This window comes from Staphylococcus sp. EG-SA-14 (assembly GCF_017151935.1).
GTDB lineage: Bacteria > Bacillota > Bacilli > Staphylococcales > Staphylococcaceae > Staphylococcus > Staphylococcus aureus.
Genome location: NZ_JACVZM010000011.1, coordinates 1 through 82817 on the forward strand (window position 1 = coordinate 1; position 82817 = coordinate 82817).

At 33.4% G+C, this 82817-nt stretch carries 86 protein-coding genes; 70 read left to right on the forward strand and 16 right to left on the reverse strand.

Annotated elements, in window-relative coordinates; translation table 11 throughout:
• From IDG63_RS07830 to IDG63_RS07990, 33 genes are all read left to right on the forward strand, one after another.
• Positions 1–156: DUF1381 domain-containing protein (locus IDG63_RS07830; RefSeq protein ID WP_206176417.1), on the forward strand; the 156-nt coding region annotated here is incomplete at its 5' end.
• Positions 153–326, forward strand: a complete 174-nt coding sequence (rinB, locus tag IDG63_RS07835; protein ID WP_206176407.1) for a transcriptional activator RinB — start codon at positions 153–155, stop codon at positions 324–326. The genes IDG63_RS07830 and rinB, both read left to right, overlap by 4 nt.
• Positions 327–473, forward strand: coding sequence for a hypothetical protein (locus tag IDG63_RS07840; RefSeq protein WP_009560343.1), 147 nt, complete (start codon positions 327–329; stop codon positions 471–473).
• 23 nt (positions 474–496) lie between these two features.
• A complete protein-coding gene (locus tag IDG63_RS07845) occupies positions 497–919 on the forward strand; it encodes a RinA family phage transcriptional activator (protein WP_000162696.1) in 423 nt (140 codons plus the stop codon).
• A 186-nt stretch (positions 920–1105) separates the two neighbouring features.
• Positions 1106–1546 carry a terminase small subunit gene (locus IDG63_RS07850; RefSeq protein ID WP_001003271.1) on the forward strand — a complete coding sequence of 147 codons (441 nt, stop codon included), beginning with the start codon at positions 1106–1108 and terminating at the stop codon, positions 1544–1546.
• Positions 1533–2810 carry a PBSX family phage terminase large subunit gene (locus IDG63_RS07855; protein ID WP_000169938.1) on the forward strand — a complete coding sequence of 426 codons (1278 nt, stop codon included), beginning with the start codon at positions 1533–1535 and terminating at the stop codon, positions 2808–2810. The genes IDG63_RS07850 and IDG63_RS07855 overlap by 14 nt, the downstream gene beginning before the upstream one ends.
• Before the next feature lie 10 nt (positions 2811–2820).
• Positions 2821–4356: a phage portal protein gene (locus IDG63_RS07860; protein WP_031925050.1), complete on the forward strand. Its 1536-nt coding sequence runs from the start codon at positions 2821–2823 to the stop codon at positions 4354–4356.
• 6 nt (positions 4357–4362) lie between these two features.
• Positions 4363–5358 carry a minor capsid protein gene (locus IDG63_RS07865; protein ID WP_031925051.1) on the forward strand — a complete coding sequence of 332 codons (996 nt, stop codon included), beginning with the start codon at positions 4363–4365 and terminating at the stop codon, positions 5356–5358.
• A 72-nt stretch (positions 5359–5430) separates the two neighbouring features.
• Complete coding sequence (locus tag IDG63_RS07870; protein WP_000072204.1) at positions 5431–5601, forward strand: hypothetical protein; 171 nt, start codon at positions 5431–5433, stop codon at positions 5599–5601.
• 134 nt (positions 5602–5735) lie between these two features.
• Positions 5736–6350 (forward strand): DUF4355 domain-containing protein, encoded by a 615-nt coding sequence (locus IDG63_RS07875; protein WP_000354305.1) that lies wholly within the window; start codon positions 5736–5738, stop codon positions 6348–6350.
• 13 nt (positions 6351–6363) lie between these two features.
• Positions 6364–7338 carry a phage major capsid protein gene (locus IDG63_RS07880; protein ID WP_031925052.1) on the forward strand — a complete coding sequence of 325 codons (975 nt, stop codon included), beginning with the start codon at positions 6364–6366 and terminating at the stop codon, positions 7336–7338.
• A 21-nt stretch (positions 7339–7359) separates the two neighbouring features.
• The gene (locus tag IDG63_RS07885; RefSeq protein ID WP_031925053.1) at positions 7360–7647 is read left to right on the forward strand and encodes a hypothetical protein; all 288 of its coding nucleotides are present in this window, start codon (positions 7360–7362) and stop codon (positions 7645–7647) included.
• Between the two features lie 8 nt (positions 7648–7655).
• On the forward strand, positions 7656–7988 hold the full coding sequence (locus IDG63_RS07890; protein ID WP_000208960.1) for a phage head-tail connector protein: 333 nt from the start codon (positions 7656–7658) through the stop codon (positions 7986–7988).
• The gene (locus tag IDG63_RS07895) at positions 7985–8287 is read left to right on the forward strand and encodes a hypothetical protein (protein ID WP_117221676.1); all 303 of its coding nucleotides are present in this window, start codon (positions 7985–7987) and stop codon (positions 8285–8287) included. Before IDG63_RS07890 ends, IDG63_RS07895 begins: the two co-directional genes overlap by 4 nt.
• Complete coding sequence (locus tag IDG63_RS07900) at positions 8287–8634, forward strand: HK97-gp10 family putative phage morphogenesis protein (protein ID WP_031925055.1); 348 nt, start codon at positions 8287–8289, stop codon at positions 8632–8634. The genes IDG63_RS07895 and IDG63_RS07900 overlap by 1 nt, the downstream gene beginning before the upstream one ends.
• Before the next feature lie 11 nt (positions 8635–8645).
• The gene (locus IDG63_RS07905) at positions 8646–9029 is read left to right on the forward strand and encodes a hypothetical protein (protein ID WP_000188649.1); all 384 of its coding nucleotides are present in this window, start codon (positions 8646–8648) and stop codon (positions 9027–9029) included.
• Between the two features lie 18 nt (positions 9030–9047).
• Complete coding sequence (locus tag IDG63_RS07910; RefSeq protein ID WP_000002577.1) at positions 9048–9629, forward strand: phage major tail protein, TP901-1 family; 582 nt, start codon at positions 9048–9050, stop codon at positions 9627–9629.
• Positions 9630–9690: 61 nt separating this feature from the next.
• The gene (locus IDG63_RS07915) at positions 9691–10056 is read left to right on the forward strand and encodes a tail assembly chaperone (protein WP_001100164.1); all 366 of its coding nucleotides are present in this window, start codon (positions 9691–9693) and stop codon (positions 10054–10056) included.
• A gap of 29 nt (positions 10057–10085) precedes the next feature.
• On the forward strand, positions 10086–10430 hold the full coding sequence (locus IDG63_RS07920) for a hypothetical protein (protein WP_000105584.1): 345 nt from the start codon (positions 10086–10088) through the stop codon (positions 10428–10430).
• 16 nt (positions 10431–10446) lie between these two features.
• Positions 10447–13914, forward strand: coding sequence for a phage tail family protein (locus tag IDG63_RS07925; protein ID WP_206176409.1), 3468 nt, complete (start codon positions 10447–10449; stop codon positions 13912–13914).
• 12 nt (positions 13915–13926) lie between these two features.
• On the forward strand, positions 13927–14874 hold the full coding sequence (locus IDG63_RS07930; RefSeq protein ID WP_117221677.1) for a phage tail family protein: 948 nt from the start codon (positions 13927–13929) through the stop codon (positions 14872–14874).
• An 8-nt stretch (positions 14875–14882) separates the two neighbouring features.
• Positions 14883–16784 (forward strand): SGNH/GDSL hydrolase family protein, encoded by a 1902-nt coding sequence (locus IDG63_RS07935; RefSeq protein WP_206176411.1) that lies wholly within the window; start codon positions 14883–14885, stop codon positions 16782–16784.
• Between the two features lie 14 nt (positions 16785–16798).
• Positions 16799–18709 (forward strand): phage baseplate protein, encoded by a 1911-nt coding sequence (locus IDG63_RS07940; RefSeq protein ID WP_206176413.1) that lies wholly within the window; start codon positions 16799–16801, stop codon positions 18707–18709.
• Positions 18709–20532 carry a phage baseplate upper protein gene (locus tag IDG63_RS07945; protein WP_103144029.1) on the forward strand — a complete coding sequence of 608 codons (1824 nt, stop codon included), beginning with the start codon at positions 18709–18711 and terminating at the stop codon, positions 20530–20532. The genes IDG63_RS07940 and IDG63_RS07945 overlap by 1 nt, the downstream gene beginning before the upstream one ends.
• The gene (locus IDG63_RS07950) at positions 20532–20909 is read left to right on the forward strand and encodes a DUF2977 domain-containing protein (RefSeq protein ID WP_000705914.1); all 378 of its coding nucleotides are present in this window, start codon (positions 20532–20534) and stop codon (positions 20907–20909) included. The genes IDG63_RS07945 and IDG63_RS07950 overlap by 1 nt, the downstream gene beginning before the upstream one ends.
• A 9-nt stretch (positions 20910–20918) precedes the next feature.
• Positions 20919–21092, forward strand: a complete 174-nt coding sequence (locus IDG63_RS07955) for an XkdX family protein (RefSeq protein ID WP_015990323.1) — start codon at positions 20919–20921, stop codon at positions 21090–21092.
• A 40-nt stretch (positions 21093–21132) separates the two neighbouring features.
• On the forward strand, positions 21133–21432 hold the full coding sequence (locus IDG63_RS07960) for a DUF2951 domain-containing protein (protein ID WP_000466784.1): 300 nt from the start codon (positions 21133–21135) through the stop codon (positions 21430–21432).
• 136 nt (positions 21433–21568) lie between these two features.
• The gene (locus tag IDG63_RS07965) at positions 21569–23467 is read left to right on the forward strand and encodes a glucosaminidase domain-containing protein (protein WP_206176415.1); all 1899 of its coding nucleotides are present in this window, start codon (positions 21569–21571) and stop codon (positions 23465–23467) included.
• A gap of 12 nt (positions 23468–23479) precedes the next feature.
• Entirely contained in the window at positions 23480–24652 is a 1173-nt protein-coding gene (locus IDG63_RS07970) for a BppU family phage baseplate upper protein (protein WP_031925018.1), read from the forward strand.
• Positions 24653–24657: 5 nt separating this feature from the next.
• Positions 24658–25053 carry a hypothetical protein gene (locus IDG63_RS07975; protein ID WP_015978410.1) on the forward strand — a complete coding sequence of 132 codons (396 nt, stop codon included), beginning with the start codon at positions 24658–24660 and terminating at the stop codon, positions 25051–25053.
• A 55-nt stretch (positions 25054–25108) separates the two neighbouring features.
• Entirely contained in the window at positions 25109–25546 is a 438-nt protein-coding gene (locus IDG63_RS07980; RefSeq protein WP_000354132.1) for a phage holin, read from the forward strand.
• Positions 25527–26972, forward strand: a complete 1446-nt coding sequence (locus tag IDG63_RS07985) for an SH3 domain-containing protein (protein WP_001148115.1) — start codon at positions 25527–25529, stop codon at positions 26970–26972. Before IDG63_RS07980 ends, IDG63_RS07985 begins: the two co-directional genes overlap by 20 nt.
• 1008 nt (positions 26973–27980) lie before the next feature.
• Positions 27981–28118 carry a chorismate mutase gene (locus tag IDG63_RS07990; protein WP_001790198.1) on the forward strand — a complete coding sequence of 46 codons (138 nt, stop codon included), beginning with the start codon at positions 27981–27983 and terminating at the stop codon, positions 28116–28118.
• Positions 28119–28123: 5 nt separating this feature from the next.
• Here the strand turns inward: IDG63_RS07990 and IDG63_RS07995 are convergent, their stop codons facing one another.
• Positions 28124–28438 (reverse strand): hypothetical protein, encoded by a 315-nt coding sequence (locus IDG63_RS07995; RefSeq protein ID WP_000274029.1) that lies wholly within the window; start codon positions 28436–28438, stop codon positions 28124–28126.
• A gap of 364 nt (positions 28439–28802) precedes the next feature.
• Between IDG63_RS07995 and IDG63_RS08000 the strand changes: the two genes are divergently transcribed.
• The 8 genes from IDG63_RS08000 (at position 28803) to IDG63_RS08035 (ending at position 35771) form a co-directional block, all read left to right on the forward strand.
• On the forward strand, positions 28803–29843 hold the full coding sequence (locus IDG63_RS08000) for a hemolysin family protein (RefSeq protein ID WP_000582326.1): 1041 nt from the start codon (positions 28803–28805) through the stop codon (positions 29841–29843).
• A 13-nt stretch (positions 29844–29856) separates the two neighbouring features.
• Positions 29857–30924 carry an NAD(P)H-dependent flavin oxidoreductase gene (locus IDG63_RS08005; RefSeq protein ID WP_000267249.1) on the forward strand — a complete coding sequence of 356 codons (1068 nt, stop codon included), beginning with the start codon at positions 29857–29859 and terminating at the stop codon, positions 30922–30924.
• 66 nt (positions 30925–30990) lie between these two features.
• Positions 30991–31089, forward strand: a complete 99-nt coding sequence (locus IDG63_RS08010) for a hypothetical protein (protein ID WP_031835132.1) — start codon at positions 30991–30993, stop codon at positions 31087–31089.
• Between the two features lie 133 nt (positions 31090–31222).
• Complete coding sequence (locus IDG63_RS08015; RefSeq protein WP_000608129.1) at positions 31223–32071, forward strand: DUF72 domain-containing protein; 849 nt, start codon at positions 31223–31225, stop codon at positions 32069–32071.
• A 12-nt stretch (positions 32072–32083) separates the two neighbouring features.
• Positions 32084–32911, forward strand: coding sequence for a sulfite exporter TauE/SafE family protein (locus tag IDG63_RS08020; RefSeq protein ID WP_000927632.1), 828 nt, complete (start codon positions 32084–32086; stop codon positions 32909–32911).
• A gap of 26 nt (positions 32912–32937) precedes the next feature.
• Positions 32938–34257, forward strand: coding sequence for a bifunctional metallophosphatase/5'-nucleotidase (locus IDG63_RS08025; RefSeq protein WP_001241236.1), 1320 nt, complete (start codon positions 32938–32940; stop codon positions 34255–34257).
• Between the two features lie 83 nt (positions 34258–34340).
• Positions 34341–35258 carry a lipoyl synthase gene (gene lipA, locus IDG63_RS08030; protein ID WP_000201875.1) on the forward strand — a complete coding sequence of 306 codons (918 nt, stop codon included), beginning with the start codon at positions 34341–34343 and terminating at the stop codon, positions 35256–35258.
• A gap of 129 nt (positions 35259–35387) precedes the next feature.
• On the forward strand, positions 35388–35771 hold the full coding sequence (locus tag IDG63_RS08035; protein WP_000598444.1) for a YutD family protein: 384 nt from the start codon (positions 35388–35390) through the stop codon (positions 35769–35771).
• A 78-nt stretch (positions 35772–35849) separates the two neighbouring features.
• On the opposite strand, the gene IDG63_RS08040 is transcribed toward IDG63_RS08035, so the two are convergent.
• Entirely contained in the window at positions 35850–36116 is a 267-nt protein-coding gene (locus IDG63_RS08040; protein WP_000566649.1) for a DUF3055 domain-containing protein, read from the reverse strand.
• A 97-nt stretch (positions 36117–36213) separates the two neighbouring features.
• Between IDG63_RS08040 and IDG63_RS08045 the strand changes: the two genes are divergently transcribed.
• The 9 genes from IDG63_RS08045 (at position 36214) to dltD (ending at position 43093) form a co-directional block, all read left to right on the forward strand.
• Positions 36214–36648 (forward strand): DUF86 domain-containing protein, encoded by a 435-nt coding sequence (locus IDG63_RS08045; RefSeq protein WP_000273981.1) that lies wholly within the window; start codon positions 36214–36216, stop codon positions 36646–36648.
• Complete coding sequence (locus IDG63_RS08050) at positions 36648–37427, forward strand: TIGR01457 family HAD-type hydrolase (protein WP_000816184.1); 780 nt, start codon at positions 36648–36650, stop codon at positions 37425–37427. The genes IDG63_RS08045 and IDG63_RS08050 overlap by 1 nt, the downstream gene beginning before the upstream one ends.
• A gap of 32 nt (positions 37428–37459) precedes the next feature.
• Positions 37460–38419 carry a 2-hydroxyacid dehydrogenase gene (locus tag IDG63_RS08055; RefSeq protein ID WP_000239131.1) on the forward strand — a complete coding sequence of 320 codons (960 nt, stop codon included), beginning with the start codon at positions 37460–37462 and terminating at the stop codon, positions 38417–38419.
• A 253-nt stretch (positions 38420–38672) separates the two neighbouring features.
• Entirely contained in the window at positions 38673–38783 is a 111-nt protein-coding gene (locus IDG63_RS08060) for a hypothetical protein (protein ID WP_001790652.1), read from the forward strand.
• Between the two features lie 47 nt (positions 38784–38830).
• Complete coding sequence (locus tag IDG63_RS08065; RefSeq protein ID WP_000837752.1) at positions 38831–38983, forward strand: teichoic acid D-Ala incorporation-associated protein DltX; 153 nt, start codon at positions 38831–38833, stop codon at positions 38981–38983.
• A gap of 15 nt (positions 38984–38998) precedes the next feature.
• Positions 38999–40456: a D-alanine--poly(phosphoribitol) ligase subunit DltA gene (dltA, locus tag IDG63_RS08070; RefSeq protein WP_000129653.1), complete on the forward strand. Its 1458-nt coding sequence runs from the start codon at positions 38999–39001 to the stop codon at positions 40454–40456.
• On the forward strand, positions 40453–41667 hold the full coding sequence (dltB, locus tag IDG63_RS08075) for a PG:teichoic acid D-alanyltransferase DltB (RefSeq protein ID WP_000613545.1): 1215 nt from the start codon (positions 40453–40455) through the stop codon (positions 41665–41667). The genes dltA and dltB overlap by 4 nt, the downstream gene beginning before the upstream one ends.
• 17 nt (positions 41668–41684) lie before the next feature.
• Positions 41685–41921 carry a D-alanine--poly(phosphoribitol) ligase subunit 2 gene (gene dltC / locus IDG63_RS08080; RefSeq protein ID WP_000395692.1) on the forward strand — a complete coding sequence of 79 codons (237 nt, stop codon included), beginning with the start codon at positions 41685–41687 and terminating at the stop codon, positions 41919–41921.
• Positions 41918–43093, forward strand: a complete 1176-nt coding sequence (gene dltD, locus IDG63_RS08085) for a D-alanyl-lipoteichoic acid biosynthesis protein DltD (protein ID WP_000769416.1) — start codon at positions 41918–41920, stop codon at positions 43091–43093. The genes dltC and dltD overlap by 4 nt, the downstream gene beginning before the upstream one ends.
• A 262-nt stretch (positions 43094–43355) precedes the next feature.
• Here the strand turns inward: dltD and IDG63_RS08090 are convergent, their stop codons facing one another.
• The gene (locus IDG63_RS08090; protein ID WP_001141883.1) at positions 43356–43598 is read right to left on the reverse strand and encodes a NifU family protein; all 243 of its coding nucleotides are present in this window, start codon (positions 43596–43598) and stop codon (positions 43356–43358) included.
• 100 nt (positions 43599–43698) lie between these two features.
• Here IDG63_RS08090 and IDG63_RS08095 point away from each other — a divergent pair, with 100 nt between their 5' ends.
• Entirely contained in the window at positions 43699–44022 is a 324-nt protein-coding gene (locus tag IDG63_RS08095) for a YuzD family protein (RefSeq protein ID WP_000401418.1), read from the forward strand.
• A 58-nt stretch (positions 44023–44080) separates the two neighbouring features.
• Here the strand turns inward: IDG63_RS08095 and IDG63_RS08100 are convergent, their stop codons facing one another.
• Complete coding sequence (locus IDG63_RS08100) at positions 44081–45145, reverse strand: NAD(P)/FAD-dependent oxidoreductase (protein ID WP_000794020.1); 1065 nt, start codon at positions 45143–45145, stop codon at positions 44081–44083.
• 316 nt (positions 45146–45461) lie between these two features.
• Between IDG63_RS08100 and IDG63_RS08105 the strand changes: the two genes are divergently transcribed.
• The 6 genes from IDG63_RS08105 to IDG63_RS08130 all read left to right on the forward strand — a co-directional run bounded on the left by IDG63_RS08105 (position 45462) and on the right by IDG63_RS08130 (position 51458).
• A complete protein-coding gene (locus IDG63_RS08105; RefSeq protein ID WP_001068337.1) occupies positions 45462–45698 on the forward strand; it encodes a YuzB family protein in 237 nt (78 codons plus the stop codon).
• A 12-nt stretch (positions 45699–45710) separates the two neighbouring features.
• Positions 45711–46070, forward strand: a complete 360-nt coding sequence (locus tag IDG63_RS08110) for a HesB/IscA family protein (RefSeq protein WP_001143495.1) — start codon at positions 45711–45713, stop codon at positions 46068–46070.
• A gap of 453 nt (positions 46071–46523) precedes the next feature.
• Positions 46524–47732 carry an NAD(P)/FAD-dependent oxidoreductase gene (locus tag IDG63_RS08115; protein WP_000046076.1) on the forward strand — a complete coding sequence of 403 codons (1209 nt, stop codon included), beginning with the start codon at positions 46524–46526 and terminating at the stop codon, positions 47730–47732.
• A gap of 130 nt (positions 47733–47862) precedes the next feature.
• Positions 47863–49338, forward strand: a complete 1476-nt coding sequence (locus IDG63_RS08120; RefSeq protein ID WP_001009690.1) for a M17 family metallopeptidase — start codon at positions 47863–47865, stop codon at positions 49336–49338.
• 410 nt (positions 49339–49748) lie between these two features.
• Complete coding sequence (locus IDG63_RS08125; protein WP_000606324.1) at positions 49749–51065, forward strand: Na+/H+ antiporter family protein; 1317 nt, start codon at positions 49749–49751, stop codon at positions 51063–51065.
• 18 nt (positions 51066–51083) lie between these two features.
• Positions 51084–51458 (forward strand): PaaI family thioesterase, encoded by a 375-nt coding sequence (locus IDG63_RS08130; protein ID WP_000149295.1) that lies wholly within the window; start codon positions 51084–51086, stop codon positions 51456–51458.
• 55 nt (positions 51459–51513) lie between these two features.
• On the opposite strand, the gene IDG63_RS08135 is transcribed toward IDG63_RS08130, so the two are convergent.
• The 9 genes from IDG63_RS08135 to IDG63_RS08175 all read right to left on the reverse strand — a co-directional run bounded on the left by IDG63_RS08135 (position 51514) and on the right by IDG63_RS08175 (position 59195).
• Positions 51514–52668 (reverse strand): FAD/NAD(P)-binding protein, encoded by a 1155-nt coding sequence (locus IDG63_RS08135; protein WP_000558756.1) that lies wholly within the window; start codon positions 52666–52668, stop codon positions 51514–51516.
• Between the two features lie 248 nt (positions 52669–52916).
• The gene (mnhG1, locus tag IDG63_RS08140; protein ID WP_000590451.1) at positions 52917–53273 is read right to left on the reverse strand and encodes a Na+/H+ antiporter Mnh1 subunit G; all 357 of its coding nucleotides are present in this window, start codon (positions 53271–53273) and stop codon (positions 52917–52919) included.
• Positions 53251–53544, reverse strand: coding sequence for a Na+/H+ antiporter Mnh1 subunit F (gene mnhF1, locus IDG63_RS08145; protein ID WP_001016306.1), 294 nt, complete (start codon positions 53542–53544; stop codon positions 53251–53253). Before mnhF1 ends, mnhG1 begins: the two co-directional genes overlap by 23 nt.
• Positions 53544–54023, reverse strand: a complete 480-nt coding sequence (gene mnhE1 / locus IDG63_RS08150; RefSeq protein ID WP_000290674.1) for a Na+/H+ antiporter Mnh1 subunit E — start codon at positions 54021–54023, stop codon at positions 53544–53546. The genes mnhF1 and mnhE1 overlap by 1 nt, the downstream gene beginning before the upstream one ends.
• Position 54024: 1 nt before the next feature.
• Positions 54025–55521, reverse strand: coding sequence for a Na+/H+ antiporter Mnh1 subunit D (mnhD1, locus tag IDG63_RS08155; protein ID WP_000573077.1), 1497 nt, complete (start codon positions 55519–55521; stop codon positions 54025–54027).
• A complete protein-coding gene (mnhC1, locus tag IDG63_RS08160; RefSeq protein WP_000402803.1) occupies positions 55514–55855 on the reverse strand; it encodes a Na+/H+ antiporter Mnh1 subunit C in 342 nt (113 codons plus the stop codon). The genes mnhD1 and mnhC1 overlap by 8 nt, the downstream gene beginning before the upstream one ends.
• Complete coding sequence (gene mnhB1 / locus IDG63_RS08165) at positions 55855–56283, reverse strand: Na+/H+ antiporter Mnh1 subunit B (RefSeq protein WP_001081626.1); 429 nt, start codon at positions 56281–56283, stop codon at positions 55855–55857. The genes mnhC1 and mnhB1 overlap by 1 nt, the downstream gene beginning before the upstream one ends.
• Positions 56276–58681 carry a Na+/H+ antiporter Mnh1 subunit A gene (gene mnhA1, locus IDG63_RS08170; RefSeq protein WP_000054609.1) on the reverse strand — a complete coding sequence of 802 codons (2406 nt, stop codon included), beginning with the start codon at positions 58679–58681 and terminating at the stop codon, positions 56276–56278. Before mnhA1 ends, mnhB1 begins: the two co-directional genes overlap by 8 nt.
• Positions 58682–58811: 130 nt before the next feature.
• Positions 58812–59195 (reverse strand): kinase-associated lipoprotein B, encoded by a 384-nt coding sequence (locus IDG63_RS08175; RefSeq protein WP_000781162.1) that lies wholly within the window; start codon positions 59193–59195, stop codon positions 58812–58814.
• Between the two features lie 63 nt (positions 59196–59258).
• Between IDG63_RS08175 and IDG63_RS08180 the strand changes: the two genes are divergently transcribed.
• The 5 genes from IDG63_RS08180 to IDG63_RS08200 all read left to right on the forward strand — a co-directional run bounded on the left by IDG63_RS08180 (position 59259) and on the right by IDG63_RS08200 (position 64985).
• Positions 59259–59852 carry a peptidylprolyl isomerase gene (locus IDG63_RS08180; protein WP_000035058.1) on the forward strand — a complete coding sequence of 198 codons (594 nt, stop codon included), beginning with the start codon at positions 59259–59261 and terminating at the stop codon, positions 59850–59852.
• Between the two features lie 415 nt (positions 59853–60267).
• A complete protein-coding gene (gene ygs, locus IDG63_RS08185; protein ID WP_001067294.1) occupies positions 60268–60645 on the forward strand; it encodes a S1 domain-containing post-transcriptional regulator Ygs in 378 nt (125 codons plus the stop codon).
• 361 nt (positions 60646–61006) lie between these two features.
• Entirely contained in the window at positions 61007–62134 is a 1128-nt protein-coding gene (locus tag IDG63_RS08190; protein WP_000838037.1) for an NADH-dependent flavin oxidoreductase, read from the forward strand.
• A 307-nt stretch (positions 62135–62441) separates the two neighbouring features.
• On the forward strand, positions 62442–63632 hold the full coding sequence (locus IDG63_RS08195; protein WP_000167314.1) for an ornithine--oxo-acid transaminase: 1191 nt from the start codon (positions 62442–62444) through the stop codon (positions 63630–63632).
• Between the two features lie 108 nt (positions 63633–63740).
• Positions 63741–64985 carry a Glu/Leu/Phe/Val family dehydrogenase gene (locus tag IDG63_RS08200; RefSeq protein ID WP_000138487.1) on the forward strand — a complete coding sequence of 415 codons (1245 nt, stop codon included), beginning with the start codon at positions 63741–63743 and terminating at the stop codon, positions 64983–64985.
• Between the two features lie 450 nt (positions 64986–65435).
• Here IDG63_RS08200 and IDG63_RS08205 read toward each other — a convergent pair whose 3' ends face one another.
• The 3 genes from IDG63_RS08205 to IDG63_RS08215 all read right to left on the reverse strand — a co-directional run bounded on the left by IDG63_RS08205 (position 65436) and on the right by IDG63_RS08215 (position 69181).
• Entirely contained in the window at positions 65436–66365 is a 930-nt protein-coding gene (locus IDG63_RS08205) for a glycerophosphodiester phosphodiesterase (protein ID WP_000185319.1), read from the reverse strand.
• 241 nt (positions 66366–66606) lie between these two features.
• Complete coding sequence (argH, locus tag IDG63_RS08210) at positions 66607–67986, reverse strand: argininosuccinate lyase (RefSeq protein ID WP_000066053.1); 1380 nt, start codon at positions 67984–67986, stop codon at positions 66607–66609.
• Positions 67976–69181: an argininosuccinate synthase gene (locus IDG63_RS08215; protein WP_000660043.1), complete on the reverse strand. Its 1206-nt coding sequence runs from the start codon at positions 69179–69181 to the stop codon at positions 67976–67978. Before IDG63_RS08215 ends, argH begins: the two co-directional genes overlap by 11 nt.
• Before the next feature lie 350 nt (positions 69182–69531).
• Here IDG63_RS08215 and IDG63_RS08220 point away from each other — a divergent pair, with 350 nt between their 5' ends.
• From IDG63_RS08220 to IDG63_RS08255, 8 genes are all read left to right on the forward strand, one after another.
• On the forward strand, positions 69532–70863 hold the full coding sequence (locus IDG63_RS08220) for a glucose-6-phosphate isomerase (RefSeq protein WP_000148856.1): 1332 nt from the start codon (positions 69532–69534) through the stop codon (positions 70861–70863).
• 923 nt (positions 70864–71786) lie between these two features.
• Positions 71787–72362, forward strand: a complete 576-nt coding sequence (locus tag IDG63_RS08225; protein WP_000007961.1) for a TVP38/TMEM64 family protein — start codon at positions 71787–71789, stop codon at positions 72360–72362.
• 4 nt (positions 72363–72366) lie between these two features.
• Positions 72367–72891 carry a signal peptidase I gene (lepB, locus tag IDG63_RS08230; RefSeq protein WP_000758203.1) on the forward strand — a complete coding sequence of 175 codons (525 nt, stop codon included), beginning with the start codon at positions 72367–72369 and terminating at the stop codon, positions 72889–72891.
• 15 nt (positions 72892–72906) lie between these two features.
• Entirely contained in the window at positions 72907–73482 is a 576-nt protein-coding gene (gene lepB, locus IDG63_RS08235; RefSeq protein ID WP_000711896.1) for a signal peptidase I, read from the forward strand.
• A 159-nt stretch (positions 73483–73641) separates the two neighbouring features.
• Positions 73642–77118 carry a helicase-exonuclease AddAB subunit AddB gene (gene addB / locus IDG63_RS08240; protein WP_000172339.1) on the forward strand — a complete coding sequence of 1159 codons (3477 nt, stop codon included), beginning with the start codon at positions 73642–73644 and terminating at the stop codon, positions 77116–77118.
• The gene (gene addA, locus IDG63_RS08245) at positions 77119–80772 is read left to right on the forward strand and encodes a helicase-exonuclease AddAB subunit AddA (RefSeq protein WP_000154930.1); all 3654 of its coding nucleotides are present in this window, start codon (positions 77119–77121) and stop codon (positions 80770–80772) included.
• A gap of 165 nt (positions 80773–80937) precedes the next feature.
• Positions 80938–81840, forward strand: coding sequence for a fumarylacetoacetate hydrolase family protein (locus IDG63_RS08250; protein WP_000670752.1), 903 nt, complete (start codon positions 80938–80940; stop codon positions 81838–81840).
• Positions 81841–82168: 328 nt separating this feature from the next.
• Entirely contained in the window at positions 82169–82558 is a 390-nt protein-coding gene (locus IDG63_RS08255) for a YisL family protein (RefSeq protein WP_000902805.1), read from the forward strand.
• The last annotated feature ends 259 nt before the right edge of the window (positions 82559–82817 follow it).

The window sequence follows — 82817 nt, forward strand, 5'->3', positions numbered from 1 at the left end:
ACGCACATAACTAAAGTTAAGAGTAATCAAAGGTTTACAGTTGTTGAGGCAGAGAGTAAAGAAGAAGCGAAAGAGAAGTACAAGGCGCAAGTTAAAAGAGATGCAGTTATTAAAGTGGGTCAGTTGTTTGAAAATATAAGGGAGTGTGGGAAATGATTAAAGAAATACTAAGACTATTATTCTTACTAGCGATGTATGAGCTAGGTAAGTATGTAACTGAGCAAGTATATATTATGATGACGGCTAATGATGATGTAGAGGCGCCGAGTGATTATGCAAAGTTGAGCGATCAGTATGATTTGATGAGGGCGGAGGTGTCAGAGTAGATGATGTGGTTAGTCATAGCAATTATATTACTAGTCATCTTATTGTTTGGTGTGATGTTGCAAGCGGAACAGATAAAAGGTGATGTGAAAGTTAAAGAGCGAGAGATAGAGATATTAAGAAGTAGATTGAGACACTTTGAAGATTAAACATATTTGTACGGAGGGTATTCATGACTAAAAAGAAATACGGATTAAAATTATCAACAGTTCGAAAGTTAGAAGATGAGTTGTGTGATTATCCTAATTATCATAAGCAACTCGAAGATTTAAGAAGTGAAATAATGACACCATGGATTCCAACAGATACAAATATAGGCGGGGAATTTGTACCGTCTAATACATCGAAAACAGAAATGGCAGTAACTAATTATCTTTGTAGTATACGAAGAGGTAAAATCCTCGAGTTTAAGAGTGCAATTGAACGTATAATCAACACATCAAGTAGGAAAGAACGCGAGTTCATTCAAGAGTATTATTTTAATAAAAAGGAGTTAGTGAAAGTTTGTGATGACATACACATTTCTGATAGAACTGCTCATAGAATCAAAAGGAAAATCATATCTAGATTGGCGGAAGAGTTAGGGGAAGAGTGAAATTGGCAGTAAAGTGGCAGTTTTTGATACCTAAAATGAGATATTATGATAGTGTAGGATATTGATTATCTTACTGCGTTTCCCTTATCGCAATTAGGAATAAAGGATCTATGTGGGTTGGCTGATTATAGCCAATCCTTTTTTAATTTTAAAAAGCGTATAGCGCGAGAGTTGGTGGTAAATGAAATGAACGAAAAACAAAAGAGATTCGCAGATGAATATATAATGAATGGATGTAATGGTAAAAAAGCAGCAATTTCAGCAGGTTATAGTAAGAAAACAGCAGAGTCTTTAGCAAGTCGATTGTTAAGAAATGTTAATGTTTCGGAATATATTAAAGAACGATTAGAACAGATACAAGAAGAGCGTTTAATGAGCATTACAGAAGCTTTAGCGTTATCTGCTTCTATTGCTAGAGGAGAACCTCAAGAGGCTTACAGTAAGAAATATGACCATTTAAACGATGAAGTGGAAAAAGAGGTTACTTACACAATTACACCAACCTTTGAAGAGCGTCAGAGATCTATTGACCACATACTAAAAGTTCATGGTGCGTATATCGACAAAAAAGAAATTACTCAGAAGAATATTGAGATTAATATTGGTGAGTACGATGACGAAAGTTAAATTAAACTTTAACAAACCATCTAATGTTTTCAACAGAAACATATTCGAAATACTAACCAATTACGATAACTTCACTGAAGTTCATTACGGTGGCGGTTCAAGTGGTAAGTCTCACGGGGTTATACAAAAAGTTGTGCTCAAAGCTTTGAAAGACTGGAAATATCCTAGACGTATACTGTGGCTTAGAAAGGTTCAATCAACAATTAAAGATAGTTTGTTCGAAGATGTCAAAGATTGTTTGATAAACTTCGGTATTTGGGATATGTGCCTTTGGAATAAGACTGATAACAAAGTTGAATTGCCAAACGGCGCAGTTTTTTTGTTTAAAGGATTGGATAATCCGGAGAAAATAAAGTCGATAAAAGGCATATCAGACATAGTCATGGAAGAAGCGTCTGAATTCACACTAAATGATTACACGCAATTAACGTTGCGTTTGAGGGAGCGTAAACACGTGAATAAGCAAATATTTTTGATGTTTAACCCAGTATCTAAACTGAATTGGGTTTATAAGTATTTCTTTGAACATGGTGAACCAATGGAAAATGTCATGATTAGACAATCTAGTTATCGAGATAATAAGTTTCTTGATGAAATGACACGACAAAACTTAGAGTTGTTAGCAAATCGTAATCCAGCATATTACAAAATTTATGCGTTAGGTGAATTTGCTACACTAGACAAATTGGTTTTCCCTAAGTATGAAAAACGTTTAATAAATAAAGATGAGTTAAGACATTTACCTTCTTATTTTGGATTGGACTTTGGCTACGTTAATGATCCTAGTGCTTTTATACATTCTAAAATAGATGTAAAGAAAAAGAAGTTATACATCATTGAAGAGTATGTTAAACAAGGTATGCTGAATGATGAAATAGCTAATGTCATAAAGCAACTTGGTTATGCTAAAGAAGAAATTACAGCAGATAGTGCAGAACAAAAAAGTATAGCTGAATTAAGGAATCTAGGGCTTAAAAGGATTTTACCAACCAAAAAAGGGAAGGGCTCGGTTGTACAAGGGTTACAATTCTTAATGCAATTTGAAATCATTGTTGATGAACGTTGTTTCAAGACTATTGAAGAGTTTGACAACTACACATGGCAAAAGGACAAAGATACAGGTGAATATACCAATGAACCAGTAGATACATACAATCATTGTATCGATTCGTTGCGTTATTCAGTGGAACGATTCTACAGACCGGTTAGAAAACGCACAAATGTCAGTTCGAAAGTTGACACAATAAAATCTCTAGGATTATAGGAGGGAACAAATGTTAAAAGTAAACGAATTTGAAACAGATACAGATCTACGGGGAAACATAAATTACTTATTTAATGATGAAGCCAATGTTGTTTACACATATGACGGGACGGAATCCGATTTATTACAAAACGTTAATGAAGTAAGTAAATACATTGAACATCACATGGATTACCAACGACCTAGATTGAAAGTGTTAAGTGATTATTACGAAGGTAAAACTAAGAACTTAGTTGAGTTAACACGACGCAAAGAAGAGTATATGTCAGACAACCGTGTTGCCCATGATTACGCATCTTATATCAGTGATTTCATTAATGGTTACTTCTTAGGTAATCCAATTCAATACCAAGATGATGACAAAGATGTATTAGAAGCTATTGAGGCGTTCAATGATTTAAATGATGTTGAGTCACACAATAGATCTTTAGGATTAGATTTGTCAATTTATGGCAAAGCTTATGAGTTGATGATTAGAAATCAAGATGATGAAACTCGTTTATACAAGAGTGATGCGATGAGCACTTTTGTCATATACGACAATACAATTGAACGTAATAGTATCGCAGGCGTTAGATATTTAAGAACTAAACCAATAGACAAGACTGACGAAGATGAAGTGTTTACAGTTGATTTATTTACTTCTCACGGTGTTTATAGATATCTTACCAGTAGAACAAGTGGATTGAAGCTCACACCACGTGAAAACAGTTTTGAATCTCACTCATTTGAACGTATGCCTATTACAGAATTTAGCAATAACGAAAGAAGAAAAGGGGATTACGAGAAAGTAATCACTTTAATTGATTTGTATGATAATGCTGAATCAGATACTGCTAACTATATGAGTGATTTAAATGACGCTATGTTACTTATTAAAGGTAATTTAAATTTAGATCCTGTAGAAGTTAGAAAACAAAAGGAAGCTAACGTGTTGTTTTTAGAACCGACTGTTTATGCTGATAGCGAAGGTAGAGAAACAGAAGGTTCAGTTGACGGTGGTTATATTTATAAGCAATACGATGTACAAGGTACCGAAGCTTATAAAGACCGTTTGAACAGTGATATACACATGTTTACCAACACGCCTAACATGAAAGATGATAACTTTAGTGGCACTCAATCGGGCGAGGCAATGAAATATAAATTATTCGGATTAGAACAACGTACTAAAACTAAAGAAGGATTGTTCACTAAAGGGTTAAGACGTCGTGCTAAGTTGTTAGAGACAATACTTAAAAATACACGGTCGATTGACGCTAACAAAGATTTCAATACTGTTAGATACGTATACAACAGAAACTTACCTAAATCATTAATCGAAGAATTAAAAGCTTATATTGATTCTGGCGGGAAGATTAGTCAAACAACTTTAATGTCTCTATTCTCGTTCTTCCAAGACCCTGAATTAGAAGTTAAGAAAATAGAAGAAGATGAGAAAGAATCTATCAAAAAAGCTCAAAAAGGTATTTATAAAGACCCTAGAGACATCAATGATGACGAACAAGATGATGATACAAAAGATACTGTTGATAAAAAGGAATGATTGTAATTGCCTAACAAAAACACTCAAGAATATTGGGAAGAACGCGGACGCAAAGCAATCGAGAATGAGTTGAAGCGTGATAAAACTAAAGCTGAAGAAATAGAACGTATATTGAATATGATGATTAAGCGCATTGAAAAAGAGATCAATGCGTTTATTGTCAAGTACGGAGATTTTGCAGGCGTTACATTACAAGAAGCACAAAAGATTATTGATGAGTTCGACGTAAAAGCGTTTCAAGAAGAAGCAAAAAGATTGGTCGAAAACAAGGACTTTAGCGATAGAGCAAATGAAGAATTAAAGAAGTATAACACGAAAATGTATGTATCTAGAGAACAGATGTTAAAGATTCAAATAGAATTCTTAATTGCTTATGCAACAGCTCAAACAGAATTATCGATGAGGGAATATTTCGAATCAACAGCTTATCGTGTGTTCAGTGATCAAGCGGGTATTTTAGGTGAAGGTGTACAAGTAGCTAAAGAAGTTATAGATACAATCGTTGATACACAATTTCATGGTGTCGTTTGGTCAGAGCGATTATGGACTAATACCGAAGCAATGAAACAAGAAGTAGAAGAAATAATTGCTAATGTAGTTATTAGAGGTCGACATCCAAATGAATACGTTAAAGATATGCGCAAGCACTTAAATAAATTCGAAGGAACAGCACGACAAAAGACCGCAGCAATTAAATCATTGCTTTATACGGAATCGGCACGTGTTCACGCACAATCAAGTATTGACAGCATGAAAGAAATTTCACCGGAAGGATATTATATGTATATTGCAAAAATCGATAATAGAACAACTAAAGTATGCAAAGGGCTTAATGGAGAAATATTCAAAGTTAAAGACGCTAAAATTGGTGTTAATTTCTACCCTATGCATATCAATTGTCGTTCAGATTGCGCTTTACTACCTAAATCTATGTGGCCGGAAAAACCAAGCAAGAAACGAAAAACAAAATACTTCGGAGGGAAAGTGAAAAGCGGTGATTGATTTAAAAGTAAAGATTTTTAAAGGTAAGTTAGCTTTGTATGATAGTAAATTGAGTGTTTGGAGGATACTAATATGAGTAATACTGACAAATACCTTAGAGACATAGCAAGAGAGTTAAAAGGTATACGTAAAGAGTTACAAAAGCAAAACGAAACAGTTATTATTGATGCAAACTTAGACAGTGTAAGGTCGGCAGTATTAGCCGATAAAGAAAAATCGAAATATAACGAACCACTCTTTTAATAGCTAGCACTTAATTGTGTTCGCTATTTTTTATGTCCAAACCATGCTTATGACAATAAAAGGTGCAAGCGTTACAGCCCGAACCATGTATGGCTTAAAACTAATCAAGAGTAAATAAATGAGGTGTAAAAACTATGGATATCCAAGAAAAGTTAAAACTCAAATTACAGTTTTTTGCTGAAGAATCAGATGGAGATAATGGAAAATCAAAAGATAACAACGATGATGAAGGCAAAGACAAACAAGACAAAAAGACTAATTCAGAAGAAGAAATCGAAAAAAGACTACAAGAAGAATATAACAAGCGTCTTAAAGAAGAATTAAGTCGTCGTATGAAGCAGAAAGAAAAAGAGAAACAAGAAGCTGTTGATGAAGCTAAACGATTAGCAAAAATGAACAAAGATCAAATCGCTGAATATGAACGCGAACAAATGGAAAAAGAGCTGGAGCAATTACGCTCAGAAAAACAATTAAATGAAATGCGTTCAGAAGCAAGGAAAATGTTAAGTGAAGCAGAAGTTGATTCATCAGATGAGGTTGTTAATTTAGTTGTAACAGATACTGCTGAACAAACTAAATTGAATGTTGAAGCTTTTTCTAATGCAGTAAAAAAAGCGGTTAATGAAGCGGTTAAGATTAACGCTAGACAATCGCCATTGACTGGTGGAGATTCATTTAATCACTCGACTAAAAATAAACCGCAAAACTTAGCTGAAATAGCTAGACAAAAAAGAATTATTAAAAATTAACGGAGGCATTTAAATGGAACAAACACAAAAATTAAAATTAAATTTGCAACATTTTGCAAGTAACAATGTTAAACCACAAGTATTTAACCCTGACAATGTAATGATGCACGAAAAGAAAGATGGCACGTTGTTAAACGACTTTACAACACCTATCTTACAAGAGGTTATGGAAAAATCTAAAATCATGCAATTAGGTAAGTACGAACCAATGGAAGGTACTGAGAAGAAGTTTACTTTTTGGGCTGATAAACCAGGTGCTTACTGGGTAGGTGAAGGTCAAAAAATTGAAACGTCTAAGGCTACTTGGGTTAATGCTACAATGAGAGCGTTTAAATTAGGGGTTATCTTACCTGTAACAAAAGAATTCTTGAATTACACTTATTCACAATTCTTTGAAGAGATGAAACCTATGATTGCTGAAGCTTTCTATAAAAAGTTTGATGAAGCGGGTATTTTGAATCAAGGTAACAATCCATTCGGTAAATCAATTGCACAATCAATTGAAAAAACTAATAAGGTTATTAAAGGTGACTTCACACAAGATAACATTATTGATTTAGAGGCATTACTTGAAGATGATGAATTAGAAGCAAATGCGTTTATCTCAAAAACACAAAACAGAAGCTTGTTACGTAAAATTGTAGATCCTGAAACTAAGGAACGTATTTATGACCGTAACAGTGATTCATTAGACGGTCTACCTGTGGTTAACCTTAAATCAAGCAACTTAAAACGCGGTGAATTAATCACTGGTGATTTCGATAAGTTGATTTACGGTATCCCTCAATTAATTGAATACAAAATCGATGAAACTGCACAATTATCTACAGTCAAAAATGAAGATGGAACACCTGTAAACTTGTTTGAACAAGACATGGTGGCATTACGTGCAACTATGCATGTAGCATTGCATATCGCTGATGATAAAGCGTTTGCTAAGTTAGTTCCTGCTGATGCAAAACCATCTTCAAATCCAGGAGAAGTTTAATAAATAATTAGGAGTGGTAACATGCCCGAAATCATTGGAATTGTTAAAGTAGATTTTACAGATTTAGAAGATAACAGACATGTCTATATGAAAGGGCATGTCTACCCTCGAAAAGGTTATGATCCTACAGATGAACGTATCAAAGCTTTAGCTAGTGTTGAAAATCAACGCAACGAACAAATGATTTACATTGTAAATGACAAATTAACCAAAAAAGAACTTGTCGAAATAGCAAGTGTTGCTGGCTTACAAGTTGATGAAAAACAAACAAAAGCTGAAATTATCAATGCTTTTGAGTCACTAGAGTAGGTGGTTATATGACTACGCTAGCTGATGTAAAAAAACGTATTGGTCTTAAAGATGAAAAGCAAGATGAACAATTAGAGGAAATTATAAAAAGTTGTGAAAGCCAGTTGTTATCAATGTTACCTATTGAAGTTGAACAAATACCGGAAAGGTTTAGTTACATGATTAAAGAAGTTGCAGTTAAACGCTACAACAGGATTGGTGCTGAAGGTATGACATCAGAAGCGGTTGACGGACGTAGCAATGCGTATGAATTGAACGATTTCAAGGAGTATGAAGCTATTATTGATAATTACTTTAATGCTAGAACGAGAACTAAAAAAGGAAGGGCTGTGTTCTTTTGAGATATGAAGATAGAGCTGTTTTTCAATTAGAACAAGTAGCAACTTACCATCCTAAAACTAGCAAAAAAGAAAACACGCTAATCACTTATGATGCGATACCATGCAATATTAATCCTATTTCTAGAGCAAGAAAGCAACTTGAATTTGGCGATTTAAAAAACGATGTAAGTGTCCTGAGGATAAAAGAATCCATATCTTCCCCTGTTAGCCACGTGTTAATTAATGGTATTCGCTACAAGATAGTTGATACAAGGACATACAGACACGAAACGTCATATTATATCGAAGAGGTCAATTGATGAATATAGACGGATTAGACGCGCTGTTAAACCAATTTCACGATATGAAAAACAATATTGATGATGATGTAGATGATATTTTACAGGAAAACGCCAAAGAATATGTAGTACGAGCTAAATTGAAAGCTAGAAAAGTAATGAATAAGGGTTATTGGACTGGTAATTTATCACGCAATATCAGATATAAAAAAACTGGCGATTTGCAATACACTATCACATCGCATGCAGCTTATAGTGGTTTCTTAGAATTTGGTACTCGATACATGGAGGCAGAACCTTTTATGTGGCCGGTATACGAAGTGATTAGAAAATCAACTGTAGAAGAATTGAAGGCGTTGTTTGAATAGGAGATAAAAGTATGACACCGAACCTACAACTTTATAATAAAGCGTATGAAACGCTACAAGGATATGGATTCCCTGTTATTTCTCGTAAAGAGATGCAACAAGAGATTCCGTATCCTTTTTTTGTCATAAAAATGCCGGAGTCAAATAGAAGTAAGTACACGTTTGATAGTTATTCTGGCGATACGAATTTAGTTATCGATATTTGGAGTGTAAGCGATGATTTAGGACATCATGACGGACTTGTTAAAAGGTGTATCGATGATTTAACACCTAGCGTTAAAACAAACGATTATGACTTTGAAGAAGATGATACTAACATCGCACAGTTAGTCGATGATACTACTAATCAAGAATTGCTACACACATCAATAACGATATCTTACAAAACATTTTAAAAAACGGAGGAATATTGAATGGCGAATATGAAAAATAGTAATGACCGTATTATTTTGTTTAGAAAAGCTGGCGAAAAAGTAGATGCTACTAAAATGCTTTTTTTAACTGAATACGGCTTATCACATGAAGCTGATACAGATACAGAGGATACGATGGATGGGTCTTATAACACTGGTGGTTCAGTTGAATCAACAATGTCTGGTACTGCTAAAATGTTTTATGGTGACGATTTTGCAGATGAAATTGAAGATGCAGTTGTAGATCGCGTATTGTATGAGGCTTGGGAAGTTGAAAGTAGAATACCAGGCAAAAATGGAGATGCTACTAAATTTAAAGCGAAATATTTCCAAGGTTTCCACAATAAATTTGAATTAAAAGCAGAAGCTAACGGTATTGATGAATATGAATATGAATATGGAGTGAATGGTCGTTTCCAACGTGGATTTGCAACACTACCTGAGGCTGTAACAAAGAAACTTAAGGCGACTGGATACAGATTCCATGACACTACAAAAGCAGATGCGTTAACTGGCGAAGATTTAACAGCAATTCCACAACCTAAGGTAGATTCATCAACGGTTACACCAGGAGAGGTATAAAAATAGGGCGTTAAGCCCTATTTATTTTGTTTAAATTAATCATGAATGGAGATTTTAAGTTATGAATGTAGAAATTAACGGAAAGTCATTAGAATTAAGTTTTGGTTTTAAATTTTTAAGAGAAATCGATAACCGATTAGGTTTAAAAGTTGAGCAAGCTTCTATCGGTCAAGGTGTATCAATGTTGCCTGTAGGTTTAGAGAGTGGAAATCCTGTTGTGATTGGCGAAGTTTTAATTGCAGCTACATCTCACTTGAAAAAACAAGCAATTACTATTAATAACATTGATGAAGCACTAGATGAAATCGCAGAAAATATTGGACTAGAAGAATTTGGTTCGGATATTTTAACGGAGTTGGGAAAGCGACCTATGACCCGAAACCTAGTCGAAGTAGTGGAAACGGAAGAGAAACCAGCGGGAGCCTAATAACTTACGACAGAATCGTTATAACTTGTATGTCAACACTTGGTATTACAGATTTGAACGTTATTGAGCAAATGACATTAACAGAATATAACTATCGAATGTATGCGAAAGAGTATGAAATGCTAACCCAAGAATTCGAACGTTACAAACTTGCGTTTGCTATTCGTGATGCTGCAGCTACTAAAAATGTTGGGACAGAAAATAAACCTAAAGAGGAATATGTTTTTAACAACGCAAACGACGTATTGCCTTATGAAGAAAATATCCAACGGCTTAACGAAGGTAAAGATATAAGATTTAGTAGCGAACGTGATGAATACGAACCACAAAATAATGAATTCTTTAAAGTTATAGCAGAATTTAATAAGCAATAGAAAGAGAGGTGTTAATGTGACGGAATATAAAATTAAAGCGACTATTGAAGCTAGTGTAGCCAAATTCAAAAGGCAAATTGATAGTGCGGTTAAGGCAGTACAAAAATACAAGCGTACAGCTGATAAGACTAAAGATGTTGAATTAAGTGCTAATGATAAAAAATTACAAAAAACTATCAAGGTTGCTAAAAAGTCTTTAGATGCATTTAGTAACAAAAAAGTAAAAGCTAAATTAGATGCTAAAATAGAAGATCTACAACAAAAAGCTTTAGAAGCAAGTTTTGAATTAAATCAATTAGATTCAAAAGAAGTTACACCAGAAGTTAAGTTACAAAAACAAAAGTTAACTAAAGATATCGCTGAAGCAGAAGCTAAGTTATCAGAACTAGAAAAGAAACGTGTCAATATTGACGTCAATGCTGATAACAGTAAATTCAATCGAGTGTTAAAAGTATCTAAAGCTAGTCTTGAAGCTTTAAATAGGTCTAAAGCCAAAGCTATTTTAGATGTAGACAACAGTGTTGCTAATTCTAAAATCAAACGTACTAAAGAAGAGCTTAAAAGTATTCCAAATAAAACTAGATCTCGACTTGATGTAGATACAAGGCTTTCTATACCAACTATTTATGCGTTTAAAAAATCATTAGACGCATTGCCAAACAAAAAAACAACAAAGGTAGATGTCGATACTAATGGTTTAAAGAAAGCTTATGCCTACATAATAAAAGCAAACGACAATTTCCAAAGACAGATGGGGAATTTAGCTAATATGTTCCGTGTGTTCGGTACTGTAGGTTCTAATATGGTTGGTGGATTACTTACATCATCTTTTAGTGTCTTAATACCTGTAATAGCGAGCGTAGTACCTGTAGTATTTGCGCTATTAAACACTATCAAAGTGTTAACTGGCGGTGTACTTGCTTTAGGTGGTGCGGTAGCAATAGCCGGCGCTGGCTTTGTAGCATTTGGCGCAATGGCAATCAGCGCTATAAAGATGCTTAATGATGGCACTTTACAAGCTAGCTCAGCAACAAACGAATACAAAAAAGCTTTAGATGGCGTAAAGTCAGCATGGACTGATATTATAAAGCAAAATCAATCCGCTATCTTCACAACTCTTGCAAATGGTTTAAATACTGTTAAAACTGCAATGCAGAGCTTACAACCGTTTTTTAGTGGTATTTCAAGAGGAATGGAAGAGGCGTCTCAAAGTGTACTTAAATGGGCTCAAAATAGCGGTGTAGCATCAAGATTCTTCAACATGATGAATACAACGGGTGTTTCGGTATTTAACAAGCTATTAAGTGCTGCAGGAGGTTTTGGTGACGGGTTAGTTAATGTGTTCACGCAATTAGCACCACTGTTTCAATGGTCGGCTGATTGGTTGGATAGATTAGGTCAATCATTCTCTAATTGGGCTAATAGTGCAGCTGGAGAAAATTCGATTACTCGTTTTATTGAATACACAAAAACAAATTTACCTATCATTGGTAATATTTTTAAAAATGTTTTCGCTGGAATTAACAATTTGATGAATGCATTCAGCGGATCATCAACTGGCATATTCCAATCTCTTGAACAAATGACAGCTAAGTTTAGGGAATGGTCTGAACAAGTAGGACAATCTCAAGGGTTTAAAGACTTTGTCAGTTATATACAAACAAATGGACCACTAATAATGCAATTGATTGGAAACATCGCAAGAGGATTAGTTGCATTCGCAACAGCAATGGCTCCTATAGCTAGTGCAGTATTACGCGTTGCAGTTGCAATAACTGGTTGGATAGCTAACTTGTTTGAGGCGCATCCAGCTACAGCACAATTAGTTGGTGTCATTATAACTTTAGTTGGTGCATTTAGATTTTTAATACCGATTATTCTTGCTGTATCTAACTTTATGGGTGGCGGATTAATAGGTAGAATCATTGCATTAGTAAGTAAGTTCGGTTTATTAAGAGCGGGATTAACAATTTTAAAAGGTGCGTTCATGTTATTAAAAGGACCATTAAAAATTATATCAGTTATATTCCAATTGTTATTCGGTAAGATTGGATTAATTAGAAATGCTATCACAGGACTAGTAACTGTGTTTGGTATTTTAGGTGGTCCAATAACAATAGTTATTGGTGTAATCGCTGCATTAATAGCTATATTCGTTTTATTGTGGAATAAAAATGAAGGATTCAGAAACTTTATTATAAATGCTTGGAATGCGATAAAAACGTTTATGGTTACAGTTTGGAATGTGTTGAAAACTGTAGCTTCGGTTGTATGGAATGCTATTTTAAAAGCTATCACTACAGCAGTAACTAATGTATACAATTTTATAATGATTATTTGGAATCAAATAGTCGCTTATTTACAAGGGTTATGGAATGGAATTATCGCTATTGCAACAACAGTATGGAACCTTTTAGTTACAATCATCACAACTGTTTTCACGACGATAATGACAATAGTTATGACGATATGGACAGCTATTTGGACATTCTTAAGTACAATCTGGAACACGATAATTACAATCGCTACTACGATTTGGAATTTGTTAGTCACTGTAATAACTACTGTGTTTACAACAATTATGACTATCGCAATGACAATTTGGAACGCTATTTGGACGTTCTTACAAACGTTGTGGAACACTATAGTTACTGTGGCAACTAAGGTTTGGAACGCTATCACTACAGCTATATCTACTGCGTTACAAGCGGCATGGAGTTTTATTTCTAATATATGGAATACGATTTGGAGTTTCTTATCTGGTATATTAACGACAATTTGGAATAAAGTTGTAAGCATATTCACACAAGTTGTTTCAACTATATCAGACAAAATGTCTCAAGCTTGGAACTTCATTGTCACTAAAGGTATGCAATGGGTATCTACTATAACAAGTACGCTAATTAACTTTGTTAATAGAGTTATTCAAGGATTCGTTAATGTTGTAAACAAAGTTAGTCAAGGTATGACAAATGCAGTAAATAAAATAAAAAGCTTTATAGGAGATTTTGTGTCTGCAGGTGCTGATATGATCCGTGGTTTAATTAGAGGTATTGGACAAATGGCTGGTCAATTAGTAGATGCAGCTAAAAATGTTGCTAAGAAAGCTTTAGATGCAGCTAAAAGTGCTTTGGGTATTCACTCACCTTCACGTGAATTCATGGATGTTGGTATGTATTCAATGCTAGGTTTCGTTAAAGGTATAGATAATCATTCAAGTAAAGTTATCCGTAATGTTTCTAATGTTGCAGATAAAGTAGTTGATGCATTTCAACCTACATTAAACGCACCTGACATTTCTAGTATTACAGGAAACTTAAGTAATTTAGGTGGAAATATAAATGCGCAAGTACAACACACACATTCTATTGAAACATCACCGAACATGAAAACTGTTAAAGTTGAATTCGATGTCAATAACGATGCGCTTACTAGTATTGTTAACGGCAGAAATGCTAAACGCAATTCTGAGTATTACTTATAAAGGAGGTTACAAATGGACATAGAATTAACAAAAAAAGATGGTACTGTAATCAAATTAAGTGAATACGGGTTTATCGTTAACGATATAGTAATTGATAGCATGCAAATCAACACAAAGTATCAGGACAAAGAAAATATGAACGGTCGTATATTAATGGGGAGCAATTATATCAGTAGAGATATAGTTGTTCCTTGTTTTTGTAAAGTTAAAAATCGTTCAGACATTGCTTATATGCGAGATATGTTGTATTCGTTAACGACAGACATAGAACCTATGTATTTGCGAGAAATCAGAAGAAAAGAAGAGTTGAATTACAGGTTTACTCAACCAACTTCTGATGATTACGTGAAATTAGATAAAAACAACTTCCCGGATTACGAATATTCAAGACACGATCAACAAATTTATGTAAACGGTAAACACTATAAAGTTATTTTTAATGGAGTTATAAACCCTAAACAAAAAGGTAATAAAGTTTCTTTTGAACTAAAATTCGAAACTACAGAATTACCATACGGTGAAAGTATTGGAACAAGCCTAGAGTTAGAAGAAAACAAAAAGGTTGGATTGTGGTCGTTTGATTTTAATATTGATTGGCATGCAGGCGGAGACAAAAGAAAGTATACATTTGAAAATTTGAGCAAAGGTACAGTTTACTATCATGGTAGTGCTCCTAACGACCAATTCAACATGTATAAAAAGATAACAATTATTTTAGGCGAAGATACAGAATCGTTTGTATGGAATTTAACGCATGCTGAAATAATGAAAATCGAAGGGATCAAACTAAAAGCTGGAGACAGAATTGTTTATGATAGCTTCCGAGTTTATAAAAACGGTGTCGAAATAAGCACTGAAACGAACATAGCCCAACCAAAATTTAAATACGGAGCTAATAAATTTGAGTTTAATCAAACAGTTCAAAAAGTTCAGTTTGATTTGAAATTTTATTATAAGTAGGTGTCAGAATGACAATAATTGTAAGACCACCTAAAGGTAATGGCGCACCTGTACCAGTAGAAACAACTTTAGTGAAAAAAGTTAATGCTGACGGTGTGTTAACTTTTGATATTCTCGAAAACAAATACACTTATGAAGTTATTAACGCTATAGGGAAAAGATGGATTGTTAGTCATGTCGAAGGTGAAAATGACAAGAAAGAATATGTAATAACTGTCATTGATAGGAAATCAGAAGGTGACAGACAACTGGTTGAATGTACTGCTAGAGAGATTCCTATAGACAAGTTAATGATTGATAGGATTTATGTTAATGTAACAGGATCTTTTACAGTAGAAAGATATTTTAACATTGTGTTTCAAGGTACTGGAATGCTTTTTGAAGTCGAAGGTAAGGTTAAGTCTTCGAAGTTTGAAAATGGCGGTGAAGGCGATACAAGGTTAGAAATGTTTAAAAAGGGATTAGAACATTTCGGTTTAGAATATAAAATAACGTATGACAAAAAGAAAGACAGATATAAGTTTGTATTGACGCCTTTTGCAAATCAAAAAGCGTCTTATTTTATTTCTGACGAAGTCAACGCCAACGCTATAAAACTCGAAGAAGATGCAAGTGATTTCGCCACCTTCATTAGAGGATATGGTAATTATTCAGGAGAAGAAACATTCGAACACGCTGGGCTCGTAATGGAAGCTAGAAGTGCATTAGCTGAAATATACGGCGACATCCACGCAGAACCATTTAAAGATGGTAAAGTGACTGACCAAGAAACTATGGATAAAGAATTACAATCGAGATTGAAAAAGTCGTTAAAACAATCTTTGTCTTTGGACTTTTTGGTGTTAAGAGAATCATATCCAGAAGCAGACCCACAACCCGGAGACATAGTACAAATAAAATCTACCAAACTAGGTTTGAATGATTTAGTCCGTATAGTACAAGTTAAAACGATTAGGGGTATAAACAATGTAATTGTTAAGCAAGATGTAACGCTTGGTGAGTTTAATCGAGAACAACGATATATGAAAAAAGTTAATACTGCAGCTAACTATGTTTCTGGATTAAATGATGTTAACCTTTCTAATCCTAGTAAAGCGGCAGAAAACTTGAAGTCTAAAGTAGCGTCAATAGCTAAATCAACACTCGATTTAATGAGTAGAACTGATCTAATTGAAGACAAACAACAGAAAGTGAGTTCTAAGACTGTAACTACATCAGATGGCACTATCGTTCACGATTTTATAGATAAATCAAACATTAAAGATGTAAAAACGATTGGAACGATTGGCGATTCTGTAGCTAGAGGATCACATGCGAAAACAAATTTTACCGAAATGTTAGGCAAGAAGTTAAAAGCCAAAACAACAAACCTTGCAAGAGGTGGCGCTACAATGGCAACAGTTCCAATAGGTAAAGAAACGGTAGAAAACAGCATTTATAGACAAGCAGAGCAAATAAGAGGAGACCTAATCATATTACAAGGTACAGATGATGACTGGTTACATGGTTATTGGGCAGGCGTACCGATAGGCACTGATAAAACGGATACTAAAACGTTTTATGGTGCCTTTTGTTCTGCAATTGAAGTTATTCGGAAAAATAATCCAACTTCAAAAATACTTGTAATGACAGCTACTAGACAATGTCCTATGAGTGGCACAACGATACGTCGTAAAGATACTGATAAAAACAAATTAGGGTTAACGTTAGAGGATTATGTCAACGCTCAGATATTGGCTTGTAGTGAATTGGATGTACCAGTATATGATGCCTATCATACAGATTATTTTAAGCCATATAATCCAGCGTTCAGAAAATCAAGTATGCCAGACGGATTGCATCCGAACGAGAGGGGTCATGAAGTTATTATGTACGAACTTATTAAAAATTATTACCAGTTTTACGGATAGAAAAGGAGGAAGACATGGATAACAAATTAATTACAGACTTAAGTAGAGTTTTCGATTACAGATATGTAGATGAAAATGAGTATAATTTCAAGCTTATTTCAGACATGCTGACTGATTTTAATTTCTCTCTTGAATACCATAGAAATAAAGAGGTATTTGCACATAATGGAGAGCAAATAAAGTATGAGCATTTAAATGTCACAAGTAGCGTCTCTGATTTTTTAACGTATCTAAACGGCCGTTTCAGCAATATGGTACTAGGTCATAACGGCGACGGTATCAACGAAGTAAAAGACGCGCGTGTTGATAATACTGGTTATGATCATAAGACATTGCAAGATCGTTTGTATCATGATTATTCAACACTAGATGCTTTCACTAAAAAGGTTGAGAAAGCTGTAGATGAACACTATAAAGAATATCAAGCGACAGAATACCGATTCGAACCAAAAGAGCAAGAACCGGAATTCATCACAGATTTATCGCCATATACTAACGCAGTAATGCAATCATTTTGGGTAGACCCTAGAACGAAAATTATTTATATGACGCAAGCTCGTCCAGGTAATCATTACATGTTATCTAGATTGAAGCCCAACGGACAATTTATTGATAGATTGCTTGTTAAAAACGGCGGTCACGGTACACACAATGCGTATAGATACATTGATGGAGAATTATGGATTTATTCAGCTGTATTGGACAGTAACAAAAACAACAAGTTTGTACGTTTCCAATATAGAACTGGAGAAATAACTTATGGTAATGAAATGCAAGATGTCATGCCGAATATATTTAACGACAGATATACGTCAGCGATTTATAATCCTATAGAAAATTTAATGATTTTCAGACGTGAATATAAAGCTTCTGAAAGACAAGCTAAGAATTCGTTGAACTTTGTTGAGGTTAGAAGTGCTGACGATATTGATAAAGGTATAGACAAAGTATTGTATCAAATGGATATACCTATGGAATACACTTCAGATACACAACCTATGCAAGGTATCACTTATGATGCAGGTATCTTATATTGGTACACTGGTGATTCAAAACCAGCGAATCCTAACTACTTACAAGGCTTCGATATCAAAACGAAAGAATTGTTATTTAAACGTCGTATCGATATTGGCGGTGTGAATAACAACTTTAAAGGAGATTTCCAAGAGGCTGAGGGTCTAGATATGTATTACGATCTAGAAACAGGACGTAAAGCGCTTTTAATCGGGGTAACTATTGGACCTGGTAACAACAGACACCACTCAATTTATTCAATTGGCCAAAGAGGTGTTAACCAATTCTTAAAAAACATTGCACCTCAAGTATCGATGACTGATTCAGGCGGACGTGTTAAACCGTTACCGATACAAAACCCAGCATATCTAAGTGATATTACGGAAGTTGGTCATTACTATATCTATACGCAAGACACACAAAATGCGTTAGATTTCCCGTTACCGAAAGCGTTTAGAGATGCAGGTTGGTTCTTTGATGTACTGCCTGGACACTATAATGGTGCTCTAAGACAAGTACTTACCAGAAACAGCACAGGTAGAAATATGCTTAAATTCGAACGTGTCATTGACATTTTCAATAAGAAAAACAACGGAGCATGGAATTTCTGTCCGCAAAACGCCGGTTATTGGGAACATATCCCTAAGAGTATTACAAAATTATCAGATTTAAAAATCGTTGGTTTAGATTTCTATATCACTACTGAAGAATCAAAACGATTTACTGATTTTCCTAAAGACTTTAAAGGTATTGCAGGTTGGATATTAGAAATAAAATCGAATACACCAGGTAACACAACACAAGTATTAAGACGTAATAACTTCCTGTCTGCGCATCAATTTTTAGTTAGAAACTTTGGTACTGGTGGCGTTGGTAAATGGAGTTTATTCGAGGGAAAGGTGGTTGAATAATGGTAGTAGATAATTTTTCGAAAGATGATAACTTAATCGAGTTACAAACAACATCACAATATAATCCGGTTATTGACACAAACATCAGTTTCTATGAATCAGATAGAGGAACTGGTGTTTTAAATTTTGCAGTAACTAAGAATAACAAGCCGTTATCAATCAGTAAACATAATGCGATGACTAGTATTGTGCTTAAGACGGATAACTTTGACGATGAACACGGTGCTTATATTAGTGATGAACTTACAATTGTTGATGCAATTAACGGACGAATGCAATACGTTATCCCAAACGAGTTCTTAAAATACACTGGACGCGTACATGCACAAGCTTATTTTACTCAAAACGGTAGCAATAACGTAATTGTAGAGCGTCAATTTAGCTTCAATATCGAGAATGATTTAATTAGTAATTTTGACGGTAAAACAAAGCTAGTTTATATCAAGTCAATTCAGGACTTAACAGAAAGTGTTAAAGAAGAAGTTGAGGACTTAAAGAAAAGTTTAAGTGATACAAAATCGTTGGTTACTGAAATTGATAGTCGTATTAATCAAGGTATTCAAAGATTAGAAATCAAACAAAATGAAGCGGTACAGATGATTACAACAACACAAGACAAAGCCGTTCAATATATAAATAGCGAGTTCCAGAAAATTGTTGATAAAGAGCAAGCGATTTTTGAACGTGTTAACGAAGTTGAACAACAAATCAATGGCGCTGACCTTGTTAAAGGTAATTCAACAACAAATTGGCAAAAGTCTAAACTTACTGATGATTACGGTAAAGCAATTGAATCGTCTGAGCAGTCCATAGATAGCGTTTTAAGCACAGTTAACACATCTAGGATTATTCATATTACTAACGCAACAGATGCGCCAGAAAAGACGGATATAGGCACGTTAGAGAAGCCTGGACAAGATGGTGTTGATGACGGTTCTTCGTTCGATGAATCAACTTATACATCAAGCAAATCTGGTGTGTTAGTTGTTTATGTTGTTGATAATAATACTGCTCGTGCAACATGGTACCCAGATGATTCAAACGATGAGTACACAAAATACAAAATCTACGGCACATGGTACCCGTTTTATAAAAAGAATGATGGAAACTTAACTAAGCAATTTGTTGAAGAAACATCTAACAACACACTGAATCAAGCTAAACAGTATGTAGATGATAAATTCGGAACAACGAGCTGGCAACAACATAAATTAACAGAACATAATGGTCAATCAATTCAAAAGAATTTATATAACGCCAAAGGCAATTTAGAAGCATTGGGGGCTGGAAATTATTACGTAACAAGTGTGCCGGATTTACCAGGTAGTGTTGAAAGTTATGAGGGTTATTTATCAGTATTCGTTAAAGACGATACAAACAAGCTATTTAACTTCACGCCTTATAACTCTAAAAAGATTTACACACGATCTATCACAAACGGCAGACTTGAGCCACAGTGGACAGTTCCTAATGAACATAAATCAACGGTATTGTTCGACGGTGGCGCAAATGGTGTAGGTACAACAATCAATCTAACCGAACCATACACAAACTATTCTATTTTGTTGGTAAGTGGAACTTATCCAGGTGGTGTTATTGAGGGATTCGGACTAACCGCATTACCTAACGCAATTCAATTAAGTAAAGCGAATGTAGTTGATTCAGACGGTAACGGTGGCGGTATTTATGAGTGCTTACTATCCAAAACAAGTAGCACAACTTTAAGAATCGATAATGATGTGTATTTCGATTTAGGCAAAACATCAGGTTCTGGTGCTAATGCAAATAAAGTAACTATAACTAAAATTATGGGGTGGAAATAATGAAAATCACAGTAAACGATAAAAACGAGGTTATCGGATACGTTAATACTGGCGGTTTACGCAATAGTTTAGATGTAGATGATAACAATGTGCCTATTAAATTTAAAGAAGAGTTCGAACCTAGAAAGTTTGTTTTCACTAACGGCGAAATTAAATACAATAGCAATTTCGAAAAAGAAGACGTACCGAATGCATCAAACCAACAAAGTGAATCAGATTTGAGTGATGAAGAACTTCGCGGAATGGTTGCAAGTATGCAAATGCAGGTGACGCAAGTAAACATTTTGGCGATGGAATTAAAGCAACAAAACGCTATGTTAACACAACAGTTGACTGAACTAAAAGCTGGTAAAACAAATACAGAGGAGGACGTTTAAATGGAGAAAATTAAGATGATTTATCCAACTTTCAAGGACATTAAAACTTTTTATGTGTGGGGTTGCTATAAAAATGACCAAATTAAGTGGTACGTAGACATGGGTGTAATCGACAAAGAAGAATATGCATTGATCACTGGAGAAAAATATCCAGAAACAAAAGATGAAAAGTCACAGGTGTAATGCTTGTGGCTTTTTAATTTAACGCAAAGTAGGTGGCGTAATGTTTGGCTTTACCAAACGACACGAACAAGATTGGCGTTTAACGCGATTAGAAGAAAATGATAAGACTATGTTTGAAAAATTCGACAGAATAGAAGACAGTCTGAGAACGCAAGAAAAAATTTATGACAAGTTAGATAGAAATTTCGAAGAACTAAGGCGTGACAAAGAAGAAGATGAAAAAAATAAAGAGAAAAATGCTAAAAATATTAGAGACATCAAGATGTGGATTCTAGGATTAATAGGGACGATTCTAAGTACATTTGTTATAGCCTTGTTAAAAACTATTTTTGGCATTTAAAGGAGGTGATTACCATGCTTAAAGGGATTTTAGGATATAGCTTCTGGGCGTGCTTCTGGTTTGGTAAATGTAAATAACAGTTAAGAGTCAGTGCTTCGGCACTGGCTTTTTATTTTGATTGAAATGAGGTGTATACATGGGATTACCTAATCCAAAAAACAGAAAACCTACAGCTAGTGAAGTAGTAGAGTGGGCTTTGTATATCGCTAAAAATAAAATAGCTATTGATGTACCTGGTTCTGGAATGGGAGCACAATGCTGGGATTTACCTAATTATTTACTCGATAAATATTGGGGGTTTAGAACATGGGGAAATGCTGATGCTATGGCTCAAAAATCCAATTATAGAGGTAGAGATTTCAAGATAATTAGAAATACAAAAGATTTTGTACCACAACCAGGCGACTGGGGTGTTTGGACTGGTGGTTGGGCAGGACATGTAAACATTGTAGTGGGACCATGCACAAAAGACTATTGGTATGGCGTAGATCAAAACTGGTATACAAATAACGCAACAGGAAGTCCACCTTATAAAATTAAACACTCTTATCATGATGGACCAGGTGGAAGGGTTAAATATTTTGTTAGACCACCATATCATCCAGACAAAACTACACCGGCACCTAAACCAGAAGATGATAGTGATGATAACGAAAAAAATAATAAAAAAGTTCCAATTTGGAAAGATGTAACAACTATAAAGTACACTATTTCTAGCCAAGAGGTTAATTATCCAGAATATATTTATCACTTTATAGTAGAAGGTAATCGACGACTCGAAAAACCTAAAGGAATAATGATTAGAAACGCACAAACGATGAGCTCGGTAGAAAGTTTATATAACAGTAGGAAGAAATACAAACAGGATGTAGAATATCCCCACTTTTATGTTGATAGACATAATATTTGGGCACCTAGAAGAGCTGTATTTGAAGTTCCTAATGAACCTGATTATATAGTTATAGACGTATGTGAAGATTATAGTGCGAGTAAAAATGAATTTATTTTTAATGAGATTCACGCAATGGTTGTAGCTGTAGATATGATGGCCAAATATGAGATACCTCTAAGTATTGAAAATTTAAAAGTAGACGACAGCATTTGGCGTTCGATGTTGGAACATGTTAATTGGAATATGATTGACAACGGTGTTCCCCCTAAAGATAAATACGAAGCATTAGAAAAGGCATTACTTAATATATTTAAAAACAGAGAAAAATTATTAAATTCTATAACTAAACCAACAGTAACAAAATCTAGAATAAAAGTTATGGTAGATAATAAAAACGCTGATATAGCGAATGTAAGAGACTCATCACCAACAGCTAATAATGGCTCGGCATCTAAACAACCGCAGATCATAACAGAAACGAGTCCTTATACATTCAAACAAGCACTGGATAAACAAATGGCAAGAGGTAACCCGAAAAAATCTAATACTTGGGGTTGGGCTAACGCTACACGAGCACAAACGAGTTCAGCAATGAATGTTAAACGAATATGGGAAAGTAACACGCAGTGCTACCAAATGCTTAATTTAGGCAAGTATCAAGGCGTTTCAGTTAGTTCGCTTAATAAGATACTTAAAGGTAAGGGGACATTGAATAATCAAGGTAAAGCGTTCGCAGAAGCTTGTAAAAAGCACAACATTAATGAAATTTATTTAATCGCGCATGCTTTCTTAGAAAGTGGATATGGAACAAGTAACTTCGCTAACGGAAAAGATGGAGTATACAACTACTTCGGCATTGGCGCTTACGACAACAATCCTAACTACGCAATGACGTTTGCAAGGAATAAAGGTTGGACATCTCCAGCAAAAGCAATCATGGGCGGTGCTAGCTTCGTAAGAAAAGATTACATCAACAAAGGACAAAACACATTGTATCGAATTAGATGGAATCCTAAGAATCCAGCTACCCACCAATACGCTACTGCTATAGAGTGGTGCCAACATCAAGCAAGTACAATCGCTAAGTTATATAAACAAATCGGCTTAAAAGGTATCTACTTCACAAGGGATAAATATAAATAAAGAGGTGTGTAAATGTACAAAATAAAAGATGTTGAAACGAGAATAAAAAATGATGGTGTTGACTTAGGTGACATTGGCTGTCAATTTTACACTGAAGATGAAAATACAGCATCTATAAGAATAGGTATCAATGACAAACAAGGTCGTATCGATCTAAAAGCACATGGCTTAACACCTAGATTACATTTGTTTATGGAAGATGGCTCTATATTCAAAAATGAGCCCCTTATTATCGACGATGTTGTAAAAGGATTCATTACCTACAAGATACCTAAAAAGGTTATCAAACACGCTGGTTATGTTCGCTGTAAGCTGTTTTTAGAGAAAGAAGAAGAAAAAATACATGTCGCGAACTTTTCTTTCAATATCGTTGATAGCGGCATTGAATCTGCTGTAGCAAAAGAAATCGATGTTAAATTGGTAGATGATGCTATTACGAGAATCTTAAAAGATAACGCGACAGATTTATTGAGCAAAGACTTTAAAGAAAAAATAGATAAAGATGTTATTTCTTACATCGAAAAGAATGAAAGTAGATTTAAAGGTGCGAAAGGTGATAAAGGCGAACCGGGACAACCTGGTGCAAAAGGTGAAGCAGGTAAAAAAGGAGAACAAGGCGCACCCGGTAAAAACGGTACTGTAGTATCAATCAATCCTGACACTAAAATGTGGCAAATTGATGGTAAAGATACAGATATCAAAGCAGAACCTGAGTTATTGGACAAAATCAATATCGCAAATGTTGAAGGGTTAGAAGATAAATTGCAAGAAGTTGAAAAAATCAAAGATACAACTCTCAACGACTCTAAAACGTATACGGATACAAAAATTGCTGAACTAGTTGATAGCGCGCCTGAATCTATGAACACATTAAGAGAATTAGCAGAAGCAATACAAAACAACTCTATTTCAGAAAGTGTATTGCAACAGATTGGCTCAAAAGTTAGTACAGAAGATTTTGAGGAATTCAAACAAACACTAAATGATTTATATGCTCCAAAAAATCATAATCATGACGAGCGGTATGTTTTGTCATCTCAAGCTTTTACTAAACAACAAGCGGATAATTTATATCAACTAAAAAGCGCATCTCAACCGACGGTTAAAATTTGGACAGGAACAGAAAATGAATATAACTATATATATCAAAAAGACCCGAATACGTTATATTTAATTAAAGGGTGATTTTTATGGAAGGTAATTTTAAAAATGTAAAGAAGTTTATTTACGAAGGTGAAGAATATACAAAAGTATATGCTGGAAATATCCAAGTATGGAAAAAGCCTTCATCTTTTGTAATAAAACCCTTACCTAAAAATAAATATCCGGATAGCATAGAAGAATCAACAGCAAAATGGACAATAAATGGAGTTGAACCCAATAAAAGTTATCAGGTGACAATAGAAAATGTACGTAGCGGTATAATGAGGATTTCGCAAACTAATTTAGGGTCAAGTGATTTAGGAATATCAGGAGTCAATAGCGGAGTGGCAAGTAAAAACATCAACTTTAGTAATCCTTCAGGGATATTGTATGTCACTATAAGTGATGTTTATTCAGGATCTCCAACATTGACCATTGAATAATTTTAAACGACTAATTTTTAGTCGTTTTTTTATTTTGGATAAAAGGAGCAAACAAATGGATATTAACTGGAAATTGAGATTCAAAAACAAAGCAGTACTAACTGGTTTAGTTGGAGCATTGTTGCTATTTATCAAGCAAGTCACGGATTTATTCGGATTAGATTTATCTACTCAATTAAATCAAGCTAGCGCAATTATAGGCGCTATCCTCACGTTACTTACAGGTATTGGCGTTATTACTGACCCAACGTCAAAAGGCGTCTCAGATTCATCTATAGCACAGACATATCAAGCGCCTAGAGATAGCAATAAAGAAGAACAACAAGTTACGTGGAAATCATCACAAGACAGCAGTTTAACGCCGGAATTAAGCACGAAAGCACCAAAAGAATATGATACATCACAACCTTTCACAGACGCCTCTAACGATGTTGGCTTTGATGTGAATGAGTATCATCATGGAGGTGGCGACAATGCAAGCAAAATTAACTAAAAAAGAGTTTATAGAGTGGTTGAAAACTTCTGAGGGAAAACAATTCAATGCGGACTTATGGTATGGATTTCAATGCTTTGATTATGCCAATGCTGCTTGGAAAGTTTTGTTTGGATTACTTCTAAAAGGTTTAGGTGCAAAAGATATTCCGTTCGCTAACAACTTCGACGGATTAGCTACTGTATACCAAAATACACCGGACTTCTTAGCACAACCTGGCGACATGGTGGTATTCGGTAGCAACTACGGTGCTGGATATGGTCACGTTGCATGGGTAATTGAAGCAACTTTAGATTACATCATTGTATATGAGCAGAATTGGCTAGGCGGTGGCTGGACTGACGGAATCGAACAACCCGGCTGGGGTTGGGAAAAAGTTACAAGACGACAACATGCTTATGATTTCCCTATGTGGTTTATCCGTCCGAATTTTAAAAGTGAGACAGCGCCACGATCAGTTCAATCTCCTACACAAGCACCTAAAAAAGAAACAGCTAAGCCACAACCTAAAGCAGTAGAACTTAAAATCATCAAAGATGTGGTTAAAGGTTATGACCTACCTAAGCGTGGTAGTAACCCTAAAGGTATAGTTATACACAACGACGCAGGGAGCAAAGGGGCGACTGCTGAAGCATATCGTAACGGATTAGTAAATGCACCTTTATCAAGATTAGAAGCGGGCATTGCGCATAGTTACGTATCAGGCAACACAGTTTGGCAAGCCTTAGATGAATCACAAGTAGGTTGGCATACCGCTAATCAAATAGGTAATAAATATTATTACGGTATTGAAGTATGTCAATCAATGGGCGCAGATAACGCGACATTCTTAAAAAATGAACAGGCAACTTTCCAAGAATGCGCTAGATTGTTGAAAAAATGGGGATTACCAGCAAACAGAAATACAATCAGATTGCACAATGAATTTACCTCAACATCATGCCCTCATAGAAGTTCGGTTTTACACACTGGTTTTGACCCAGTAACTCGCGGTCTATTGCCAGAAGACAAGCGGTTGCAACTTAAAGACTACTTTATCAAGCAGATTAGGGCGTACATGGATGGTAAAATACCGGTTGCCACTGTCTCTAATGAGTCAAGCGCTTCAAGTAATACAGTTAAACCAGTTGCAAGTGCATGGAAACGTAATAAATATGGTACTTACTACATGGAAGAAAGTGCTAGATTCACAAACGGCAATCAACCAATCACAGTAAGAAAAGTGGGGCCATTCTTATCTTGTCCAGTGGGTTATCAGTTCCAACCTGGTGGATATTGTGATTATACAGAAGTGATGTTACAAGATGGTCATGTTTGGGTAGGATATACATGGGAGGGGCAACGTTATTACTTGCCTATTAGAACATGGAATGGTTCTGCCCCACCTAATCAGATATTAGGTGACTTATGGGGAGAAATCAGTTAGAATGACATAGTCATGTCTATTTAAGCAGGTGCGTTACATACCTGCTTTCTATTTACATTTAAAGATAAAATGTGCTATTATTTTACTAGAACTTTTTAACATTTCTCTCAAGATTTAAATGTAGATAACAGGCAGGTACTACGGTACTTGCCTATTTTTTATGTTATAATGTAATTACATTACCAGTAACCAATCTGGCTTAAAACCACATTTCCGGTAGCCAATCCGGCTATGCAGAGGACTTACTTGCGTAAAGTAGTAAGAAGCTGACTGCATATTTAAACCACCCATACTAGTTGCTGGGTGGTTTTTATGTTATAATATAAATGTGAAATGGTCATTCTTGAAATGACTCGGTCGCTACTGGCACAGACTGTTTAAAGTGTCGCCACAACATGAACTGAGAATTCATATGACGTTGCTGACGAGCGACAAAGCTCTGTGTTCCTGAACGGGAGTAGGTTTGTGTGGTGGTTTAATTTAGTAACAGCATAGACTGTCTATAGCAAAGTTGCCGAAGAGATTCTAAACGTATTTATAAATACGTGGCCCTTGCTAGATAACCGCATCTTAACTGATGCGGTTATTTTTATCCCCACACAACCAACAAAACCACACCACCTATTAATTTAGGAGTGTGGTTATTTTAATATGTGAAGCTAAAATAACTACAAATGATACCATTTTTGATACCAAAAAATAATAACCTCAAAATTTCGAGAGAAATAACTTCATTTTAAATCGCATTAAATCAATGTTTCTATAAAAATAAGTCCTTAAAAATTAGTTTTTTCAATCGAAATGGAAGGTAGTATCGGATAACTTTAAACCGCGTTGTTAAGCTATTCTTGACTTCCGGAAATGGGTATTGATACCATTTTGATACTGAATATAACAAAAAGCCACATTACTGTGGCTTTTTTTGTTTTATAACTAAATCGGATTGATAGATAAGCTTTGTACTTATTTATATCAGTCCGATTTTTTGATTGGTGTAAAAAATAATCATTGATGGTGGATAAAGCGACAACACAAATACAACATGATTGTGGCATTAGAGTGCTGGTCTTTATTAAATTAATTGAAAGCTACATCAAATATTCTTTAGATAATTCGATATTAGTTCGATTAAGATTCGTTGTATAAGTGAGTTAAAATAAGAAAACTATTAATAATATTAAGTTCACTACAGATGTTGCTAATGGACCATAAGTTTTAAAGACATCTTCACTTTTATAACCAACAATCGCATCTAAAAATTGAACTAAGATCATTGCAATGGATATAGTTATCAAAAATATAGCACTATGAATGACTAAAGAAAAAATAGCTAATAAAAATAAAGGTAAGCTTCGACTAAGTGCATAATATGCATTTATATTATGGCTAGATGCACATGCTTGAATTGAATAACCTAAACTTACACTGGCACTAATGATTGTAAATATTGCTAAAACAAAATACATGTTAATCCATCTTTCTATATTTGGATATAAACAAGTACTTGTCTAAAGTTATTTAAAAGATAATTAGAATAAATTTATGAGAAACTAGTTGTTATCATTATAATGGTTTCAAATGATTATAACTATGTCATAAACTGAATTTGTTGAAATTTTTCATTATGTAAATTTATTAATAACAAACAGCTCGAACTATAGCATCATTTTACTAATGAATGCATTAAAGTAACTATGATTAAAAATGCATATTAATTATCATTATTAAGTCTATTATATATAATGAATTTTAACTGGTTTATTAAACGAGAACGTCGGGAATTAAGTAACTACAATAAAAATAAGATATGACAATAAGGAGACTACACGCGTGATCATTGCCATAATTATATTGATATTTATTTCGTTTTTCTTTTCAGGAAGCGAGACGGCATTAACGGCTGCCAATAAAACAAAATTTAAAACTGAAGCTGACAAAGGTGATAAAAAAGCAAAAGGCATTGTAAAGTTACTTGAAAAACCAAGTGAGTTTATTACAACGATTCTAATTGGGAATAATGTCGCGAATATTTTATTACCAACACTTGTTACAATTATGGCTTTACGTTGGGGGATTAGCGTTGGTATTGCATCAGCTGTTTTAACAGTTGTTATCATTTTGATTTCCGAAGTGATTCCCAAGTCTGTCGCTGCAACATTTCCAGATAAAATAACAAGGCTTGTATATCCAATTATTAATATTTGTGTCATTGTGTTTCGCCCTATCACATTACTTTTAAATAAGTTGACGGACAGTATTAATCGAAGTTTATCTAAGGGTCAACCTCAAGAACATCAATTTTCAAAAGAAGAATTTAAAACAATGTTAGCAATTGCTGGACATGAAGGTGCTTTAAATGAAATTGAGACGAGTAGGTTGGAAGGTGTCATTAATTTTGAAAATTTAAAAGTAAAAGATGTAGATACAACACCTAGAATTAATGTGACGGCATTTGCTTCAAATGCGACATACGAAGAAGTTTATGAAACGGTTATGAATAAGCCATACACTAGATATCCAGTGTACGAGGGAGATATTGATAACATTATTGGGGTGTTTCATTCTAAATATCTGTTGGCTTGGAGTAATAAAAAAGAAGATCAAATTACAAACTATTCAGCTAAGCCATTATTTGTGAATGAACACAATAAAGCTGAATGGGTATTACGTAAGATGACTATTTCTAGAAAACATTTAGCAATTGTGTTGGACGAATTTGGTGGTACCGAAGCGATAGTGTCACATGAAGACTTAATTGAAGAATTATTAGGTATGGAAATTGAAGATGAGATGGATAAAAAGGAAAAAGAAAAACTTTCTCAACAGCAAATTCAATTTCAACAACGGAAAAATCGCAACGTATCTATATAAGGAGCGAACAGCTATGTGGAATAAGAATCGACTTACTCAAATGTTAAGTATTGAATATCCAATTATACAAGCAGGTATGGCAGGAAGTACGACACCGAAATTAGTTGCATCAGTAAGTAACAGTGGTGGATTAGGCACAATAGGCGCAGGTTACTTTAATACGCAGCAATTAGAAGATGAAATAGATTATGTACGCCAATTAACGTCAAATTCTTTTGGTGTAAATGTCTTTGTACCAAGTCAACAATCATATACCAGTAGTCAAATTGAAAATATGAATGCATGGTTAAAACCTTATCGACGCGCATTACATTTAGAAGAGCCGGTTGTAAAAATTACCGAAGAACAACAATTTAAGTGTCATATTGATACGATAATTAAAAAGCAAGTGCCTGTATGTTGTTTTACTTTTGGAATTCCAAGCGAACAGATTATAAGCAGGTTGAAAGCAGCGAATGTCAAACTTATAGGTACAGCAACAAGTGTTGATGAAGCTATTGCGAATGAAAAAGCGGGTATGGATGTTATCGTTGCTCAAGGTAGTGAAGCAGGTGGACATCGTGGTTCATTTTTAAAACCTAAAAATCAATTACCTATGGTTGGAACAATATCTTTAGTGCCACAAATTGTAGATGTCGTTTCAATTCCGGTCATTGCCGCTGGTGGAATTATGGACGGTAGAGGAGTTTTGGCAAGTATTGTCTTAGGTGCAGAAGGGGTACAAATGGGCACTGCATTTTTAACATCACAAGATAGTAATGCATCAGAACTACTGCGAGACGCAATTATAAATAGTAAAGAAACAGATACAGTCATTACAAATGCGTTTAGTGGAAAGCTTGCACGCGGTATCAACAATAGGTTTATCGAAGAAATGTCCCAATACGAAGGCGATATCCCAGATTATCCAATACAAAATGAGCTAACAAGTAGCATAAGAAAAGCCGCAGCAAACATCGGCGACAAAGAGTTAACACATATGTGGAGTGGACAAAGCCCGCGACTAGCAACAACGCATCCCGCCAACACCATCATGTCCAATATAATCAATCAAATTAATCAAATCATGCAATATAAATAATCGACCGCAATCCACAAAAGCACAAGCACCCCCAAACATTATTTTAGTGCTTGCCATTTTTGTGGATTGCGTTTCTATTTTACCAATCTAATCAAACGAAAACATCAAGCTGAAGATCGCCGAAAGATTTTAATCAAGCGAAATCATCAAACGAAAGTTCACTGAAATGATTATGATCAAACGAAATCATCAAACGAAGGTTCGCTGAAATGATTATAATCAAGCGAAATCATCAAATTAAAGTTCGCTGAAATGATTATGATAAAAGTTATATGGTATGATGACATTGGTGATATATATGATAAACATCGGATTAACAGGTTGGGGTGATCACTATTCATTATATGAAGATTTAGAACGCCAAACCGATAAACTTAAAACATATGCTGGACATTTTCCGGTTGTCGAATTAGATGCGACATACTATGCGATACAACCGGAAAGAAATATATTGAAATGGATAAAAGAAACGCCTGATACATTTGAATTTGTGGTCAAAATTCATCAAGCACTCACATTGCATGCAGACTACAAAACATTTGCAGATACAAGGCAAGAACTATTTGATCAATTTAAGAATATGTTAGAGCCCTTACATACACAGAAAAAATTAGCAATGGTATTGGTTCAATTTCCGCCATGGTTTGACTGCAATGCACAAAATATCAAATATATTTTGTATGTAAGACAGCAATTACAAGCATTTCCAATGTGTGTAGAATTTAGGCATCAATCATGGTTTAGTGATGCATTTAAAGAACAAACATTGGCATTTTTAACAGAACATCAAATCATTCATGCAGTAGTTGATGAACCACAAGTGAAAGATGGCAGTGTACCTTTAGTCAATCGAATCACAAATGAAATTGCGTTTGTACGTTATCATGGACGTAATCATTACGGTTGGACTAAGAAAGATATGTCAGATCAAGAATGGCGAGATGTACGCTATTTATATGATTATAATGAGCAAGAATTAATAGACTTGGCACAAAAGGCACAAATATTAGCACAAAAAGCTAAGAAAGTTTACGTCATATTTAACAATAATTCTGGTGGTCATGCAGCAAATAATGCCAAAACATATCAGCGATTATTGAATATAGAATATGAAGGGTTAGCACCACAACAATTAAAATTATTTTAAGAGGCGACGACTATGTTATTAACAATTACATTATTAGTTTTAATCGGAGGTTTGTCAGCGATTATAGGGTCAATCGTAGGCATTGGAGGCGGTATTATTATCGTTCCAACAATGGTTTACCTCGGTGTTGAACATGGATTACTACATAATATTACAACACAAGTAGCGATAGGGACGTCTTCAGTCATTCTAATTGTGACAGGACTTTCTTCATCACTTGGATATTTAAAAACAAAACAAGTTGATATTAAAAATGGTTCCATCTTTTTATTTGGACTATTACCAGGTTCATTGCTTGGGTCCTTCATTAGTAGATATTTAACATTTGAGTCATTTAATTTATATTTTGGTATCTTTTTAATTTTCGTAGCTATTTTATTAATGGTAAGAAATAAGATTAAACCGTTTAAAATTTTCGATAAACCCAAGTATGAAAAGACTTATGTAGACGCTAAAGGTAAAACATATCATTATAGTGTGCCACCATTGTTTGCTTTTATTACAACGTTTTTAATTGGTATATTGACAGGTTTATTTGGTATTGGAGGTGGCGCACTAATGACGCCACTAATGCTTATTGTATTTAGATTTCCACCTCATGTAGCTGTTGGAACAAGTATGATGATGATTTTCTTTTCAAGTGTCATGAGTTCTATAGGGCACATTGCTCAAGGTCACGTAGCTTGGGGTTATGCAATCATTTTAATTATTTCTAGTTATTTTGGTGCGAAAATCGGTGTCAAAGTGAATCAATCAATTAAGTCAGATACGGTAGTAACATTATTGAGAACAGTAATGTTGTTAATGGGTATATATTTAATTATTCGTGCGTTGATTTAATACAACTTTAAAAGGAGGACGTCAATTTGAGGCTTACAATTTATCATACGAACGATATTCATAGTCATTTACATGAATACGAACGCATTAAAGCATATATGGCAGAACAACGGCCACGACTTAATCATCCTTCTTTATATGTTGATCTAGGTGATCATGTAGATTTATCCGCACCTATAACTGAAGCAACTTTAGGTAAAAAGAATGTGGCATTACTAAATGAAGCAAAATGTGATGTTGCAACAATCGGTAATAATGAAGGGATGACCATTTCACACGAAGCTTTAAATCACCTTTACGACGAAGCAAAATTTATAGTGACATGTAGCAATGTTATAGATGAATCAGGTCATTTACCAAATAATATCGTTTCTTCTTATATTAAGGATATAGACGGTGTGAAAATACTATTCGTTGCAGCGACAGCACCTTTTACCCCATTTTATCGTGCACTAAATTGGATTGTTACCGATCCACTTGAATCTATAAAAGAAGAAATTGAACTTCAACGAGGTAAATTTGATGTATTAATCGTGCTAAGTCATTGTGGCATTTTCTTCGATGAAACATTATGCCAAGAATTGCCTGAAATTGATGTCATTTTTGGTAGTCATACGCATCATTATTTTGAACATGGTGAAATCAATAATGGTGTACTGATGGCGGCAGCTGGAAAGTATGGTAATTATCTTGGAGAGGTTAATTTAACTTTTGAGGCACATAAAGTAGTACATAAAACTGCAAAGATTATTCCTTTAGAAATATTACCTGAAGTTGAAACTTCATTTGAAGAAGAAGGAAAAACGTTAATGTCCAATTCAGTAATTCAACATCCAGTAGTGCTTAAGCGTAGTATGAATCACATAACTGAAGCTGCATACTTATTAGCTCAAAGTGTTTGTGAGTATACACATGCACAATGTGCCATCATCAATGCTGGCTTACTCGTTAAAGATATTGTAAAAGATGAAGTGACAGAATATGACATTCATCAAATGTTACCGCATCCGATTAATATGGTAAGGGTTAGACTTTCTGGTGTGAAATTAAAAGAGATTATAGCTAAAAGTAATAAACAAGAATATATGTATGAACATGCACAAGGTTTGGGTTTCAGAGGGAATATATTTGGAGGATATATTCTTTATAATTTAGGGTACATTCATTCTACAGGGCGTTACTATCTGAATGGAGAAGAAATCGAAGACGACAAAGAATATGTACTAGGTACGATAGATATGTATACGTTCGGTCGTTATTTCCCAACATTGAAAGAATTACCAAAAGAGTATTTAATGCCAGAGTTTTTAAGAGATATATTTAAAGAAAAATTATTGGAATATTAAAAAGTAAGATTATTGGATTTTCATTTGTCATGAATTTCGATATAATGTTTAAAGATACACTTAACAGGAGGGTATGTGTTGTTATGGCGACAAAAAACGAGGAAATATTACGTAAACCGGATTGGTTGAAAATAAAATTAAATACCAACGAAAACTATACAGGACTTAAGAAGATGATGAGGGAAAAAAATCTTAATACTGTATGTGAAGAAGCTAAATGTCCTAATATACATGAATGTTGGGGTGCACGTCGTACAGCGACATTTATGATTTTAGGTGCCGTATGTACAAGAGCTTGTCGTTTTTGTGCGGTTAAGACAGGTTTACCTAATGAACTTGATTTAAATGAGCCTGAACGTGTAGCTGAATCAGTTGAATTAATGAACTTGAAACACGTTGTTATCACTGCTGTTGCGCGTGATGATTTAAGAGATGCTGGTTCAAATGTTTATGCTGAGACAGTACGTAAAGTTAGAGAAAGAAATCCATTTACAACGATTGAAATTTTACCATCAGATATGGGCGGGGACTATGATGCGTTAGAAACATTAATGGCTTCAAGACCTGACATTTTAAACCATAATATTGAAACTGTTCGTCGATTAACACCGAGAGTTCGTGCGCGTGCGACTTACGACAGAACATTAGAGTTTTTACGTCGTTCAAAAGAATTACAACCGGATATCCCAACTAAATCAAGTATTATGGTTGGATTAGGTGAAACTATAGAAGAAATTTATGAAACGATGGATGATTTACGTGCGAATGATGTAGATATTTTAACGATTGGTCAATATTTACAACCTTCACGTAAACATTTAAAGGTTCAAAAATATTACACGCCTTTAGAGTTTGGTAAATTAAGAAAAGTGGCAATGGATAAAGGGTTTAAACATTGCCAAGCTGGACCTTTAGTACGTAGTTCTTATCATGCGGATGAGCAAGTAAATGAAGCTGCTAAAGAAAAGCAACGCCAAGGTGAGGCACAGTTAAATAGTTAATATTTAACCATTAATAAGGCATAAAGGCTTAGTTTGTACAAAACGAACGTGTCATAGAAGTAATCATTATTTTTATGAAACACTAAAAGTATAAACTGAGCCTTTCATTGTCATAGATAGGTGAAGAATTTGATAAAAGTAGATCAACATTACTTTGAATTAATAGAAAATTATCGCGAATGTTTTAATGAAGAACAATTTATTGCTAGGTATTCAGATATTTTAGATAAATATGATTACATAGTTGGTGACTATGGTTACGATCAATTACGATTAAAAGGTTTTTACAAAGATTCTAATAAAAAAGCAGAGATGAGTAAACGTTTTTCAAATATTCAAGATTACATATTTGAATATTGTAACTTTGGTTGTCCTTACTTTGTATTAAGACATTTGTCTAAACAAGAGGTTAAAAAGTTAATCGAAGAAGTTCATCCGTCTGATGTGATAGATGACGACAATAAACTTCAAGATGTGAAGATTAAGCCAACCATTCAAGATACTGAACATTAATAAAACCCTTAGCTAGATTGAAAATGGGAATCATGCAATTCAAGCATGGACCTGTAATCTAGTTAGGGGTTTTTATCTTTAATGAATGACTTCATTTAAATACTCAGTAATTTCATCGCCTTCTTCAGCATTTACACCTAAAATATGAGCGATATAGCCTTCTTCTTTTAAATCATCAGTACCGATAATACCGAATTTATTTGTTTGCATATTAAGTACGAGTGTCTTACCATAATGTCTATTTGTATGGACTAACATCAAATCATATCGACTATGCTCGCCAACAAAACCAACAAACTGAACTTGACTCTCTTCGTTGTCATCATATAAATACATATCAATCATTTTGTAGCGACTCCTTTTAAAAGTAGTAAAGTTAGTATAACGACAAATGAAGTATACTGCAAAATTATGATAATATATAAGTGAGAGGTGACAAGGAATGTATTTTGTAGACAAAGATAAACTAACTCAGAAATTAGCCTATTTACAAGCATTAACTGATGATTATCATGAGAGCAAGCACAATCATTATGCATTTGAACGCATTGCTCAAATGTTGATAGAATCATCGGTAGATATAGGGAATATGATTATCGATGCATTTATTTTAAGGGATCCTGGTAATTATAAAGATGTGATTGATATATTAGAACTAGAAAATGTTATTACTAAAGAAACACAGCAGGCGATTAATAAAACTGTCGGTATTCGTAAACAATTTACATATGATTACACAGCCTTAGATATTAAGATTATCATGCCAATGTTTGATGACGCATTACCTTATTACAAACAATTTATTACAGAAGTAACGACATTTTTACATCAAGAAAATGTACCAGTAACAGCTTTTGGTAAAGGAGAAAATCAATAATGAAACAGTATAAAGCGTATTTAATCGATTTAGATGGCACAATGTATATGGGAACAGATGAGATTGATGGAGCAAAACAATTCATCGATTATTTAAATGTAAAAGGCATTCCTCATTTATACGTAACTAATAATTCAACAAAAACACCTGAGCAAGTAACTGAAAAATTACGTGAAATGCACATTGATGCTAAACCAGAAGAGGTTGTAACGTCAGCGTTAGCCACTGCTGATTATATTTCAGAACAATCACCAGGAGCATCAGTATATATGTTAGGTGGGAGTGGTTTAAATACTGCGTTAACCGAAGCGGGACTTGTCATTAAAAATGACGAGCATGTTGATTATGTAGTTATTGGACTTGACGAACAAGTTACATATGAAAAGCTTGCGATTGCAACGTTAGGTGTAAGAAATGGTGCAACATTTATTTCTACAAATCCTGATGTATCAATTCCTAAAGAGCGTGGTTTATTACCTGGTAATGGTGCTATTACAAGTGTTGTAAGTGTATCGACAGGTGTATCGCCACAATTTATTGGTAAACCAGAACCGATTATTATGGTTAAAGCATTAGAAATTTTAGGATTAGATAAATCCGAAGTTGCTATGGTAGGCGATTTGTACGATACCGATATTATGTCTGGTATTAACGTAGGTATGGATACGATTCATGTACAAACAGGTGTATCTACGTTAGAAGATGTGCAAAATAAAAATGTGCCACCAACGTATTCTTTTAAAGATTTAAATGAAGCAATAGCTGAATTAGAAAAATAGATATAGTCATTTTATAAAGTAGGTGAATTGATTTGGTAAAAATAGTTGTTTCGAGGAAAATTCCAGATAAATTTTATCAACAATTAAGTAAACTTGGTGACGTTGTTATGTGGCAAAAATCATTAGTGCCTATGCCTAAAGATCAATTTGTGACAGCACTTCGTGACGCAGATGCTTGTTTTATTACATTAAGTGAACAGATCGATGCAGAAATTTTAGCGCAATCACCAAATTTAAAAGTAATTGCGAATATGGCTGTAGGATATGACAACATCGATGTTGAAAGTGCAACAGCGAATAACGTGGTTGTCACGAATACACCAAATGTACTTACTGAAACAACTGCAGAATTAGGATTTACATTAATGCTTGCTATAGCACGCCGTATTGTAGAAGCTGAAAAATATGTAGAAGCAGATGCATGGCAAAGCTGGGGTCCTTATTTATTGTCAGGTAAAGATGTCTTCAATTCAACTATTGGAATATATGGTATGGGAGATATTGGTAAAGCTTTTGCAAGAAGGTTGCAAGGGTTTAATACTAATATTCTTTATCATAATCGATCAAGACATAAAGATGCAGAGGCGGACTTTAATGCAACATATGTTTCTTTTGAAACGTTGTTAGCAGAAAGTGATTTTATCATCTGTACAGCGCCACTTACAAAAGAAACACATCATAAATTTAATGCTGAAGCATTTGAACAAATGAAAAATGATGCAATTTTTATTAATATCGGTAGAGGACAAATTGTAGATGAAACAGCATTAATCGATGCACTAGACAATAAAGAAATTTTAGCATGTGGTTTAGATGTATTAGCAAATGAACCGATTGATCATACACATCCATTAATGGGACGTGATAATGTTCTGATTACACCACACATTGGTAGCGCATCAGTAACAACACGGGACAATATGATTCAATTATGTATTAATAATATAGAAGCGGTTATGACAAATCAGGTACCACATACTCCAGTAAATTGAAAATAAGTATGGTTTTTAATCATTGGTAAAACAAGCAAAGCAATTGTTAAATATGTTATGCTTGACTTGCGAATGTATATATTTGCGCTGATGATAATTCAATAACATTATAAACTCGTCATATTAATGTGATGAGTTTATTTGATTTTGACGTATATAACAAAATTGTTATATAGACTGTAATTGTTTATTGTTTAAATAACCTTTAAAATGAATGATGTTCTCAACAAAGTGTATCATTTACAATAATTGAGTGATGACAACCAATTACTATGTTGAATCTATAAAATTAAAATTGAATTTCATTATGAATATCGATATAATGAATTGTAAAAAACAAATTTTAAAACGTATTTTATATTGAACGGTCTTTATAAAGGCGTTTTTACTAAGAACTTTAAGAGGTGCAATATGAAATCTAAAAGTAAACAGCCACCTAATAAATATGTTGAAGCATTCAAACCATATTTATTAACACTATTGTATTTGGCAATATTTATTACTTTATATTTAATTTATGGCAGTGGCGACACACACAATAACTTCATTTATAATGAGTTCTAATGAGGGAGACTTAATATGACAGATATTATTAACAAGCTGCAAGCGTTTGCGGATGCAAATCCACAAAGCATTGCTGTTAGACACACAACTGATGAATTAACTTATCAACAGTTAATGGATGAGTCTAGTAAATTAGCACATCGATTACAAGGTAGTAAGAAACCGATGATTTTATTCGGTCACATGTCACCATATATGATTGTTGGGATGATTGGTGCCATTAAAGCAGGATGTGGATATGTACCTGTAGACACTTCAATTCCTGAAGACCGTATTAAAATGATTATTAACAAGGTTCAACCAGAGTTTGTATTTAATACGACTGATGAATCATTTGAAAGTTTAGAAGGCGAAGTATTTACAATAGAAGATATTAAAACATCTCAAGACCCAGTAATTTTTGATAGTCAGATTAAAGATAACGACACAGTATACACAATCTTTACATCTGGTTCTACTGGGGAACCTAAAGGTGTTCAAATTGAATATGCAAGTTTAGTTCAATTTACTGAGTGGATGTTAGAACTTAATAAATCAGGAAATGAACAACAATGGCTTAACCAAGCGCCATTTTCATTTGATTTATCTGTAATGGCTATTTATCCATGTTTAGCATCAGGCGGTACATTAAATCTTGTAGATAAAAACATGATTAATAAACCTAAATTATTAAATGAAATGCTAACAGCAACACCGATTAACATTTGGGTATCAACACCATCATTTATGGAAATGTGTTTATTATTACCAACGCTTAATGAAGAACAATATGGTAGTCTTAACGAATTCTTCTTCTGTGGTGAAATTCTACCTCACAGAGCAGCAAAAGCGTTAGTAAACCGTTTCCCAAGTGCGACGATTTACAACACATATGGTCCAACTGAAGCTACGGTAGCAGTTACAAGTATTCAAATTACACAAGAAATCTTAGATCAATATCCGACATTACCTGTTGGCGTTGAAAGACCAGGCGCAAGATTATCTACTACAGATGAAGGTGAACTTGTTATCGAAGGTCAAAGTGTAAGTTTAGGATACTTAAAAAATGACCAAAAAACAGCTGAAGTATTTAATTTCGATGACGGTATTCGTACATATCACACTGGTGATAAAGCGAAGTTTGAAAATGGTCAATGGTTCATTCAAGGTCGTATTGATTTCCAAATCAAATTGAATGGCTACAGAATGGAATTAGAAGAAATTGAAACACAATTACGCCAGTCTGAGTTCGTAAAAGAAGCGATTGTTGTACCTGTATATAAAAATGATAAAGTTATTCATTTAATTGGTGCAATTGTGCCAACGACTGAAGTTACGGACAATGCAGAAATGACTAAAAATATTAAAAATGACTTGAAATCACGCTTACCAGAGTATATGATTCCTAGAAAGTTTGAATGGATGGAACAATTGCCATTGACTTCAAATGGTAAAATTGACAGAAAGAAAATTGCAGAGGTAATTAACGGATGATTCCATATGGTGATTTTACATTCTTCTTAATTGCTTTAATTGCATTATTACCAGTCATTATACTTGGATTTTTAGGTAAGCGAAGTTACATTTATAATGGCGTAGTTACAGCATTTATGATTGTGTTAATCTTTTCTTCTGATAAACATAATCTGTTTGACCAAAAGTATTTAAGTGTTCAATTAATTAGTTTTATTATTTACGTCGTATGGCAAGTTTTATTGATAATGTTTTATTATCATTCAAAACCAAAAAATAATTCATTTTCAAAATTTGTAACTGTAATGGTTTTATCAATATTGCCATTAGCACTTGTGAAAGTGTTACAAAGTACATGGTTAGGTGGACATCAGATTCACTTCCATGAAAGTAAATTAATTGAATTTGTTGGTTTCTTAGGAATTTCTTATGTTACATTCAAAAGTGTGCAGTTAATTATGGAAATTCGTGATGGTTCTATCAAAGAAATTAAAGTATGGAAATTAATTCAATTTATTTCATTCTTCCCAACGATTTCATCTGGACCAATCGATCGTTACAAACGTTTCGTTAAAGACGATAAAAAAGTACCAACAGGCAATGAATATCGTGAATTAGTATTAAAAGCAATTCACATGATTATGCTTGGTTTCTTGTATAAATATATTGTTGCTTACCTTATTAACACATATGCAATCATGCCGTTACAATTAGACTTACATGGCTTTGTCAATTTGTGGTTATATATGTACGCATACAGCTTATATTTATTCTTTGACTTTGCAGGTTATAGTTTATTTGCGATAGCATTTAGTTATTTATTCGGTATTAAAACACCACCAAACTTCGATAAACCTTTCAAAGCGAAAAATATTAAAGATTTCTGGAATAGATGGCATATGACATTATCATTCTGGTTCAGAGATTGTATTTACATGAGATCTTTATTCTACATGTCTCGTAAAAAATTATTGAAGAGTCAATTTGCAATGTCTAACGTGGCATTCTTAATCAACTTCTTCATAATGGGAATTTGGCATGGTATCGAAGTGTATTACATTGTTTATGGTTTATACCATGCAGCATTGTTTATAGGTTATGGCTATTATGAACGTTGGCGTAAGAAACATCCGCCACGTTGGCAAAATGGTTTCACAACAGCACTTAGCATTGTGATTACATTCCACTTTGTAACATTTGGCTTTTTAATCTTCTCAGGTAAACTTATATAATAAAGGAGAATTTAATTATGGAATTTAGAGAACAAGTATTAAATTTATTAGCAGAAGTAGCAGAAAATGATATTGTAAAAGAAAATCCAGACGTAGAAATTTTTGAAGAAGGTATTATTGATTCTTTCCAAACAGTTGGATTATTATTAGAGATTCAAAATAAACTTGATATCGAAGTATCTATTATGGACTTTGATAGAGATGAGTGGGCAACACCAAATAAAATCGTTGAAGCATTAGAAGAGTTACGATGAAATTAAAACCTTTTTTACCCATTTTAATTAGTGGAGCGGTATTCATTGTCTTTCTATTATTACCTGCTAGTTGGTTTACAGGATTAGTAAATGAAAAGACTGTAGAAGATAATAGAACTTCATTGACAGATCAAGTACTAAAAGGCACACTCATTCAAGATAAGTTATACGAATCAAACAAGTATTATCCTATATACGGCTCTAGTGAATTAGGTAAAGATGACCCATTTAATCCTGCAATTGCATTAAATAAGCATAACGCCAACAAAAAAGCATTCTTATTAGGTGCTGGTGGTTCTACAGACTTAATTAACGCAGTTGAACTTGCATCACAGTATGATAAATTAAAAGGTAAGAAATTAACATTTATTATTTCACCACAATGGTTTACAAACCATGGTTTAACGAATCAAAACTTTGATGCTCGTATGTCTCAAACTCAAATTAATCAAATGTTCCAGCAGAAAAACATGTCTACTGAATTAAAACGTCGTTATGCACAACGTTTATTACAGTTTCCACATGTACACAATAAAGAATACTTGAAATCTTATGCTAAAAACCCTAAAGAAACTAAAGATAGTTATATTTCTGGTTTTAAAGAGAATCAATTGATTAAAATAGAAGCGATTAAATCATTGTTTGCAATGGATAAATCTCCATTAGAACATGTTAAACCTGCTACAAAACCAGATGCTTCTTGGGATGAGATGAAACAAAAAGCAGTTGAAATTGGTAAAGCTGATACTACATCGAATAAATTTGGTATTAGAGATCAATACTGGAAATTAATTCAAGAAAGTAAGCGTAAAGTTAGACGTGACTACGAATTCAATGTTAATTCTCCAGAATTCCAAGATTTAGAATTACTTGTAAAAACAATGCGTGCTGCTGGTGCAGATGTTCAATATGTAAGTATTCCATCAAACGGTGTATGGTATGACCACATTGGTATCGATAAAGAACGTCGTCAAGCAGTTTATAAAAAAATCCATTCTACTGTTGTAGATAATGGTGGTAAAATTTACGATATGACTGATAAAGATTATGAAAAATATGTTATCAGTGATGCCGTACACATCGGTTGGAAAGGTTGGGTTTATATGGATGAGCAAATTGCGAAACATATGAAAGGTGAACCACAACCTGAAGTAGATAAACCTAAAAATTAAAATACAAATAGCACATAACTCAACGATTTTGATTGAGCGTATGTGCTATTTTTATAATTTAAATTTCATAGAATAGAATAGAAATATACGCTTGGATATGTGGCAATAATAAAATAATTAATCAGATAAATAGTATAAAATAACTTTCCCATCAGTCCAATTTGACAGCGAAAAAAGACAGGTAATAACTGATTATAAATAATTCAGTATTCCTGTCTTTGTTGTTATTCATAATATGTTCTGTTAACTTAATATCTTTATATTAGAATACTTGTTCTACTTCTATTACACCAGGCACTTCTTCGTGTAATGCACGCTCAATACCAGCTTTAAGAGTGATTGTAGAACTTGGGCATGTACCACATGCACCATGTAATTGTAATTTAACAATACCGTCTTCCACGTCAATCAATGAGCAGTCGCCACCATCACGTAATAAAAATGGACGAAGACGTTCAATAACTTCTGCTACTTGATCAAACATCGTTGTATCTTCAGTAGGCATCAGGCAAGTCTCCTTTCGAGAGATGAATTTGATAATCTTTATTAGTATATTATAATAGATAGTGTAATAAAAATCTATCAAACTAATGGGGGATAAATATATGGAGCACGTGAGTGTGGTAGTATATGGGGAAGATGTTATATGTGCAAGTTGCGTTAATGCGCCAACATCGAAAGATATTTATGACTGGCTACAGCCGCTATTAAAAAGAAAATACCCAAATATATCATTTAAATATACGTATATAGATATTACAAAAGATAATGACAACTTAACAGATCATGATTTACAATTTATTGAAAGAATAGAACAAGATGAACTATTTTATCCATTAATTACAATGAACGATGAATATGTAGCAGATGGTTATATACAAACAAAGCAAATCACTCGATTTATAGACCAAAAGCTTGTGAATGAATAATATACACATAACAAAAAGCAATGTCAGTAATAGTGTGAACTGACATTGCTTTTTAATTTTAACCATTATGATATTTATATAACCAAAGTACGCCGGATTTTAAAATAGAAGCGAGTCGTCCTGTTACAGTGCGGTCCATGATATATGCAAAACCTTGTTTATCTCCTAATGACCCAACGATACCTTGTACCTTTAGTTCCGGCATTTTGTCAGGTAATGGTTCATTTAGCCATTGCTTTTTAAGCACATCGGCAATTTGATCACCTTGAACTTCGGCTAACTGAGCACTTGGCGCATGTGGTAAATCAGCACAATCACCAACTACATAGACGTTACGATATGTTGGTACTTGATGATACTGGTTAACTATCACGCGTCCATTACTATTTATATCAATCGGCAAGTTACGAACAACTTCAACAGGTTGAATTCCTGCTGTCCATACAACTAAATCAATATCTTTAGGTTCATCACAGTTATATATTTTACCAGGTTCAACTTTATTAATATTTGAATTTGGAACAACAGTAACATTATTTTTGGCGAACCATTTCGCAACATACTTACTTAATTTTTCTGGAAAATTTCTTAAAATTCGCGGCCCACGGTCATAAAGATATATTTCCAAGTCTGATCTACTTTCTCTTAATTCGCTGGCAAGTTCTATGCCGCTTAATCCAGCACCAACGATACCAACTTTAGCACCTTCTGGTAGTTCACTAATACTATGGAAAGTATCCCGAGCCTTTGAGAGTGTTTGAATACTATGTGTATATTCTTCGGCTCCTGGAACGTTATGATATTTATCTTCACATCCTAAACCAATGATTAGCTCATCATAATCAATTTTAGAATTACCGACTGAGACAATTTGAGCATCTAAATCTATGTCGTTAATTTCACCATAAACTGTATTCACTTGTGGATGATTAGGGAATTTCATGCGAACATCTTTATCTGATTTCGTGCCCGCAGCTAAAGCATAAAATTCTGGTTTCAATCCATGAAATGGCATACGATCAACTAATGTGACTGTATAATCTTGTGGTAAAGAAGTAGTTAAAATGCGTGACATGATACGCATATTACCATATCCGCCGCCTAACAAAACTAAGTTTTTCATAATGAAGTACCCCTTTTATATGTTAATATTTACTTTAATTTTGAAAAGATCAAAGTGCATAGATATATTTGTTAATGAACAGTTATAAAATGCAAGTGTCTTTGATTCATTAATAACCCCTAAAAAAGTAAATATGTATTTATATGCTTATTATATATTTTTTTGAAAATGACTACAAATAAATATTTGTACTAACTAAGGCACTATTACATAACTGGCATAAGAAACATCAGTTGTTGGTAATTGAGCACATCATGTTAAAATACCAGTTTTAAAATGCTATAATATTGTAACAAATGAAATAAGAAGGTGAAGTATGAATCCGATCGTAGAATTTTGTCTCTCTAACATGGCAAAAGGTGGAGATTATGTTTTTAATCAACTGGAAAATGACCCAGATGTCGATGTGTTAGAGTATGGTTGCCTGACACATTGTGGTATATGTTCAGCCGGGTTGTATGCTTTAGTAAATGGTGATATTGTTGAAGGTGATTCGCCGGAAGAATTATTACAAAATATATATGCACATATAAAAGAAACATGGATTTTTTAAGGAGGAGTTATCATGCCAACAGTTATATTAACAGAAGCAGCTGCCTACGAAGTAAAAGATATGCTTAAAGCAAATGAAATGCCAGATGGCTATTTAAAAATTAAAGTGAATGGTGGCGGGTGCACTGGTTTAACATACGGTATGGGTGCAGAAGAAGCGCCTGGTGAAAATGATGAAGTCTTAGAATACTTTGGATTAAAAGTATTAGTAGACAAAGAAGATGCACCCGTATTAAATGGTACGACTATTGATTTTAAGCAATCATTAATGGGTGGCGGTTTCCAAATCGACAATCCTAATGCAATTGCTTCATGTGGCTGTGGTAGTTCATTTAGAACTGCAAAAGTTGCAGGTAATCCTGAAAATTGCTAATAAAATAACTTTTTAATGGTTAACCCAATTTTTTGGATACAAATTGATATCAATAACGATTAGGGACATATTTGATTATGTCCTATTTTTACGTAAAGATATTTTGTTTTATTAAAAAGCTTATTGAAAATTAAGAATCTGACTATAAATAGTAATTTAAATGATCGTGATAACGGATACATTTTTAATCGAAATCAGGCTACAAAAAAATTAATTAATTTTTTCACAATCTGACTGAATCTTGCTTGAAAATATAACATAAAAGCTATAGAATTAGTATTGGATTAAAAATGTCTTTTTTGTGAACATCACAGGTTTTTACATAATTTAAAAGACTTAAATATCAAAATGATGATAAACTAGTATACATTGTGGTAAAAGTAGTAATGACCAGTTGTTACTAGTAATTATCAGCATTTGGTTAAAAAAATATGAAAGCTTAGGTGAAATTAAATGGCTCAAGATCGTAAAAAAGTACTTGTACTTGGTGCTGGTTATGCAGGTTTACAAACTGTAACTAAATTGCAAAAAGCGATATCAACAGAAGAAGCAGAAATTACGCTTATTAATAAAAATGAATATCACTATGAAGCAACATGGTTACATGAAGCATCAGCAGGTACACTAAACTATGAAGATGTATTATATCCTGTGGAAAGTGTCTTGAAGAAAGACAAAGTGAACTTTGTTCAAGCAGAAGTAACAAAAATTGACCGTGATGCTAAAAAGGTAGAAACAAATCAAGGTATTTATGACTTTGATATTTTAGTAGTAGCATTAGGTTTCGTTAGTGAAACATTCGGCATCGAAGGTATGAAAGATCATGCTTTCCAAATTGAAAATGTTATCACAGCACGTGAATTATCACGTCATATCGAAGACAAATTTGCTAACTATGCAGCATCAAAAGAAAAAGATGATAACGATTTATCTATCTTAGTTGGTGGTGCTGGATTCACTGGTGTTGAATTCTTAGGTGAATTAACAGACAGAATTCCTGAATTATGTAGCAAATATGGTGTGGATCAAAATAAAGTTAAAATCACTTGTGTTGAAGCAGCACCTAAAATGTTACCAATGTTCTCAGAAGAATTAGTTAACCACGCAGTTAGCTACTTAGAAGACCGCGGTGTTGAATTTAAAATTGCTACACCAATCGTTGCTTGTAACGAAAAAGGTTTTGTAGTTGAAGTAGATGGTGAAAAACAACAATTAAATGCAGGTACTTCAGTATGGGCAGCTGGTGTACGTGGTAGTAAATTAATGGAAGAATCATTTGAAGGCGTTAAACGTGGACGTATCGTTACAAAGCAAGATTTAACAATCAATGGTTACGACAACATTTTTGTTATTGGTGACTGTTCAGCGTTTATCCCAGCTGGAGAAGAACGTCCATTACCAACTACAGCACAAATTGCAATGCAACAAGGTGAAAGTGTTGCTAAAAACATTAAACGCATCTTAAACGGTGAATCAACTGAAGAATTCGAATACGTTGATCGTGGAACTGTTTGTTCTTTAGGTTCACATGACGGTGTAGGTATGGTATTTGGTAAACCTATCGCTGGTAAAAAAGCAGCATTCATGAAAAAAGTGATTGATACACGTGCGGTATTCAAAATCGGTGGTATCGGTTTAGCATTCAAAAAAGGTAAATTCTAGGCTTTAAATAAAGTTTCAGCTAAACACATAAAATTAAATTATTCATTTATAAAGTCCTTCAGTGTCACTGAAGGGCTTTATTGTTGTACAATTTGAAGTGAGTAACATATCAAATCTAAGGAGGTACATTATGAATTTTAAATTAAATAACACACTAAGCAACGAAATAAATACATTGATTATTGGTATACCAGAACATTTAAATCAGTTAGAGCGCATTAGTTTTAATCATATCGATATTACAGAATCACTTGAAAGACTAAAACATCAACATATTATTGGTAGTAAAGTTGGGAAGATTTATACAACTGCATTTGATGTACAAGATCAAACATATCGTTTAATTACAGTTGGTTTAGGAAACTTAAAAGCACGTAGTTATCAAGATATGTTGAAAATATGGGGACATCTTTTCCAATACATAAAGTCAGAACACATTGAAGATACATATTTACTTATGGATTCATTTATTTCAAAATATGATCAGTTATCAGATGTATTAATGGCATGCGGTATTCAAAGTGAGCGTGCAACATATGAATTCGATCATTATAAATCAAGTAAGAAGGCACCGTTTAAGACGAATTTAAACCTTATTAGTGAATCATTAATTGAATTAGATTTCATTCATGAGGGTATCAGTATTGGCCAATCCATTAATTTGGCAAGAGACTTTAGTAATATGCCACCGAATGTATTAACACCACAAACATTTGCAGAAGATATTGTTAATCATTTTAAAAATACAAAGGTCAAAGTAGATGTTAAAGATTATGACACTTTAGTTTCTGAAGGATTCGGACTTTTACAAGCAGTAGGTAAAGGTAGTAAGCATAAACCGAGATTAGTAACCATCACATATAATGGCAAAGACAAAGATGTAGCACCAATTGCCTTAGTTGGTAAAGGTATAACGTATGATTCTGGTGGTTATAGTATTAAAACGAAGAATGGCATGGCTACAATGAAGTTTGACATGTGTGGCGCTGCGAATGTCGTTGGTATCATTGAAGCGGCTAGTCGTTTACAACTGCCTGTAAATATTGTCGGAGTGCTTGCTTGTGCTGAAAATATGATAAATGAAGCATCAATGAAGCCAGATGATGTATTTACAGCATTAAGTGGTGAAACTGTAGAAGTAATGAATACAGACGCTGAAGGTAGATTAGTCCTTGCAGATGCTGTGTATTATGCAAATCAATATCAGCCTAGTGTGATTATGGACTTTGCTACATTAACGGGTGCAGCAATTGTTGCACTAGGCGATGATAAAGCTGCTGCATTTGAATCGAATAGTAAATTGATATTAAACGACATATTACAAATAAGTTCTGAAGTCGATGAAATGGTATTTGAATTACCGATTACTGCAACCGAACGTGCAAGTATTAAACACAGTGATATCGCTGATTTAGTTAACCATACGAATGGACAAGGTAAAGCGCTATTTGCGGCAAGTTTTGTAACACATTTTAGTGGTCAAACACCTCACATTCATTTCGATATTGCAGGTCCAGCAACGACTAATAAAGCTTCATATAATGGTCCAAAAGGGCCAACAGGATTTATGATTCCGACGATAGTACAATGGTTAAAACAACAATAATTTAATTATTTGCCTGATACAACTTGTGTCTTGATATACATTTCTAATTTAACTCTTGAAAGTATAAAGGATCGCATTGTATCAGGCATTTTCATTGTTGTAAGAAAATATAAATCGCATATCCTTGTGAGCATAAATCAACTTGACTAGCATTGCAAAAAAATATTATAAGCATATGTTCATTTAGTCAACGACTACTAATATTACATTTTAGAACTTAGGATTTTGATTGGTGTTCCAGGCTTGTAAAATTGTTTAATTTAATGAAAGCGAAAATTATTTTAAGAAAGACAATTAACTAAAAAATAAAGATTATTGGTATAGTTTGCTATTGACAGGTGTTAAAGCTACTGATACTATGTAGTCTATAAACGCTTTAGTTCGATAGAGTGATAAAGGATGGTTGTCATATGATAAATGCAGTAGTAATAGCAGTAATTTTAATGATTGTGCTATGTTTATGTAGATTAAACGTAGTTATAAGCTTATTTATCAGTGCGCTAGTTGGTGGCTTAATTTCAGGCATGAGCATTGAAAAAGTTATAAATGTATTTGGGAAAAATATAGTCGATGGTGCTGAGGTAGCATTAAGCTATGCTTTATTAGGTGGATTTGCAGCATTAATTTCATACAGTGGTATCACAGACTATTTAGTAGGAAAAATTATAAATGCAATTCACGCTGAAAATAGTCGATGGTCAAGAGTTAAAGTCAAAGTGACAATAATCATTGCATTATTAGCTATGAGTATCATGAGTCAAAACTTAATTCCTGTACATATTGCATTCATTCCAATTGTCATCCCACCATTGTTAAGTCTGTTTAATGACTTAAAAATAGATAGACGTTTAATCGGTTTGATTATCGGTTTTGGTTTATGTTTCCCGTATGTGTTATTACCATATGGATTCGGTCAAATTTTCCAGCAAATTATTCAAAGTGGCTTTGCAAAGGCGAATCACCCAATTGAGTTTAATATGATTTGGAAAGCAATGCTTATTCCTTCAATGGGGTATATTGTTGGCTTACTTATCGGTTTATATGTATATCGTAAACCACGTGAATATGAAACACGTAAAATTTCAGATAGTGACAATGTTACAGAGTTAAAACCATATATCTTAATAGTAACAATTGTGGCAATACTAGCTACATTTTTAGTACAAACATTTACAGATTCAATGATTTTTGGTGCACTGGCAGGGGTACTCGTATTCTTTATTTCACGTGCATATAATTGGTATGAATTAGATGCTAAGTTTGTTGAAGGTATTAAAATTATGGCTTATATTGGTGTAGTTATTTTAACAGCAAATGGATTTGCTGGTGTAATGAATGCTACTGGTGATATAGATGAATTAGTTAAAACTTTAACAAGTATTACTGGTGATAATAAATTATTTAGCATTATCATGATGTATGTGATAGGTTTAATTGTCACTTTAGGTATTGGATCATCATTTGCAACAATTCCTATTATCGCATCATTATTCATTCCTTTTGGAGCGTCAATTGGACTAGATACAATGGCATTAATCGCATTGATTGGAACAGCGAGTGCATTAGGTGACTCAGGTTCACCTGCAAGTGATTCAACATTAGGACCAACTGCGGGATTAAATGTTGATGGCCAACATGATCATATACGCGATACATGTGTACCAAACTTCTTGTTTTATAATATTCCTTTAATGATTTTCGGTACTATTGCTGCTATGGTACTATAAGCATAAAGAGGTGAAAATATGACTCATTTATTAGAGACATTTGAGATGTCAATAGATCACCAGGAAGATGGTTTAGTTGTTATTTCTATGCCTGTTACTGATAAAGTAAAACAACCATTTGGATATTTACATGGTGGTGCTTCGATTGCTTTAGGTGAAACAGCATGTTCATTAGGATCCGCTAACCTAATTGATACAACCAAATTTATTCCATTAGGTTTAGAGATGAATGCTAACCATATTCATTCTGCTAAAGATGGTCGTGTTACTGCGACAGCTGAAATTATTCATCGAGGTAAGTCGACACATGTATGGGATATAAAAATTAAGAATGACAAAGAACAATTAATTACAGTTATGCGTGGTACAGTTGCTATTAAACCTTTAAAATAAAAGAACTGCTAGCTGAAATGTTATGAGATATTCATAACTACGGCTAGCAGTTTTTTTATGCGCTATATTGTTGTAGTTTTAGAAATGCTTGTTCAATGCGTTCGGCAGCTTTACGACCACCCATAACATTTCTACCAAATGGTCCTAATTCTAAGTCTGCAAAGCATCCTGCGACAAATAGATTTGGTATCCATTCTAATTTTTCGGAAATAACAGGGTAATTACATTCGTTGATAGGTGCATCATAATTTTGTATTAATTGCTTAATAAGTGGTTGTGACATAAAATCTTGTTCAAAACCAGTTGCAACCATAATCTGTTGATATGGAACAGAATTATTTTCAGTGTTAATTACACCACCACTAATTTGAGTGATAGGTGTTTTATGCACATTTATACGACCATTTTTAATATGTTTTTTAAGGCGTAAGTACAGTTCGTGAGGCATTGATCCTTTATGACGTTCACGTTGTACAATGGCATTTCTTTCAGGCATGCTTTTAGTACTTAAAAATGAAGACATATTTTTCGGACCTAACCAACCAGGATCAGCATCAAAGTCATGTATTTCAATATCTTTATTTAGCCATAAATGAATCTTTTTATCGTTATCATGATTTAACAATTTAAGTGCAAGATGTGCAGCCGTAATGCCACTACCAACGATATGATCGGTCTTATCATATACTACTTGATCATGTTCTTTCTCGAAGATATGATTTACATTCTGTTTGTCTTTTAAAATGTCAGGCATAAACGGAATATTTGTACTACCTATTGCAATAACGACGCAATCTGTAGTGATAATTTGTCCATCTTCTAACTTGATATGCCATTTGTCTTCTTGTTTATCTAAAGTTTGAACTAAACCTTGAACCAAGCAATCCTCTAATTGATATTGTTTAGAAGCATGTGCAATATGATCCATAAACATTGTCAATTCAGGTCGTTGATAAGGACCATAAAAAGCATTTGTATATTGGTGCTGTTTAGCGAATTGTTTTAGATGGAACGGTTGTGGATGTACGTGATGTACAATCGGTGATCTTAAATAAGGCATTTCTATTCGATTTGTAAATGAGTTAAACCTTTGGCAAAAAGTTTCGTGTGGGTCAATGATTGTTAATCGGTCTGTTGTTAATCCGCTTGATAATAGTTTTTGTGCGATTGCAGTTCCCTGTATGCCACCGCCGATAATTGTCCAATGCATAATAAAACCTCTCTCTTTTTAAAGCGTAATCGTTACGATTTATAATTATTATTATCATAATACATAACGACATGAAAGGCAATTAAATTAAAGAGATATATGTAGATAGGGCGAAGCTGTAGTCAAAGAAAAAACCATTGAAAAAGAGGTAACAATGTCAAAAGAAAACAGCAGTAAAATCATTCCTAATTTGGAATCATCTTACTGCTGTTTGTTGTTGATTTATATTCATGATTTTGTTATATAATCTACAATTTTGTGTCTTTTAAGTCTTCTGAAATTTCATCGACTTTAGTCTTTTTAGTATAAGGCGTTTTAATATTATATGCTGCTTTCATAATCATATGACTTGAAAGAGGACCTGTAATTAATACAAAGATAATCGCAACGATTAATTGCATATTTACAAAACCTTGAGTAGCAATAAAATATAAAAACGTACCAAATAGTAATGACATTGCACCTAATGTTGATGCTTTTCCGGCAGCATGTGCACGTGAATATACATCTTCAAGTCTCAATAATCCTATAGCTGCCAGGGCGCTAATTAAAGCACCGATGATAACAAAGATAAGTGCAAGACTAATCAGTATGATTTTGATCATGTTCAATCACCTTACCTTTGTCCATAAATTTAGAGAATACTGCAGTACCTAAAAAAGCTAATATACCAATCATCATAATAACGACAATCATGTATTTAATATTTAATAAAATACTGAATAATGCTATAACTGCCATTAATTGAAGACCAATCGCATCTAATGCGACAACACGATCGGCAAGTGATGGGCCTAGCACAACGCGAATGAGCATAGCTAACATAGAAATGACAACTATGATTAATGCAATAACGATAATAACATTATGATTCATTATATTTCGCCCACCTCTCTTACAATTTTCTCTAATGATGTTTTAATACTTTCTACTTCTTGCTCTTTAGTTGAAAAATCTATGGCATGAATATAAATTTTTGTACGATCGTCACTTACACCAAGCACTACAGTACCAGGTGTTAATGTAATTAAATTAGACAGCAAGACAATTTGCCAATCTTTTTTTAAATCTGTGTGATAAACAAAGAATCCTGGTTCATTTTTAATCGAAGGTTTAATAATAATTTTCAAAACATCAAAATTAGCTTTAATCAGTTCGATTAAGAAAATAATAACTAATTTAATAATACGATATAGCGTGATGACATAAAATCTACCTGGTAACACTCTGTGTAAGAGGTAAACAAGAACTAGGCCAAAGATGAAACCTAACACAAAGTTATTTGTTGTGTAACTATTTGTTACAAACAACCAAAACACTGCGATAATAAAGTTTAATACTAATTGTACAGCCATGTTATTTACCTCCTAATACAGCTTTAACGTAGGTTGATGGATTGTAGAATGTTTCTGCACCAGCTTTTACCATTGGATATAAGTAATCTGCTGACAATCCATATAAAACAGTTATCACAACTGCAACGATTGCAATCGTAGTTAAATATTTGACGTCGACTTTGTTATTAAGATCATATCCTTTTGGTTGACCGAAAAAGCCTTGTAGGAATATGCGAATGACAGAATATAATACGACTAAACTTGATAATAAGACGATGACACCACTTAAATAAAATCCTCTTTCAAATGTTGATTGGACAATGAAAAATTTTCCATAAAAGCCACTGAGTGGGGGAATGCCAGCTAAACTTAATGCTGCGATAAAGAATGACCAACCAAGTACAGGATATCGTTTAATTAAGCCACCAAATTGTCTTAAATCAGCAGTGCCTGTAATTTTAATCATAATTCCGATAAGCAAGAATAATGCAAGTTTTACTAACATGTCGTGCAATGTATAGTAAATAGCACCAATCATACCTGACTCTGTCATCATTGCAACGCCGACTAAGATTACACCTACAGCAATCATGACATTGTATAGGATGATTTTTTTAATGTTGGCATATGCAACAGCACCGACACAACCAAAGATGATCGTTAATAGTGCTAAGAATAAAATGACATAATGTGAAAAGCTTACATTATCACTAAAGAATAGGCTCAATGTTCTAGCGATTGCATAAACACCAACTTTTGTTAACAAAGCACCAAAGAATGCAATGATTGGAATTGGTGGTGCATAGTATGCACTAGGTAACCAAACAAACATTGGGAATACGCCAGCTTTTGTAGCAAAAACAAAGATAAATAGTATGAAAACGATATTGACTAAGCCACTGTCATGCGCTGAAAGGTTAGCTAATTTATTGCTTATATCTGCTAGATTCAATGTTCCTACTACTGAATACAAAATCGCTACACCCATTACGAAGAAGGATGACGATACAACGTTAACAAGAACATATTTGATTGTTTCTTGTAGTTGAATTTTTGTAGAACCAATTACTAATAAGAAATAAGATGACATTAAAAATACTTCGAAAAATACGAATAAGTTGAAAATGTCACCAGTTGTGAATGCACCAATGATACCTATTAACATAAATAGTACTGAAAAATAATAATAATATCTTTCACGTTCAATACCAATTGTTTGGTATGAATATAAAATCACAATAGCTGTAATAATAATACTAGTAATTATTAGTAGCGCACTGAATATGTCTAATACAAAGACAATACTGTATGGTGCTTTCCATGAACCTAGCTCTACTCGTATTGGTCCATGTTTAACAACATTTGCTAAATTGATAATTGCCGCGACCAAGGTTAATAATGTACCGCCTAGTGCGACATAACGCTTTATAATAGGACGCTTTCCAATAAAGACAAGTAATATGGCTGTAATTACTGGAATAACTAGCGTTAACACAAGCATATTACTTTCAATCATCTTCTGGAACTCCTTTCATACTCTCAACGTTATCTGTGCCTAATTCTTTATATGTTCTAAATGCTAATACTAAGAAAAAGGCTGTTGTCGCAAAGGCGATAACGATTGCTGTTAAAATAAGTGCTTGCGGGATAGGATCAACATAGCTTTTTACGTTCGCTTCATAAATTGGAACAGTACCATGTTTAAGTCCGCCCATAGTTATTAAAAATAAATTTGCTGCATGTGTTAATAGTGTAGTTCCCATAACAATTCGTATCAGACTTTTAGACAAAACGAGATAGACACTAATTGCTGTGAGAATACCACTAACAAAAATCATAATAATTTCCACTATTCGTTCTCTCCAATCGAAATAATAATTGTCATGACAGTACCAACTACTGCACATAAAACACCGAAATCAAAGAATACTGCTGTTGTCATATGAACAGGTTCTAATATAAATAACGGTATATCAAATGTGACATGCGTAAAGAAATTTTTGCCTAAAAACCAACTTGCGATAGGCGTCGCAATACAAAAAACTAATCCGATACCTATCAAGATTTTAAAATCTAATGGGAAAATTTTACGCATTGTTTCTATATCAAATGCAATCGTAATGATAACAAGTGAACTTGCGAATAATAATCCGCCGACGAAACCGCCACCAGGTGTATAATGTCCTGCTAAGAAAAGTGAAAAACCAAAGACCATTACCATGAAAAAGATAATAACTGCAGCAAATTGCAAAATTAGATCATTTTGTTGTCTATTCATGATTTTTCACCTCGTTACCTTGCGTTTGACGCTTTTTACGTAATTTAATCATTGTATATACAGCTAATCCTGCGATACCAAGCACAGATGACTCGAATAGAGTATCCATACCACGGAAATCAACAAGTATGACGTTTACCATGTTTTTACCGTGAGCTAAATCATAGACGTGCTCTTGATAAAACTTAGATATCGATTCAAAATGTCTATTTCCGTATGCAATTAAACCGATAATAATGACGGACAAACCAACTCCACCAGCAATTAAAGCATTAGTAAGCTGGAATGAGCGCTTTTCATTATAACGATTTAAATTTGGTAAATGGTAGAAGCATAATAAGAACAATGCTGTTGAAATAGATTCAACGACAAACTGTGTCAATGCTAAGTCGGGTGCTTTAAAGAATATAAACAATACAGACACAGCATATCCAACTGCACTTAACATAATAATGCTAAATAATCTTGATTTAGCGAAAAGAATTAAAAAGGCAGCGCTTAATAATAAAATTACGATACAAACTTCGAAAATTCTAATCGGACTAACGTCTTTAAAATTAATGTTGAAAGGTACTGAGAATATAGTGACAAATGTTAATAAAATTAATGCACCAAAAATGATAACTAAATTATTACGTGAATAATCGGTAACATAGCTATTCGTCATCTTTTCAGAGTAGTTTGGAATAACATTTGCACTTCTGTTGTACCAATAATTGAATGTTAGTTTACCAGGTTGTCGTTGCAACAATTTCACCCAATAACTAAATGTCACAATTAGTAAGATACCTAAAATATAAATCACTAATGTTGATAAAAAGGCAGGCGTTAATCCATGGAACATATGGAATTCAACATCATCAATTACCGTATGATTAATCGAAGATGTAGCTGGTTCAATAATCGAATTAGTTAAAATGCCAGGGAATAAACCGAATACAATTACTAATGTAGCTAAAATAGCTGGTGATAAAAGCATTAATATTGATACTTCGTGTGCTTTTTTAGGTAATTGTTCAGGTTTATATTGTCCGAAAAATATATGCATTATAAATTTAATTGAATATACAAATGTGAAGACACTGCCCACTATACCAATGATTGGGAATAGGTAGCCTAATGTATCAACACTGAATAAATTTGCTTGGCTTGCTGTAAATGTTGTTTCTAAAAATGATTCTTTTGATAAGAAACCATTGAACGGTGGTACACCAGCCATACTTAATGCTGTAATAACAGTGATTGTAAATGAAATAGGCATAATTGTTAGTAAGCCACCTAATTTCTTAACATCACGTGTACCAGTAGAATGATCCACTGCACCTGTAATCATAAATAGGGCACCTTTAAATGTTGCATGGTTGATTAAATGGAATATTGCAGCCGTAAATGCAGCAGCATATATTTTGCTATCATCGCCTTGATAGTGATAACTAATGGCACCGATTCCAAGCATTGCCATAATCATACCTAATTGGGATACTGTTGAAAATGCTAGGATACCTTTCAAGTCTTGTTGTTTTGTTGCGTTTAGCGAAGCCCAGAATAACGTAATTAAACCAACGAGTGTGACAGTCCATACCCAACCTTGCGATGCTGCGAAGATTGGTGTCATTCGAGCGATTAAATATAACCCTGCTTTAACCATTGTTGCTGAATGAAGATAAGCACTGACTGGTGTAGGTGCTTCCATTGCATCTGGTAGCCAAATATAAAATGGAAACTGAGCAGATTTTGTAAAAGCACCAATCATGATTAAAATCATCGCAAAAATGAAGAATGGGCTATTTTGAATTTCAGAAGCATGTTGAATCATGTACTGAATGCTAAATGATTGCGTTGGTATAGCGAGTAAGATGATACCACCTAATAATGATAGACCACCAAATACTGTGATTATGAGCGATTTTTGAGCACCATATATAGATGCTTGTCGTTCGCGCCAGAATGAAATAAGTAAAAAACTAGAAAATGACGTTAGCTCCCAGAATAAATATAGAATAATAACATTATCTGAAAGTACGACACCTAACATTGCACCCATAAATAGTAATAAATAACAATAAAAATTCCCTAGTTGTTCTGACTTACTTAAGTAGCCGATTGAATATAATACTACTAAACTGCCGATTCCTGAAATAAGCAAACTAAAGAGTAAACCTAAGCCATCAAGATATAAATCAAAGTTCATACCAAAATGAGGCATCCAATTTAAGGTTTTCATTACAGTATTACCTGACATCGTCGTTTTAATTAATGTAAGCATATAAATAAATATGACGATAGGGACAGGTAATACGAACCATCCTAAATGTATACGTTTAAAAAATCTATACAGGATAGGAATAATGAGTGCGAATATTAACGGTAATATCACCGCAATATGTAACAAACTCACTATGTTGTCCTCCTTTAAAAAATATTTATGTTATTCATTATACATGAATGATATAGTTCTGAAAAACGTACACACTCCTTGTTGTGCTTTATTTTCAGAAGTATTTAAATAAGAAGAAACACGTCATTTTTTATTTAAAATTTTCTTTGTATTGAAGTGAATAATCTTCTTTTAAGCGTGCTAAACTAGCTAAAGACATTTCAGCATGTTTTGTTTGCTGAGCTTTAAGTTTAGTTTCTAAATCTGTAATTGCTTGTTGAAGTGAATCTTCATAGCGCAATACATCAACATTGAAGTCGCGTAATTGTGAACGTTTCGTATAGCGTTTTTCAAAATGGCTTAATGCTTTGCGTTCATGGAAAAATACACCTTCAGTTTCAGTAGGGTTATGTAAATCACCTTGTTTCGGGTGTTTGATAACTTGTTCAACTTTAACAAGGACATCGTCTCCATTTTCTTCAACAATCGTGACACCATAGCTACCTGTTTTGTGTGAAAATCGATATAGCTTCATGCTATTTTCCTCCCTTAAAAGTATGTTAATATATATGTATCATAACATGAATGGAGAATATAAATGGCTAACTATCCACAGTTAAACAAAGAAGTACAACAAGGTGAAATCAAAGTGGTTATGCACACAAATAAAGGTGACATGACATTCAAATTATTTCCAAATATTGCACCAAAAACAGTTGAAAATTTTGTGACACATGCAAAAAATGGTTATTATGATGGAATCACATTCCACCGTGTCATTAATGACTTCATGATTCAAGGTGGCGATCCAACAGCTACTGGTATGGGTGGCGAAAGTATTTATGGCGGTGCTTTTGAAGATGAATTTTCATTAAATGCATTTAACTTATATGGCGCATTATCAATGGCTAACTCAGGACCTAATACTAATGGTTCACAATTTTTCATTGTTCAAATGAAAGAAGTACCTCAAAATATGTTAAGTCAACTTGCAGATGGTGGCTGGCCTCAACCAATCGTTGATGCATATGGCGAAAAGGGTGGTACACCATGGTTAGATCAAAAACATACAGTATTCGGTCAAATCATTGATGGTGAAACTACATTAGAAGATATTGCAAATACAAAAGTGGGACCACAAGATAAACCACTTCATGATGTTGTAATTGAATCTATTGATGTTGAAGAATAATATCTAAACATAATTAACTACCAACATTTTAAACTCGGATAAAGCTAATTTATGAATGGATTAGTATATATTCCAACGAAAATAAATAAACTAATATGATGAGCAATCTCAATATATTTATCAAGAAAGCACAGTTTTTAAATAGATGTGTATTTTAAAGATAATAGTTGAGGTTGCTTTTTATGTTTTTACAGAGAATTGCTATTCAAATAGTAAATAAATTGAAAACAAAGTAGCTGGATATCATATTGATTTAGATAGGAATTTGTTGCTAATTTTATTTGTAAATCCAAGTTTGTAGAATTCTTATTCATTTATAAAATAATATTCGTATGATTTGATGTTTTAATTAGTCCACCATTTCGATTTGTGCTATGATAATAGTGTTAAGTAAACGAAATAAGGGGTTATTAAGTTGAATAACTACAAAATTGGCCAACATATCAAGGTGCGTGTAACTGGTATTCAACCATACGGTGCGTTTGTTGAGACCCCTAATCATACTGAAGGACTGATTCATATATCAGAAATTATGGATGACTACGTTCATAATTTGAAGAAATTTCTATCAGAAGGCCAAATTGTTAAAGCTAAAATTTTGTCTATAGATGATGAAGGAAAGCTTAATCTATCATTAAAGGATAATGATTACTTCAAAAATTATGAGCGTAAGAAGGAAAAACAATCAGTATTAGATGAAATCAGAGAAACAGAAAAATATGGGTTTCAAACACTTAAAGAACGCTTACCAATCTGGATAAAACAGTCAAAGCGAGCAATTCGAAACGACTAAAGGAACAGATAAATCGTACCGAAAATCATACAAAGGGTCTGAAATGAAAGTTTCTTAGACTATAAAAGAGATTAGTATCTATTAAATTTTATTAGATACTAATCTCTTTTTGTCTACGATAACGTAATATGATTGATTCTATTTACACGTACAAATGGTTTAAGGTGACATATCCATTATCTTTGTTAGATAGAATCGTTGATTTGCAATATTGTATGTGGATTTGTTTTTTTTATTTATTTTAGAAATGAGAACTACAACTTAAAGTATTAAACGAATTGCAACTATATAAACAGATAATTGGAGAATGAAAAAATTACATGTTATAGTCAACTCAATAATTTTAAGGAGGAATTAAGTAATGAAAAGTAAATACGAACCATTGTTTGATAAAGTAGAATTACCAAATGGAGTAGAGTTGAGAAATCGATTTGTGTTAGCCCCTTTAACACATATTTCTTCAAATGATGATGGTACTATTTCAGATGTAGAACTTCCTTATATTGAAAAGCGTTCACAAGATGTTGGTATTACAATTAATGCTGCGAGTAATGTGAGTGATGTCGGAAAAGCATTTCCAGGACAGCCATCAATCGCGCATGACAGTAATATTGAAGGACTAAAACGATTAGCTACAGCAATGAAGAAAAACGGTGCCAAAGCACTCGTACAAATACATCATGGCGGTGCACAAGCATTGCCTGAATTAACACCTGATGGAGACGTCGTAGCACCAAGTCCAATTTCTTTAAAAAGTTTTGGTCAGAAACAAGAACATAGTGCTAGAGAAATGACGAATGAAGAGATTGAACAAGCAATCAAGGATTTTGGTGAAGCAACGCGACGTGCAATTGAAGCAGGGTTTGATGGTGTTGAAATACATGGCGCGAATCATTACTTAATTCATCAATTTGTATCACCATACTATAATAGAAGAAATGATGTATGGGCAAATCAATATAAATTCCCGGTCGCTGTGATTGAAGAAGTACTTAAAGCGAAAGAAGCGTATGGCAATAAAGACTTTATAGTTGGATACAGATTATCTCCAGAGGAAGCGGAGTCTCCAGGAATCACAATGGAAATTACAGAGGAACTCGTTAATAAAATTAGCCATATGCCAATCGACTATATTCATGTTTCAATGATGGATACGCATGCAACGACACGTGAAGGTAAATACGCTGGACAAGAAAGACTGCCTTTAATTCACAAATGGATAAATGGTCGTATGCCACTTATCGGTATTGGTTCAATTTTCACAGCTGACGAAGCTTTAGATGCAGTTGAAAATGTTGGTGTTGACTTAGTAGCCATTGGTAGAGAGCTACTACTGGATTATCAATTTGTTGAAAAAATTAAAGATGGACGGGAAGATGAAATTATTAATTACTTTGATCCAGAGAGAGAAGATAATCATCACTTAACTCCTAATTTATGGCATCAATTTAATGAAGGGTTTTATCCATTACCACGTAAAGATAAATAAGTGTTTAACTGTTACCACTAATGATATTGTGTATGCAATTTGTTAGTGGTTTTCAATATTTATAAATAAAAATATTCTTAGTAAAATATACTTTTGATTAAGTGTAAAATTATCAATTCTTTTGCTTGTAATCATTTAAGTAATTATGTCATTATAAATGTAAGGGTTTTCAAAATAGACAAATTTAATGAAACTTAGTGATTATTTCATCTTTTTTGGTGGAAAAGTATCTGCTTTGAAAACTAATGTAATTATTTGGATAATGTTTCATGTATAATAGTTATAAATGATGAAAAGGGGAGATATGATGACTAAATCTGAAAAAATTATTGAGTTAACAAATCATTACGGAGCACATAATTATTTACCATTGCCAATTGTCATTTCAGAAGCTGAAGGGGTATGGGTTAAAGATCCTGAAGGCAATAAATATATGGATATGTTATCTGCATATTCCGCTGTTAACCAAGGTCATAGACATCCGAAAATTATTCAAGCATTAAAAGATCAAGCTGATAAAGTGACTCTAGTTTCACGTGCTTTTCATAGTGATAACTTAGGTGAATGGTACGAAAAAATTTGTAAACTGGCAGGTAAAGATAAAGCTTTACCAATGAATACAGGTGCTGAAGCAGTAGAAACAGCTTTGAAAGCAGCACGACGCTGGGCATACGATGTTAAAGGAATTGAGCCAAATAAAGCAGAAATCATTGCATTTAATGGTAACTTCCATGGTCGAACAATGGCGCCAGTTTCATTATCTTCAGAAGCAGAATACCAACGTGGTTATGGTCCGTTATTAGATGGATTTAGAAAAGTTGATTTTGGAGATGTAGATGCATTGAAAGCTGCAATTAATGAAAATACTGCAGCAGTTTTAGTAGAACCAATTCAAGGTGAAGCGGGTATAAATATACCGCCAGAAGGATATTTGAAAGCAATTAGAGAATTATGTGATGAACATAATGTCTTATTTATTGCTGACGAAATCCAAGCAGGATTAGGTCGTTCGGGTAAATTATTTGCTACGGATTGGGATAATGTAAAACCTGATGTCTATATTTTAGGTAAAGCACTAGGTGGTGGTGTCTTCCCAATTTCTGTTGTATTAGCAGATAAAGAAGTATTAGATGTCTTTACACCTGGCTCACATGGTTCAACATTTGGTGGTAATCCACTTGCTTGTGCTGCATCAATTGCTGCATTAGATGTTATCGTTGATGAGGATTTACCAGGGCGCTCTTTAGAATTAGGAGATTATTTTAAAGAACAATTAAAGCAAATTGATCATCCATCAATTAAAGAAGTCCGTGGACGTGGTTTGTTTATAGGTGTGGAACTTAATGAAAGTGCTAGACCATATTGTGAAGCTTTGAAAGAAGAAGGCTTATTATGTAAAGAAACGCATGATACTGTCATTCGTTTTGCACCACCATTAATTATTACTAAAGAAGAATTGGACCTTGCACTTGAAAAAATAAGACATGTATTTCAATAATGTCAAAAAGTTGTAACAATCAGTTTGTAAGGGCTTTAAAAAGGAATACGTTATGTTACAATATGTTTGAAAGCGAAATCATTAGGTAAAGAAGAGGCGAAAAGGATCATGACTGAGAACAATAATTTAGTAACTTCTACTCAAGGAATTATTAAAGAAGCATTGCATAAATTGGGATTTGACGAAGGAATGTACGATTTAATTAAAGAACCTTTAAGAATGTTACAAGTGCGTATCCCTGTACGAATGGATGATGGCACAGTTAAAACATTCACAGGTTACCGTGCGCAACATAATGATGCTGTTGGACCAACAAAAGGGGGCGTGCGTTTCCACCCAGATGTTGATGAAGAAGAAGTAAAAGCATTATCAATGTGGATGACTTTGAAATGTGGCATTGTAAACTTACCATACGGTGGTGGTAAGGGTGGTATCGTTTGTGATCCACGTCAAATGAGCATTCATGAAGTTGAACGTTTATCACGCGGATATGTAAGAGCAATTTCACAATTCGTAGGTCCGAACAAAGATATTCCAGCACCAGATGTATTTACAAACTCACAAATTATGGCTTGGATGATGGATGAATATAGTGCATTAGATAAATTTAATTCACCAGGTTTCATCACAGGTAAACCAATTGTATTGGGTGGTTCTCATGGACGCGACAGATCAACTGCACTAGGTGTAGTTATTGCAATTGAACAAGCTGCAAAACGTCGTAATATGCAAATTGAAGGTGCCAAGGTTGTTATTCAAGGTTTCGGTAATGCCGGAAGTTTCTTAGCTAAATTCTTATATGATTTAGGTGCAAAAATTGTAGGTATCTCTGATGCTTACGGTGCATTACACGATCCAAATGGCTTAGATATAGATTATTTATTAGACCGTCGTGATAGTTTTGGTACGGTAACAAATTTATTTGAAGAAACAATCTCAAATAAAGAATTGTTTGAATTAGATTGTGACATTTTAGTACCAGCGGCTATTTCAAACCAAATTACAGAAGACAATGCACATGATATTAAAGCTAGTATCGTTGTTGAAGCTGCTAATGGACCTACAACACCAGAAGCAACACGTATTTTAACTGAACGTGGTATATTATTAGTTCCAGACGTATTAGCAAGTGCTGGTGGTGTAACGGTTTCTTACTTCGAATGGGTACAAAATAATCAAGGTTATTATTGGTCTGAAGAAGAAGTAAATGAAAAGCTACGTGAAAAATTAGAAGCGGCATTTGACACGATTTACGAATTGTCTCAAAATCGAAAAATAGATATGAGACTTGCAGCATATATCATAGGTATTAAACGTACAGCAGAAGCAGCTAGATATCGTGGTTGGGCATAATTAATTATCATATGTGATTTAACGAGCTTGGGACAGAAAACAAAGCCCTAAGCTCGTTAATTTTATTTTAGCAGTAGTTGACTGTAAAACAATGCCCGTGTAACACGCTCTTTTCAAAAATAGTCGGGGCCCCAACACAGAGGCTGGTGGAAAGTCAGCTTACAATAGTGTGCAAGTTGGCGGGGCCCCAACACAGAGGCTGGCGGAAAGTCAGCTTACAATAGTGTGCAAGTTGGGGTGGAGCCCCGACACAGAGAAATTAGCTCCTCAATTTCTACAGACAATGCAAGTTGGTGAGGCCCCAACACTGAGAATTTCTAATTAAACGCTCAACTATATATAGTTGATCAAAAAGACAGCAGTAGGATAATTTCAATTTGGAAATATCTTACTGCTGTTTTTTATAGTAATAGCTATATTTTTGTATTTATGTTTTCTAGTTTAACAATACTACTTAATGACTTCTTTATATTTATCAGCGAAATTTGTAAAGACACCATCAACGCCATATTTATTTAATCGTAACATATCAGCTTTTTCATTCACTGTATAAGGATGTACTATAAATCCTAAGTCTTTTAAATGATGGGTATTTTGTTCAGTTAAATCTGTATAATCAGGACCTAATCCAATCGCATAAGAGCGTATCTCTTTTAAGCGTTGGTCGTTAAATTGTTGTAGTTCACCTTTATCAACTAATTTTACTAATGGCACATGCTTATTTTGACGATGAATTTTCTTTAAACTTTCGTCAGAAAATGATTGAATCATTACATGTCCATTTTTTAATTTATTGTTATTTAAAAGGTGATGCTTTTTCAATGAAGCTAATAATTGTTCTTCCATTCCTGGGTATACATCAGGTGACTTTGTTTCAATATAATAGTTTGCATTCGGGCCATAACGTTCTAAAATTTCATCTAAAGTGGGTACTTTAGCATTTTTATAACTTGCTCTTGCGTATTTTGGATATTTTTTATTAAACCAACTTCCTGCATCTAACTGTTTTAATTCATCAAGGGTATAATCCTCAACTTTACCGTGTCCATTTGTTGTACGGTTAACAGTTTCATCATGCATAGCAACTAAATGGCCATCTTTGGTACGTTGTAAATCAATTTCGATATAAGATGCTTTTAACTCATTATGACTCTTATCATATGCTTGAAACGTATGCTCGGGTGCATAGCCACTTGCGCCACGATGTGCGATAGTAGTGAATCGCTCATTCGTTAAATTTGTATGCCATTGAATAGCCTGAGGTTTATTTGCAATTTGATTTGTTTGTTCAGCGCCAGCAGTAGGTACTGATAAAAATCCCATAGTAAAAACAGCAGAAGCAGCCATAAATTTAGTGAAGCTTTTCGAAGAGTTAGTCATAGTCTTTATCCTTTCATCTCTTTATTTGTAGTCTAATAATTTTAAAATACTACAAAAACCTGCTTGTGAAAACGCTTTACACATTTCTTTTACAATTTATAACATTTCTGTAATATAAATTTAAAAGAATTATCAAACATTTTAGGAATCTTAAAAATGTGATGTTCAACAAGACGAAGAGAGCATTAAAATACCCACAATGTAATTTTAATAGACATTGTGGGTAGGTAGATTAACGTATTTATTGTGATAGTAATTGTTTAGCAACATCAAGTTGTTGTTTGACCGATGATTGACCCGTTGACCCGTAACTTTGACGTCGTTTCAAGCAATTTTCAGGCTGCAAATAATCGTAAATATCGGCATCGATACTAGAATGATGTTGTTGATATGTTGCTAAAGGAACATCTAATAAATAATGACCTTGTTGTATACATTCTAAGACGATTTTTCCTACAATTTCATGTGCAGTTCTAAATGGAATATTTTTAGTTACTAAATAATCTGCTAGTTCCGTTGCATTTGAAAAATCTTCTTTAACAGTTTGATTGAGTCGTTCTTTATTAATTGTCATCGTTTGAATCATACCTTCGAAAATACGTAAAGAACCTTTAATTGTATGGACAGCATCGAATAAACCTTCTTTATCTTCCTGCATGTCTTTGTTATATGCTAGAGGTAATCCTTTTAAAGTCATAAGCATGCTCATTAAATGACCAGTCGTTCGACCAACTTTACCTCTAATTAATTCTGCCATATCAGGATTTTTCTTTTGTGGCATAATAGATGAGCCAGTTGAAAATGCATCTGATAATGTAATGAATTTAGCTTCGTCTGTGGACCAGAAAATAATTTCCTCTGCAAAGCGTGATAAGTGAACCATCGTTAAAGAAATATTATGCAATGTTTCAATAATATAGTCTCTGTCACTAACAGCATCTAGGCTATTCTCATAGAGACTGCCAAAGTTCAACAATGCTGTTGTCTCGTGTCTATCGATAGGGTATGTGGTACCACTTAAGGCTGCTGCACCTAAAGGATTAATATCGATTCGTTTTAAACTATCTTCAAATCGTTGTTGGTCTCGTTGTAACATCCAAAAATAAGTCATAATATGATGTGCAAATGAAATTGGCTGTGCACGCTGTAAATGAGTATAACCAGGCATAATTGTATCAACATTATTGGAAGCGATGTCTACAATTACACTTTGTAACGACTTAATTAATGCGATGATATCTTGCACTTGTTTCTTAGTGTACAAGTGCATGTCTGTTGCAACTTGATCGTTTCTACTGCGTCCAGTATGCAACTTACCACCAGCATCACCAATACGTTTAATTAATTCATGTTCAATATTTAAATGAATATCTTCTAATGATGCACTAAATTGAATTTGATCTTGATGATAATCATGTTGAATAGATTTTAGTCCTTGTATAATTTGTTCGCTGTCTTGTTGACTAATAATGCCTTGATTCGCAAGCATAGTTGCATGTGCAATGCTGCCTTCGATATCTTGATCTATGAGCGTTTGATCAAAAGTAATGGATGCGTTAAAGTCGTCAACCCACTCTTCAGGTTGTACTTCAAATCTACCGCCCCAAGCTTTATTGCTCATTGCTATAGCCTCCATGCAACATCGCATTTACTTGAGTAGGTAAACCATAGATATCGATAAAGCCAACAGCAGCGTCTTGATTAAATGCATCTTCTTTTGTATAAGTTGCTAATTTTTCATCATATAATGTGTAAGGTGATTTTCTACCATTCACGATGGCATTACCTTTGAATAATTTAATTCTGATATCACCACTTACGTATTGCTGAGTACTATCAATAAATAATTTCAAGCTATCAGTTAAAGGTGAGAACCAAAGTCCATTGTATAGTTGTTCAGCAAATTGCTTCTCAATGATTGGTTTAAAGTGTGCGACATCTTTCGTTAACGTAATCGTTTCTAATGCTTTATGCGCTTTTAAAATAACTTCTGCAGCAGGTGCCTCATAAATTTCTCTTGATTTGATACCTACAAGTCTATTTTCTACATGGTCAATTCTTCCGATACCATGCTTACCAGCTAATGCATTCAACGTTAAAATTAAATCGTCTAATTCATATGTTTTGCCATCAATTTGAACTGGGATGCCTTTATCAAACGTTAAAATGATTTCATCAGCAGTATCTGGTGTTTCTTCTAAAGCATTTGTTAGATCGAACGCATCCTCTGGTGGCGCAGCATAAGGATCTTCTAAAATACCACATTCATTCGCTCTGCCCCATAGATTTTGATCGATAGAATAAGGTGAATCATGGTTGATTGATACAGGGATATTATGTTTAATTGCATAATCGATTTCTTCTTCACGACTCCATGCCCACTCACGTACAGGTGCGAATGCTTTCAATGATGGGTTTAATGCTTTAATGGCAACTTCGAAACGTACTTGGTCATTCCCTTTACCAGTACAACCATGTGCAATACCTACTGAATTTGTTTTCTCAGCAATCTCTACTAATTTTTTAGCGATTAATGGTCTTGATAAAGCTGAAACTAATGGATATGCATTTTCATACATTAAATTTCCTTTGATTGCATAACTTACATACTCATCACTAAATTCTTTTGTTGCATCAATAATATGACATTCAACTGCTCCCATATCTAAAGCTTTTTTATAAACGATGTCTAAATCTTTACCTTCACCAACATCTAGGCAACAAGCTACAACGTCGTATCCTTTGTCGATAAGCCATTGAACGGCCACACTTGTATCTAGTCCTCCTGAATATGCTAAAACAATTTTCTCTTTCATAAAATTCACCTCATTGTAGTTATCTGAATATTTCGTATGAACACATGATAGCAAACTTTTAATGAAAATAAAACCATTATTTTACATATTTATTCATAAAATGCGATAGAGATAGTTAGAGTTGTAAGTATAAATGCTTATTTATCAATGTTTAAAAGTATTTTAAAAAACATGCAAATTGTATAAAAAATGTTTGAGTGTTTGACGCCAGTTTGAAATGTTTGTTGAAAAATAGGTGTGAAACGTCACATAAATATCAATTTTATTGATTAAGTACAAACTTGTGAATTGAATCGCAAACGTAAACTTAGTAAAATTAAGATATTAAATGAAACAGGAGGCTTTTATAGATGACTCATATTCAATTAGATTTTAGTAAAACGTTAGAATTTTTCGGTGAACACGAATTAAAACAACAACAAGAAATTGTTAAATCAATTCACAAAACAATTCATGAAGGTACTGGTGCAGGTAGTGACTTCTTAGGCTGGGTTGATTTACCAGTTGATTACGACAAAGAAGAATTTTCAAGAATTGTTGAAGCATCAAAACGCATTAAAGAAAATTCTGATGTTTTAGTAGTCATCGGTATTGGTGGTTCTTACTTAGGTGCACGTGCAGCAATCGAAATGTTAACGTCATCATTTAGAAACAGCAATGAATACCCTGAAATTGTATTTGTTGGTAATCACTTATCATCAACATATACGAAAGAGTTAGTTGATTATTTAGCAGACAAAGATTTCTCTGTAAACGTTATTTCTAAATCTGGTACAACTACAGAACCAGCAGTTGCATTTAGATTGTTCAAACAATTAGTTGAAGAAAGATACGGTAAAGAAGAAGCACAAAAACGTATATTTGCAACAACGGATAAAGAAAAAGGTGCTTTAAAACAGTTGGCTACAAACGAAGGTTATGAAACGTTTATCGTACCTGATGATGTAGGTGGAAGATATTCTGTTTTAACAGCAGTAGGATTATTACCAATTGCAACAGCTGGAATTAACATCGAAGCTATGATGATTGGTGCTGCAAAAGCACGTGAAGAATTATCTTCAAATAAATTAGAAGACAACATTGCATACCAATATGCGACAATTCGAAACATTTTATATGCAAAAGGTTATACAACAGAAATGTTGATTAACTATGAACCATCTATGCAATACTTTAATGAATGGTGGAAACAATTATTTGGTGAATCAGAAGGTAAAGACTTCAAAGGTATCTATCCTTCAAGTGCCAACTACACAACTGATTTACATTCTTTAGGTCAATATGTACAAGAAGGCCGTCGTTTCTTATTCGAAACAGTGGTAAAAGTAAATCATCCTAAATATGATATTACTATTGAAAAAGATAGTGATGATCTAGACGGATTAAATTATTTGGCTGGTAAAACAATCGACGAAGTTAACACAAAAGCATTCGAAGGTACATTATTAGCGCATACTGATGGTGGTGTTCCTAACATGGTAGTGAACATTCCACAATTAGATGAAGAAACTTTCGGTTACGTCGTATACTTCTTCGAACTTGCTTGTGCAATGAGTGGATACCAATTAGGCGTAAATCCATTTAACCAACCTGGTGTAGAAGCATATAAACAAAATATGTTCGCATTATTAGGTAAACCTGGTTTTGAAGACTTGAAAAAAGAATTAGAAGAGCGTTTATAAAATACATTACTTCAATGATTAGTGATCTATAAAATGGTATAAATATAGAGCTGAATATTAAGTTCATTGATAAAAATGAAAAGGCAATTTCTATTTAGAGTTATTTAAATAGAAGTTGTCTTTTTATATTATTAAACATTTTGATTGGTATAGAATTAAGTTACATGTATTTATTATTAGTTAACTATATTTATAGGAGGCGGTTAGTATGAATACAAGTTTGTTTTTAATAATTGCTGTTTTTAGTGTTTTGTTGACGATGATAATTTCTATAAATGAAAAGCATAAAAAATAAACATTGTACATCGAAGTGTATATTAAATAAATAGTGATGAAAGAGATTAATTATATTACTTGTTCGAAGTGATGGTAAGTTTTGTGATATTTAATTAGCACCTATAATTTACACTGTAAAAGAAACTTTAAAAAGAAGTTTATGTTGGAAAGTTTATATAGAAAAATACAGATAGTATTAATAATATTAACAGCAGTTGTTTGGTTTAATGGGTTATTAAATACTAATGTAACGTTAAAAATGAATATAAATATTTTTGTTTTTAGTGGCATATTGTTATTGGCTTTTATTTGTTGGGCTTATGTTAAACTTAACAAATTTAAGTAATGGATGGGCAATGGATTAGAAAAGCATTGAGAAATTTTAAAATATAAAATGCAAGTAGTCAACGTCAGTAAGTGTCTGATATATATAAAGGTCCTAGGCTCGTTCCTACGTTTAGACAAATACTTAAGACGAAGAATGTTAAGAGAAAATTAAAGATAAAATAATATCTGCCATACAATAATATTGTTATACTACTAGAGACTGATTTATTAGCATGATTACATGTTAATGTTTCTTTACTTAGTAATTAACTTTATAATGTAAGAATAATTATCTTCAGCCAAAGAAAGGGATTGATGATTTGTCGTTTCATCAAGTAGAAGAATGGTTTGAGATATTTCGACAGTTTGGTTATTTACCTGGATTCATATTGTTATATATAAGAGCGATTATTCCAGTATTTCCATTAGCACTCTATATTTTAATTAATATTCAAGCCTATGGACCTATTTTAGGTATATTGATTAGTTGGCTTGGATTAATTTCTGGAACATTTACAGTCTATTTGATCTGTAAACGATTGGTGAACAATGAGAGGATGCAGCGAATTAAACAACGTACTGCTGTTCAACGCTTGATTAGTTTTATTGATCGCCAAGGATTAATCCCATTGTTTATTTTACTTTGTTTTCCTTTTACGCCAAATACATTAATAAATTTTGTAGCGAGTCTATCTCATATTAGACCTAAATATTATTTCATTGTTTTGGCATCATCAAAGTTAGTTTCAACAATTATTTTAGGTTATTTAGGAAAGGAAATTACTACAATTTTAACGCATCCTTTAAGAGGGATATTAATGTTAGTTGTGTTGATTGTATTTTGGATTGTTGGAAAAAAGTTAGAACAGCATTTTATGGGGTCGAAAAAGGAGTGACATCGTGAAAAAAGTTGTAAAATATTTGATTTCATTGATACTTGCTATTATCATTGTACTGTTCGTACAAACTTTTGCAATAGTTGGTCATGTCATTCCGAATAATGATATGTCACCAACCCTTAACAAAGGGGATCGTGTTATTGTAAATAAAATTAAAGTTACATTTAATCAATTGAATAATGGTGATATCATTACATATAGGCGTGGTAACGAGATATATACTAGTCGAATTATTGCCAAACCTGGTCAATCAATGGCGTTTCGTCAGGGACAATTATACCGTGATGACCGACCGGTTGACGCATCTTATGCCAAGAACAGAAAAATTAAAGATTTTAGTTTGCGCAATTTTAAAGAATTAGATGGAGATATTATACCGCCTAACAATTTTGTTGTGCTAAATGATCATGATAACAATCAGCATGATTCAAGACAATTTGGTTTAATTGATAAAAAGGATATTATTGGTAATATAAGTTTGAGATATTATCCTTTTTCAAAATGGACGATTCAGTTCAAATCTTAAAAAGAGGTGTCAAAATTGAAAAAAGAATTATTGGAATGGATTATTTCAATTGCAGTCGCTTTTGTCATTTTATTTATAGTAGGTAAATTTATTGTTACACCATATACGATTAAAGGTGAATCAATGGATCCAACTTTGAAAGATGGCGAGCGAGTAGCTGTAAACATTATTGGATATAAAACAGGTGGTTTGGAAAAAGGTAATGTAGTTGTCTTCCATGCAAACAAAAATGATGACTATGTTAAACGTGTCATCGGTGTTCCTGGCGATAAAGTAGAATATAAAAATGATACATTATATGTCAATGGTAAAAAACAAGATGAACCATATTTAAACTACAATTTAAAACATAAACAAGGTGATTACATTACTGGGACTTTCCAAGTTAAAGATTTACCGAATGCGAATCCTAAATCAAATGTCATTCCAAAAGGTAAATATTTAGTGCTTGGAGATAATCGTGAAGTAAGTAAAGATAGCCGTGCGTTTGGCCTCATTGATGAAGACCAAATTGTTGGTAAAGTTTCATTTAGATTCTGGCCATTTAGTGAATTTAAACATAATTTCAATCCTGAAAATACTAAAAATTAATATGAAACAAATACAACATCGTTTGTCGGTTTTAATACTGATAAACGATGTTTTATTTTGTTAGTACCACAATAAAAGCTAAGTTCGAAATGAACTTATAATAAATCAATCACAATCACTTTGTGTTAAAATATGTGTCAAAGGAAGTGAGGGTTTGTCATGACATTACATGCTTATTTAGGTAGAGCGGGAACAGGTAAGTCTACGAAAATGTTGACCGAAATAAAACAAAAAATGAAAGCAGATCCGCTTGGAGATCCAATCATTTTAATTGCGCCAACTCAAAGTACATTTCAATTAGAACAAGCCTTTGTCAATGATCCGGAATTAAATGGTAGTTTAAGAACAGAAGTGTTGCATTTTGAACGATTAAGTCATCGTATTTTCCAAGAAGTTGGTAGTTATAGCGAACAAAAGTTATCTAAAGCTGCAACGGAAATGATGATTTATAACATTGTTCAAGAACAACAAAAGTATTTAAAACTTTATCAATCACAAGCAAAATATTATGGGTTTAGTGAAAAATTAACAGAACAAATTCAAGATTTTAAAAAATATGCAGTAACGCCTGAACATTTAGAACACTTTATTGCTGATAAAAATATGCAAACTCGAACTAAAAATAAGTTAGAGGATATTGCTTTAATATACCGTGAGTTCGAACAACGCATTCAAAACGAGTTTATTACGGGTGAGGATTCATTACAATATTTTATTGATTGTATGCCGAAATCAGAGTGGCTAAAACGTGCTGATATATATATTGATGGTTTTCACAACTTTTCAACGATTGAGTATTTAATAATCAAAGGATTAATTAAATATGCGAAGAGTGTCACAATTATATTGACGACAGATGGTAACCACGATCAATTTAGTTTATTTAGAAAACCATCGGAAGTGTTACGACATATTGAAGAAATAGCAAATGAACTCAATATTTCTATTGAACGTCAATATTTCAAGCAATTATATCGCTTCAATAATCAAGATTTAAAGCATCTTGAACAAGAATTTGATGCACTTCAAATCAATCGAGTGGCATGTCAAGGTCATATCAATATTTTAGAATCTGCGACTATGAGAGAGGAAATAAATGAAATTGCGCGACGTATCATCGTTGATATTCGTGATAAGCAATTACGATATCAAGATATTGCAATTTTATATCGTGACGAGTCTTATGCTTATTTATTTGATTCCATATTACCGCTTTATAATATTCCTTATAACATTGATACAAAGCGTTCGATGACACATCATCCGGTCATGGAAATGATTCGTTCATTGATTGAAGTTATTCAATCTAATTGGCAAGTGAATCCAATGCTACGCTTATTGAAGACTGATGTGTTAACGGCATCATATCTAAAAAGTGCATACTTAGTTGATTTACTTGAAAATTTTGTACTTGAACGTGGTATATACGGTAAACGTTGGTTAGATGATGAGCTATTTAATGTCGAACATTTTAGCAAAATGGGGCGTAAAGCGCATAAACTGACCGAAGATGAGCGTAACACATTTGAACAAGTCGTTAAGTTAAAGAAAGATGTCATTGATAAAATTTTACATTTTGAAAAGCAAATGTCACAAGCGGAAACTGTAAAAGACTTTGCAACTGCTTTTTATGAAAGTATGGAATATTTCGAACTGCCAAATCAATTGATGACAGAGCGAGATGAACTTGATTTAAATGGTAATCATGAAAAGGCGGAGGAAATTGATCAAATATGGAATGGCTTAATTCAAATCCTTGACGACTTAGTTCTAGTATTTGGAGATGAACCAATGTCGATGGAACGTTTTTTAGAAGTATTTGATATTGGTTTAGAACAATTAGAATTTGTTATGATTCCGCAAACATTGGACCAAGTTAGTATTGGTACGATGGATTTGGCTAAAGTCGACAATAAGCAACATGTTTACTTAGTTGGAATGAATGATGGTACGATGCCACAACCAGTAACTGCGTCAAGCTTGATTACAGATGAAGAAAAGAAATACTTTGAACAGCAGGCTAATGTCGAGTTAAGTCCAACATCAGATATTTTACAGATGGATGAAGCATTTGTTTGTTATGTTGCTATGACTAGAGCTAAGGGAGATGTTACATTTTCTTACAGTCTAATGGGATCAAGTGGTGATGATAAGGAGATCAGCCCATTTTTAAATCAAATTCAATCATTGTTCAACCAATTGGAAATTACTAACATTCCTCAATACCATGAAGTTAACCCATTGTCACTAATGCAACATGCTAAGCAAACCAAAATTACATTATTTGAAGCATTGCGTGCTTGGTTATATGATGAAATTGTGGCTGATAGTTGGTTAGATGCTTATCAAGTAATTAGAGATAGCGATCATTTAAATCAAGGTTTAGATTATTTAATGTCAGCATTAACGTTTGACAATGAAACTGTAAAATTAGGTGAAACGTTGTCTAAAGATTTATATGGTAAGGAAATCAATGCCAGTGTATCCCGTTTTGAAGGTTATCAACAATGCCCATTTAAACACTATGCGTCACATGGTCTGAAACTAAATGAGCGAACGAAGTATGAACTTCAAAACTTTGATTTAGGTGATATTTTCCATTCTGTTTTAAAATATATATCTGAACGTATTAATGGCGATTTTAAACAATTAGACCTGAAAAAAATAAGACAATTAACGAATGAAGCATTGGAAGAAATTTTACCTAAAGTTCAGTTTAATTTATTAAATTCTTCAGCTTACTATCGTTATTTATCAAGACGCATTGGCGCTATTGTAGAAACAACACTAAGCGCATTAAAATATCAAGGCACGTATTCAAAGTTTATGCCAAAACATTTTGAGACAAGTTTTAGAAGGAAACCAAGAACAAATGACGAATTAATTGCACAAACATTAACGACAACTCAAGGTATTCCAATTAATATTAGAGGGCAAATTGACCGTATCGATACGTATACAAAGAATGATACAAGTTTTGTTAATATCATTGACTATAAATCCTCTGAAGGTAGTGCGACACTTGATTTAACGAAAGTATATTATGGTATGCAAATGCAAATGATGACATACATGGATATCGTTTTACAAAATAAACAACGCCTTGGATTAACAGATATTGTGAAACCAGGTGGATTATTATACTTCCATGTACATGAACCTAGAATTAAATTTAAATCATGGTCTGATATTGATGAAGATAAACTAGAACAAGATTTAATTAAAAAGTTTAAGTTGAGTGGTTTAGTTAATGCAGACCAAACTGTTATTGATGCATTGGATATTCGTTTAGAACCTAAATTCACTTCAGATATTGTACCAGTTGGTTTGAATAAAGATGGCTCTTTGAGTAAACGAGGCAGCCAAGTGGCAGATGAAGCAACGATTTATAAATTCATCCAACATAACAAAGAGAATTTTATAGAAACAGCTTCAAATATTATGGATGGACATACTGAAGTTGCACCATTAAAGTACAAACAAAAATTGCCATGTGCTTTTTGTAGTTATCAATCGGTATGTCATGTAGATGGCATGATTGATAGTAAGCGATATCGAACTGTAGATGAAACAATAAATCCAATTGAAGCAATTCAAAATATTAACATTAATGATGAATTTGGGGGTGAGCAATAGATGACAATTCCAGAGAAACCACAAGGCGTGATTTGGACTGACGCGCAATGGCAAAGTATTTACGCAACTGGACAAGATGTACTTGTTGCAGCCGCGGCAGGTTCAGGTAAAACAGCTGTACTAGTTGAGCGTATTATCCAAAAGATTTTACGTGATGGCATTGATGTCGATCGACTTTTAGTCGTAACGTTTACAAACTTAAGCGCACGTGAAATGAAGCATCGTGTAGACCAACGTATTCAAGAGGCATCGATTGCTGATCCTGCAAATGCACACTTGAAAAACCAACGCATCAAAATTCATCAAGCACAAATATCTACACTCCATAGTTTTTGCTTGAAATTAATTCAACAGCATTATGATGTATTAAATATTGACCCGAACTTTAGAACAAGCAGTGAAGCTGAAAATATTTTATTATTAGAACAAACGATAGATGAGGTCATAGAACAACATTACGATATCCTTGATCCTGCTTTTATTGAATTAACAGAGCAATTGTCTTCAGATAGAAGTGATGATCAGTTTCGAATGATTATTAAACAATTGTATTTCTTTAGCGTTGCAAATCCAAATCCTACAAATTGGTTGGATCAATTGGTGACACCATACGAAGAAGAAGCACAACAAGCGCAACTTATTCAACTACTAACAGACTTATCTAAAGTATTTATCACAGCTGCTTATGATGCTTTAAATAAGGCGTATGATTTGTTTAGTATGATGGATAGCGTCGATAAACATTTAGCTGTTATAGAAGATGAACGACGTTTAATGGGGCGTGTTTTAGAAGGTGGCTTTATTGATATACCTTATTTAACTGGTCACGAATTTGGCGCGCGTTTGCCTAATGTAACAGCGAAAATTAAAGAAGCAAATGAAATGATGGTCGATGCCTTAGAAGATGCTAAACTTCAGTATAAAAAATATAAATCATTAATTGATAAAGTGAAGAGTGATTACTTTTCAAGAGAAGCTGATGATTTGAAAGCTGATATGCAACAATTGGCGCCACGAGTAAAGTACCTTGCGCGTATTGTGAAAGATGTTATGTCAGAATTCAATCGAAAAAAGCGTAGCAAAAATATTTTGGATTTTTCTGATTATGAACATTTTGCATTACAAATTTTAACTAATGAGGATGGTTCGCCTTCAGAAATTGCCGAATCATACCGTCAACACTTCCAAGAAATATTGGTCGATGAGTATCAAGATACGAACCGAGTTCAAGAGAAAATACTATCTTGCATCAAAACGGGTGATGAACATAATGGTAATTTATTTATGGTTGGAGATGTTAAGCAATCCATTTATAAATTTAGACAAGCTGATCCAAGTTTATTTATTGAAAAGTATCAACGCTTTACTATAGATGGAGATGGCACTGGACGTCGAATTGATTTGTCGCAAAACTTCCGTTCTCGAAAAGAAGTACTGTCAACGACTAACTATATATTCAAACATATGATGGATGAACAAGTCGGTGAAGTAAAATATGATGAAGCGGCACAGTTGTATTATGGTGCACCATATGATGAATCGGACCATCCAGTAAACTTAAAAGTCCTTGTTGAAGCGGATCAAGAACATAGTGATTTAACTGGTAGTGAACAAGAAGCGCATTTTATAGTAGAACAAGTTAAAGATATCTTAGAACATCAAAAAGTTTATGATATGAAAACAGGAAGCTATAGAAGTGCGACATACAAGGATATCGTTATTCTAGAACGCAGCTTTGGACAAGCTCGCAATTTACAACAAGCCTTTAAAAATGAAGATATTCCATTCCATGTGAATAGTCGTGAAGGTTACTTTGAACAAACAGAAGTCCGCTTAGTATTATCATTTTTAAGAGCGATAGATAATCCATTACAAGATATTTATTTAGTTGGGTTAATGCGCTCCGTTATATATCAGTTCAAAGAAGACGAATTAGCTCAAATTAGAATATTGAGTCCAAATGATGACTACTTCTATCAATCGATTGTAAATTACATTAATGACGAAGCAGCAGATGCAATTTTAGTTGATAAATTAAAAATGTTTTTATCAGATATTCAAAGTTACCAACAATATAGTAAAGATCATCCGGTGTATCAGTTAATTGATAAATTTTATAATGATCATTATGTTATTCAATACTTTAGTGGACTTATTGGTGGACGTGGACGACGTGCAAATCTTTATGGTTTATTTAATAAAGCTATCGAGTTTGAGAATTCAAGTTTTAGAGGTTTATATCAATTTATTCGTTTTATCGATGAATTGATTGAAAGAGGCAAAGATTTTGGTGAGGAAAATGTAGTTGGTCCAAACGATAATGTCGTTAGAATGATGACAATTCATAGTAGTAAAGGTCTAGAGTTTCCATTTGTCATTTATTCTGGATTGTCAAAAGATTTTAATAAACGTGATTTGAAACAACCAGTTATTTTAAATCAGCAATTTGGTCTCGGAATGGATTATTTTGATGTGGATAAAGAAATGGCATTTCCATCTTTAGCTTCGGTTGCATATAGAGCTGTTGCCGAAAAAGAACTTGTGTCAGAAGAAATGCGATTAGTCTATGTAGCATTAACAAGAGCGAAAGAACAACTTTATTTAATTGGTAGAGTGAAAAATGATAAATCATTACTAGAACTAGAGCAATTGTCTATTTCTGGTGAGCACATTGCTGTCAATGAACGATTAACTTCACCAAATCCGTTCCATCTTATTTATAGTATTTTATCTAAACATCAATCTGCGTCAATTCCAGATGATTTAAAATTTGAAAAAGATATAGCACAAATTGAAGATAGTAGTCGTCCGAATGTAAATATTTCAATTGTGTACTTTGAAGATGTGTCTACAGAAACCATTTTAGATAATGATGAATATCGTTCGGTTAATCAATTAGAAACTATGCAAAATGGTAATGAAGATGTTAAAGCACAAATTAAACACCAACTTGATTATCGATATCCATATGTAAATGATACTAAAAAGCCCTCAAAACAATCTGTTTCTGAATTGAAAAGACAATATGAAACAGAAGAAAGTGGCACAAGTTACGAACGAGTAAGGCAATATCGTATCGGTTTTTCAACGTATGAACGACCTAAATTTCTAAGTGAACAAGGTAAACGAAAAGCGAATGAAATTGGTACGTTAATGCATACAGTGATGCAACATTTACCATTCAAAAAAGAGCGCATATCTGAAGTTGAGTTACATCAGTATATCGATGGATTAATCGATAAACATATTATCGAAGCAGATGCGAAAAAAGATATCCGTATGGATGAAATAATGACATTTATCAATAGTGAGTTATATTCGATTATTGCTGAAGCAGAGCAAGTTTATCGTGAATTACCGTTTGTAGTTAACCAAGCATTAGTTGACCAATTGCCACAAGGAGACGAAGACGTCTCAATTATTCAAGGTATGATTGACTTGATCTTTGTTAAAGACGGTGTGCATTATTTTGTAGACTATAAAACCGATGCATTTAATCGTCGTCGTGGGATGACAGATGAAGAAATTGGTACACAATTAAAAAATAAATATAAGATACAGATGAAATATTATCAAAATACGCTTCAAACGATTCTTAATAAAGAAGTTAAAGGTTATTTATACTTCTTCAAATTTGGTACATTGCAACTGTAGTATTTTGATTTTCAAAAGAATAAAAAATAATTTCGATTAAGTGCAAAGCCCTTGTAGCAGAATGAACATAACTCATTTTCAAAATTGTCTTACTTATTTATTTGTTATTTGATAACGAAAAAAGTTATAATGTGAATTAAGATAAAGATGAGGAGTTGAGAATGAATGAAATTCTTATCATTCAAGTATAATGACAAAACTTCATATGGCGTTAAAGTAAAACGCGAAGATGCTGTATGGGATTTAACACAAGTATTTGCTGACTTTGCAGAAGGAGATTTCCATCCTAAAACATTGTTAGCTGGTTTACAACAAAATCATACTTTAGATTTTCAAGAACAAGTACGTAAAGCAGTTGTAGCAGCAGAAGATAGCGGCAAAGCTGAAGACTATAAAATTTCATTTAATGACATTGAATTCTTACCACCAGTAACACCTCCGAATAATGTGATTGCTTTTGGTAGAAATTACAAAGATCATGCGAACGAATTAAATCATGAAGTAGAAAAATTATATGTATTTACAAAAGCAGCGTCATCTTTAACAGGAGATAATGCAACAATTCCAAATCATAAAGATATTACTGATCAATTAGATTATGAAGGTGAATTAGGTATTGTTATTGGTAAGTCTGGTGAAAAGATTCCAAAAGCATTAGCTTTAGATTATGTTTACGGCTATACAATTATTAACGATATCACTGATCGCAAAGCACAAAGTGAACAAGATCAAGCATTTTTATCAAAAAGTTTAACTGGCGGTTGCCCAATGGGTCCTTATATCGTTACTAAAGACGAACTACCATTACCTGAAAATGTAAATATTGTTACAAAAGTTAACAATGAAATTAGACAAGATGGTAACACTGGCGAAATGATTCTTAAAATTGATGAATTAATAGAAGAAATTTCAAAATATGTTGCACTACATCCGGGAGATATTATTGCAACTGGTACACCAGCAGGCGTTGGTGCAGGTATGCAACCACCTAAATTTTTACAACCAGGTGATGAAGTTAAAGTGACTATTGATAATATTGGAACGCTGACAACTTATATCGCTAAATAATTATCATTTAAAAAGCTAACCAGTCTTTATATAGATTGGTTAGTTTTTTCTTGCTTTTCTAAAAAGGTGTTAAAGATAAATTATTTATAATGTTACCATTTTGAGATGAAAGTGAAATATTGATATTAAGAAGTAGTTGATTATTTTACAGCAGATTCACAATATTCTAATAAGGAATAAAATGTCATGTTCTTCCTCTCAAATATAGAAGTGTGGTAGAATATATATTCGTGTATAATCAAATCATGATTAAATTACAAGCAAGTGGGTATTAATCCCAAGAAGCTTTAATTTAATAATATAAATAATTAAAGTGGGGGGAATCAGTATGTTACATTTACATATATTAAGTTGGGTATTAGCGATTATTTTATTTATCGCTACATACTTAAACATTTCAAAAAATCAAGGCGGATCACCATTTTTCAAACCGTTGCACATGATTTTACGCTTATTTATGCTGTTGACGTTAATTTCAGGATTTTGGATATTAATTCAGTCATTTATGAATGGCGGGGCAAATCATATGTTGCTTACATTGAAAATGCTGTGTGGTGTTGCAGTAGTTGGATTGATGGAAGTGTCGATTGCTAAAAGAAAGAGACATGAACAAAGTCACAAAATGTTTTGGATAACAATGGCATTAATTATCATCACAATGGTATTAGGTGTCATTCTACCGTTAGGGCCTATATCAAAATTATTCGGTATTGGCTAATTGATAAGACATATAGTATATGACATAAGGCATGGACAATTATTAGTCCAAGACCTTATGTCTTTTTTGATTCTAAAAATGTTTAAACATAAAAAAAGGACTGGGACATTAAGTTCTTAGGCAATGTAAAAAAGGGCTTGGGACATTAAGTTCTTAGGCAATGTAAAAAAGCTGATTTCTATTAATTATTTGATAGAAATCAGCTTTTTTGATATGTATTTTATAATGTACAGCTCGTTGAGCTGCTATTTTCCTTATA

What these genes read in the sequence shown, in the direction of transcription:
- rinB (WP_206176407.1), top strand. Translation starts at nt 153, where the DNA reads ATGATTAAAGAAATACTAAGACTATTATTCTTACTAGCGATGTATGAG.
- IDG63_RS07840 (WP_009560343.1), top strand. Translation starts at nt 327, where the DNA reads ATGATGTGGTTAGTCATAGCAATTATATTACTAGTCATCTTATTGTTT.
- IDG63_RS07845 (WP_000162696.1), top strand. Translation starts at nt 497, where the DNA reads ATGACTAAAAAGAAATACGGATTAAAATTATCAACAGTTCGAAAGTTA.
- IDG63_RS07850 (WP_001003271.1), top strand. Translation starts at nt 1,106, where the DNA reads ATGAACGAAAAACAAAAGAGATTCGCAGATGAATATATAATGAATGGA.
- IDG63_RS07855 (WP_000169938.1), top strand. Translation starts at nt 1,533, where the DNA reads ATGACGAAAGTTAAATTAAACTTTAACAAACCATCTAATGTTTTCAAC.
- IDG63_RS07860 (WP_031925050.1), top strand. Translation starts at nt 2,821, where the DNA reads ATGTTAAAAGTAAACGAATTTGAAACAGATACAGATCTACGGGGAAAC.
- IDG63_RS07870 (WP_000072204.1), top strand. Translation starts at nt 5,431, where the DNA reads ATGAGTAATACTGACAAATACCTTAGAGACATAGCAAGAGAGTTAAAA.
- IDG63_RS07875 (WP_000354305.1), top strand. Translation starts at nt 5,736, where the DNA reads ATGGATATCCAAGAAAAGTTAAAACTCAAATTACAGTTTTTTGCTGAA.
- IDG63_RS07880 (WP_031925052.1), top strand. Translation starts at nt 6,364, where the DNA reads ATGGAACAAACACAAAAATTAAAATTAAATTTGCAACATTTTGCAAGT.
- IDG63_RS07885 (WP_031925053.1), top strand. Translation starts at nt 7,360, where the DNA reads ATGCCCGAAATCATTGGAATTGTTAAAGTAGATTTTACAGATTTAGAA.
- IDG63_RS07890 (WP_000208960.1), top strand. Translation starts at nt 7,656, where the DNA reads ATGACTACGCTAGCTGATGTAAAAAAACGTATTGGTCTTAAAGATGAA.
- IDG63_RS07900 (WP_031925055.1), top strand. Translation starts at nt 8,287, where the DNA reads ATGAATATAGACGGATTAGACGCGCTGTTAAACCAATTTCACGATATG.
- IDG63_RS07905 (WP_000188649.1), top strand. Translation starts at nt 8,646, where the DNA reads ATGACACCGAACCTACAACTTTATAATAAAGCGTATGAAACGCTACAA.
- IDG63_RS07910 (WP_000002577.1), top strand. Translation starts at nt 9,048, where the DNA reads ATGGCGAATATGAAAAATAGTAATGACCGTATTATTTTGTTTAGAAAA.
- IDG63_RS07915 (WP_001100164.1), top strand. Translation starts at nt 9,691, where the DNA reads ATGAATGTAGAAATTAACGGAAAGTCATTAGAATTAAGTTTTGGTTTT.
- IDG63_RS07920 (WP_000105584.1), top strand. Translation starts at nt 10,086, where the DNA reads ATGTCAACACTTGGTATTACAGATTTGAACGTTATTGAGCAAATGACA.
- IDG63_RS07930 (WP_117221677.1), top strand. Translation starts at nt 13,927, where the DNA reads ATGGACATAGAATTAACAAAAAAAGATGGTACTGTAATCAAATTAAGT.
- IDG63_RS07935 (WP_206176411.1), top strand. Translation starts at nt 14,883, where the DNA reads ATGACAATAATTGTAAGACCACCTAAAGGTAATGGCGCACCTGTACCA.
- IDG63_RS07940 (WP_206176413.1), top strand. Translation starts at nt 16,799, where the DNA reads ATGGATAACAAATTAATTACAGACTTAAGTAGAGTTTTCGATTACAGA.
- IDG63_RS07945 (WP_103144029.1), top strand. Translation starts at nt 18,709, where the DNA reads ATGGTAGTAGATAATTTTTCGAAAGATGATAACTTAATCGAGTTACAA.
- IDG63_RS07950 (WP_000705914.1), top strand. Translation starts at nt 20,532, where the DNA reads ATGAAAATCACAGTAAACGATAAAAACGAGGTTATCGGATACGTTAAT.
- IDG63_RS07960 (WP_000466784.1), top strand. Translation starts at nt 21,133, where the DNA reads ATGTTTGGCTTTACCAAACGACACGAACAAGATTGGCGTTTAACGCGA.
- IDG63_RS07965 (WP_206176415.1), top strand. Translation starts at nt 21,569, where the DNA reads ATGGGATTACCTAATCCAAAAAACAGAAAACCTACAGCTAGTGAAGTA.
- IDG63_RS07970 (WP_031925018.1), top strand. Translation starts at nt 23,480, where the DNA reads ATGTACAAAATAAAAGATGTTGAAACGAGAATAAAAAATGATGGTGTT.
- IDG63_RS07975 (WP_015978410.1), top strand. Translation starts at nt 24,658, where the DNA reads ATGGAAGGTAATTTTAAAAATGTAAAGAAGTTTATTTACGAAGGTGAA.
- IDG63_RS07980 (WP_000354132.1), top strand. Translation starts at nt 25,109, where the DNA reads ATGGATATTAACTGGAAATTGAGATTCAAAAACAAAGCAGTACTAACT.
- IDG63_RS07985 (WP_001148115.1), top strand. Translation starts at nt 25,527, where the DNA reads ATGCAAGCAAAATTAACTAAAAAAGAGTTTATAGAGTGGTTGAAAACT.
- IDG63_RS07995 (WP_000274029.1), bottom strand. Translation starts at nt 28,438, where the DNA reads ATGTATTTTGTTTTAGCAATATTTACAATCATTAGTGCCAGTGTAAGT.
- IDG63_RS08005 (WP_000267249.1), top strand. Translation starts at nt 29,857, where the DNA reads ATGTGGAATAAGAATCGACTTACTCAAATGTTAAGTATTGAATATCCA.
- IDG63_RS08015 (WP_000608129.1), top strand. Translation starts at nt 31,223, where the DNA reads ATGATAAACATCGGATTAACAGGTTGGGGTGATCACTATTCATTATAT.
- IDG63_RS08020 (WP_000927632.1), top strand. Translation starts at nt 32,084, where the DNA reads ATGTTATTAACAATTACATTATTAGTTTTAATCGGAGGTTTGTCAGCG.
- lipA (WP_000201875.1), top strand. Translation starts at nt 34,341, where the DNA reads ATGGCGACAAAAAACGAGGAAATATTACGTAAACCGGATTGGTTGAAA.
- IDG63_RS08040 (WP_000566649.1), bottom strand. Translation starts at nt 36,116, where the DNA reads ATGATTGATATGTATTTATATGATGACAACGAAGAGAGTCAAGTTCAG.
- IDG63_RS08045 (WP_000273981.1), top strand. Translation starts at nt 36,214, where the DNA reads ATGTATTTTGTAGACAAAGATAAACTAACTCAGAAATTAGCCTATTTA.
- IDG63_RS08050 (WP_000816184.1), top strand. Translation starts at nt 36,648, where the DNA reads ATGAAACAGTATAAAGCGTATTTAATCGATTTAGATGGCACAATGTAT.
- IDG63_RS08065 (WP_000837752.1), top strand. Translation starts at nt 38,831, where the DNA reads ATGAAATCTAAAAGTAAACAGCCACCTAATAAATATGTTGAAGCATTC.
- dltA (WP_000129653.1), top strand. Translation starts at nt 38,999, where the DNA reads ATGACAGATATTATTAACAAGCTGCAAGCGTTTGCGGATGCAAATCCA.
- dltB (WP_000613545.1), top strand. Translation starts at nt 40,453, where the DNA reads ATGATTCCATATGGTGATTTTACATTCTTCTTAATTGCTTTAATTGCA.
- dltC (WP_000395692.1), top strand. Translation starts at nt 41,685, where the DNA reads ATGGAATTTAGAGAACAAGTATTAAATTTATTAGCAGAAGTAGCAGAA.
- dltD (WP_000769416.1), top strand. Translation starts at nt 41,918, where the DNA reads ATGAAATTAAAACCTTTTTTACCCATTTTAATTAGTGGAGCGGTATTC.
- IDG63_RS08090 (WP_001141883.1), bottom strand. Translation starts at nt 43,598, where the DNA reads ATGCCTACTGAAGATACAACGATGTTTGATCAAGTAGCAGAAGTTATT.
- IDG63_RS08095 (WP_000401418.1), top strand. Translation starts at nt 43,699, where the DNA reads ATGGAGCACGTGAGTGTGGTAGTATATGGGGAAGATGTTATATGTGCA.
- IDG63_RS08100 (WP_000794020.1), bottom strand. Translation starts at nt 45,145, where the DNA reads ATGAAAAACTTAGTTTTGTTAGGCGGCGGATATGGTAATATGCGTATC.
- IDG63_RS08105 (WP_001068337.1), top strand. Translation starts at nt 45,462, where the DNA reads ATGAATCCGATCGTAGAATTTTGTCTCTCTAACATGGCAAAAGGTGGA.
- IDG63_RS08110 (WP_001143495.1), top strand. Translation starts at nt 45,711, where the DNA reads ATGCCAACAGTTATATTAACAGAAGCAGCTGCCTACGAAGTAAAAGAT.
- IDG63_RS08115 (WP_000046076.1), top strand. Translation starts at nt 46,524, where the DNA reads ATGGCTCAAGATCGTAAAAAAGTACTTGTACTTGGTGCTGGTTATGCA.
- IDG63_RS08120 (WP_001009690.1), top strand. Translation starts at nt 47,863, where the DNA reads ATGAATTTTAAATTAAATAACACACTAAGCAACGAAATAAATACATTG.
- IDG63_RS08125 (WP_000606324.1), top strand. Translation starts at nt 49,749, where the DNA reads ATGATAAATGCAGTAGTAATAGCAGTAATTTTAATGATTGTGCTATGT.
- IDG63_RS08130 (WP_000149295.1), top strand. Translation starts at nt 51,084, where the DNA reads ATGACTCATTTATTAGAGACATTTGAGATGTCAATAGATCACCAGGAA.
- IDG63_RS08135 (WP_000558756.1), bottom strand. Translation starts at nt 52,668, where the DNA reads ATGCATTGGACAATTATCGGCGGTGGCATACAGGGAACTGCAATCGCA.
- mnhG1 (WP_000590451.1), bottom strand. Translation starts at nt 53,273, where the DNA reads ATGATCAAAATCATACTGATTAGTCTTGCACTTATCTTTGTTATCATC.
- mnhF1 (WP_001016306.1), bottom strand. Translation starts at nt 53,544, where the DNA reads ATGAATCATAATGTTATTATCGTTATTGCATTAATCATAGTTGTCATT.
- mnhE1 (WP_000290674.1), bottom strand. Translation starts at nt 54,023, where the DNA reads ATGGCTGTACAATTAGTATTAAACTTTATTATCGCAGTGTTTTGGTTG.
- mnhD1 (WP_000573077.1), bottom strand. Translation starts at nt 55,521, where the DNA reads ATGATTGAAAGTAATATGCTTGTGTTAACGCTAGTTATTCCAGTAATT.
- mnhB1 (WP_001081626.1), bottom strand. Translation starts at nt 56,283, where the DNA reads ATGAATAGACAACAAAATGATCTAATTTTGCAATTTGCTGCAGTTATT.
- IDG63_RS08175 (WP_000781162.1), bottom strand. Translation starts at nt 59,195, where the DNA reads ATGAAGCTATATCGATTTTCACACAAAACAGGTAGCTATGGTGTCACG.
- IDG63_RS08180 (WP_000035058.1), top strand. Translation starts at nt 59,259, where the DNA reads ATGGCTAACTATCCACAGTTAAACAAAGAAGTACAACAAGGTGAAATC.
- IDG63_RS08190 (WP_000838037.1), top strand. Translation starts at nt 61,007, where the DNA reads ATGAAAAGTAAATACGAACCATTGTTTGATAAAGTAGAATTACCAAAT.
- IDG63_RS08195 (WP_000167314.1), top strand. Translation starts at nt 62,442, where the DNA reads ATGACTAAATCTGAAAAAATTATTGAGTTAACAAATCATTACGGAGCA.
- IDG63_RS08200 (WP_000138487.1), top strand. Translation starts at nt 63,741, where the DNA reads ATGACTGAGAACAATAATTTAGTAACTTCTACTCAAGGAATTATTAAA.
- IDG63_RS08205 (WP_000185319.1), bottom strand. Translation starts at nt 66,365, where the DNA reads ATGACTAACTCTTCGAAAAGCTTCACTAAATTTATGGCTGCTTCTGCT.
- argH (WP_000066053.1), bottom strand. Translation starts at nt 67,986, where the DNA reads ATGAGCAATAAAGCTTGGGGCGGTAGATTTGAAGTACAACCTGAAGAG.
- IDG63_RS08215 (WP_000660043.1), bottom strand. Translation starts at nt 69,181, where the DNA reads ATGAAAGAGAAAATTGTTTTAGCATATTCAGGAGGACTAGATACAAGT.
- IDG63_RS08220 (WP_000148856.1), top strand. Translation starts at nt 69,532, where the DNA reads ATGACTCATATTCAATTAGATTTTAGTAAAACGTTAGAATTTTTCGGT.
- addB (WP_000172339.1), top strand. Translation starts at nt 73,642, where the DNA reads ATGACATTACATGCTTATTTAGGTAGAGCGGGAACAGGTAAGTCTACG.
- addA (WP_000154930.1), top strand. Translation starts at nt 77,119, where the DNA reads ATGACAATTCCAGAGAAACCACAAGGCGTGATTTGGACTGACGCGCAA.
- IDG63_RS08250 (WP_000670752.1), top strand. Translation starts at nt 80,938, where the DNA reads ATGAAATTCTTATCATTCAAGTATAATGACAAAACTTCATATGGCGTT.
- IDG63_RS08255 (WP_000902805.1), top strand. Translation starts at nt 82,169, where the DNA reads ATGTTACATTTACATATATTAAGTTGGGTATTAGCGATTATTTTATTT.